Annotated in this window: 103 protein-coding genes, 1 other RNA gene and 1 pseudogene (2 of these 105 only partly in view); 47 read left to right on the forward strand and 58 right to left on the reverse strand. The window is 63.7% G+C overall.

What is annotated here, in order from left to right:
* Positions 1-331 carry the 5' portion of a class 1 fructose-bisphosphatase gene (locus JOD78_RS19650; protein ID WP_039784418.1) on the reverse strand. The gene continues 671 nt to the left of window position 1, outside the view, so the window shows 331 of its 1,002 coding nt (coding positions 1-331); the start codon lies at positions 329-331; its stop codon lies off the left edge, out of view.
* Between the two features lie 75 nt (positions 332-406).
* Positions 407-3,103 (reverse strand): aminopeptidase N, encoded by a 2,697-nt coding sequence (gene pepN / locus JOD78_RS19655; protein ID WP_209567438.1) that lies wholly within the window; start codon positions 3,101-3,103, stop codon positions 407-409.
* A gap of 425 nt (positions 3,104-3,528) precedes the next feature.
* Between pepN and JOD78_RS19660 the strand changes: the two genes are divergently transcribed.
* Complete coding sequence (locus tag JOD78_RS19660; RefSeq protein ID WP_121043256.1) at positions 3,529-4,182, forward strand: DUF4136 domain-containing protein; 654 nt, start codon at positions 3,529-3,531, stop codon at positions 4,180-4,182.
* A gap of 6 nt (positions 4,183-4,188) precedes the next feature.
* Here JOD78_RS19660 and JOD78_RS19665 read toward each other — a convergent pair whose 3' ends face one another.
* From JOD78_RS19665 to JOD78_RS19690, 6 genes are all read right to left on the reverse strand, one after another.
* The gene (locus JOD78_RS19665) at positions 4,189-5,124 is read right to left on the reverse strand and encodes a DMT family transporter (RefSeq protein WP_209567440.1); all 936 of its coding nucleotides are present in this window, start codon (positions 5,122-5,124) and stop codon (positions 4,189-4,191) included.
* A gap of 121 nt (positions 5,125-5,245) precedes the next feature.
* Positions 5,246-6,406: an ABC transporter substrate-binding protein gene (locus tag JOD78_RS19670; RefSeq protein WP_121043259.1), complete on the reverse strand. Its 1,161-nt coding sequence runs from the start codon at positions 6,404-6,406 to the stop codon at positions 5,246-5,248.
* A gap of 179 nt (positions 6,407-6,585) precedes the next feature.
* Entirely contained in the window at positions 6,586-6,756 is a 171-nt protein-coding gene (locus JOD78_RS19675; protein ID WP_166675083.1) for a hypothetical protein, read from the reverse strand.
* Between the two features lie 44 nt (positions 6,757-6,800).
* Positions 6,801-7,775, reverse strand: coding sequence for a quinone oxidoreductase (locus tag JOD78_RS19680; RefSeq protein WP_134136729.1), 975 nt, complete (start codon positions 7,773-7,775; stop codon positions 6,801-6,803).
* A gap of 69 nt (positions 7,776-7,844) precedes the next feature.
* Entirely contained in the window at positions 7,845-8,765 is a 921-nt protein-coding gene (locus JOD78_RS19685) for a DMT family transporter (RefSeq protein ID WP_199725099.1), read from the reverse strand.
* A 58-nt stretch (positions 8,766-8,823) separates the two neighbouring features.
* Positions 8,824-10,467 (reverse strand): helicase HerA-like C-terminal domain-containing protein, encoded by a 1,644-nt coding sequence (locus JOD78_RS19690; RefSeq protein ID WP_121043263.1) that lies wholly within the window; start codon positions 10,465-10,467, stop codon positions 8,824-8,826.
* A 229-nt stretch (positions 10,468-10,696) separates the two neighbouring features.
* Between JOD78_RS19690 and JOD78_RS19695 the strand changes: the two genes are divergently transcribed.
* The 13 genes from JOD78_RS19695 (at position 10,697) to JOD78_RS19755 (ending at position 23,530) form a co-directional block, all read left to right on the forward strand.
* Positions 10,697-11,422, forward strand: a complete 726-nt coding sequence (locus JOD78_RS19695) for a YebC/PmpR family DNA-binding transcriptional regulator (RefSeq protein ID WP_034336305.1) — start codon at positions 10,697-10,699, stop codon at positions 11,420-11,422.
* A gap of 84 nt (positions 11,423-11,506) precedes the next feature.
* Positions 11,507-12,775 (forward strand): phosphoribosylamine--glycine ligase, encoded by a 1,269-nt coding sequence (gene purD, locus JOD78_RS19700; protein WP_034336307.1) that lies wholly within the window; start codon positions 11,507-11,509, stop codon positions 12,773-12,775.
* 189 nt (positions 12,776-12,964) lie between these two features.
* Positions 12,965-13,795 (forward strand): mechanosensitive ion channel family protein, encoded by an 831-nt coding sequence (locus JOD78_RS19705; RefSeq protein WP_088757255.1) that lies wholly within the window; start codon positions 12,965-12,967, stop codon positions 13,793-13,795.
* 133 nt (positions 13,796-13,928) lie between these two features.
* A complete protein-coding gene (gene hemF, locus JOD78_RS19710; protein ID WP_121043265.1) occupies positions 13,929-14,849 on the forward strand; it encodes an oxygen-dependent coproporphyrinogen oxidase in 921 nt (306 codons plus the stop codon).
* The gene (locus JOD78_RS19715) at positions 14,849-15,517 is read left to right on the forward strand and encodes a nicotinate-nucleotide adenylyltransferase (protein WP_121043267.1); all 669 of its coding nucleotides are present in this window, start codon (positions 14,849-14,851) and stop codon (positions 15,515-15,517) included. Before hemF ends, JOD78_RS19715 begins: the two co-directional genes overlap by 1 nt.
* On the forward strand, positions 15,517-16,278 hold the full coding sequence (gene rsfS, locus JOD78_RS19720; RefSeq protein WP_034336324.1) for a ribosome silencing factor: 762 nt from the start codon (positions 15,517-15,519) through the stop codon (positions 16,276-16,278). The genes JOD78_RS19715 and rsfS overlap by 1 nt, the downstream gene beginning before the upstream one ends.
* Positions 16,278-16,748 (forward strand): 23S rRNA (pseudouridine(1915)-N(3))-methyltransferase RlmH, encoded by a 471-nt coding sequence (gene rlmH / locus JOD78_RS19725; protein ID WP_039784406.1) that lies wholly within the window; start codon positions 16,278-16,280, stop codon positions 16,746-16,748. The genes rsfS and rlmH overlap by 1 nt, the downstream gene beginning before the upstream one ends.
* 57 nt (positions 16,749-16,805) lie before the next feature.
* Positions 16,806-17,420 (forward strand): Maf family protein, encoded by a 615-nt coding sequence (locus tag JOD78_RS19730; RefSeq protein WP_121043269.1) that lies wholly within the window; start codon positions 16,806-16,808, stop codon positions 17,418-17,420.
* A complete protein-coding gene (gene rng, locus JOD78_RS19735) occupies positions 17,417-18,880 on the forward strand; it encodes a ribonuclease G (RefSeq protein WP_034336330.1) in 1,464 nt (487 codons plus the stop codon). Before JOD78_RS19730 ends, rng begins: the two co-directional genes overlap by 4 nt.
* Positions 18,881-18,912: 32 nt before the next feature.
* On the forward strand, positions 18,913-19,545 hold the full coding sequence (locus JOD78_RS19740; RefSeq protein ID WP_039784403.1) for a hypothetical protein: 633 nt from the start codon (positions 18,913-18,915) through the stop codon (positions 19,543-19,545).
* A gap of 173 nt (positions 19,546-19,718) precedes the next feature.
* Positions 19,719-21,449, forward strand: a complete 1,731-nt coding sequence (gene msbA / locus JOD78_RS19745; protein WP_039784402.1) for a lipid A export permease/ATP-binding protein MsbA — start codon at positions 19,719-19,721, stop codon at positions 21,447-21,449.
* A 15-nt stretch (positions 21,450-21,464) separates the two neighbouring features.
* Complete coding sequence (locus JOD78_RS19750; protein ID WP_209567442.1) at positions 21,465-22,565, forward strand: glycosyltransferase family 9 protein; 1,101 nt, start codon at positions 21,465-21,467, stop codon at positions 22,563-22,565.
* Positions 22,562-23,530 carry a glycosyltransferase gene (locus JOD78_RS19755; protein ID WP_209567444.1) on the forward strand — a complete coding sequence of 323 codons (969 nt, stop codon included), beginning with the start codon at positions 22,562-22,564 and terminating at the stop codon, positions 23,528-23,530. Before JOD78_RS19750 ends, JOD78_RS19755 begins: the two co-directional genes overlap by 4 nt.
* A gap of 176 nt (positions 23,531-23,706) precedes the next feature.
* Here JOD78_RS19755 and JOD78_RS19760 read toward each other — a convergent pair whose 3' ends face one another.
* The 5 genes from JOD78_RS19760 to dnaE all read right to left on the reverse strand — a co-directional run bounded on the left by JOD78_RS19760 (position 23,707) and on the right by dnaE (position 31,775).
* Positions 23,707-24,840: a glycosyltransferase family 9 protein gene (locus JOD78_RS19760; protein WP_204725883.1), complete on the reverse strand. Its 1,134-nt coding sequence runs from the start codon at positions 24,838-24,840 to the stop codon at positions 23,707-23,709.
* 106 nt (positions 24,841-24,946) lie between these two features.
* Entirely contained in the window at positions 24,947-25,948 is a 1,002-nt protein-coding gene (locus JOD78_RS19765) for a glycosyltransferase (RefSeq protein WP_051156257.1), read from the reverse strand.
* A gap of 45 nt (positions 25,949-25,993) precedes the next feature.
* On the reverse strand, positions 25,994-26,785 hold the full coding sequence (locus JOD78_RS19770; protein WP_121043275.1) for a glycosyltransferase family 25 protein: 792 nt from the start codon (positions 26,783-26,785) through the stop codon (positions 25,994-25,996).
* Positions 26,782-28,092: an O-antigen ligase family protein gene (locus tag JOD78_RS19775; protein ID WP_158601270.1), complete on the reverse strand. Its 1,311-nt coding sequence runs from the start codon at positions 28,090-28,092 to the stop codon at positions 26,782-26,784. The genes JOD78_RS19770 and JOD78_RS19775 overlap by 4 nt, the downstream gene beginning before the upstream one ends.
* 224 nt (positions 28,093-28,316) lie before the next feature.
* The gene (gene dnaE / locus JOD78_RS19780; RefSeq protein WP_134136723.1) at positions 28,317-31,775 is read right to left on the reverse strand and encodes a DNA polymerase III subunit alpha; all 3,459 of its coding nucleotides are present in this window, start codon (positions 31,773-31,775) and stop codon (positions 28,317-28,319) included.
* Between the two features lie 220 nt (positions 31,776-31,995).
* Here dnaE and JOD78_RS19785 point away from each other — a divergent pair, with 220 nt between their 5' ends.
* Positions 31,996-32,877, forward strand: coding sequence for a sulfurtransferase (locus JOD78_RS19785; RefSeq protein ID WP_034336354.1), 882 nt, complete (start codon positions 31,996-31,998; stop codon positions 32,875-32,877).
* An 87-nt stretch (positions 32,878-32,964) separates the two neighbouring features.
* On the opposite strand, the gene JOD78_RS19790 is transcribed toward JOD78_RS19785, so the two are convergent.
* Together JOD78_RS19790 and JOD78_RS19795 are read right to left on the reverse strand one after the other, a co-directional pair.
* Positions 32,965-33,540, reverse strand: coding sequence for an NAD(P)H-dependent oxidoreductase (locus JOD78_RS19790; RefSeq protein WP_008331321.1), 576 nt, complete (start codon positions 33,538-33,540; stop codon positions 32,965-32,967).
* Between the two features lie 117 nt (positions 33,541-33,657).
* Entirely contained in the window at positions 33,658-34,359 is a 702-nt protein-coding gene (locus tag JOD78_RS19795) for a pirin family protein (RefSeq protein ID WP_134136721.1), read from the reverse strand.
* Positions 34,360-34,508: 149 nt separating this feature from the next.
* On the opposite strand from JOD78_RS19795, the gene JOD78_RS19800 reads away from it, so the two are divergent.
* Together JOD78_RS19800 and gluQRS are read left to right on the forward strand one after the other, a co-directional pair.
* Complete coding sequence (locus JOD78_RS19800; protein WP_121043281.1) at positions 34,509-35,447, forward strand: LysR family transcriptional regulator; 939 nt, start codon at positions 34,509-34,511, stop codon at positions 35,445-35,447.
* Positions 35,444-36,328, forward strand: coding sequence for a tRNA glutamyl-Q(34) synthetase GluQRS (gene gluQRS, locus JOD78_RS19805; protein ID WP_209567445.1), 885 nt, complete (start codon positions 35,444-35,446; stop codon positions 36,326-36,328). Before JOD78_RS19800 ends, gluQRS begins: the two co-directional genes overlap by 4 nt.
* 24 nt (positions 36,329-36,352) lie before the next feature.
* On the opposite strand, the gene JOD78_RS19810 is transcribed toward gluQRS, so the two are convergent.
* Together JOD78_RS19810 and JOD78_RS19815 are read right to left on the reverse strand one after the other, a co-directional pair.
* Positions 36,353-37,834 (reverse strand): DEAD/DEAH box helicase, encoded by a 1,482-nt coding sequence (locus tag JOD78_RS19810; protein ID WP_209567447.1) that lies wholly within the window; start codon positions 37,832-37,834, stop codon positions 36,353-36,355.
* 355 nt (positions 37,835-38,189) lie between these two features.
* Positions 38,190-38,873 (reverse strand): fumarylacetoacetate hydrolase family protein, encoded by a 684-nt coding sequence (locus JOD78_RS19815; protein WP_034336373.1) that lies wholly within the window; start codon positions 38,871-38,873, stop codon positions 38,190-38,192.
* 263 nt (positions 38,874-39,136) lie between these two features.
* Between JOD78_RS19815 and JOD78_RS19820 the strand changes: the two genes are divergently transcribed.
* Positions 39,137-40,948, forward strand: a complete 1,812-nt coding sequence (locus JOD78_RS19820) for a tetratricopeptide repeat protein (protein WP_134136716.1) — start codon at positions 39,137-39,139, stop codon at positions 40,946-40,948.
* A 181-nt stretch (positions 40,949-41,129) separates the two neighbouring features.
* Complete coding sequence (locus tag JOD78_RS19825; protein WP_134136714.1) at positions 41,130-42,134, forward strand: glucokinase; 1,005 nt, start codon at positions 41,130-41,132, stop codon at positions 42,132-42,134.
* 165 nt (positions 42,135-42,299) lie between these two features.
* On the opposite strand, the gene ffs is transcribed toward JOD78_RS19825, so the two are convergent.
* An RNA gene (gene ffs / locus JOD78_RS19830) (signal recognition particle sRNA small type) lies at positions 42,300-42,398 on the reverse strand.
* A gap of 163 nt (positions 42,399-42,561) precedes the next feature.
* Positions 42,562-44,046, reverse strand: a complete 1,485-nt coding sequence (gene ubiD / locus JOD78_RS19835; protein WP_134136713.1) for a 4-hydroxy-3-polyprenylbenzoate decarboxylase — start codon at positions 44,044-44,046, stop codon at positions 42,562-42,564.
* A gap of 463 nt (positions 44,047-44,509) precedes the next feature.
* On the opposite strand from ubiD, the gene JOD78_RS19840 reads away from it, so the two are divergent.
* Positions 44,510-45,508, forward strand: coding sequence for a lytic transglycosylase domain-containing protein (locus JOD78_RS19840; RefSeq protein WP_121043292.1), 999 nt, complete (start codon positions 44,510-44,512; stop codon positions 45,506-45,508).
* Between the two features lie 112 nt (positions 45,509-45,620).
* Here JOD78_RS19840 and JOD78_RS19845 read toward each other — a convergent pair whose 3' ends face one another.
* From JOD78_RS19845 to JOD78_RS19910, 14 genes are all read right to left on the reverse strand, one after another.
* Positions 45,621-46,802 (reverse strand): pyridoxal phosphate-dependent aminotransferase, encoded by a 1,182-nt coding sequence (locus JOD78_RS19845; RefSeq protein ID WP_034337122.1) that lies wholly within the window; start codon positions 46,800-46,802, stop codon positions 45,621-45,623.
* A gap of 96 nt (positions 46,803-46,898) precedes the next feature.
* Positions 46,899-47,369, reverse strand: coding sequence for a transcription antitermination factor NusB (nusB, locus tag JOD78_RS19850; RefSeq protein ID WP_034337125.1), 471 nt, complete (start codon positions 47,367-47,369; stop codon positions 46,899-46,901).
* A 105-nt stretch (positions 47,370-47,474) separates the two neighbouring features.
* Positions 47,475-47,960 carry a 6,7-dimethyl-8-ribityllumazine synthase gene (ribH, locus tag JOD78_RS19855; RefSeq protein WP_006465461.1) on the reverse strand — a complete coding sequence of 162 codons (486 nt, stop codon included), beginning with the start codon at positions 47,958-47,960 and terminating at the stop codon, positions 47,475-47,477.
* Positions 47,961-48,017: 57 nt separating this feature from the next.
* The gene (gene ribBA, locus JOD78_RS19860; RefSeq protein WP_121043295.1) at positions 48,018-49,139 is read right to left on the reverse strand and encodes a bifunctional 3,4-dihydroxy-2-butanone-4-phosphate synthase/GTP cyclohydrolase II; all 1,122 of its coding nucleotides are present in this window, start codon (positions 49,137-49,139) and stop codon (positions 48,018-48,020) included.
* A gap of 93 nt (positions 49,140-49,232) precedes the next feature.
* Positions 49,233-50,255 carry a tRNA dihydrouridine(20/20a) synthase DusA gene (dusA, locus tag JOD78_RS19865; protein ID WP_134136711.1) on the reverse strand — a complete coding sequence of 341 codons (1,023 nt, stop codon included), beginning with the start codon at positions 50,253-50,255 and terminating at the stop codon, positions 49,233-49,235.
* A gap of 607 nt (positions 50,256-50,862) precedes the next feature.
* Positions 50,863-52,704: a translational GTPase TypA gene (gene typA, locus JOD78_RS19870; RefSeq protein ID WP_008331395.1), complete on the reverse strand. Its 1,842-nt coding sequence runs from the start codon at positions 52,702-52,704 to the stop codon at positions 50,863-50,865.
* A gap of 155 nt (positions 52,705-52,859) precedes the next feature.
* Positions 52,860-53,864, reverse strand: a complete 1,005-nt coding sequence (truB, locus tag JOD78_RS19875) for a tRNA pseudouridine(55) synthase TruB (RefSeq protein ID WP_134136710.1) — start codon at positions 53,862-53,864, stop codon at positions 52,860-52,862.
* A gap of 99 nt (positions 53,865-53,963) precedes the next feature.
* Entirely contained in the window at positions 53,964-54,356 is a 393-nt protein-coding gene (gene rbfA / locus JOD78_RS19880; RefSeq protein WP_006464329.1) for a 30S ribosome-binding factor RbfA, read from the reverse strand.
* Positions 54,357-54,465: 109 nt separating this feature from the next.
* A complete protein-coding gene (gene infB / locus JOD78_RS19885; RefSeq protein ID WP_121043339.1) occupies positions 54,466-57,345 on the reverse strand; it encodes a translation initiation factor IF-2 in 2,880 nt (959 codons plus the stop codon).
* 52 nt (positions 57,346-57,397) lie between these two features.
* Positions 57,398-58,957, reverse strand: coding sequence for a transcription termination factor NusA (nusA, locus tag JOD78_RS19890; RefSeq protein WP_088756291.1), 1,560 nt, complete (start codon positions 58,955-58,957; stop codon positions 57,398-57,400).
* A complete protein-coding gene (rimP, locus tag JOD78_RS19895; RefSeq protein ID WP_034334451.1) occupies positions 58,954-59,448 on the reverse strand; it encodes a ribosome maturation factor RimP in 495 nt (164 codons plus the stop codon). Before rimP ends, nusA begins: the two co-directional genes overlap by 4 nt.
* Positions 59,449-59,833: 385 nt before the next feature.
* A complete protein-coding gene (gene rluB / locus JOD78_RS19900) occupies positions 59,834-61,858 on the reverse strand; it encodes a 23S rRNA pseudouridine(2605) synthase RluB (RefSeq protein WP_209567449.1) in 2,025 nt (674 codons plus the stop codon).
* Positions 61,845-62,894, reverse strand: coding sequence for an SMC-Scp complex subunit ScpB (scpB, locus tag JOD78_RS19905; RefSeq protein ID WP_121043345.1), 1,050 nt, complete (start codon positions 62,892-62,894; stop codon positions 61,845-61,847). The genes rluB and scpB overlap by 14 nt, the downstream gene beginning before the upstream one ends.
* Before the next feature lie 407 nt (positions 62,895-63,301).
* A complete protein-coding gene (locus tag JOD78_RS19910) occupies positions 63,302-65,395 on the reverse strand; it encodes a bifunctional diguanylate cyclase/phosphodiesterase (RefSeq protein WP_199900304.1) in 2,094 nt (697 codons plus the stop codon).
* A 409-nt stretch (positions 65,396-65,804) separates the two neighbouring features.
* On the opposite strand from JOD78_RS19910, the gene JOD78_RS19915 reads away from it, so the two are divergent.
* The gene (locus JOD78_RS19915) at positions 65,805-67,400 is read left to right on the forward strand and encodes an FMN-binding glutamate synthase family protein (protein ID WP_039784308.1); all 1,596 of its coding nucleotides are present in this window, start codon (positions 65,805-65,807) and stop codon (positions 67,398-67,400) included.
* A gap of 106 nt (positions 67,401-67,506) precedes the next feature.
* Here JOD78_RS19915 and JOD78_RS19920 read toward each other — a convergent pair whose 3' ends face one another.
* From JOD78_RS19920 to ugpQ, 5 genes are all read right to left on the reverse strand, one after another.
* The gene (locus JOD78_RS19920) at positions 67,507-67,743 is read right to left on the reverse strand and encodes a sulfurtransferase TusA family protein (protein WP_013235553.1); all 237 of its coding nucleotides are present in this window, start codon (positions 67,741-67,743) and stop codon (positions 67,507-67,509) included.
* 156 nt (positions 67,744-67,899) lie between these two features.
* Positions 67,900-68,454 carry an NUDIX domain-containing protein gene (locus tag JOD78_RS19925; protein WP_121043351.1) on the reverse strand — a complete coding sequence of 185 codons (555 nt, stop codon included), beginning with the start codon at positions 68,452-68,454 and terminating at the stop codon, positions 67,900-67,902.
* Between the two features lie 28 nt (positions 68,455-68,482).
* The gene (alaS, locus tag JOD78_RS19930; RefSeq protein WP_134136706.1) at positions 68,483-71,107 is read right to left on the reverse strand and encodes an alanine--tRNA ligase; all 2,625 of its coding nucleotides are present in this window, start codon (positions 71,105-71,107) and stop codon (positions 68,483-68,485) included.
* A 341-nt stretch (positions 71,108-71,448) separates the two neighbouring features.
* On the reverse strand, positions 71,449-71,667 hold the full coding sequence (locus JOD78_RS19935; protein ID WP_039784299.1) for a hypothetical protein: 219 nt from the start codon (positions 71,665-71,667) through the stop codon (positions 71,449-71,451).
* Positions 71,668-71,923: 256 nt separating this feature from the next.
* Complete coding sequence (gene ugpQ / locus JOD78_RS19940) at positions 71,924-72,667, reverse strand: glycerophosphodiester phosphodiesterase (RefSeq protein ID WP_134136704.1); 744 nt, start codon at positions 72,665-72,667, stop codon at positions 71,924-71,926.
* Positions 72,668-72,852: 185 nt separating this feature from the next.
* Between ugpQ and JOD78_RS19945 the strand changes: the two genes are divergently transcribed.
* The 3 genes from JOD78_RS19945 to JOD78_RS19955 are packed head-to-tail and all read left to right on the forward strand — an operon-like array spanning position 72,853 to position 75,189.
* Positions 72,853-73,164, forward strand: a complete 312-nt coding sequence (locus tag JOD78_RS19945) for a 2TM domain-containing protein (protein ID WP_051156248.1) — start codon at positions 72,853-72,855, stop codon at positions 73,162-73,164.
* A gap of 49 nt (positions 73,165-73,213) precedes the next feature.
* Positions 73,214-74,359, forward strand: a complete 1,146-nt coding sequence (locus JOD78_RS19950) for a histidine kinase (RefSeq protein WP_209567451.1) — start codon at positions 73,214-73,216, stop codon at positions 74,357-74,359.
* Between the two features lie 29 nt (positions 74,360-74,388).
* Positions 74,389-75,189 carry a LytTR family DNA-binding domain-containing protein gene (locus tag JOD78_RS19955; protein WP_209567453.1) on the forward strand — a complete coding sequence of 267 codons (801 nt, stop codon included), beginning with the start codon at positions 74,389-74,391 and terminating at the stop codon, positions 75,187-75,189.
* 18 nt (positions 75,190-75,207) lie between these two features.
* On the opposite strand, the gene JOD78_RS19960 is transcribed toward JOD78_RS19955, so the two are convergent.
* Positions 75,208-75,348, reverse strand: coding sequence for a hypothetical protein (locus tag JOD78_RS19960; protein ID WP_008331432.1), 141 nt, complete (start codon positions 75,346-75,348; stop codon positions 75,208-75,210).
* 268 nt (positions 75,349-75,616) lie between these two features.
* On the opposite strand from JOD78_RS19960, the gene JOD78_RS19965 reads away from it, so the two are divergent.
* On the forward strand, positions 75,617-77,368 hold the full coding sequence (locus tag JOD78_RS19965) for a glutamine--tRNA ligase/YqeY domain fusion protein (RefSeq protein ID WP_209567455.1): 1,752 nt from the start codon (positions 75,617-75,619) through the stop codon (positions 77,366-77,368).
* A 152-nt stretch (positions 77,369-77,520) separates the two neighbouring features.
* Positions 77,521-77,883 (forward strand): hypothetical protein, encoded by a 363-nt coding sequence (locus JOD78_RS19970; protein WP_034334469.1) that lies wholly within the window; start codon positions 77,521-77,523, stop codon positions 77,881-77,883.
* A gap of 59 nt (positions 77,884-77,942) precedes the next feature.
* Here the strand turns inward: JOD78_RS19970 and JOD78_RS19975 are convergent, their stop codons facing one another.
* From JOD78_RS19975 to JOD78_RS19985, 3 genes are all read right to left on the reverse strand, one after another.
* Positions 77,943-78,956, reverse strand: coding sequence for a transporter (locus JOD78_RS19975; RefSeq protein ID WP_121043372.1), 1,014 nt, complete (start codon positions 78,954-78,956; stop codon positions 77,943-77,945).
* A gap of 113 nt (positions 78,957-79,069) precedes the next feature.
* Entirely contained in the window at positions 79,070-79,303 is a 234-nt protein-coding gene (locus JOD78_RS19980) for a hypothetical protein (RefSeq protein ID WP_034334477.1), read from the reverse strand.
* 240 nt (positions 79,304-79,543) lie between these two features.
* Positions 79,544-80,839, reverse strand: coding sequence for a solute carrier family 23 protein (locus JOD78_RS19985; protein ID WP_134136702.1), 1,296 nt, complete (start codon positions 80,837-80,839; stop codon positions 79,544-79,546).
* 298 nt (positions 80,840-81,137) lie between these two features.
* Between JOD78_RS19985 and JOD78_RS19990 the strand changes: the two genes are divergently transcribed.
* The 5 genes from JOD78_RS19990 to sbcB all read left to right on the forward strand — a co-directional run bounded on the left by JOD78_RS19990 (position 81,138) and on the right by sbcB (position 85,167).
* Positions 81,138-81,554: a DUF2721 domain-containing protein gene (locus tag JOD78_RS19990; RefSeq protein ID WP_121043954.1), complete on the forward strand. Its 417-nt coding sequence runs from the start codon at positions 81,138-81,140 to the stop codon at positions 81,552-81,554.
* Positions 81,555-81,666: 112 nt separating this feature from the next.
* Entirely contained in the window at positions 81,667-81,969 is a 303-nt protein-coding gene (locus JOD78_RS19995; protein WP_034335716.1) for an antibiotic biosynthesis monooxygenase, read from the forward strand.
* A 203-nt stretch (positions 81,970-82,172) separates the two neighbouring features.
* The gene (locus JOD78_RS20000) at positions 82,173-82,748 is read left to right on the forward strand and encodes a DUF3828 domain-containing protein (RefSeq protein WP_034335713.1); all 576 of its coding nucleotides are present in this window, start codon (positions 82,173-82,175) and stop codon (positions 82,746-82,748) included.
* Between the two features lie 229 nt (positions 82,749-82,977).
* Entirely contained in the window at positions 82,978-83,592 is a 615-nt protein-coding gene (locus JOD78_RS20005; RefSeq protein WP_121043379.1) for a hypothetical protein, read from the forward strand.
* A 138-nt stretch (positions 83,593-83,730) separates the two neighbouring features.
* A complete protein-coding gene (gene sbcB / locus JOD78_RS20010; RefSeq protein WP_209567458.1) occupies positions 83,731-85,167 on the forward strand; it encodes an exodeoxyribonuclease I in 1,437 nt (478 codons plus the stop codon).
* Positions 85,168-85,182: 15 nt separating this feature from the next.
* Here sbcB and JOD78_RS20015 read toward each other — a convergent pair whose 3' ends face one another.
* A complete protein-coding gene (locus JOD78_RS20015) occupies positions 85,183-85,509 on the reverse strand; it encodes a DUF3861 domain-containing protein (protein WP_209567460.1) in 327 nt (108 codons plus the stop codon).
* 34 nt (positions 85,510-85,543) lie between these two features.
* Entirely contained in the window at positions 85,544-86,173 is a 630-nt protein-coding gene (locus JOD78_RS20020; RefSeq protein WP_039784268.1) for a PadR family transcriptional regulator, read from the reverse strand.
* Between the two features lie 242 nt (positions 86,174-86,415).
* On the opposite strand from JOD78_RS20020, the gene JOD78_RS20025 reads away from it, so the two are divergent.
* Positions 86,416-87,012: a peroxidase-related enzyme gene (locus tag JOD78_RS20025; protein WP_121043388.1), complete on the forward strand. Its 597-nt coding sequence runs from the start codon at positions 86,416-86,418 to the stop codon at positions 87,010-87,012.
* A gap of 19 nt (positions 87,013-87,031) precedes the next feature.
* Here JOD78_RS20025 and JOD78_RS20030 read toward each other — a convergent pair whose 3' ends face one another.
* Positions 87,032-87,532 (reverse strand): nucleoside 2-deoxyribosyltransferase, encoded by a 501-nt coding sequence (locus JOD78_RS20030; RefSeq protein WP_134136697.1) that lies wholly within the window; start codon positions 87,530-87,532, stop codon positions 87,032-87,034.
* 55 nt (positions 87,533-87,587) lie between these two features.
* Entirely contained in the window at positions 87,588-90,053 is a 2,466-nt protein-coding gene (locus tag JOD78_RS20035; RefSeq protein ID WP_134136695.1) for an acyl-CoA dehydrogenase, read from the reverse strand.
* Between the two features lie 251 nt (positions 90,054-90,304).
* On the opposite strand from JOD78_RS20035, the gene JOD78_RS20040 reads away from it, so the two are divergent.
* From JOD78_RS20040 to JOD78_RS20095, 12 genes are all read left to right on the forward strand, one after another.
* Entirely contained in the window at positions 90,305-91,186 is an 882-nt protein-coding gene (locus JOD78_RS20040) for a neutral zinc metallopeptidase (RefSeq protein WP_121043397.1), read from the forward strand.
* Positions 91,187-91,225: 39 nt separating this feature from the next.
* Entirely contained in the window at positions 91,226-91,606 is a 381-nt protein-coding gene (locus tag JOD78_RS20045) for an MAPEG family protein (protein ID WP_039784256.1), read from the forward strand.
* A 14-nt stretch (positions 91,607-91,620) separates the two neighbouring features.
* The gene (locus tag JOD78_RS20050) at positions 91,621-91,908 is read left to right on the forward strand and encodes a hypothetical protein (RefSeq protein WP_121043400.1); all 288 of its coding nucleotides are present in this window, start codon (positions 91,621-91,623) and stop codon (positions 91,906-91,908) included.
* A gap of 92 nt (positions 91,909-92,000) precedes the next feature.
* Positions 92,001-92,222 carry an RNA-binding S4 domain-containing protein gene (locus JOD78_RS20055; RefSeq protein ID WP_034335781.1) on the forward strand — a complete coding sequence of 74 codons (222 nt, stop codon included), beginning with the start codon at positions 92,001-92,003 and terminating at the stop codon, positions 92,220-92,222.
* Positions 92,219-92,836, forward strand: a complete 618-nt coding sequence (locus tag JOD78_RS20060) for a DUF924 family protein (protein WP_121043403.1) — start codon at positions 92,219-92,221, stop codon at positions 92,834-92,836. Before JOD78_RS20055 ends, JOD78_RS20060 begins: the two co-directional genes overlap by 4 nt.
* Before the next feature lie 92 nt (positions 92,837-92,928).
* Positions 92,929-93,444 carry a type IV pilus modification protein PilV gene (gene pilV, locus JOD78_RS20065; protein ID WP_121043406.1) on the forward strand — a complete coding sequence of 172 codons (516 nt, stop codon included), beginning with the start codon at positions 92,929-92,931 and terminating at the stop codon, positions 93,442-93,444.
* A 35-nt stretch (positions 93,445-93,479) separates the two neighbouring features.
* Positions 93,480-94,358 (forward strand): PilW family protein, encoded by an 879-nt coding sequence (locus JOD78_RS20070; RefSeq protein WP_227022748.1) that lies wholly within the window; start codon positions 93,480-93,482, stop codon positions 94,356-94,358.
* Positions 94,355-94,987: a PilX N-terminal domain-containing pilus assembly protein gene (locus JOD78_RS20075; protein WP_209567462.1), complete on the forward strand. Its 633-nt coding sequence runs from the start codon at positions 94,355-94,357 to the stop codon at positions 94,985-94,987. The genes JOD78_RS20070 and JOD78_RS20075 overlap by 4 nt, the downstream gene beginning before the upstream one ends.
* Before the next feature lie 2 nt (positions 94,988-94,989).
* Entirely contained in the window at positions 94,990-95,445 is a 456-nt protein-coding gene (locus JOD78_RS20080; protein WP_121043415.1) for a type IV pilin protein, read from the forward strand.
* Positions 95,446-95,449: 4 nt separating this feature from the next.
* Positions 95,450-95,923, forward strand: a complete 474-nt coding sequence (locus tag JOD78_RS20085) for a GspH/FimT family pseudopilin (RefSeq protein WP_209567464.1) — start codon at positions 95,450-95,452, stop codon at positions 95,921-95,923.
* 108 nt (positions 95,924-96,031) lie between these two features.
* Complete coding sequence (gene ribD, locus JOD78_RS20090; RefSeq protein ID WP_121043421.1) at positions 96,032-97,153, forward strand: bifunctional diaminohydroxyphosphoribosylaminopyrimidine deaminase/5-amino-6-(5-phosphoribosylamino)uracil reductase RibD; 1,122 nt, start codon at positions 96,032-96,034, stop codon at positions 97,151-97,153.
* A 45-nt stretch (positions 97,154-97,198) separates the two neighbouring features.
* The gene (locus tag JOD78_RS20095; protein WP_034335801.1) at positions 97,199-97,819 is read left to right on the forward strand and encodes a riboflavin synthase; all 621 of its coding nucleotides are present in this window, start codon (positions 97,199-97,201) and stop codon (positions 97,817-97,819) included.
* 26 nt (positions 97,820-97,845) lie between these two features.
* On the opposite strand, the gene JOD78_RS20100 is transcribed toward JOD78_RS20095, so the two are convergent.
* The 9 genes from JOD78_RS20100 to andAc form a co-directional block, all read right to left on the reverse strand.
* Complete coding sequence (locus tag JOD78_RS20100; RefSeq protein WP_134136690.1) at positions 97,846-98,709, reverse strand: alpha/beta hydrolase; 864 nt, start codon at positions 98,707-98,709, stop codon at positions 97,846-97,848.
* A 72-nt stretch (positions 98,710-98,781) separates the two neighbouring features.
* Complete coding sequence (locus JOD78_RS20105) at positions 98,782-99,492, reverse strand: ABC transporter ATP-binding protein (RefSeq protein WP_039784237.1); 711 nt, start codon at positions 99,490-99,492, stop codon at positions 98,782-98,784.
* Positions 99,489-100,256, reverse strand: coding sequence for an ABC transporter ATP-binding protein (locus tag JOD78_RS20110; protein WP_134136689.1), 768 nt, complete (start codon positions 100,254-100,256; stop codon positions 99,489-99,491). Before JOD78_RS20110 ends, JOD78_RS20105 begins: the two co-directional genes overlap by 4 nt.
* Positions 100,246-101,199, reverse strand: a complete 954-nt coding sequence (locus JOD78_RS20115) for a branched-chain amino acid ABC transporter permease (RefSeq protein ID WP_121043433.1) — start codon at positions 101,197-101,199, stop codon at positions 100,246-100,248. The genes JOD78_RS20110 and JOD78_RS20115 overlap by 11 nt, the downstream gene beginning before the upstream one ends.
* An 8-nt stretch (positions 101,200-101,207) precedes the next feature.
* Positions 101,208-102,122, reverse strand: a complete 915-nt coding sequence (locus JOD78_RS20120) for a branched-chain amino acid ABC transporter permease (RefSeq protein WP_034335816.1) — start codon at positions 102,120-102,122, stop codon at positions 101,208-101,210.
* A 12-nt stretch (positions 102,123-102,134) separates the two neighbouring features.
* On the reverse strand, positions 102,135-103,313 hold the full coding sequence (locus tag JOD78_RS20125) for an ABC transporter substrate-binding protein (protein ID WP_209567466.1): 1,179 nt from the start codon (positions 103,311-103,313) through the stop codon (positions 102,135-102,137).
* A gap of 102 nt (positions 103,314-103,415) precedes the next feature.
* Positions 103,416-104,489 carry an anthranilate 1,2-dioxygenase ferredoxin subunit AndAb gene (gene andAb / locus JOD78_RS20130; protein WP_209567467.1) on the reverse strand — a complete coding sequence of 358 codons (1,074 nt, stop codon included), beginning with the start codon at positions 104,487-104,489 and terminating at the stop codon, positions 103,416-103,418.
* Between the two features lie 7 nt (positions 104,490-104,496).
* On the reverse strand, positions 104,497-104,997 hold the full coding sequence (andAd, locus tag JOD78_RS20135; protein WP_034335823.1) for an anthranilate 1,2-dioxygenase small subunit AndAd: 501 nt from the start codon (positions 104,995-104,997) through the stop codon (positions 104,497-104,499).
* Complete coding sequence (gene andAc, locus JOD78_RS20140; RefSeq protein WP_121043447.1) at positions 104,994-106,274, reverse strand: anthranilate 1,2-dioxygenase large subunit AndAc; 1,281 nt, start codon at positions 106,272-106,274, stop codon at positions 104,994-104,996. The genes andAd and andAc overlap by 4 nt, the downstream gene beginning before the upstream one ends.
* Before the next feature lie 257 nt (positions 106,275-106,531).
* Between andAc and JOD78_RS20145 the strand changes: the two genes are divergently transcribed.
* Both JOD78_RS20145 and catA read left to right on the forward strand, forming a co-directional pair.
* A complete protein-coding gene (locus JOD78_RS20145; protein ID WP_280921005.1) occupies positions 106,532-107,692 on the forward strand; it encodes a muconate/chloromuconate family cycloisomerase in 1,161 nt (386 codons plus the stop codon).
* 64 nt (positions 107,693-107,756) lie between these two features.
* Complete coding sequence (gene catA, locus JOD78_RS20150; RefSeq protein ID WP_134223157.1) at positions 107,757-108,668, forward strand: catechol 1,2-dioxygenase; 912 nt, start codon at positions 107,757-107,759, stop codon at positions 108,666-108,668.
* A gap of 81 nt (positions 108,669-108,749) precedes the next feature.
* On the opposite strand, the gene JOD78_RS20155 is transcribed toward catA, so the two are convergent.
* Positions 108,750-109,652, reverse strand: a complete 903-nt coding sequence (locus tag JOD78_RS20155; RefSeq protein ID WP_209567469.1) for a LysR family transcriptional regulator — start codon at positions 109,650-109,652, stop codon at positions 108,750-108,752.
* Positions 109,653-110,077: 425 nt separating this feature from the next.
* Between JOD78_RS20155 and JOD78_RS20160 the strand changes: the two genes are divergently transcribed.
* Positions 110,078-111,094, forward strand: coding sequence for an AraC family transcriptional regulator (locus JOD78_RS20160; protein WP_121043456.1), 1,017 nt, complete (start codon positions 110,078-110,080; stop codon positions 111,092-111,094).
* 390 nt (positions 111,095-111,484) lie between these two features.
* Here the strand turns inward: JOD78_RS20160 and JOD78_RS20165 are convergent, their stop codons facing one another.
* Both JOD78_RS20165 and JOD78_RS20170 read right to left on the reverse strand, forming a co-directional pair.
* Positions 111,485-114,766: a hybrid sensor histidine kinase/response regulator gene (locus JOD78_RS20165; RefSeq protein ID WP_209567471.1), complete on the reverse strand. Its 3,282-nt coding sequence runs from the start codon at positions 114,764-114,766 to the stop codon at positions 111,485-111,487.
* 8 nt (positions 114,767-114,774) lie between these two features.
* Positions 114,775-115,343, reverse strand: a pseudogene (locus JOD78_RS20170) (response regulator transcription factor) (it continues 91 nt past the right edge of the window).

A 115,343-nucleotide genomic window follows, 5' to 3' on the forward strand; every position in this document is an offset into this window, starting at 1 on the left:
TCAGCAGGTATTCGCCCTTGGGATAGCGGTTGGGGATGCGGTGGATGGTCTCCATTTCTTCGGAGGCCATGGCCGCCAGGTGGCCGCCCCATTCATTGGCTTCCAGCAGGATCTCGTTGGAGATCACGTCCAGCTTCTTCTGCACTTCGCCCTGCACGTTCTCGCTGCCGGCGCTGCCCAGCACTTCGCCCAGCGCACCCTTGCCGACCGCATGCGAGATCGACTTGCAGGCACGGCCGACGACTTCGATCAGCAGGCGCAGTTCGGACGGGATCTTGTTGTGCAGACGCTGCTGCTCGATCAGGTGTTGCGTGAGGCTGATACGTTTCATGGTGGTCTTCCTTGCAGTGGTTTTTATTTAATGAATCGGATGAATGAGTGAGGGGTCAATTATCTGTCTGACAGATCAATCGGCCAGGGCCTTGGTGATGACTTCGGCCACGTCGCGCGAGAGTTTGGGGGTGGCCGCAACCTGTTGCAGGGCCAGGCGCATCTTTTCCTGCAGCGCCGGGGTGTACTTGCGCCAGCGGTCCAGGCTGCGCGCCAGGCGCGCGGCCACCTGCGGATTGCTGCCGTTCAGGGCGATCACCTGTTCGGCCCAGAAGGCATAGCCGTTGCCATCGAGCGCGTGGAAGGCCGAGGGGTTGCCGTTGCAGAAGCTGAAGATCAGGCTGCGTGCGCGATTCGGATTTTTCAATGTGAAGGCCGGATGCTCGGTCAGGGTGCGCACGGTGTTCACGTCGGCATTGCGGGCCGTGGCCTGCAGGGTGAACCACTTGTCGATGACCAGGGCTTCCTGTTCGAACTCGGCGTAGAAGCGCTGCAGGGCTTCGCTCTTGCCGGGGGCGGCGCTGTTGAGCACAGCCGAGAGTGCGGCCAGGCGGTCGGTCATGTTGTTGGCGTCCTGGTCCTGCTGCTGGGCCAGAGCCATGGCTTCTTCATCATCCAGCTCGGCCAGGTAGGACAGGGCCACGTTCTTCAAGGCACGGTGACCGGCCGAAGCGGCGTCGGGGCTGTAGGCACCCGGGGTCTGGTGGGCGCGATACACGGCCAGCAGATCATCGCGCAGTTCGCGCGCCAGCGAGCGGCGCAGGAACTGGCGCGCCACGTGGATGGCGTGCGGATCGATGACTTCCATCTGTTCGGCGATCATGGTTTCCGACGGCAGGGTCAGCACCAGTTCGCGGAAGGCAGGATCCAGCGACTCGTCCTTGAGGGTGGCGCGCAGCGCTTCGGCCAGGGCACCATCGTGCTCGATGTTGTTGAGCACGGTGTCGACCGCCACCACATGGCCGGACTGGCGCGCGGCCTGCACGGCCACCGTCAGGTTCAGCAGACGGCGCGTGGCCAGGCGCTGGCCGGCTTCCCAGCGGTTGAAGGCATCGCTGTCGTGGGCCATCAGGAAGGCCAGTTCGGCATCGCTGTAGTCGTATTGCAGGACCACCGGCGCGGAGAAACCGCGCAGCAGCGACGGCACCGGCTTTTCATCGACGTTGATGAAGGTGAAGCTCTGCTTGGCCTTGGTCAGTTCCAGCACGCGGGTGGTGGCACCGGCCTTCTTCTCGCCTTGCAGGGTCAGCGCCAGGTCACGGCCCTGCGCATCCAGCAGGCCCACGGCTACCGGAATGTGGAAGGGCTGTTTCTTCTTCTGGCCGGGCGTGGCCGGGCAGCTCTGTTCCAGCGTCAGGGTCAGGGTCTTGCGCTTGGCGTCGTAGTCCGCGCTGGCTTGCACCAGCGGCGTGCCGGCCTGGCTGTACCAGCGTTCGAATTGCGACAGGTCGCGGCCATTGGCGTCGGCCATGGCGGCGCGGAAATCGTCGCAGGTCACGGCCTGGCCATCGTGGCGCTTGAAGTACAGGTCCATTCCCTTGCGGAAGCCGTCACGGCCCAGCAGGGTCTGGTACATGCGCACCACTTCAGCACCCTTTTCGTAGACGGTGACGGTGTAGAAATTGTTGATCTCGACAAACGAATCGGGACGCACCGGGTGGGCCATCGGACCGGCATCTTCCGGGAACTGCGCCTGGCGCAGCACGCGCACGTCATCGATGCGCTTGACGGCACGGCCGCTGTCGCTGCCGATCATGTCGGCCGAGAATTCCTGGTCGCGGAAGACGGTCAGGCCTTCCTTCAGCGACAGCTGGAACCAGTCGCGGCAGGTGACGCGGTTGCCGGTCCAGTTGTGGAAATATTCGTGGCCGACCACCGCTTCGATGTTGGCGAAGTCGACATCGGTGGCGATGCGCGGATTGGCCAGCACGTACTTGGTGTTGAAGATGTTCAGGCCCTTGTTTTCCATGGCGCCCATGTTGAAGTCGCCCACCGCCACGATCATGAAGCGGTCCAGGTCGAGATCCAGGCCGAAGCGTTCCACGTCCCAGGTGATGCTGTTCTTGAGCGACTCCATGGCGTGCTGGGTCTTGTCGAGGTTGCCCTCTTCCACCCACACCTGCAGCAGCGCATCGCGGCCCGAATGCAGGCGCACGGTTTCTTCCTGGCAGACCAGCTGGCCGGCCACCAGGGCGAACAGGTAAGAAGGCTTCTTGAACGGATCTTCCCACTTCGCATAGTGACGGCCATCGGGCAGCTCACCCTCTTCGATCAGGTTGCCGTTGGACAGCAGCACCGGATAGCGCGCCTTGTCGGCGCGCAGCATGACGGTGAATTTGGCCATCACGTCCGGACGATCCGGGAAATAGGTGATCTTGCGGAAGCCTTCGGCTTCGCATTGGGTGAAGAAATTGCCATTGGACACGTACAAGCCCATGAGCGAGGTGTTGCGGTCCGGATGGACCAGGGTCTCGATCTCCAGCGTCACCTTGGCCGGGGCGGCAGGGATGGTCAGCACGCCACCGGCGATGCGGAAATCGCCCTTGGCCTGCGAGAGCGTCTTGCCGTTCAGGCGCAGAGCCACCAGTTCCAGCTCTTCGCCGAAGAGGATCAGGTCGCGGCCCTTGGCGTCCGGGTTGCGGGTCAGGGTGATGCGGGTGGCCACACGGGTGTCAGCGGGATCGAGGTCGAAACCCATCTCGACGGTGTCCGCCAGGTAATTGGGAGCGGCGTAGTCTTTACGGTAGATCGTCTGGGGCGTATCGGTGCGCATGGAGGCCTGTCCGGGAAGGGAAATGGAGGTCAGAAAGTGAGGGCTAAGGTGAAGGCTAAGACAGTACAAAGCCAATTCAGGTGCAGCAAAAACCCGATTTTACCAATCATCCCGCACTGCGCGAATGGAATCGGCCGGTTTTGCCGCGCTCGTCTCCATCAGGGACTGTTGGCGGGAAGCATGGTTCATATCGGCCTACGGCCGGTACAATGGCGGAACCGGCCCTTGCCCCAGATTGGGGCGAAGCAGGCAGGCGCAGCGGGGTTTTCCGGCTGTCGCTTTCCACGCGGGCTCAAAATGGCCGCTTGCTGGGTCTGACGAGGCAAGGTTTTTTGCCTTTTGCTTCATATCGCCCCGCAAGCGCCCTTCCCACGGCATCCCAGCCTTCTGCCCGGTGCCCGGCTTTTTTCTGATGGAGTTCGTTCATGAAACGCTGGCTTTATCCCCTTCTTGCAGCGGCCAGCCTGCTGCTGTCCGGTTGCGCCTCGGTGATCGAGAGCAACGTCACCTCTTTCCACGCCTGGTCGCCCGACTACAACCAGCGCGCCTATACCTTTGCGCCCGCCAAGGAACAGGAGAATGACCTGCAATACCAGAACTACGCCGGGCTGATCCGCCAGGAGCTGCAATTCCTCGGCTTCACCGAGGCGCGCGATCTGAAGTCGGCGCAATTGCAGGTCAGCTTCGGCTACGGGATGAATACCGAGCAGGTGGTAGTGAGCCGGCCGGCCTATGATCCCTTCTTCTACGGACCGGGGCCGGGCTGGGGACGCTTTGGTCCGCGCCCGTTCGGCTTCTACGGCCCTTACGGACCGTTCTATGATCCCTTCTGGTATGGTGGTCCGATGCAGACCACCAGCTATCCGGTCTTCCTGCGCCGGCTGCAGATCGGCATCAGCCAGGCCAGCGACGGCAAGAAGCTGTTCGACGTCGTGGTCGACAGCGAAGGCCAGCGTGCCGGACTGACGGCCGCCATGCCGGCCATGGTGCGCGCGGCCTTCGAGGATTTCCCCGGTCCCAGCGGCGTGACGCGCCACATCCGCATCAAGGTGGACAAGAACGGCCAGCCGGAGAACTGATCCCGCTCACCCGTGCGGCGGCCGCCCGAGCCGCTTGCCCAGGCCCCAGATGCTCAGCAACAACAGCGCGCCGCCCAGCCACTGGGTAGCGCTCAGGGTCTGGCCCAGCAATACGGCGGCCAGCAGGACCGCCGTGAGCGGTTCGATCAGGGTCGCCACGGTCAGCGCCGTGGGCGTCAGGCGTGCGGCGCCCCAGCTGAACACCAGCAGCGCCAGCGCCGCCGTGACCACCCCCAGGTACAGATACCAGGCTTGCGGCGGCAAGCCGCTGGGCCAGTGCAGCGGCCGCGCCAGGCTGGCCATTCCCATCACCAGCGCCGCCACCACGGTCAGGCAGGTTGCGGAGGGGCCGGCCCCCAGCGCCGTCGAGAGCCGTCCGCTGACCAGCGTGAATCCGGTATAGAGCAAGGCCGAGGCGACCGAACAGGCCAGTCCGATGAGCAGGTCCGTCTGGCCTGATGCGGCACTGCCATTGGCCTCATGCCGCGCCACGATCAGCACGGTGCCGCCCAGTGCGGCGGCGAGCACCGCTGCCAGCGTCCAGTCCAGCTTTTCCTGCCCGCGCAACAGCGCGATGACGGTGGAAAACACCGGTGGCAGGCACAGGGCGATCAGCGTGGGAATGGCCGCGCCGATGCGCTCGATCCCGAGGAACCAGAACAGCACGTAGCCGGCCATGGTGGTCCCGGCCAGCACCACGGACAGCAGCAGTGCGCGCAGGGTCGGCAGGTGGATGCGTGCGCCGAATACCAGGCACAGGAACACCGCACCGACCGCAAAGCGCCAGAAGGAGATGTCGCCCGGCGCGAAGCCGTATTGCGCGATCAGGATGTTGACCACCAGGGCTCCGGTGCCCCACAGGAAACCGGCGCTGCAGGCGGCCATCAGGGCCACGCCGGAGTAGGCGGGCGCAGCCAGCGAAGAGGAACGGGAACCAGACACGGCGGATCCTTGATGAGGGTGGCAAGGGAGGCGATGGCGTACGGCCGGTCGCCGGGCGCCGCGTCACAGTGTAGCCGATCAGGACAGGACCGCGCCGGGCGGCTGCTCCGCTGCCCTGCCCTCAATTGATGAAGCGTCCACCCGTGCCGATGGCGGTGAGGTCGACGAAATCCGATCCGCTGTGATCGGCAGGACCGAACTGCAGGCTGAAGCCGCCGCCATCGTAGTTGGCCGGGGTGATGCTCTCCAGCGCCCGGATCAGGCCGGCACGCGTGAGTTGCGGGCCGGCGCGGCGCAAGCCCTCGACCAGGACACGGGCGGCGATGTAGCCTTCCAGCCCGATGAAATTGCAGCGTGCGCCGGGACTGCTTTCCATGGCCTTCTGGTATTCGTAGACGATGGGCAGCCTGGCCTTGTTGGGAAATGGCACCACCTGGGTGATCTCGGTACCGACCCCGGTCTGCTTGAGGCGTGCGGCCAGCGACAGGCTGCCGACGAAGGAATAATGGGAAAAGCCGCCGAGGTAGCCCGCCGCCCGCATGCGCGTGATGAGCGCCGCGGCCGGCTCGTAGGACACGGCCTGGATCACCACATCGGGGCGCATCTTCATGAACTGTTCTGCCGCCGGCCCCACGGCATCGCTGTTGCGCTCGATGGGCATGCTGCCGACCAGGGTCAGTCCGTATTGCGCTGCGCGCTGGCGCAGGTTGTCCAGCAGGCCCTTGCCGAGCTCATCGTTCTGGTAGAACACCGCCACGCGCTTGCGCCCGGTGCCCTGCAGCTGGCGCAGCAGGAAACCGGTTTCCTGCTCGTAGCTGGCGCGCACGTGGAAGATCAGGCGATTGAAGGGTTCGCGCAGGGCGGCGGCCCCGGTGTGCGGGGCGATCAGCGGAATGCCGGCCTCGCGGATGGCCGGCAGCGCCGCCAGCACCGTGGGCGTGCCGGAAAAACCGAACAGCGCGAATACCTTGTCGCGCCAGATCAGTTGCTGGGTATTGGCCAGGGTGCGTTCGGGCTGGTAGCCGTCATCCAGGCTCAGCAGCCGCACGCGCCGCCCATGCACGCCGCCACGGGCATTGACCTGGGCGAAATAGCTGCGTGCCCCTTCCTGGAAGTCGCGCCCGACCTCGGCGGCCGGGCCGGTAAAGGGGGCCGACTGGCCCAGCACGATTTCCTGCGGGCTCACCCCGTTCTCGGCCGCCTGCGCAGCGTGCAGGCCGCACGCCACGCCCAAGGCCAGACGGCCGCACCAGACAACGACCGCGTGCCAGTTCCTTCCCATCTCCCTCTCCCGCCAAAAATGTTCTCCCTGGAGGCGTTCAGGTGAAGGAATTCACCCGAACGCCGAAGGCAGCATTTGACGATCAAGACGGAGAAAAATGCGTGATCCACGCATAGTCTTGGGTAAACCCCGATAACTTGCGAGATCCGTACCGAAGAATTTCGATATCCAGTGGAAAATCAGGAGAAGTAGGCTTCGCTGGCGAAGGTGATGACCACGATCATGAGCACCGCACAGATCAGCACTGCCAACAGCCGCCCGAACTTGGGCGAGCCGTCGGCGCCGGCCGCCTGCTCGGGGGGATGGCCCATGGGATTGTCGAGGCCGGGGTCGCGCGGGGGCTGGTCCATAGGCATTCCTCTTGTATCAGGGTCATCAGGCGATTACGCGGCCATCACGGGATCAGGATGGTCGAACCGGTGGTCTTGCGGCCTTCCAGGTCGGCGTGGGCCTGGCCGACATCCTTCAAGGCATAGCGCTGGTTGATCTCGATGCTGATCTTGCCGCTCTCGACCATGTCGAACAGGTCGCCGGCGGTGGCATCGAGTTCGGGGCGGGTGGCGATGTAGTTGCCCAGCGAGGGGCGGGTCAGGAACAGCGAACCGCGCGAGGCCAGTTCGGACACGCCGAACGGCGGCACCGGACCGGAGGCATTGCCGAAGCTGACCATCATGCCGCGCGGGCGCAGGCAATCCAGCGAGCCGGTGAAGGTGTCCTTGCCGATGGCGTCATAGACCACCGGCACGCCTTTGCCGCCGGTGATTTCCTTGACGCGTTCGACGAAGTTTTCGGTGGTGTAGTTGATGACGTGGGCCGCGCCATGCTGCTTGGCCAGGGCCGCCTTCTCGTCGCTGCTGACGGTGCCGATCAGGTTCACGCCCAGGGCGCGCGCCCACTGGCAGGCGATCAGGCCGATGCCGCCGGCGGCCGCATGGAACAGGATGGTCTCGCCCGGCTGCACGGCATAAGTCTGGCGCAGCAGGTATTGCACGGTCATGCCCTGCAGCATCATGGCCGCTGCGGTATCGAAACTGATGGCATCCGGCAGCTTGACCAGGATATCGGCCGGCATCACGCGCGCTTCGGCATAAGCGCCATTGGGACGGCCGGCATAGGCCACGCGGTCACCGACCTGGAAACCGGCCACGCCCGCACCAACGGCTTCGATGGTGCCGGCCGCTTCCTGGCCCAGGCCGGCTGGCAGCGGCTGCGGATAGAGACCGGAACGGAAATAGCAATCGATGAAGTTCAGGCCGACGGCAGCGTGGCGGATGCGGACTTCACCGGGACCCGGTTCGCCCACTTCCACGTCCACGTATTCCATGACTTCGGGGCCGCCGGTCTTGCTCATGCGGATTGCTTTTGCCATCTGGGTCTCCTTGTAGTGAGTGGATTTCTAGCCTGAAGATTCATATATCGAGAGGCAGTATAGAACGCCTCAGCGCTTCTTGCGCGACAGCAGCCACATGCCCGACAGCACCAGGGCGGTGCCGGCCAGCTGGATGCCGGTGATCGGTTCATCCAGCAGCACGGCGCCCATGAAGAGCGTCGAGACCGGCCCCACCAGCCCCGCCTGGGCGGCCGTGGGAGCGCCGATGCGGGCCACCGCCACCATGGTCAGGAACACCGGCAGCACCGTGCAGAACACCGCATTGAAAAGTGACAGCTGGTACACGGGGGCCACCTGCGTGACCAGGTCGGCGGGCGCGCGCAAGATGAAGAACTGGACCAGGCAGGCCACGCTGGAGACGCACATGGCATAGGCCACCAGCCGCACCGCGCCGACCCGACGCACCAGTTCGCCGGAAGAGATCAGGTAGATCGAATAGCTCAGGGCCGACCCCAGCACCAGGGCGCTGCCGAGGATGACGTTGCTGCCGCCGGTATGAAGATCATGCTGCAGCACCAGCACGGTACCGAAGTAGGACACCAGCAAGGCCGCCCATTCGATCCAGCCGATCTTGCGCTTGAAGAAGAAAAACGCGATCAGCATCACGAAGGAAGGCGTGAGGAACAGGATCAGGCGTTCCAGCCCGGCCGAGATGTATTGCAGCCCGAGGAAATCGAGGAAGCTCGACAGGTAATAGCCCATCAATCCCAGCACCACGATGCGCAGCACGTCGGCGCGCGCCAGGGGCGGCTGGGTGCGCGCTTTCCAGAGCGCCACGGCGGCAAACATGGGGAAAGAAAACAGCATGCGCAGCGTGATCACCATGACCGCATCGACCTGGTAGCGGTACATCAGCTTGGCCACGATGGCCTTGGCGGAAAAGAAGATGGCACCAATGATGGCGAGCAGCAGCCCGCCCAGGAAGGCCTGGCGCGGAGTGGAATGAACGGGGGTGTGAGCGGCAGTCATGGCCGCGATTGTAAACCCTGGGCTGCGCACGCGCCGCGCGGGCGGGCGCAGCACCGTGTCAGCGCTTCTTCATCAGCGAGCCGAGCACGCCACGAATGAGCTCGCGCCCGACCTGCGAACCGATGCTGCGTGCAGCCGACTTGACCATGGCCTGCAGGGGCGAATCGCTGCGGCGATTGCCGCTGCCGCTGCCGAAGATGCCACCGGCGGCATCCTTGAGCAGATCGCCCAGACCGCCGCCCTGATCCTGCTGTGACTGCGGCGGTGGAACGGGTTGCGGCTGCGGCATGCGCGCACCCCCACTGGGACGCGAGGTGCTGGCAGGGGCCGGTGCGCTACGGCCTGCCGATGCGCCCCAGGCATTGTCATCGGCCGGAGCGGGGGCTGGTTGCGGCGCCGGAGCAGGCGCTGCCTGCGGCTGCTGCACCGCGCGTCCCTTCAGGCGTTCATAGGCCGACTCACGGTCGATGGCCTGTTCGTAGACGCCGGCCACCAGCGAAGAGGCGATCAGGGCGTGCCGTTCCTCCACGCTGATGGGACCGATCTGCGACGCCGGGGTCAGCACGTAGCCGCGCTCGACCATGTTGGGGCGCCCCTTCTCATCGAGGAAGGACACCAGCGCCTCGCCCACGCCCAGCTCGGTGATGGCCTGGGCGGTATTGACCATGGGATTGGGACGGAAGGTTTCAGCAGCAGCCTGCACCGCCTTCTGGTCGCGCGGGGTGTAGGCGCGCAGGGCGTGCTGTACGCGGTTGCCGAGCTGGCCCAGCACGGTGTCGGGGATGTCCAGCGGATTTTGCGTGACGAAGTAGATGCCCACGCCCTTGGAGCGGATCAGGCGCACCACCTGCTCGATCTTCTGCAGGAGCGGCTTGGGGGCTTCATCGAAGAGCAGGTGCGCTTCGTCGAAGAAGAAAACCATCTTGGGCTTGTCCAGGTCGCCCACTTCGGGCAGGTGCTCAAACAGTTCCGACAGCATCCACAGCAGGAAGGTGGAATACAGGCGCGGCGCATTCATGAGCTTGTCGGCGGCGAGGATGTTGATGATGCCGCGGCCCTGGGCATCGGTCTGCATCCAGTCCTCGATGTTGAGCATGGGCTCGCCGAAGAAACGGTCGCCGCCCTGCTCGTCGATGGCGATCAGCCCGCGCTGGATGGCCCCTACGCTGGCGGCCGAAATGTTGCCGTATTCGGTCTTGAACTGGGCCGCGTTCTCGCCCACGTGCTGCAGCATGGCGCGCAGGTCCTTGGTATCGAGCAGCAGCAGGCCGTGGTCATCGGCAATCTTGAACACCAGCTGCAGCACGCCCTGCTGGGTATCGTTCAGGTTGAGCATGCGGGCCAGCATCAGCGGGCCCATGTCGGAGACGGTGGCGCGCACCGGATGGCCCAGTTCGCCGTAGACGTCCCAGAACGCCACCGGTGCCGCGGCCCAGGCCGGTTCGGGCAGGCCCAGCTGGGTCAGGCGCGCGCTGGTCTTGGGGGAGGCGCTGCCGGCCTTGCCCAGGCCGGAGAGATCGCCTTTTACGTCGGCCATGAAGACCGGCACGCCGATGTCGGAGAGGGCCTGGGCCAGCACCTGCAGGGTGACCGTCTTGCCGGTGCCGGTGGCACCGGTGATGCAGCCGTGACGGTTGGCCAGTTGCGGCAGCAGGCACAGTTGCCCGCCGGAATGGGTAGCGATGGGAAGCGGATTAATCATCTCGACTGGGCCTTCAAGGCAAAAATGACGGGGTGGCGGTATGGTAAAATGCCCGCCCGATTATAGTCAGAACATGGCGTCAGGAAATGCATTATCGAACCCTGGGCGCCGGGTCCCCCTGCTGCAGCGATGCCTTGCCCGCGCCCGCCGGTCTTGCCGAGGCGCCTCCAGGAGCGGCTTGCGCAGGCGGGACGGTTCTGGCCTCACCCTCTCGCAGGAAAGATTCAACATGGCTGGACACAGCAAATGGGCCAATATTCAGCACCGTAAAGGCCGTCAGGATGAAAAGCGTGGTCGCGTCTGGACCCGCCTGATCAAGGAAATCACCGTCGCCGCCCGCATGGGCGGGGGCGATCCGGACACCAACCCGCGCCTGCGCCTGGCCGTGGACCGTGCCTCCGACGCCAACATGCCCAAGGACAACGTCACCCGCGCCATCCAGCGCGGCACCGGTGCCCTGGACGGCGTGAACTATGAAGAAGTGCGCTATGAAGGCTACGGCATCAACGGCGCAGCCATCATCGTCGATTGCATGACCGACAACCGCGTGCGCACCGTGGCCGAAGTGCGCCATGCCTTCTCAAAATTCGGCGGCAACATGGGTACCGAAGGTTCGGTGGCCTTCCTCTTCAAGCACTGTGGCCAGCTGATGTACGCGCCCGGAACCGATGAGAATGCCGTCATGGAAGCCGCGCTCGAAGCTGGTGCCGAAGACGTCCTCACCGACGACGAAGGCGGCATCGAAGTGCTGACCGCTCCCAATGATTTCTCGGCCGTGAAGTCCGCCATGGAAGCCGCCGGCTTCAAGGCCGAAGTCGCCGAGATCACCATGAAGCCCTCCACCGAGACCGTGTTTGCGGGCGAGGACGGCGTCAGGATGCAGAAGCTGCTGGATGCGCTGGAGAACCTGGACGATACCCAGGAGCTCTATACCAACGCCGTGATCGAAGAATAATTCACCCGATCACCCAGCCGGTTTATAAAGATACGGACAAGACGACCCTTTCCGCCCCATTCGCCACTTTTATCTTCCTATCCCATGAAAATCCTAGTTGTTGGCTCCGGTGGCCGTGAACATGCGCTGGCCTGGGCCATTGCCAAGTCGCCGCGCATCCAGACGGTCTATGTTGCTCCCGGCAATGGCGGCACCGCGCTCGACGAGCGCCTGCAGAACATCGCCATCACCGATCCCGTGGCCCTGGCCGACTTCGTCGAGCAGGAACACGTGGCGCTGACCGTGGTCGGCCCGGAAGGCCCGCTGGCGGCCGGCATCGTCAACGTCTTCCGCGCCCGTGGCCTGAAGATCTTCGGCCCCACCAGGGAAGCGGCGCAGCTGGAAAGCTCCAAGGACTTCGCCAAGGCCTTCATGCAGCGCCATGCGATCCCGACCGCCGAGTACCAGACCTTCTCGGACGTGGCGGCCGCGCATGACTACATCGCCAAAAAGGGCGCGCCCATCGTCATCAAGGCCGACGGCCTGGCCGCCGGCAAGGGCGTGGTGGTCGCCATGACGCTGGAAGAAGCGCATACGGCCGTGGACATGATGCTCTCCGACAACAAGCTGGGCGACGCCGGTGCGCGTGTGGTGATCGAGGAATTCCTGGCCGGTGAAGAAGCTTCCTTCATCGTCATGGTCGACGGCAAGAACATCCTGCCGCTGGCCACCAGCCAGGACCACAAGCGCCTGCAGGATCACGACCAGGGCCCCAACACCGGCGGCATGGGCGCCTACTCGCCCGCTCCCATCGTCACCCCGGCGCTGCATGCGCGCGTGATGCGCGAGATCATCGTGCCGACCGTGCAGGGCATGGCCAAGGATGGCATCCCTTTCTCCGGCTTCCTGTATGCGGGCCTGATGATCGACGCCGAGGGCAACCCCAAGACGCTGGAATTCAACTGCCGCATGGGCGACCCCGAAACCCAGCCCATCATGGCGCGCCTGAAGACGGACCTGCTGACCGTGTTCGAACATGCGGTCACCGGCACCCTGGACAAGATCGAACTGGAATGGGACCGCCGTACCGCGCTGGGCGTGGTCATGGCCGCCCATGGCTATCCGGAAGAACCGCGCAAGGGTGACCTCATCACCGACATCCCGGCCGAGACCGCCGATTGCGTCACCTTCCACGCCGGTACCACCCTCAACGGCGACAAGCTGACCACCAACGGTGGCCGCGTGCTGTGTGTGGTGGGCCTGGGCGACAGCGTCAAGGTCGCGCAGAAGCATGCCTATGATGCTGCCGACCTGATCCACTTCGCCGGTTCGCAGATGCGCCGCGACATCGGCTGGCGCGCCCTGAAGCGCTAAGCCGGGCCGCATGCCGTCTCCATCCCCCGCAACGCCGTGTGTGTTGCGGGGGATTTCATTTGGAGGGCATGCGCGGCACTTGCCGTGCCACTGCAACAAAATGACGCCTCCGCAGCCTAAGCACGACGGGCGTTTCCGGGCAGCATGCCCCCGCCACCACCCGCATTCCCAGAAGAAAAGGACATATCGATGCCAGACCACCTGCTCAATTTTGAAACTTTGATCAACCTCTACCTGGTGCCTTTCGGGCTCAAGGTGATTGCCGCCATCGTCATCTGGATCGTCGGCGGCATGTTCATCAACACGCTCTCCAAGATCGTGCGCCGCGTGCTGACCGCGCGCCAGTTCGAGACCACGCTCATCAACTATGCCAGCTCGGCCATGCACGTCATCCTGCGCATCCTGCTGGTGATGGGCATCCTGGAAGTGTGCGGCATCCCGACCACATCCTTTGCGGCCATGATCGGCGCAGTCGGCGTGGCCCTGGGTGTGGCCTGGTCGGGCCTGCTGTCCAATTTTGCGGCCGGCATCTTCCTGGTGGTGTTGCGTCCCTTCAAGGTGGGCGACTACATCACCGCCGCCGGCCAGACCGGCACGGTCTCCGACATTGGCCTGGTGACCACCATCATCACTACCGACAACAACCTGCGCGTGATCATCGGCAACAACAAGCTGTTCTCGGAAAACATCATCAACTACAACGTCAACGCCACCCGCCGCACCGACCTGCGTTGCCAGATTGCCTACAGCGTCGATCCGCAGCAGGCCATCGCCAAGCTTTCCGAGCGCATCAAGGCCATTCCCAACGTCTTGCAGACGCCGGCACCGGGCATCGTGATCCAGGAGTTCAATGCCACCGGCACCCTGATCGCCCTGCGCGTGCATGCGCCCACGCCCAATTTCGGCCAGGTCTACAACGACGTGCAGAACGCCATCGCCGAGGTCTGCCTGAAGGAAGGCTGGCCGGCGCCGGCGACTTATCAGGTGGCCGTACCGCTGGCCCAGCCGCCGCAAAACTGAGGCCTTTGCCCCACAACGCCGGTCCGGCATCGCCTGCGGACCGGCTTTTGACGCCCCAGCCGGGGGCGGTCAAGGTACAATGGCGGGTTGGAACGCATTTCCGTCCAGTAACCGTGTACCAGAGCGACCCGCCGTGACCACCCATTCCAACGCCGCCACCAACACCGCTGCCGTCAAGGCTTACCTGCAGGACCTGCAACAGCGCATCGTCGCCGCGCTGGAAGCCGCTGATGGCAAGACTTTCCTGTCTGATTCCTGGGAACGCCCTGAAGGCGGTGGCGGCACCTCGCGCTTGCTGGAAGAAGGCAACCTGCTGGAGCGCGGCGGTGTCGGCTTCTCGCACGTGATGGGCAAGAACCTGCCGCCCTCGGCTGCGGCCAACCGCCCGCAACTGGCGGGCCGCGCGTGGGAAGCGATGGGCGTGTCGCTGGTGCTGCATCCGCGCAATCCCTACGTGCCGACGGTGCACATGAACGTGCGCTTCTTCACCACCCATGCGGAAGGCGAAGAGGCCGTCTGGTGGTTCGGCGGCGGCATGGACCTCACGCCCTACTACGGCGTGAAGGAAGATGCAGTGCACTTCCACCGCACCTGCCGCGATGCGCTGCAGCCCTATGGCGAGGACTTGTATCCGCGCTTCAAGAAATGGTGCGATGACTATTTTTACCTGAAGCATCGCAAGGAGCCGCGCGGCGTCGGCGGCATCTTCTTCGATGACTTCAACGCCCTGCCCTTCGAGCAGGCCTTCGCCCTGCAACGCAGCGTGGGCGATGCCTTCCTCGACGCCTATCTGCCCATCGTGGCGGCGCGCCGGGAAACGCCTTATGGCGAACGTGAACGCGACTTCCAGGCCTATCGCCGGGGGCGCTATGTGGAATTCAACCTGGTCTTCGACCGGGGCACGCTGTTCGGGCTGCAATCCGGCGGACGCACCGAATCCATCCTGATGTCCATGCCGCCGCTGGTGAAGTGGCGCTATGACTGGCATCCGGAACCGGGTAGCCCGGAAGCGGCGCTGTATTCGGACTTCCTGGTGCACAAGGAATGGCTGTAATGGTGCCGCCTGCGGCGCAGCGCTGCATTGCCGTGCTCGGCGGCAGCTTCGATCCGGTGCACAATGGCCATGTCCTGCTGGCCGAGCATTTCGTGCAATTGCTGCAGCCCGATGAGCTGCGCGTCATCCCCACCGGCAATCCGTGGCAGAAGCACGGCCTGCAGGCCGAAGCGGCGGACCGGGTGGAGATGGTCAGGCGCGCATTCGGCCAGCAGCAGGTACCGGTGGTCATCGATGAGCAGGAAATCCGCCGCTCCAGCGCGACCTATACCATCGATACCCTGCGCGCACTGCGCGCGGAGCTGGGGCCGGAGGTGTCGATAGTGTTCCTGATGGGCGCTGATCAGTTGCAGCACCTGGACACCTGGCAGCACTGGCAGGAATTATTCGAGTACGCGCATTTGTGCGCGGCCTCCCGGCCCGGCTTCGCGCTGGCCGATGCGCACGTGCCGCCGGCCGTGCGCCACGAATTCAAGCGGCGCAGCGCTGCGCCGCAAGAGATCCGCAGCACCACGCACGGATACGGCTACCTGGCCCTCGGGCTGGCGGTCGATATCTCGTCGACTGAAATCCGTGCCCAGCTGCAACGCGGCACCCGACCCGATTCGCTGATCCCGGGCAGGGTGCTAGACTATATCGAACAACAACATCTGTACCGAAATTCATAATGGACATCAAAAAACTGCAAACCCTGGTCGTGGACGCTCTGGAAGACGTCAAGGCGCAAGAAATCCGCATCTATGACACCTCGCACCTGACCTCCCTGTTCGACCGCGTGGCCATCGCCTCCGGCACCTCGAACCGCCAGACCAAGGCGCTGGCCGCCTCGGTGCGAGACAAGGTCAAGGCCAAGGGCGGCAACGTCGTCAGCGTCGAAGGCGAAGACACTGGCGAATGGGTGCTGGTCGATCTGGGCGACATGATCGTGCACATCATGCAGCCGGCCATCCGTACCTACTACCGTCTGGAAGAAATCTGGGGCGACAAGGAAGTCAAGCTGGGCGCGGCCAAGCGCACCGGCACTTCGGCTGCCGCCAAGCGCGCCGCCGTCGACGAAGCCCCGGCCCCCAAGACCCGCCGCACCCGCGCCCAGGCGGAAGCCGTCGAAGCCAGCCAGGCCCTGGACGACGACGAGGACGCACCGAAGAAGCCGGCCCGCAAGCCGCGCGCGACGACCACCAGCACCACCGGTACCCGCGCTGCTGCCGGCACGACCCGCACCACCCGGACTACCGGCACCAAGACCACGGCGGCCAAGACCACCACCACCCGTGGCACGGCAGCCGGCAGCAAGACCACCACCACCAAGGCCGGCACCACCCGCAAGGCCGCTGCGCCCAAGACCCCGACCGGCAAGACCGTGCGCGTGGCGCCCGCCAAGAGCGAGACCGCCAAGAAGCCGGCCGCCAAGCGCACCAGCAAGGCTTGATGCAGCTGGTCATCGCGGCCGTCGGCCACAAGATGCCGGCGTGGATAGAAACCGGCTTCCAGGAGTATGCCAAGCGCATGCCACCGGAATGCCGGATCATCCTCAAGGAAATCAAACCCGTCGAACGCTCCGGCAGCCGCACGGCCGAAACCGTGATGGCGCAGGAGCGCGAGAAGATCGAAGCGGCGCTGCCCAAGGGCGCGCGCGTGATTGCCCTGGACGAACGCGGGCGCGACTGGACTTCAGTGCAGTTGTCGCAGCAGTTGGAGCAATGGCAGCAGGATGGACGCGACGTGGCCTTCGTCATCGGCGGGGCTGACGGGCTCGATCCCGGCTTCAAGGCCGGGGCCGATACGCTCATCCGCATCTCCAGCATGACCTTGCCGCATGGCATGGTGCGGGTGATGCTGGCCGAACAGCTCTATCGCGCCTGGTCGATCACGCAGAACCATCCGTATCACCGCGCCTGACGGCGTCCACCGCCGGCTTCCTGCCTTCCGGTACCGGCTCTTGACATCCCTGGCTCAATGAAACAAGCGGACCACAAAATCTACCTCGCCTCGAAAAGCCCGCGCCGCCGCGAACTGCTGCGCCAGATCGGCATCGATTTCGAACTCATGCTCTCGGACAAGGAAGTCGACGAGAGCGTCCTGCCCGGCGAAGCCCCGCTGGACTATGTCGCCCGCGTCACCCGCGCCAAGCTCGACAGCGCCCAGCAGACCATGATCCTGCGCCAGCTGCCGCATCGTCCGCTACTCGCGGCCGATACCACCGTGGTGGTGGACGACCTGATCCTGGGCAAACCGGCCGATCACGATGAAGCCGTGCGCATGATCACCCTGCTCTCCGGCCGCACCCATCAGGTCCTGACCAGCGTGGCCGTGGGCGTGACTCACGGTGTGGAAACCGAGGTCTGGCAGATCGTGCAGCAGTCCGACGTCAGCTTTGCGCCCTTGACCGAAGAAGCCATTGCCGCCTATTGCAATACCGTCGAACCCTACGACAAGGCCGGCGCGTATGGCATCCAGGGGCTGGCCTCGGTCTTCATCAGCCATATCGTGGGCAGCCATTCCGGTATCATGGGGCTGCCGCTCTTCGAGACGGCTCAACTATTACAACAAGCGGGCGTTCGCATCCTATGAGCGAAGACATCCTCATCAACATCACGCCGCAGGAGACGCGCGTGGCGCTGATCCTGCAAGGCGCCGTGCAGGAACTGCACATCGAGCGCACCCTCTCGCGCGGCCTGGCCGGCAACATCTACCTCGGCAAGGTGGTGCGGGTGCTGCCGGGCATGCAATCGGCCTTCATCGACATCGGCCTGGAGCGCGCCGCCTTCCTGCACGTGGCCGACATCTGGGAAGCCCGTCCGCACGACGGCCAGAACGCGCCGGCCATTCCCATCGAGAAACTGCTGCACGATGGCCAGACCATTACGGTGCAGGTCATCAAGGACCCCATCGGCACCAAGGGCGCGCGGCTGTCCACGCAGATCTCGATTGCCGGTCGCATGCTGGTCTACCTGCCGCAGGACAAGCACATCGGCATCTCCCAGCGCATCGAGAACGAAGCCGAGCGCGAACTCTTGCGCAGCAAGGTGCAGGCACTGCTACCGCCGGAAGAAAAAGGCGGCTTCATCATCCGCACCATGGCCGAGGATGCTTCCGACAGCGACCTGCAGATGGACGTGGAATACCTGCGAACCACCTGGGCCACCATCATCAAGCAGGCCAAGACCAAGCCGGCGCCTACTCTGCTGCACCAGGATCTGTCGCTGGCGCAGCGCGTGCTGCGGGACTTCGTCTCGGACCAGACCGCCACCATCCAGGTCGATTCGCGCGAGAACTTCCATATGCTGCAGGAGTTCGGTGCCATCTATACGCCCTCGGTGCTGCCCAAGCTGATGCACTACCGGGGCGAGCGTCCGCTGTTCGACCTGTATGGCGTGGAAGAGGAAATCGAGCGCGCCCTGGGCCGCCGCGTGGACCTGAAGTCGGGCGGCTACCTGATCGTCGACCAGACCGAAGCGATGACCACGATCGACGTCAACACCGGCAGCTTCGTCAACGGCCGCAACTTCGACGACACCATCTTCAAGACCAACCTGGAAGCGGCGCACGCGATTGCGCGCCAGCTGCGGCTGCGCAACCTGGGCGGGATCATCATCCTCGACTTCATCGACATGGAGAGCACGGAGCACCGCCACGCCGTACTGGCCGAGCTGGGCAAGGCGCTGCAGCGCGACCGCACCAAGATCTCGGTCTCGGGCTTCTCCACGCTGGGGCTGGTGGAGATGACCCGCAAGCGTACCCGCGAATCGCTGGCCCACATCCTCTGCGAGACCTGCCCGGCCTGCAAGGGACGCGGCCAGGTCAAGACGCCGCGCACGGTGTGCTACGAGATCCTGCGCGAGGTCATGCGCGAGGCCAAGCAGTTCAATCCGCGCGAATTCCGCATCCTGGCGTCGCAGGTGGTGGTGGACATGTTCCTGGAAGAGGAATCGCAACACCTGGCCATGCTCGGGGATTTCATCGGCAAGCCGGTGTCGCTGCAGGTTCAGAGCGATTATCAGCAGGAGCAGTACGACATCATCCTGATGTAATCAGCACAGGCGTTCATAGACAGTACCCAGCGATGTCCAACGATCTTTTCCACTTTGCTTATCTGAAACCGCGCGATTTTGCGCTGCACGGTACCAGCATTGACCAATGGCTCAGCCAGGCCGAACCAGGCGATGCTCCCGTTCAGGTGACAGCGGACACGCCGGAGATGCTGGCACAGGTCACCAACGGCAGCCGTAACGGATGGATGGCGGCAATCATCGAAGAGTTGGCCCAAGCCAGCGCAATCAATGACCTCAGGGTGCTATACGGTGCCGAGGACATCGCGTATGCGTGGGAAGCTCCTGATACGTGGGAAAACGATGCAGGCGAGATCACCGAGTGGTCCCGCTGGAAAGCGATAAAGCTGCAGGATCAGGCCCTTCCCACTCTGGCCGAGGCCATTACGCGCTTGTTCGACTGGTCCAGCGCACATGTGGACGAACTGGCGGAAGACACTTTCAGCGATTTATGTTCTGCCGATGAATTGGCCGACGACATCCACCAACCAATCCTGACCAGCGCTCCGGCGAGCGATCCACGTGTGCGGTATGGAGAGGACGGCGAAGGCTCACATTGTCTCTACTCGTTTCTGCATTCCCTGCGCCAGCTATGCATGAATGCACGGAACAAGGGTGAAAGCGTATTGCTGATCGTACAAACTTGAAAGAACACCAGGTCAGGCCAGATGTACCAGACTTTGTCTCCTCAGCAGTCACAGATCCTCTTCCTTAACGCCAGATAACGCGCCAGTGCATTTCAAGACGCCCCTGAGGCCGGTGAACACGGCATAATCTCTGTTTTTCGAACTCTGCATCACCTGCAAGCAAGGAATACCCCATGCTGTCCAACAACATAAAGCGTCTGGCCGCGCTGCACTGGCCCTACAAGAAGCGCCTGGCGCTGGCTTTCCTCGGCATGATCGTGACCGCCGCCACCGAACCGGTGGTGCCGTATATTTTCCAGGTGCTGCTGGACAAGGGCTTCGTGGGCAAACCCACGTTCTCGCTGTGGCTGGTGCCGGCAGCGGTGATCGGCATCTTCCTGATCCGCGGCATGGCCACCTTTACCAGTACTTACATGATGACCTGGGTCTCCACCCGCATCCTCAACGAGCTGCGCCGCCAGATGTTTGCGCGCATGCTGGACCTGCCCATTCACTTCTATGCCACCAACACGGTCGGCAAGGTCATCAACTCGATGATGTTTGAAGTGCAGCAGATCATCGACATGGTGACCAAGGTCTTCACTTCCATCCTGCGTTCCGCCCTGACCGTGCTGGGCCTGCTCGGATGGCTGCTGTACCTGAACTGGACCCTGACCATCGTGACCCTGGTCCTGCTGCCGCTGGTCTCGATCGTGGTACGCGCCACCGGCAAGCGGCTCAAGAAGCTCAACCGTGATTCCCTCGCCGTGAACGCCGAACTGACCCAGCTGATCGAGGAAACCACGCGCGCCCAGCAAGTGATCAAGATCTTCGGTGGCCACGAATACGAAAAGAAGCGTTTCCACGACCGTGCCGAAAACCTGCGCCGCTATACCATGCGCATGACTGCGGCATTTTCCTCGACCGTGCCGATCACGCAGCTGATGACGGCCTGTGCCGTGGCCATCGTGATCGTGATGGCGCTGATCCAGTCCGGCAATGGCCAGATCACCGTCGGCGGCTTCGTCTCCTTCATCACCGCCATGCTCATGCTGCTGGCCCCGCTGAAGCAGCTGGCCGAAATCAATGGCCCCCTGCAGCGCGGCATGGCCGCCGCCGAAGAGGTCTACAAGCTGATCGACAAGACTCCCGAGCGCGTCACCGGCGAGGCCCTGCAGCAGCGTGCGCAGGGCGAAGTGGAGCTGGTCGATGTGAGCTTCTCCTATCCCGGCCACGAGCAGCAGGCACTCAAGAACATCAACCTGCGCGTACGCGCCGGCGAGACCGTGGCCTTCGTTGGCATGTCCGGTGGCGGCAAATCGACGCTGGTGAGCCTGCTTCCCGGCTTCCATTCGGTGACCGCCGGCAAGATCCTGCTGGACGGCCGCGACATCGAATCGATCTCGCTGCTGAGCCTGCGCCAGCAGATCGCCATGGTCAACCAGAACACCGTGCTGTTCGACGACACCCTGGCGGCCAACATCTCCTATGGCGACCAGTCGCCCGATCCGGCGCGCATCCTCGCTGCCGTGGAAGCCGCGCACCTGACCGACGTGGTGCAAGGCCTGCCGCAAGGCATGGAGACCCGCATCGGCGACAATGGCTCGCGCCTGTCAGGCGGCCAGCGCCAGCGCGTGGCGATCGCCCGCGCGATCTACAAGGATGCTCCCATCCTGATCCTCGACGAGGCCACCTCGGCCCTCGACACCGAATCCGAACGCGCGGTCCAGGCCGCGCTGGAACGCCTGATGCAAGGGCGCACCACCTTCGTCATCGCGCACCGCCTGTCGACCATCGAGCGGGCCGATCGCATCGTGGTGCTGGTGCACGGACAGATTGCCGAGATCGGCAATCACCAGGAGCTGCTGCAACGCGATGGCGTGTATGCCAACCTGTACCGCCTGCAGTTTTCCCAACAAGCCTGATCCGTGCCGACGGCCATGTCCACTCAACTGATTCCCCAGGACCTGCTTCGCTCATCGGACAGGATTCTCTTCGTCGCCCACCTTGCCATCGGCGACTTCACCTATCTGCAGAATTTCTTCAAGGCCTTCGCCGCGCAGAACCCGCAGCTCAAGATCGACCTGTGGGTCGATGAAGTCAGGCGCACCGGCGATGCGTCCAAATGGGAGTTCCTGCGCAAGTATTCGCTCTACGACTGGCTGGCGGCTTGCCCCTTCTTCAACAAGGTCTACACCCGCACCTACAGCCCGGCCCTGCTGGAGGAGTCGGTGGCCGAAGCGCAGGCGGCGCACTATCCGATCGTGGTCTCGCTGGCCACCCTGCGGCCGCACCAGTACGCTGCGCTGGCGCGCCGTCTGTCGCCGCAGGGCATGGTGATCGGCATGCAGGACCGCATCCGTTTCTACCAGCCGCATCACGTCCTCGCCTACCGCAAGCTGGATGCGGCGATCCCCCGCTACCGCGCGGCGGACGGGCAGCATCACATCACCGACGTGTATGCGCACTGGTTCCGCCAACTGAGCGGTCTGGAAGTGGATGCCGCTGCGCGCATGCCCTTCGTGGAGATTCCGCAGCAGTGGCGCGAGGAAACACAGCAACGCCTGGCGAGCTGGGGCTTTGACGACGGGCAGCGCAAGCTGGTAGTCATCAATCCCTATGCCAAGACCAAAAAGCGCTGCTGGAGCCTGGCCCAGGTCGGCCAGCTGATCAAGGCCATGCAGGCGCTGCCGCAATGGGCGCAAAGCGATTTCGTCATCAACGCCGTGCCGCAGGAATTGCCGCACGCACGGCAGGAGATCGCGCGCCAGCAACTGGAGCGCACCGTCCTGTTCAGTGCCGAAGAGAATTTCTTCCAGCTGCCGGCACTGCTGGAGCAGGCCGATCTGATCATCTCGGTGGAGACAGCCGTGATGCACCTGGCCAATGCGGTCCACGTGCCGGTGATCGCCCTGATGCGCCAGAAGAATCCGGAGTGGGTGCCCTATGATGCGGCCCACAGCACCGTGGTCACCACGCAGGCGCGGCGCGACTGGGTCGAGCGCATCTCCGTTGAACAAGTCCTGAAAGCCATCGCATGAGCCAGTCCGAGCACGCCGACGCGGGCCCGTCGTTCCACATCGCCTTCTGTGTGGACAACAATTATTTCCGCGCGATGGGCGCGACGATCGCCTCCATCATCGCCAACAATCCGCAGCGGCGCTTCACCTTCCACGTGCTGACCTTTGCCGCCTCCGAGCAGCATCGCCAGCGCCTGCAGGAACTGGAGCAGAACCCGCTGGTGCAGACCCGCCTGCATCTTCTGGAGACCAGCGACTTTGCGCAGTTCGAGCACTTTCTGAAGTCGTCCTATTATTCGCTGTCGATCTTCACCCGTCTGGTCATCCCCACGGTACTGCAGGACGTCACCGACCGCGTGCTCTACCTGGACGCCGACATGCTGTGCGTGGGCAGTCTCGACGGGCTGGCCCAGCTGGACATGCAGGACGACATCGTCGCGGTGGCCCCCGATCATCCGGCCACCACCGAGAAGCGCTGTGCCGCCCTGCAGCTGGCCGATCCGCGCTACTTCAACAGCGGCATGCTCTACATCAATATCCCGCGCTGGCAGGAAGCGAAGATCACCGAGCAGGTGATGCAGGTGTTGCTGGACAATACGCAAACGCTGCGTTTCATCGATCAGGACGTGCTCAATATCGTGCTCAACGGACGCGCCCGCTACATCAGCCGCAACTACAACTATCTCTACGACATGGTGCACGATCTCAAGAGCAACGAGACGCGCATGCGGCCGGTGGGCAAGGCTGTCATCATCCACTTCGCCGGACCGATCAAGCCCTGGTCGGCCTGGACCGGGCACGAAGCCACGCGCCTGTTCGCGCAGTACCACCAGCTCTCGCCGTGGCGGCAGATGCCCGCCGACGAAGCGCCCACCAACAACACGGAAAGGCGCATGCATTCACGCTTCCTTTATCGCCAGGGCAAGTATCTGCAAAGTCTGGTCTGGTTCGTCCGCTACCTGCGCAAGCATTCGCGCAAGCGCTGAGCGGCGGGGCCGCGTCGGCAGACCGGTCATCCCGTCACCGCCGCCTCAACGCCACATCAAACACCCCTCAACACAACATTAAGCCCGCATTAACGCTGTCTTGAACAGCATTAATGCGGGCTTAATGCCGGCTTGATGCTGGCGTGATGCAGCGTAACTGCCTGCATGACACCGTATCAGGCCGCGAACAGCTGCTGCACCGGTGGCCAGGAGGCGAGATGGTCGATGACCTGCTCGGTGGTGATTTCCTCCACCCCGCCTTTGGGCGTGGCAACCCAGATCACCGTGCTGTTGTCCTGATCGATGGGCGTCCACTCGGGACTGGTCCGGCGCATCAACGCCAGTACCGGCACGTGCACCGCGTTGGCCAGGTGCATGACGGCGGTCTCCACCGAAATGACCAGCTGGCAGCGCGCCAGCATGGCCGGCAGCTGGAAGAAATTCTGGTCGGCGCTGAACAGATGCAGGCGCGGCGACTGCACGGCGGCGAGGCGGCGTTCGGCGTCGGCCAGCGCTTCCGGTACCACATTGACGACGAAGTGAACCTCCTCCCATCCCGGCCTGGATTGCAGGCGGCGGGCCAGATCGAGGATGCGGTCCAGTGACCAGCTGCGCTCGGGGGCCTTCGAAAAACCGTTGACGAAGATCAGCTTCTGCTGCGGGCCGACACCCCACTGCTGCAGTTGTTCGCTGCTCCACGCGTGCCACTGCGGCGGAATGTCGACGAACGGAAAACGCTCCGCCGGCGCAATGGTGATCCCGAACAGGGTCTCGAACCAGCCGGCATAGATATCGCTGATGTGGCGTGCGCCCTTCTCTTTCTTGGGATAGGCCGGGATCACGGCATCCAGCTTGCGGTAGGCGAGATAGGTCCGCACATCCATGAAATGCACGGGCTTGGTCTGGCCGGCCACGAAGCCGTGCGGCGAAAGCTTGCGCGCCAGGCGCGCATAGGCCGGACGCCGCAGCAAGCCCAGCGAGACCACCAGCGGATAGGCTTCGGCCTGCGCACGCCCGATTGACTGTTCCAGCAGCGCGGGACTGTAGGTCTCGTCGTAGATGCGCTCGATGAAGCTGCACTCGCGCAGCCAGTCATAGATCGCATAGCGTTTCAGGTGGGGCCATTGCGAAGCATCGTCGGTGCGGCGCAGCTCGTCCACCCAGACATGGATGCGCAGATGCGGATAGGCCTGCGCGAGGGCGCGCAGCGAATTCTGCAGGTAGGTGAAATCGCCCAGCGCCAGATGCGCAATGATGAGGATCTTGTCGCTCTGCTGCAGCAACTGCGGCGGAATGTGAGTCTGTGGCATAGGCTTGCTCAAAAGGGTTCGCGAGGGATCACAGGGGATCACGACGGCCGGCACGCGCACCGGAACCGGAGAGGGAGGGCCGGAAGCCGCCGGCGCAGAGGCGTCATCATTTGCCCGCCCGGCCGGCAAGGCCGAACTTGTGGGCCAGGTAGGTCGCGTACCATGCGAGCCAGCCACCCCATTGCTTCTTCTTCCTCAGGAAGCCGGCATACATGCGCATCTCCTTGTAATGGCGCGGCGCGTCCAGCGGCGTGCCGGCCCAGGGCGACAGCGCCAGATACTTGGAGAACAGTTCGCGCGAGGGATGCAGGTTCCAGGCATGCCAGGGCTTCACGCGTCCGGTGAAATGCAGGAACACGGCAGGACCGGGCAGCCAGGTATCGAACTGGCCGCCATTGAGCATGAACTCCAGGTTGTAGCGGAAATTCCAGCACGGCTCGATGTAACGCGCACGCCCGGCCAGCACGATGTTGAGTGCATCCTGATCGGGGAATACCAGCTTCTGGCCATGCTGCACGATGGCCTGCATCACCTGTGCGGTGATGTCATTGGCGATCCAGTTGGCGACGTTGATGTAAAGCACGCCGGAGTTGAAGTATTGATCGGCCGGAAGCTGCAGCGCGGCGCAGCGGTTGCGCACGGTGGTCTCCAGATGGTCGCTGACCACGGCTACCACATCGTCGCGCAAGTCCAGAGCCCGCAGGCCGGCGATGCTGCCCGTGCAGAGGATGTCGGCATCCAGGTACAGCACTTCGCGCGCCGTGTCCTTGAGCACTTCCGGAATCAGCAGGCGCGTGAAGACGGCCGGCGAATACTGGGAGTGGCGCGAGAACTGGTAATACTCGGCGAAACGGTCTTCATCGATCAGGTGGAAGACGATTTGCGTTCCATAGCGCTGCTCCAGCGCCTGGTACTTCTGCCTGACGGCCTCCGGCACATCGGGCGCGAGGACATGGAAGACGAAGGCTTGGTCGCGGTTGTTTTCCAGAATGGACGTGATCGTGACACCGGCATAGCGAAAGTAACGCCCGTCGATGCCGAAGGCGATGTGGAACGGTGTGTCCCCGGACTGCGCGGGCGACACCGGCATCTGGTCGATAGTGCTCATAGGCTCTTGTTGCATGAATTCCCGCAGCGGCCGGGAAAAGGCCGGTTACCAGGTTTCCTTTTGCGTGGCCACGCGCAGGAAGGGTCGGACGAACAGCTGATAGATGAACTTCTTGTAGAGGTAGCGATGCAGGTAATACATCAGTCCGCCGCGTGGATACAGTTCCATCCGGGCCACGCGGTCAGTGTTCAGGTTGGAATCCTGGGCCAGCGTGGTGAGGCCGATGCAATACGGCAGCAAGGCCTTGAGACGGATGAATTTCTTTTCCTTGAAACGCTCCCAGCGATCGGCTACGAGCCAGATCGGGAACAGGTTCTCCGAGAGCTTGCGCGCCGCCCCCAGCGTGAGGAAGTAACCATGCGCATTCTTGTTGCCGCCATAGGTGCTGACCAGCTTGTGGCTGTCATCGAGCTGGATCATGCGATTGCGCGAATACTTTTCCACGTAGTTCAGCATCACCACCTGTGATACCTCGGCCGGATACATCTGCGCCAGCCGCGGCAGCAGGCCGGGTACCTGGTCGTTGAGGCGAGCGTCATCTTCCAGCACCAGCGCGTGGGTGATGCCCTGGCGCACCATCTCGCAATACACGCCATGATGACTGAGCGCGCATCCGATCTCACCCCGGGTCAGGTCGTGCGATTCCTCGATGGCCCGTGCACGGTCGTAGCGCACGCTCAACTCTTCCTCCGACAACAGGCGGCCATCGACCGCCGGGAAGATGGTATGCGGGATCTGCAAGCGATCCAGCTGGGCCGAGATGGTCTCGCGCCGCGCCACGTCGGTGGCGAGATTGATGACGAAGCAGTGGACGGCAGGCGTATTGGAGGTATTCATGTGTTGGCCAAAGCACCGGATGGACGGGAATCAGCGGCATCGCGAGCGCTACCCTGGCGGGTGGCGGCACGCTGCTGCAGCGTGGACTGTATCAGAGGCGCAGCCAATGTCGCCAATGCGATGCAGTAGAAGGTATAGCTCAGGCCCCAGAAGAAGCAATCGGTGAGCCCGAAGATGACGTAGCCCATGATCAGCATCACGCCCCCGCCGGCATAACGGCGCAAGCAGGCATCCTCATGCCGGAGGTAGCGCCAGAACAGCACGGCCGGTGCCAGATAGGTCATCAGGATCGCCAGCAGCCCGAGCAGGCCCATGGTGGACATGTTGAACAGCACGTCATTGTGCGAATGATAGAAGCCGCTCGCGGCGGCCGGGGTGATGATCTTGCGCTCCTTCAATTCCCTCAGGCCGGCGGTGAATTTGCCGGGACCCACGCCCAGCAGCGGGTGCTCCGTGAACAGCACCATCGAACCGTGCCACAGCTGGAAACGGGTGCCCAGCGAGGTATCCAGATCGGTTCCGCTACGAAAACTCGCGGTCTCCGTTTCAACCTGCAGGAATCTGGATTTCACCATGGGGCTGGACCAGGCCAGCACCAGGGCACCGGTCAGCAGCACTGCCGCCACCACCGTCGTCACGTAGCGCTTGTTGGGCTGCCACAAGTAGCTGGCAAACAGTCCGAGGAAAGGAATGGCGATCCAGCTGCCGCGCGCCTGCGACAGATAGGAGGCATACATGCCCGCCAGTGCCGCCACGATCCGCAGCACGCGCCAGGGCCATGATTCGGACTGCGATGACGTTGACGTAGCCACCGATAGCATGCCCAGCAGCAGCACGATATTGGAAAAGACGATGATGGGCGCACCGTGGATGTTGTTGCGGTTCTCGCCCCCCTTGGTCGCCACGAAGATCAGGACAGCACCCACAATGGCCCCCAGCACATAGCCCGCCTGGGCCACCTTCACCTGGCGCGGGGACAGGGAGAGCAACATCCACAGCATCAGCGGAAACACCGCCAGCCGCGAAGGTTCATCGAAGACCTTGGGCGAATTGAAGCCATTGAAACCGGCGCCGATCACGGTGGCGATGAACAATGCAGCCATGCCGAGATGCACGTACCAGTAGCGCCTCATCAGTTCCTTGAACGGGACACGATGGCGGCGGACCAGGAATACGTGAACCAGCGCACAGACCAGCAACAGATAAAAACCGGCGTTGCCACCCCGCGTCATCATCAACAGGGCAGGAAAGACCAGCAACAGCAACAGTGTGACAAATGCATCGAACAAGCTGAGACCGAATTTCATACAAGTGTAATTATGAGTTATCCAAGATCGATTTTTCTTGCATCGGCCTGCGGACTGCATCGCGAGACTGCATGAAACGGCTCACGCGCTGAAGCCCGCCTGCACATCAAGCGGATCACCGGCTATCCCCCCAGACAGCCGGCAGTTCCGCCTTGCGGCCCTGCGCGCAGGGCCTGCATCGCCAGCGGAAGGGACTGCCCCCTGCGGCCGGCTTTGGTTCAGGTTCAATACTCGACCACCACCGCTTCCTTGCCAAACGAGGCCACCAGCGTCGACTGCAGGCTATCGCTGGGATTGACGCGCCAGGCATCGCCCAGCACCACTTCGCAGGCGGCATCGGACTGGCGGTATTTCATCACGAAGGGCAGGCCCTGCTCCTGGCGATGCGCGGCCAGCGTGTCACGCAGTTGGTTGGGGTCAACCGCCTTGTTGATCGACACCACCATGCGTACCCCGTACTGGATACGCGCCGCGCCCAGGTCCATGACCTTGTCGGCAGCCACCCGCAGGCCGCCGTTGAAACGGTCTTCCGACACCTTGCCCGAGACCACCAGCAGTTCATCTTCCTTGATGAGGTGCTTGAAGGGCTCGAACAATTCGTTGTAGATCGTTGCCTCGATCACGCCCGTGCCATCGTCCAGCGTGCAGATCACCAGCTTGCCGCGCTGGGTCATCTGCACCCGCACGCCGGTGATGATGCCGGCCAGGCTGCGCGGTTCCCACGAGGGTTCGAGGCTGGCGATCTTGGTGCGCACGAAGCGGCGCACTTCCTTTTCGTAAGCCGAGAACAGGTGGCCGGAGAGATAGAAGCCCAAGGCGCCCTTTTCTTCCGTCAGGCGCTGCTTGTCGCTCCAGGCCGGCACCTGCACGTATTCCAGCGGCGCTTCCAGGTCGCTGTCGTCGCCACCGAAGAGGCTGACCTGGTTGGCCGATTTCTCGGCCTGCTCGGCACTTTCCCAGGCCAGGTTGACCGAGGCCTGCAGGATGGCACGATCGACCTTGAAGCAGTCGAAGGCACCGGCGCGGATCAGCGAATCGATGGTGCGGCGGTTGATTTGCTTCTTGTCCACCCGCTTGGCAAAGTCGAACAGATCCTTGAAGGGACCGTTCTTGCGCGCCTCCAGGATGGCTTCGATGGCGTTCTGCCCGGCCCCCTTGACGGCGCCCAGGCCATAGCGGATCTGGGTGGCCTTCTTGCCCGGCTCGCCCACCGGCATGAAGCGGTAGTCGGACTTGTTGATGTCCGGCGGCAGGATGGCCAGCTTGCAGATGTCGATCGAGTCTTCGATCAGGATCTTGACCTTGTCCGTGTCTTCCATGGCCAGCGACAAGTTGGCGGCCATGAACGCGGCGGGGTGATGCGCCTTCAGGTAGGCGGTGTAATAGGACAGCAGCGCATAGGCCGCGGCGTGCGACTTGTTGAAGCCGTAGCCGGCGAACTTTTCCATCAAGTCGAAGATTTCATCGGCCTTGGCCTGGTCCAGCCCGTTCTTGGCCGCGCCTTCGCGGAACAGTTCACGGTGCTTGGCCATTTCCTCGGCCTTCTTCTTGCCCATCGCCCGGCGCAGCAAGTCGGCGCCGCCCAGCGAGTAGCCACCGATCACCTGCGCCATCTGCATCACCTGCTCCTGATAGACCATGATGCCGTAGGTCTCGGAGAGGATGCCCTCGGTACGCGGGTCAGGATAGTCGAAGGCTTCGCCGTGCTTGCGCTTGCAGAAGTCGGGGATCAGGTCCATCGGGCCGGGACGGTACAGCGCCACCAGGGCGATGATGTCCTCGAAGCGGTCAGGACGCGCATCCTTCAACATGCCTTGCATGCCGCGGCTTTCCAGCTGGAACACGGCGACCGTCTTGGCCTTGGTCAGCAGTTCGTAGGAGGGCCGGTCGTCCAGCGGCAGCTTGGCCAGGTCGAAATCGGCCATGGCCGGATCGAGCATGCGGATGTAGCGCACTGCCCGGTCGAGGATGGTCAGCGTGGTCAGGCCCAGAAAGTCGAACTTCACCAGGCCGACGGCTTCCACGTCGTCCTTGTCGTATTGCGAGACCACGCCGGAGTCGCCACCCTGGGTGTAGAGCGGGCAGAAATCGGTCAGCTTGCCGGGTGCGATCAGCACGCCACCGGCGTGCATGCCGATGTTGCGGGCGATGCCTTCGACCTGCTGGGCCAGGCCCATCAGCTGCTTGACCTCTTCCTCGTTCTCCAGCCGCTCCTTCAGGAGAGGCTCTTCCTCGATGGCGTCGGCCAGCGTGACCAGCTTGCCCGGCTTGAAGGGAATCAGCTTGGAGATGCCGTCACAGAAGTTGTAACCCAGGTCGAGTACGCGGCCCACGTCGCGCACCGCGCCCTTGGCGGCCATGGTACCGAAGGTGGCGATCTGCGAGACCGCCTCCTTGCCGTAACGATCCTTCACATACTGGATGACGCGGTCGCGGCCTTCCTGGCAGAAGTCGATGTCGAAGTCGGGCATCGAGACGCGTTCGGGGTTCAGGAAACGTTCGAACAGCAGGTTGTAGCGCAGCGGGTCGAGGTCGGTAATCAACAGGCAGTAAGCCACCAGCGAGCCGGCACCGGAACCCCGGCCGGGGCCGACCGGCACGCCATTGTTCTTGGCCCACTGAATGAAGTCCGCCACGATCAGGAAGTAGCCCGGGAACTTCATCTTGATGATGGTGTTGTTCTCGAACTCCAGGCGCGCTTCATAGCGCGGGCGCTGCTTCTCGCGTTCGGCTTCGTTGGGGAACAGTTCCTTCAGGCGCACTTCCAGCCCGGCCTTGGTCTGGGCCACCAGGAAGTCGTCAATGGTCATGCCGTCCGGCGTGGGGAAGTCGGGCAGTTGCGGCTTGCCCAGCTGCAGCACCAGGTTGCAGCGTTTGGCGATTTCCACGGTATTGGCAATCGCACCGGGCAGGTCGGCGAACAGCTCGGCCATCTCGGCCTGCGACTTGAAATATTGCTGCTCGTTGAAGCGGCGCACGCGGCGCGCATTGGCCATGATCTCGCCTTCGGCGATGCAGGTGCGGGCTTCGTGCGCGATGAATTCTTCCGGGCTCTGGAACTGGATCGGATGCGTAGCCACGCACGGCAAGCCCAGTTTGGCGCCCAGGGCCACGCTCTGGCGCACCTGCAGTTCCATGTTGGCCTGGCCGGCGCGTTGCAGTTCCAGGTAGAAGGCACCGGGGAAGATCTCGGACCAGCGGCGCGCGCAGGCTTCGGCCTGGGCCAGGTTGCCGTTGTCGATGGCCTGGCCGATGTCGCCCATGGCGGCACCCGACAGGGCGATCAATCCATTGCCGCCTTCCTGGTGGCGCAGCGCGTCCAGCCATTCCATGCGGACTTCAGCACGGCCCTTGTACTGGTTGGTGAGCCAGGCTTGGGACAATACTTCACATAGCTGCAGGTAGCCATGACGGCTTTTGATCAAAACCAGCAGGCGGAAGGGTTTTTCGCGGTCGGCGTCGTTGGTGATCCAGAGGTCGCAGCCGGCGATGGGCTTGACGCCCTTGCCGCGCGCTTCCTTGTAGAAACGCACCATGCAGAACAGGTTGGCGAGGTCGGTCACCGCCAGGGCGGCCTGTCCATCCTTGGCGGCGGCCTTGACGATGTCGTCGATACGCACCAGGCCGTCCACGATGGAGTACTCCGAGTGCATACGGAGGTGTACAAATTGCGGGGTAGTCATAGGGTAGCCATTTTACCGGAGCTTGTGCCCCTGACCGATTCCGATTGCTCCCGATTTGTGAGAAATATGAAGACTTTACACCTGCCCTTTCTGCCAGATCCTCCCGGCGTGCCTTGATCTGCATCAGAGAAGCCGCAGGCTCCGGCCAAATAACTGCGGCGAGCCGGGGTGCACGGTTATAATGCTGACGATTCAAAGACTTACAGTTGAGTACGCCATCATGCAGTCCCCGCAGACCCCCTACGTCAACATCGCCGCCTACAAGTTCATCAGCTTCGATGACACCGCTGAAAAGCGTCCGGCCTTCCTCGAAATTTGCCAGAAGAACAACCTTCGTGGCACCGTGATCCTGAGCCCGGAAGGCATCAACCTCTTCCTGGCCGGCCTGCGCCATGAAATCGACGCCTTCCTGGCCTGGCTGCGCGCCGATGCGCGCTTTGCCGATCTCACGGTCAAGGAGAGCTATTCCGAGAAGCAACCCTTCACCCGCATGCTGGTGAAACTGAAGGCCGAGATCATCACCATGAAGCATCCGCTGATCAAGCCGGAGCTGGGCCGTGCGCCTTTCGTGGAGCCGAAGGAACTCAAGCGCTGGCTGGACCAGGGCCATGACGACGAAGGCCGTCCGGTGGTGATGGTGGATACCCGCAATGGCTTCGAGGTCGATGTGGGTACGTTTGACAACACGGTGGACTACCGCATCAGCAAGTTCACGGAATTCCCGCAGGTGATCGAGGAGCACAAGGCCGATTTCGAGGGCAAGACGGTCGTCACCTTCTGCACCGGCGGCATTCGTTGCGAAAAGGCCGCGATTCATATGCAGAACATCGGCTATGACCATGTCTACCAGCTCGAAGGCGGCATCCTGAAGTATTTCGAGGATGTCGGCGGTGCCCATTACAACGGCGACTGCTTCGTCTTCGACTATCGCACCGCCCTCAGCCCGGAGCTGAAAGAAACCCAGACCGCCCAATGCTTCGCCTGCCGCGCCGTGGTCACCCCGCGTGAACAGCTGTCGCCGGATTACGTGCCGGGCAAGTCCTGTCCGCATTGCGCGCCCAAACAGCGGGCAGCGCAGGAAGCCAGCTCTGCAGCAGCCTGATTGCAGCGCGCTCTGGCAACGAAAAAGCCGACCCCTTGCGAGGTCGGCTTTTTTACATCTTCACGACTTGCGTCGATGAGATGAAGATTATTTCTTGAACTTGGCAGCCGTTTCCACCACGCGTGCACCGAACAGCTTGGCCGTTTCCAGGTCGCCCGGCAGCGGGCCTTCTTCCGGCGAGGAGTCCGACGGGCTTTGCGCCATCAGGCCAGAGAAGGAACCGACGAAGTTGATGTCATTGCGCTGGGCCGCCTTGCTGTTGGCAGGCATCAGGCCGGTACCGACCCAGATCATGCTGTGCTGCATGCCCAGCGTGAACAGGTAGTGCAGGGTCGACAGCTTGTCGCCGTTCATGGTGGCAGAGTTGGTGAAGGCGGCACCGACCTTGTCCTTCCACTTCTGGCTGAACCAGGGCTTGGAGGAGGCGTCGGCGAACTTCTTGAACTGCCAGGACACGGTACCCATGTAGGTCGGCGAACCGAAGATGATGGCATCGGCCGCATCCAGGCTGGCCCATTGTGCATCGGTGATGGTGCCTTCGGCGCTGATGGCGATCAGCTCGACATCGGCACCGGCAACGCCGGCCGCGCCGGCCTGCACGGCTTCGGCCTGCTTCTTGGTGTGGCCGTAGCCGGAGTGGTAAACGATGGCAACTTTGGTCATGACGAAATTCCTTCTCTAGAGAGTGAAGTGACGCGGGGAAGACCGCCGGTGTGATCGGTACCGGCGGGTTGCTACTGCAAACTGCCTACTGCATTACTGAGTACGGCGCGCTCAAGATCAGCGCGGCAGGTCGAACAACAAGACTTCAGCCTTCTCGCCGCCACTGATCTCGATGCGGTCGACCGCACTGAGCTTGACGGCATCGCCCGCCTGCAGCGCCTGGCCATTGACGCTGATCTTGCCGCGCGCCACATGTACATAGCCCAGGCGGCCTTGCGGCAGGATGTACTCGGCCGCCTGTGCGCCGTCGAACAGACCGGCGTAGAGCTGGGCATCCTGGTTCATGCTGACCGAACCTTCACGGCCATCAGCCGAGGCCACCAGGCGCAGCTTGCCGTCCTTGTCGGCGGCCGAGAAGTGCGCTTCCTGATAACCCGGCTCGGCACCGGCGCGGTCGGGCATGATCCAGATCTGCAGGAAGTGCGTGGTGCCGTCCTTGGAGTGGTTGTACTCCGAATGGCGCACGCCGGTACCGGCACTCATGCGCTGCACGTCACCCGGACGGATCACGCTGCCGTTACCCATGCTGTCCTTGTGCGCAAGTTCACCTTCGAGCACATAGGAAATGATCTCCATGTCACGGTGGCCATGGGTACCAAAGCCCTGGCCTGCGGCCACGCGGTCTTCGTTGATCACCCGCAGCGGACCGAAGCCCATGTGCTTGGGATCATAGTAGTCCGCGAAGGAAAAGCTGTGATACGAATCCAGCCAACCGTGGTTGGCGTGGCCACGATCGTTCGCTTTGCGAAGTTCCATCATGTCAACACCTCTTTCTTGAGTGGGACCAAACCGGAATTGATTTGGTCAAAATGTTTGTCGATGGCGTCACTATAGTGGCTAACTTTTATGCAGATAAGGTCTAAAATCCGTAGTGTTCGTTCAAAAAATTTAAACAAGCGGAGCAAGACGTGAACCTGACCCTGGAATCCCTGCTGATCCTTGACATGATCGACCGCAAGGGCAGTTTTGCCGCGGCCGCCGTGGCCTTGGACCGGGTGCCCTCGGCCCTGACCTACAGCGTGCGCAAGCTGGAGGATGACCTGGATGTGCTGCTCTTCGACCGCCGCGGTCACCGGGCCCAGTTGACACCGGCGGGCCTGCAATTGTTGCAGGAAGGCCGTCATCTGCTGCTGGCTGCCAGCGACCTGGAGCAGCGCGTCAAGCGCACCGCCACCGGGCGCGAAACGGAACTGCACATCGTGCTCAACAGCCTGATTCCTTTCGACAAGATGCTACCGGTGATCGAAGCCTTTGACCGTGAAGAGTCCGGCACCCGCCTGCGCTTCACGCCCGGTGTACTGACCGGGGCCTGGGAAAAGCTCATCGAGGGCCGCGCCAACCTGGTCATCGGGGTGACCCTGGACGGGCCGGAAGTGGTGCGCACCAGCGGGCGCTTCCAGATGCAGGAGCTGGGGGCGGTGGACTGGGTGTTTGCGGTGGCCCCGACGCACCCGCTGGCCTCGGCCACCGAACCGCTGTCGGCAGAGCTGGTGCGCAGCCACCGCGCCATTGCCGTGGGTGACAACAGCCAGTCCCTGCCCACACTGACCATGGGCCTGCTGTCCGGCCAGGAAACGCTGACGGTGGCCACCGTGGCCGACAAGTTGCAAGCCCAGTTGGCCGGTCTCGGTTGCGGCCATCTGCCGCGCATATGGGCCGAGCCCTATCTCGCCACCGGTGCGCTGGTGGAAAAACAGACGCTGGCCGCCAAACCCAACGACAATTTCATGGTGGCCTGGCCCAAGGCCGAGCAGGGCAAGTCACTGAAATGGTTCATTCAGCACCTGGCACAGCCGCACGTGCGGCAATCGCTGATCGGACCGATACCCATGCGGGATCCGGCATGAGCGGCAAAGCTTATGTAGGCCGCTTCGCGCCCTCGCCTTCCGGTCCGCTGCATGCGGGCTCGCTGGTGGCGGCACTGGCCAGCTATCTGGATGCCCGCGTGCACCATGGCCGCTGGCTACTACGCATCGAAGACATCGACGAGACCCGCACCGTGCCCGGCGCAGCAGACGACATCATCGCCACCCTGGCGGCACTGGATATGCACTCTGACGGACCGATTCTGGTGCAGAGCCAGCGCAAGGCACGCTATCAGCTTGCGCGCGAGCGCCTGGGCGGACTGGCCTATCCCTGCGGCTGCAGCCGCAAGGAAATCGCCGATTCCAGGGTCGGCACGGCCAGCGATGGTGCTGCGCTCTATCCCGGCACCTGCCGCCACGGACTGGCCCCCGGCAAGACGCCGCGCACGCTGCGGCTGCGCGTGCCCGATGCCGGCCAGCCGGGCGAACTGGTGCAATTCACGGACCGCTGGCTGGGTCCGCAGGCCCAGCATCTGGCCTCGGAAGCCGGGGATTTCGTGCTGCAGCGGGCCGATGGCTTTTGGGCCTATCAGCTGGCGGTGGTGGTGGATGATGCAGAACAGGGCGTCACCGACATCGTGCGCGGGGCCGACCTGCTGGACTCGACGGCGCGGCAGATCTACCTGCAGGGCCTGCTGGGCTATGCGACGCCGCGCTACCTGCACGTGCCGCTGTTGATGAATGCGTCGGGGGAAAAGTTTTCCAAGCAGAACGGCGCCCAGGCACTGGACCTGGGCCAGCCGCTGCAAGCCTTGCAGCAGGCGGCGGCCTTTCTTGGACTGGACACGGGCGCGGCCCGCGACAGGGATGGATTCTGGACATTGGCGCTCACCGGCTGGCGAGCGCGTTTCGGTCCGCGCTGAGAAAACGGATCAGCGCTTGCCGGATCAGCGCTTGGGCATGCCGCCCAGCAAGGCGGCGACCTTGGGCTTGGGACGGTTGTTCTTGGGCAGTTCCGGCTTGGTGGAGACGGTCTCGGTGGCGCTGGGCTCATAGGGCTTGAGGAACCAGGGATCGACCTTCTCACGGCGTCCCGACGGGGCTGCGCCGTCGCGGCTGCTGCGGCTGCGCTCGCCACGGTCACTGCGTTCGCCACGCTCGGCGCGTTCGCCGCGTTCGCTACGCTCACCGCGCTCGCCACGTTCCGAACGTTCACCGCGCTCACCCCGGTCAGCGCGCATGCGCGGCGCAAAGCCAGTCAGCTCTGCGCGCTCGAATTTCTTCTTGATCAGCTTTTCGATATCGACCAGCAGGCGCTCATCCTTGTCGCAGAACAGCGAGATGGCGTCGCCCGAGGCACCCGCACGGCCGGTACGGCCGATGCGGTGCACGTAGTCTTCGGCGTTGTAGGGCAGGTCGTAATTGATGACGCAGGGCAGTTCGGCGATGTCCAGCCCGCGTGCGGCCACGTCGGTGGCCACCAGCACTTCGATCTGGCCTTGCTTGAAGGCCTCCAGGGCGGCCATGCGCTCGGACTGGGTCTTGTCGCCGTGGATGGCAGAAGCCTTCACACCTTCGGCCAGCAAAGTGCGCGCCAGGCGCGACGCGCCGATCTTGGTATTGGAGAAGACGATCACTTGCTTCAGTTCGCGCTGGCGAATGATGAAGCTGACCGCATCCGCCTTGGCAGCTTCCTCCACCTTGTAGATGGTCTGGCTGACGTTTTCTGCCGTGGCATTGCTGCGCGCGACCTCGATGGTCACCGGGTTGTTCTGGAAGCTGGCGGCCAGCTTCTTGATCTCGGGCGAGAAGGTGGCCGAGAACAGCAGGTTCTGGCGCTGCTTGGGCAGCAGGTTGATGATGCGCTGCAGGTCTGGCAGGAAGCCCATGTCGAGCATGCGGTCGGCTTCGTCCATGACCAGGATCTGGGTCTGTGACAGGTTCACCGTCTTTTGCTGCACGTGGTCCAGCAGACGGCCCGGGGTGGCGATGACGATTTCAACGCCAGCACGCAGGGTGGCCGTTTGCGGTGCCATGTCCACGCCGCCGAAGACGACGGTGGAGCGCAGCGGGGTGAAGCGTGAATACGCCTTCACATTGTCGGCCACCTGGTCGGCCAGCTCGCGGGTCGGGGTCAGGATCAGGGCGCGCACCGGGTGGCGGGCGGGCGAGGCACTGTGGCTGGCATGGGCCAGCAGGCGCTGGATGATCGGCAGCGAGAAACCGGCGGTCTTGCCGGTGCCGGTCTGGGCGGCGCCCATCACGTCACGGCCTTGCAGCACCACAGGAATGGCCTGGGCCTGGATCGGGGTCGGATGGACGTAGCCTTGTTCGGACAAGGCTCGCAGGATATCGGGCGAAAGGCCGAAATCTTCAAAACGGACGGCAGGGGCAGCCGGTGCTGCGGACGCGGACGTGGTGTCGGACATGGTTTATTGCGAACGGTGCGACAGCGCCGCGGCAGCCGCCAGGCGGCTCCGGTGCATGGGGTGCATGCGCACGGGTTCTGATTGCTTTCTGTGTTGATGTGTTACGGGCGAACCGGCCAAACCTGCTCGGCCGGGCGCTTCGGATGATGCAAACGCTAACAACGATGCTGACCGGACGGACGACTTGCAATGCCCGGCATTCCTTGCGGAACTCCGTATTATACGCCGCATCGCCGCCGGCTTCATGACAGTTTGGTTTCAGCCCCCTGCGCCCGGTCCGGGACCGGTGCAGGAACTGGCTGCGGGAGCCTGGCCGGGACCGCCAGAAACCGGCTGCACCCGGCCTGCGAGCGCTTCAGCCGATGGTGATGTTGATGTCCGGCAAGCCGTCCACATGGCCTTGCAACTGGTCACCCTTGACCACCGCGCCCACGCCTTCGGGGGTCCCGGTATAGATCAGGTCGCCGGGGAACAGCTCCACCAGGCCGGACAGATAGGAAATGGTTTCGGCCACGTTCCAGATCAGGTCCGACAGGTCGCCCTGCTGGCGTACTTCGCCATTGACCTTGAGCCAGACGGCCCCCTTGTCGGGATGTCCGGACTGGGCCACGGGCACGATGGGCGCGCAGGGGGCGGACTGGTCGAAGCCCTTGGCCATGTCCCAGGGACGGCCCAGCTTCTTGGCCTGCGCCTGCAGGTCACGGCGGGTCATGTCAAGCCCGACGGCGTAGCCGTAGACCAGTTCCAGCGCCTTTTCCACCGGAATATCGCGGCCACCGCCGGAAAGTGCCACCACCAGTTCGATTTCGTGATGATAGTCAGCGGTCGCGGCCGGGTACGGCACCACGGAATCGGTGGGTACCACGGCGTCGGCCGGCTTCATGAAGAAGAACGGCGGCTCGCGGTCGGGATCATGGCCCATTTCGCGGGCGTGGGCGGCATAGTTGCGGCCCACGCAATAGATGCGGCGAACCGGGAACGGCGCACCGCCGACCACCGGGACGGTGGCCTGGGCGGGGGCGGGAATGGCGAAACTCATCGGGAAGACTCCGTGGTGGCGACGTGCATGCAACTGCATGCGGTGGATGAGGAACCGGTCAATGCCGGCTTGGGTTGCGCATCAGTTGTCTGATGTCCGGCTAGTGTAAAAGAAAAGCCGCGACTCCGCTTGCGGCCCCCAGCGAGAGATATAGGTGAGATTTCGGGCTGTAATCTGCTGAATAAAACTGCGCGGATTTGGGGACACTTGCAGGTCAACTGGCTGGTATTGCGCCGGCCCCTTTCTCTGTCCAGAACAAGATCATGCACCAGCAAGCAAACGCCTCCCTCATCCTGCTGCAAAAAGCCCTGGCCCTGCATCAAAAGGGCGATCTGGCCCCCGCCGAAGAGCTCTACAAGAAGGTCCTGGTCAAGCTTCCTGATCATTTTGAGGCCAATTACCTCTACGGCATGCTCAAGCTCCATCAGGAGGACTGGGAGGCGGCCGAAGCCCAGCTGGCGCATGCCATCGAACTCAATCCCGATCACCGCGACACCTATTTCGACCATGCCGGTGCGCTGGTCCACCTGGGCCGCGATGCCGAAGCCGTACAGCGCTACGACGAGATCCTGGCGCAGACGCCGGACTTCGCCGACGCGCTGCTGGCACGCGGCACTGCCCTGCGCCGCCTCAAACGAAGCCGCGATGCCCTGGCCGACATCGAACGCGCAGCCGCATTGACGCCGGACAACCCCGATGCCTGGTTCCAGCTGGGCAACCTCCAGCACGAGTTCTACGGCTATCGCGATGCACGCGCCAGCTATGAGCGCGCCGTCGCCCTGCGCCCCGATTTCATCGAAGCCTGGTTCAACCTGGGCAATACCTGCAAGGACAGCTACCAGTTCGACGAGGCCCTGCGCGCCTACGACCACGCGCTGGAGGTGCAGCCGGACTTCTTCGAGGCTCAGTCCAACCGCGGCTTCGTGCTATTCAAGATGCAGCGCCCGATGGAAGCGCTGGAAGCCTACGACCGCGCCATGGCGCTGGACGACAGCTCGCCGGACCTGTGGTTCAACCGCGGCTCGACGCTGGAACAGCTGTATCGCTTCAGCGAAGCCACCGAGTGCTACCGCCGCGCCCGCGAGCTCAAGCCCGATGCCAGCTCCGCCGCCTGGAACGATGCCCTGCTGAAACTGCGCCAGGGCGACTTCGCCAATGGCTGGCCCGCCTACGAGTCGCGCTGGGCGACCGAACAGATGCGCACGCAGGTCCGCCAATTCCTGCAGCCGCTCTGGCTGGGGCAGCAATCCCTGCAGGACAAGACCATCCTGATCCACGCCGAACAAGGCTTTGGCGACACCCTGCAATTCGTGCGCTACCTGCCCCAAGTGGCCGCTCTCGGGGCACGCGTGATCCTGGAAGTGCCACCGGCGCTGGTCCGCCTGCTGGCCAAAGTGCCGGGCGCGGCCCAGGTCATCAGCAGCGACCAGTTCATGCGTCCCGGTTTCGACTATCACTGCCCGCTGATGAGCCTGCCGCTGGCCTGCAAGTCCTTCAGCGAAGCCGACATTCCGCGCGCCCCCTATCTGCTGCCCGATGCCGACGCCTGGGCCACCTGGCTGCAGCGCCTGCCGCGCAACCGCGCCATGCGCGTCGGCCTGGTCTGGGCCGGCAGCTCGGCCCAGACGCATCCGGATGCAGTACGCATCGACGGCGAGCGCTCCCTGCCCTTCGAGGCGCTGGCTCCCGTGGTGGAACTGGCGCAGGAGCACGCACAGCTGGAATTCTATTCCGTCCAGGTTGGCGAGACCGCGGTGGCCCAGCTGCGCAACCATCCGCTGGCCAGCCATGTGCGCGATTGTTCTGCGGAATTGCAGGACTTTGCCGACACCTCCGGGCTGATCGCCAATCTCGACCTGCTCATCAGCGTCGACACCTCGGTCTGCCATCTGGCCGGAGCCCTGGGCAAGCCGGTGTGGCTGCTCAATCGCGCCAACACCTGCTGGCGCTGGCAGCTGGAACGCAGCGATACGCCCTGGTATCCGGGCATGCACCTGTTCCGCCAGAAGCAGACCGGCGACTGGAGCGAGGTCGTCGCCGAAGTGCGCAACGCGCTGCTACAACAGTTGGCCTGATGCTGTTACCATGCGCGCCGATGCGGATGAGCAGCTCATCCGCCGGAACCTGGCGCGCCGCTTCGCCTCATACCCTGTAACGCATCCGCACCAGGATCCGCCCGAACTCCATTGCAATTCGACAGGCGGCACGGCCACGCGCCCTGCCGCCTGTTGGTATGAAGAAAACAAGGACAAGACGATGCACGCCCCCACTCCCTCTTCGAGCAAGCCGCCCCACGCCGGCGGTCCGCGCCTGCTGGCCGACATCGGCGGCACCAATGCCCGTTTCGCGCTGGAAACTTCACCGGGCCATATAGAGCAAGTGCAGGTCCTGCGCGGTGCCGACTATCCGCAATTCACCGATGCCGTGCAGGCCTACCTCCAGCTGGCTGGCCAACCCGCCGTGAAACACGCGGTGGTGGCCATCGCCAATCCGGTGCAAGGCGACCAGATCAAGATGACCAACCACGACTGGGCCTTCTCCATTGAAGCGGCACGCCAGTTGCTGGGCTTTGACCTGCTGCTGGTGGTCAATGACTTCACGGCGCTGTCGATGGCCGTGCCGCAATTGCGCGCCGATGAATTGCAGCAGATCGGTGGCGGCACACCCAGGGCGGGCCAGCCGGTCGGCCTGGTTGGTGCCGGCACGGGATTAGGCGTGGGCGGGCTGGTGCGCGGCGATGGCCACTGGCTGCCGCTGGCCAGCGAAGGTGGCCACGTTGCCTTCGCTCCGGCCAATGCGCGTGAAGCGGCCGTGCTGGCCTACGCCTGGCAATTCCATGAACACGTCTCGGCTGAACGCCTGGTCTCGGGCCCCGGCCTCGAATTCATCCATCGCGCCCTGCTGGCCATCAATGGCCATCCCGCCGCCGAACTGAAGGCCGCCGAGATCGTGGACGGCGCACTCAAACAAGGCGATGCAGTGTGCATGGAAACGCTGGACCTGTTCTGCAGCATGCTCGGTACCGTCGCGGCCGACCTGGCGCTGACGCTGGGCGCGCTTGGCGGCATCTATATTGGTGGCGGGGTGGTACCGCACCTGGGCGAGTACTTCGCCCGCTCGCCCTTCCGCGCACGCTTCGAGAACAAGGGCCGCATGTCGGTGCTGACCAAGGCCATTCCGACCTATGTGATCACGGCGGAATATCCGGCCTTCACGGGTGTGTCGGCGATCCTGGCTGACCGGCTGGATCCGCACGAGTAATCAAAGGCAAGGCCGGGAGGTTTTGCGGGAGGCTGATGCGGCAAGTTCGCGTCAGCCTTTTTTCATGGCATCGCGCAATGACGATACGGCAGGGACAACATCGGAAGAGGTAAAACGAGAGGGAAGACCTGTCGGAACAACCGAAGAAGAAACAGAAGAGAGATAAGAGGCGAGCCTTGTCTGCGGCACTTGCGGGAAATGGCTGTGGCTGCTTCGTTCCCGACCTGACCAGGTTGACCATGCCACAATGCGCAGGGGCCCGCCGGGGTGCATTGTATCCCAGATCACACACTGGCCGCCAGAGAAATCATTGCAGTGCATCAGAAAGTGAAAAGCCGCGCCAATTGATTGAACAATTTACGCGGCTTTTTGCCTGAAGCTTCACTTCGGCGATGGGCGCATCCAACGGCGTGTGCACCCTGCCCGCTCAGATACCCAGGTCCTGCCAGATGGCATCGACACGTTTCTTCACATCGTCGCTCATCACGATGGGTGTACCCCATTCCCGGCTGGTTTCACCCGGCCACTTGTTGGTGGCATCGATGCCCATCTTGCTGCCCAGGCCGCTGATGGGCGAGGCGAAGTCCAGGTAATCGATGGGGGTGTTGTCCACCATGACGGTATCGCGCACCGGGTCCACGCGGGTGGTGATGGCCCAGATCACTTCCTTCCAGTCGCGGATATCGACATCCTCATCGACCACCACGATGAACTTGGTGTACATGAACTGGCGCAGGAAACTCCACACCCCGAACATCACCCGCTTGGCGTGGCCGGCGTAAGATTTCTTCATCTGCACCACCGCCATGCGATAGCTGCATCCCTCCGGCGGCAGGTAGAAATCGGTGATTTCGGCGAACTGCTTCTGCAGCAGCGGGACGAAAACTTCATTCAACGCCACACCCAGCACGGCCGGCTCATCGGGCGGTTTGCCGGTATAGGTGGAGTGATAGATGGCATCGCGCCGCATGGTGATGCGGTCGATGGTGAAGACCGGGAACCAGTCCTGCTCATTGTAGTAACCGGTGTGATCGCCATACGGACCTTCCAGCGCATGCTCGAATCCCGACGCGTGTTTTTCATCCGGATAGATATGCCCTTCCAGCACGATCTCGGCCGAGGCCGGCACGCGCAAATCGCTGCCCATGGCCTTGACCAGCTCGGTACGGCTGCCGCGCAGCAGGCCGGCGAACTGGTATTCGGAGAGGCTGTCCGGCACCGGCGTGACTGCACCTAATATAGTGGCGGGATCGGCACCCAAGGCCACGGCGATCGGATAGGGCTTGCCGGGGTTGGCAATGCAGTGCTCACGGAAGTCCAGCGCACCGCCGCGATGGGCCAGCCAGCGCATGATGACCTTGTTCGGCCCCAGCACCTGCTGGCGATAGATGCCCAGGTTCTGGCGCTTCTTGTTCGGGCCCTTGGTGATGACCAGGCCCCAGGTGATGAGCGGTGCGACGTCGCCCGGCCAGCAGTGCTGGATCGGCAGGCGCGACAGGTCCACCTCCTTGCCTTCCCACACCACATCCTGGCAAGGAGCGGAGCCGCGTTCCTTGGGGGCCATGTCCCACAGCGACTTCACCAGCCCGCCCAGATCCAGCACATCCTTGATGCCCTTGGGCGGCTCCGGCTCCTTCAGGCGCGCCAGCAGATGGCCGATGCGGCGCAGTTCGCTGATGCTGTCGGCCCCCATTCCCAGGGCCACACGATGAGGTGTACCGAAAAGATTCGCTAACACCGGGATATTTTTCTTGTCGACCTGCTCAAAAAGGAGCGCCGGACCTTCCGCACGGAGGGTGCGGTCGGCGATTTCGGTCATCTCCAAATGCGACGACACCGGGTGCGAGACACGCTTGAGCTCACCTTTTTGTTGCAACTGAGAAATAAAATCGCGTAAATCAGTGTATTTCATACTTTTTAACAAATTTCTTTTTGCATCACAGCCGGCTCAAGTAACCCCGGCAAACGCTTGATTCTATTGATTTTTGAAGGAAGGCCACGCGCAATATGATACACAAAAGTTATAAAGAACTATTTTCATAGTATTGACTCGATATAAAGTGGCTTCTACAATGCGCCCACTCTAAACCGAAGAGGTGAGCCGTGGGCTCGTAGAGGCTTGATCGAAAACAGTCGAGCCAAGCAAGGTATCCAGGGATCCGGGGTCCCAGCAACTCAAGAAGTGTGTCCAGGGCGTCAGCCCTACCCCCCGAAACATGCCATCCGACGGCAGGGCCAGCAGGCCTCGCGGATGGCCTTGCCGTAACGCCTTGCGACGGTAACGTAATAGATTGCAGCGACGACAGTTCAGCCGTTTGGTCTTCACTTCTTGGCCAGGCGCGCCCTGTTTTTGCCGCAATAACGCAGGAGGTTCAATGTCCAACCAAGCTTCCGAGGCGCCTTTAGCGGGCACCTCGCAGATGGTTCGCCGCGTGGATTTCCGGAATCTCTCCGGGAACCCGCGCATTGCTCAATTTTTCGGCATCGCCCATCGTCTGCTGACGATTCTGGGTATCGCCGCGCTGTTCGTACTGGGCCTGATGTTCTTCAACCCCGACCTGGCCGACAAGCTGATCAGCATGTCGCCCTTCTCGGATGCTGCTGAAGAGGTCGCGGAAGCCGACGCTCCCGCCGCTCCGGCGCTGGCTGACCTGATGGCACCCACCGCACCGGTCGCTACCGTGAGCGCCCTGGCGGGCGCAGCAGCTGCCAGCTCGGTGCAGCAGGCGACGGCACCCGCACCCGCCCAGGCCCTGTCGCCTGAGGAACGCCAGTTGATCGGCAATCCGCGCCAGCAGAAGCTGGTGACCAACTGGCTGGCCAAGCGCTATCGCGTAGCCAGCGATGCTGCTGACATGCTGGTGTCGGCGGCTTACCTGACGGCGCGCGACATCAAGCTCGATCCGCTGCTGATCCTCTCGGTGATCGCCATCGAATCGCGCTTCAATCCCTTCGCCGAAAGCCCGATGGGTGCGCAGGGCCTGATGCAGGTGATGTCCAAGGTGCACCACGACAAATTCCAGGAACTGGGCGGCATCAAGGCGGCCCTCAATCCGGTGGCCAACATCCGTGTCGGTTCGCAGATCCTGAAGGAATATGTCACCCGTGGCGGTTCGGTGGAAGCCGGCCTGAAGAGCTACGTGGGTGCGGCTGACATGGCCAATGATGGCGGCTATGGCATCAAGGTGCTGTCCGAATACCAGAACCTGAAGCAAGTGGCGATGGGCAAGAACGTCTCCATCTACACCACGGCCACCGTCAAGCTGCCGCCGGCCTCGGGTGTGTCGGCCAGCGCCGATCAGCCGAAGCCAACGGCCAACAACGTAGCCTCGGCGGCCAAGCCCAAGACGGAAGAACAACTCGCTGCCCTGTAAGTAATATGGTTTATGCAGATCGGCGTGTTGCGATGTGAATATTACCGGTATTCAGAACGCATGAAAAAAGGAGCCCTCGGGCTCCTTTTTTTGCGTCTTCTCGTTCCGTGCTTCAGGCCGCCTTGCGACGTCCGTCGAAGAACACACGCAGACGCGCTACGGCTTCCTGCAGCTTTTCCATCGAGGTCGCATAGGACAGGCGGATGTAGCGGCGCGCCGTGAAGGGCCCGAAATCCAGCCCCGGCACCAGCACCACACCGGCCTCGTTGAGCATGTCCAGGCTGAGCTGGTCGGCATCGTCGGACAGCGCGCTGCAATCAGCATAAACATAGAAGGCACCGTCGGGAACGACCGGTACCGTGAAGCCCAGGCTTTCCAGCGCCGGCACGATGTAGTCGCGACGGCGCTTGAACTCGGCCTTGCGTTCTTCGTAGATGGCCAGGGTCTCGGGCGTAAAGCAAGCCACGGCGGCATGCTGGGCAATCGAGGATGCACAGATCAGCAGGTTCTGCGCCAGCTTCTCGACCTGCGGCACCAGGGCCGGCGGCAGCACCAGCCAACCCAGGCGCCAGCCGGTCATGTTGAAATACTTGGAGAAGCTGTTGATGACCACCACGTCCTCGCCCAGCGACAGCGCCGAGAACGGCGCACCTTCATAGGACAAGCCCTGGTAGATCTCATCGACGATGGTAAAGCCGCCGCGCTGGCGTACTTCGCCCAGGATTGCGCGCAACTCATCAGGTTCGATGGACGTGCCGGTGGGATTGGAAGGCGAAGCCAGCAGCACGCCGCGCGTCTTGTCACCCCAGTGCTCGCGCACCATCTGCGCCGACAGCTGGAAGCGATGTTCCGGCCCGCTGGCGATGAGCTTGGCGCGTCCCTCGAAGGCCGCCACGAAATGGCGGTTGCAGGGATAGCTGGGGTCGGGCATCAGGACTTCGCTGTCGCGCTCCACCAGCGCGGCACAGGCCAGCAACAGCGCGGCGGAGGCCCCGGCGGTGATGACGATGCGTTCCGGCGCGATCTCCAAGCCGTAGACGCTGCGATAGTGCTGCGAGATGGCCGTACGCAGGGCCGGCAGGCCGGTGGCCGAGGTGTACTGCATCTTGCCTTCGGCCATGGCGCGGGTAGCGGCCTCGACCACGGCGGGCGGCGCGGTGAAATCGGGCTCGCCGATGCCCATGTGGATCAGGTCACGTCCCTGCTGGGCCAGGATATCGGCCTTCTTGGACAATTCCATCACATGGAAGGGAGCGATGTGCTGCAAACGTGAAGCAAGCTGGTTCAGGTTCATGCGCTAATTCCAGACAACATGGGCAAAAAAAGACAAGACGGCGACCGCCTCTGCGATGCCGTCCAAAAAACGAGCAAAGCGCCGGCGCGGAGCCGGTCAGCGGCGACCGGCCGCTTCCACTTCGGTGGCGCGTGCCTGGGCCGCGAAACGGTCCAGCACGCCGTTGACGTACTTGTGGCCATCGATGCCGCCGAAGGACTTGGTCAGTTCAACGGCTTCGTTGATGACCACCTTGTAGGGGATCTCGATGTGGTTCTGCAGCTCGTAAGCACCGATCAGCAGCGCGGCGTGTTCCACCGGCGACAGCTCCTTGATGGGACGGTCGATCAGTGGCTCCAGCGCTGCACGCAGCTTTTCGGCGTCACGGATGGCACCGGTGAGCAGAGTATCGAAGTGTTCGGCGTCGGCCTTGTCGAAACCGTGGGCTTCGCGGATGTGGGCTTCGATGGCACCCGCGTCCTCGTGGTTGAGCAGCCACTGGTACAAGCCCTGCAACGCGAACTCGCGCGCGCGGTGGCGCGGGGTGCGGTTCTTGTTCGAATTGGCGTGTGGAGTTTTGTTCGACATGATGAATGCGGCCTGAGCCTTGGATAACTGAAACAAATGAATGCGAGTGCCGGCGCGGGCCGGCGGGGGCGGCAGCGGGATGTGCATCCCGCCACTGCCCGTGAATTATTCTTCTTCGGTGGCCTGGCCGAGTTCTTCCAGCACGATGGACAGGTTGGCCATCTCCACCGCCACGCGGGCCGCGTCAGCGCCCTTCTCGGCCATGCGGACTTCGGCTTGCTCGTCGTTCTCGGTGGTCAGCACGGCGTTGGCGATGGGCAGGCCGAAATCCAGTCCGATGCGGGTGATGCCGGCACCGGATTCGTTGGAGACCAGCTCGAAGTGATAGGTCTCACCGCGAATGACGGCACCCAGGGCGATCAGGGCGTCAAACTGTTCGGTCTCGGCCATCTTCTGCAGCGCCAGCGGGATTTCCAGGGCCCCCGGCACGGTCACGTGCAGGATGTCCTCGTCGGCCACGCCGAGGTGCTTCAGCTCAGCCAGGCAGGCGGCCAGCAGGCCGTGGCAGACGTCTTCGTTGAAGCGCGCCTGGACAATACCGATGCGCAAGCTCTCGCCATTGAAGTCTGGTTCATAGGTTCCGATGGTCATGGCTGTTCCTTCTTGATAGGTTGACTTGCGTAATTCTTAATATCTGGGGCTGGACGCTCACGCGCCTTCGCGCGCCTGGTAACCAGTCACTTCCAGCTGGAAGCCGGTCATCGACGGCATCTTGCGCGGGCTGGCCAGCAGCTTCATCTTGCACACGCCGAGATCCCTCAGGATCTGCGCGCCGATACCATAGGTGCGCAGGTCCATGCGGTCGGCGCGGCTGGGCTTGGCGGCCTCGGGCGTGCCGACCTTGTTGAGTGCGCCGAACTGGTCGAACATCTGCTGCGCCGATTCTTCACAGTTGAGCAGCACGATCACGCCGGACTCGGCTTCCTGCACCGCCTTCATGGCGGCGGCCAGGTTCCACGAGTGAGTGGTCACGCCGGCTTCGAGCAGGTCCAGGATGGAGACCGGCTGGTGCACGCGCACCAGGGTTTCGCGGCCGGGCTGGATGTCGCCACGCACCAGCGCCAGGTGCGCACCGCCCGAGGGGGTGTCGCGGTAGGCGATGGCCTTGAAGCTGCCGTGGGCAGTCTGCATCTCGCGCTCGGCCACGCGCTCGATGATGCTTTCGTTTCGGCTGCGGTAATGGATCAGGTCGGCGATGGTACCGATCTTCAGATTGTGTTTTTCGGCGAACTCCAGCAGGTCCGGCAGGCGCGCCATGGTGCCGTCATCCTTCAGAATCTCGCAGATCACGGAAGCAGGCGTCAGGCCGGCCATGGCAGTGAGGTCGCAACCAGCTTCGGTGTGGCCGGCGCGCATCAGCACCCCGCCCTTTTGCGCGCGCAGCGGGAAGATGTGGCCCGGCTGCACCAGATCAGACGGCTTGGCGCCCTTGGAGGCGGCTACCTGGATGGTGCGCGCGCGGTCGGCGGCGGAGATGCCGGTGGTCACGCCTTCGGCGGCCTCGATGGAGACGGTGAAATTGGTACCGTAGGGCGTGCCGTTGCGAGTGGCCATCAGCGGCAGGTCGAGCTGGTCCACGTGTTCTTCGGTCAGCGTCAGGCAGACCAGGCCACGCGCATGCGTGACCATGAAATTGATGGCTTCGGGCGTGACGAAGTCGGTGGCCAGCACCAGGTCTCCTTCGTTTTCGCGGTCTTCTTCATCGACCAGAATCACCATGCGGCCGGCACGGAGTTCGGCGACGATTTCTTCGGTTGTAGCAAGTGGCATGTTCGCGCTCTTTTCCCAATTGGAACCCGCTATTTTAAAGGATTGCGGGCCTCTTCCGCTGGCCAATTACGCCAATCCGGCGATTCAGGCCATTCAACCGATTTGCGCCGCCTGGGCCGCCTGCGTGCGTTGCAGCGCTTCCAGCAACAGAGCCGGGTCGCCCAGGGCCAGGCGCTTGGAATCCGACAAGGTCTGGCGGAAAGCACGCGCACCGGGCATGCCCGCCAGCAGGCCCAGCATGTGCCGGGTGATGCTGTTCAAGCGCAGGCCGCGGCCATTGTCGCCGTGCAATTCCAGCTGGCGCTTGATGTAGGGCAACATGGCCTCGATCACCTCGGCCCGGCTGGGCTGGCGGCCGCCGTCCAGATCACCGTAGTAGCGGGCATCGAAGGTCGCCATCAGATAGGGGTTGTGATACGCCTCGCGGCCCAGCATGACGCCGTCCACATGCTTCAAATGCTCATCGATCTCGGGCAGGGTCTTTATACCGCCGTTGATGAGGATTTCCAGCTCCGGGAAATCCTGCTTCAGCTGATAGGCGTAGTGATACTTCAGCGGCGGGATTTCGCGATTTTCCTTGGGACTCAGGCCCTTCAGGATGGCATTGCGGGCATGCACGATGAAGGTCTTGCAGCCGGCCTCGGCGATCTGGCCGACGAAATCGCGCACGAAGTCATAGGATTGCACGTCATCGATGCCGATGCGGTGCTTCACGGTCACGTCGATGGAGACCGCATCCTTCATGGCTTTGACGCAATCGGCCACCAGCGTGGGCTCGCCCATCAGGCAGGCGCCGAAAGCCCCCTTCTGGACGCGCTCGGACGGGCAGCCGCAGTTCAGGTTGATCTCGTCATAGCCCCATTGCTCGCCCAGTTTGGCGCTGTGCGCCAGGTCGGACGGCTCGCTGCCGCCCAGCTGCAGGGCGACCGGATGTTCCTGCTCGTCGAAATCCAGATGGCGCGGCACATCCCCATGCAGCAGCGCACCGGTGGTGACCATCTCGGTATACAGCCAGGTGTGGCGGGTGATCTGGCGATGGAAGACGCGGCAGTGGCGGTCGGTCCAGTCCATCATCGGAGCGACCGACAGCGTACGCGGAGGCAGGGCTTTCTTCATAAAAAGACGAAATGCTTCATTCAAGGTTCTGGGATGCGCACCGGAAAGCGGATGGCAGGTGGCTATGCGGCGCAGGAGACGAAGGAAGGTTCACATCCCCCTCCTGGCGCCCGGGATCAGCCGCAGCGGCAAATAGAAAGCCCGCAAGGCTTGCGCATTGCGGGCTGGTGTCCCCTCTATCCTCTTCGAGATAGGATTTTTCGTACAACGGACACGATTCTGCACCACAATCCGGCAGCCGTCATTTCGCAATGCACAAAAACAGCGCATCACAAACGATCTTGGACAAACGTTCATCTCACACACCGGTGAACGGAAGCAAACAGCTTCATTCCCCCCGCCAGGCAGGCCTGACACCCACAGCAGCAAGGCTTCGCGCCGAGCGGCAAAAAAAAAGCCCACAACCGAAGTTGCGGGCTTGAATCCAATTCTTTAGGAGGAAATTGGAGGAGACAGGTGTAACTATATGGCAGTGCATCATGGCTGTCTGCTTTTTTATGCTGATATCAGTTATTCACCAACCAGATATCACCGCCAGCCCAGCCTGCCATTTCCCGCTGTCCACTACTGGCAGTCCATTCACGGACTGCCCTTCCCTGCTAACGAATCAAATGGATTCTTCGCGCGACGCCTTCTTGCGCTCGTGTTCCTTCAGGTGACGCTTGCGCAGGCGGATGCTCTTCGGGGTCACTTCGACCAGTTCGTCGTCTTCGATGAATTCCACCGCGTATTCCAGCGACAGTTCGATCGGCGGCACCAGGCGCACCGCTTCATCGGTACCGGAAGCGCGCACGTTGGTCAGCTGCTTGCCCTTGATCGGGTTCACGACCAGGTCGTTGTCACGCGAGTGGATACCGATGATCATGCCTTCATACACCGGGTCGTTGTGGCTGACGAACATGCGGCCGCGATCCTGCAGCTTCCACAGTGCGTAGGCCACGGCCGCGCCGTCGTCCTGGGAGATCAGCACGCCGTTGCGACGGCCGGCCAGTTCGCCCTTGGTGGTATCGACCGGCTTGTAGTCGTCGAAGACGTGGCTCATCAGGCCGGTGCCGCGGGTCAGGGTCATGAATTCACCCTGGAAGCCGATCAGGCCACGCGCCGGGATGTGGTATTCTAGGCGCACACGGCCCTTGCCGTCCGGTTCCATGTTCTGCAGGTCGCCACGGCGGCGGCCCAGTTCTTCCATGACGCCACCCTGGTGGGTTTCTTCGACGTCGACGGTCAGGTTTTCGTACGGCTCTTCGCGCACGCCGTCGACCATGCGGAACACCACGCGCGGACGCGAGACGGCCAGCTCGAAGCCTTCACGGCGCATGTTTTCGATCAGAATGGTGAGGTGCAATTCACCACGGCCCGACACTTCGTAGGTCGAGTCGTCGTTCTCGGCCTGCACCACGCGCAGGGCCATGTTGGACTTCAGTTCCTTTTCCAGGCGGTCGCGGATCTGGCGGGTGGTGACGAACTTGCCTTCGCGACCAGCCAGCGGCGAGGTGTTGACCATGAAGTTCATGGTCAGGGTCGGTTCGTCGACCTTCAGCATCGGCAGGCCGTTGGGGGCATCCGGCGCACAGATGGTGGAGCCGATGCCGATTTCTTCGATACCGTTGATCAGCACGATGTCGCCAGCCAGCGCTTCATCGACCAGCACGCGTTCCAGGCCCTTGAAGGTCAGCACCTGGTTGATGCGGGCCTTGGTCGGCTTGTCTTCCGGACCATTCATCCACACCACGTCCTGACCGCCCTTGACGCGGCCAGCCAGGATACGGCCGACGCCGATCTTGCCGACGTAGGAGGAGTACTCCAGCGAGGTGATCTGCAGTTGCAGCGGTGCGTCCGGGTCATCCTTGCGGGCCGGGACGTACTTCAGGATGGCGTCGAACAGCGGCTCCATGTTGCCTTCGCGCGTTTCCGGATCCAGGCTGGCGTAGCCGTTCAGGCCCGAGGCGTAGATCACGGGGAAGTCCAGCTGCTCTTCGGTGGCGCCCAGCTTGTCGAACAGTTCGAAGGTGGCGTTGATGGCCCACTCGGCGCGTGCGCCCGGACGGTCGATCTTGTTCAGGACGACGATGGGCTTCAGGCCCAGGGCCAGTGCCTTGCGGGTCACGAAGCGGGTCTGCGGCATCGGGCCTTCCTGCGCATCCACCAGCAGCAGCACCGAGTCCACCATCGACAGCACGCGCTCGACCTCACCGCCGAAGTCGGCGTGGCCCGGGGTGTCGACGATGTTGATGTGGGTGCCCTTGTATTCCACCGCGCAGTTCTTCGACAGGATGGTGATGCCGCGTTCCTTTTCGATGTCGTTGGAGTCCATCACGCGGTTGTCCACTTGCTGGTTGTCGCGGAAGGTGCCGGACTGACGCAGCAGCTGGTCCACCAGGGTGGTCTTGCCGTGGTCAACGTGGGCGATGATGGCGATGTTGCGAATTGCGCGGATATTGTTTGACATGGTGAATGTGGTTGGGAATGCCGAATCTCGGGAGGCGCGCATTATAGCATGTTGCGACGCATGAACTTTGGAAAAACCTGTGTTATCAACGGCTTGCCGAGCCTTGCGGGCTACCCCGCAAGGCTCGGCTGCGAGCCGTTTGACGCTATCTGTCCTCAGGCGGTGGACACCAGCCTTTCGGGGGCCAGGATGGCGTATTCCTGCAACAGTCCGGTGCCCAGCAAGGCGGCGTCCGAACTGCGATAAACGCGGACGCGGCCGCTCTGCTCCGGCACCGCCACGCCTTCCTTGCCCAGCGGCAAGCGCTGGCCGTGCAGGAAGCGGCGCGCCAGTTCATCGCTGAGCTGCACCGCCGGGAAGCTGCGCAAGAGGCCGTCCACCGGCAGCAGCAAGGCCTTGCGGGCCTCCAGCTCAGCGGCGGCGTCGAAGGTCTCCAGCGTGACTGCGCCATCGAGCGTGAGAGCGCCGACTCCAGTGCGTCTCAGGGCATTGAGGTGCGCCCCACAGCCCAGTACTTCGCCAATATCTTCACCCAGCACGCGGATATATGTCCCTTTGCTGCAAGTGACGCGGATGCGCAGCATGGGGGCTTGATAGTCCAGCAGTTCCAGGGCGTGGATGGTGACGTTACGGGCTTCGCGCTCCAGCGTGATGCCGGCGCGCGCATATTCGTACAAGGGCTTGCCGTCGCGCTTCAAGGCCGAGTGCATGGGCGGCACCTGGCTGATGGGGCCACGGAACTGCGCCAGCGCGCCTTCGATCTGCGCCACGCTGACCTCAGCGGCGCGCTCGCTGATGACCTGGCCTTCGGTGTCGCCGGTATCGGTGCGCACGCCCAGGTGGACCAGGGCCTCGTAAGTCTTGTCGGCTTCCAGCAAGTCCTGCGAGAACTTGGTGGCTTCGCCGAAGCACAGCGGCAACAGGCCGGTGGCGAACGGGTCCAGGGTACCGGTGTGACCCGCCTTGGGCGCATTGAGCATGCGCTTGGCGCGGATCAGGGCGTCGTTGGAGGACAAGCCGACCGGCTTGTCCAGCAACAGCACGCCATGCACCGGCACGCGCGGCGCACGCGGCGTGCGCGCCTGCTGGCCACGCTTGGCGCGCGGCTGCGGCGGTTCAGGGGAAGCGGAACCAATGTCCGCCGTCGTATCGTCGGCCATGAAATGCAAGACCGGCCCACGCCCCGCTGAAGGGAAACGCAGACCGGCGTGAAAAGTGTGAAGAAAACTGCAATGCAACGGGAAAAGAACCGCCCGTCATCAAGCCTCGTCGTCCGAATCCTTGGCGCGGGTGGCGTTGGCTTCGTCGATCAGGCGCGACATTTCAATGCCGCGTGCGGTCGAGTTGTCGTGCACGAAATGCAGTTCCGGCAGGGTGTGGATGGTCAGCCTGCGGCCCAGCTGGGTACGAAGGTAACCGCCCGCCTTGCGCAGGCCGGCCAGGGTGTTCTTGATCGCGTCCGGGTTGTCCACCAGCGTGGTGAAGAAGACCTTGGCGTGCGCGTAGTCCGGGGTGACCTGCACTTCGGTAATGGTGATCATGCCCACCCGCGGATCCTTCAGCTCGAAGGCGATCAACTCCGACAGGTCGCGCTGGATCTGGTCGGCGACGCGCAAGCCGCGTCCGGGAATGGATTTGCTGTGTTTTGCCATGCTTTAAAAAAACAATCCGCCGAGGGCGTGGCGGGAGGATTCCCGCGTTGCTGCGACGGATCTTGCCAGTGAAGCCGGCGCATCGCGAACGATACGCCGGCGTATTGCATTACAGGGTACGGGCGACTTCCTGGACTTCGAAGATTTCGAGCTGATCGCCCACTTCGATGTCGTTGTAGCCCTTGAGCGAGAGACCGCACTCGAAGCCCGACTTGACTTCCTTGACGTCGTCCTTGAAGCGCTTGAGCGAATCCAGTTCGCCGGTCCACACCACCACGTTGTTGCGCAGCAGGCGCACTTGCGAGCCACGCTTGACCAGGCCTTCGAGCACGTAGCAGCCGGCGATCGAGCCGACCTTGCTGACCACGAACACCTGGCGGATTTCCACCAGGCCCAGCGCCTGTTCGCGCTTTTCCGGGGACAGCATGCCCGACATCGCGGCCTTCACCTCGTCCACCGCATCATAGATGATGTTGTAGTAACGGATGTCCACGCCAGCGGCTTCGGCCAGCTTGCGCGCCGAGGCATCGGCACGGGTGTTGAAGCCGATGATGACGGCCTTCGAAGCGACGGCCAGGTTGACGTCGTTTTCGCTGATGCCACCCACTGCAGCGTGCACCACCTGGACGCGCACTTCGGCGGTCGACAGCTTCTGCAGCGACTGCACCAGGGCTTCCTGGGAACCTTGCACGTCGGTCTTGATGATCATCGGCAGGTTCTTGACCTCGCCTTCGGTCATCTGGTCGAACATGTTTTCCAGCTTGGCGGCCTGTTGCTTGGCCAGCTTCACGTCGCGGAACTTGCCCTGGCGGAACAGGCCGATTTCGCGCGCCTTGCGCTCGTCGGTCATGACCACCACTTCTTCACCGGCGGAGGGCACTTCGGTCAGGCCCTGGATTTCCACCGGCAGGGACGGGCCTGCCTCGGCGATGTTCTTGCCGTTTTCGTCCAGCATCGCACGCACACGGCCATAGGCCGAACCGGCCAGCACGACGTCGCCGCGCTTCAGGGTACCGGACTGCACCAGAATCGTGGCGACCGGGCCGCGGCCCTTGTCCAGCTTGGCTTCAATCACCAGACCACGAGCCGGCACATCCACCGGCGCCTTCAGTTCCAGCACTTCGGCTTGCAGCAGGACGTTTTCCAGCAGCGAGTCGATGCCTTCGCCGGTCTTGGCGGAGACGGGGATGAACGGGGCATCGCCACCGTATTCTTCCGGCACCACTTCTTCGGCGATCAGTTCCTGCTTGACGCGGTCGGGATTGGCACCCGGCTTGTCGATCTTGTTGATGGCCACCACCAGCGGTACACCGCCGGCCTTGGCGTGGGCAATCGCTTCCTTGGTCTGGGGCATGACGCCGTCGTCGGCAGCCACCACCAGAATCACGATGTCGGTGGCCTTGGCACCACGGGCACGCATGGCGGTGAACGCCTCGTGGCCCGGGGTATCCAGGAAGGTAATCATGCCGCGCGGGGTTTCCACGTGGTAGGCACCGATGTGCTGGGTAATGCCACCGGCTTCACCCGAGGCCACCTTGGTGCGGCGGATGTAATCCAGCAGCGAGGTCTTGCCGTGGTCGACGTGACCCATGACGGTGACCACCGGTGCGCGCGGGGTGGCTTCGGCGTCGGCGTGTTCTTCGCCTTCGACCAGCAGCGCTTCCGGATCGTCCAGCTTGGCGGCGTGGGCGCGGTGGCCCATTTCTTCCACCACGATCATCGCGGTTTCCTGGTCCAGCACCTGGTTGATGGTGACCATCTGGCCCAGCTTCATCAGGTGCTTGATGACTTCGGAGGCCTTGACCGCCATCTTGTGGGCCACTTCGGCCACGGTGATGGTTTCGGGCACGTAGACATCGTGCACCACCGCTTCGGTGGGCACCTGGAAGTTGCTTTCACGCTGGTCATCGCCATGCGAGTGACGACGGCCCTTGGGGCCGGCACGCCAGCCGTCACGGCCGCCACCACCGGTGGCGCCACGCGACTTCATGCCGCCGGCACCACGCTTCTTGGCATCATCCTGCCAGGTGGAGGAGACATTGGCCGACTTGATCGACTTCTTGTCTGCGGCCACGGCGGGCTTCTTGTCATCCTTCTTTTCACCCGGCTTGGCCGCGGTGGCCGGCTTGTGCAGCGTGCCTTCCGAGGTCTTGGCCGGGGCCGCTGCAGGTTCCGGTGCCTTGATGACGCGACGCGGCGCATTCATCATTGCCTTGATCTGGGCCACTTCGTCTTCCACGGCCTTGCGCGCACGGTCAGCGGCGGCGGCACGGTCAGCGGCTTCCTTGGCGGCAGCTTCTGCCTTTTTCTTCGCTTCTTCAGCAGCAGCGCGCTTCTTTTCTTCCGCAGCCGGATCCACGGCGGGGGCCGGTGCGGCAGCCGCAGCGGGCGCCTTCGCGCTGGCCGCAGCAGCAGCCTTGGCCTTCTCGGCTTCGGCCGCCGCAGCGGCGGCTTCAGCAGCCTGGCGCTTGGCTTCGGCTTCGGCTTCTTCGCGGGCACGTTGCTGTTCCAGCTCGGCAGCCTTGGCCTGGGCGGCGCGTTCGGCCTCCAGCTGGGCCAGACGTTCTTGCTGGGCCTTCAGTTCAGCCTGACGGCGAGCCTCTTCCTGCTCACGTTCCTGCGCTTCGATGGCCGGGTCGCGCTGAGGGGCCGCAGCACGCGCTGCGGACTCGTCGGCACCGGGCTCGTCACGCTTGATGAAGGTGCGCTTCTTGCGCACTTCCACCTGGATCGTGCGCGATTTGCCGGTTGCATCGGCCTGCTTGATCTCGGTGGTTTCCTTGCGGGTCAGCGTGATCTTCTTCTTCTCGCCTTCCGGCGCGGCTCCGCGCGAACGGCGCAGGTGTTCAAGCAGGCGGTCCTTGTCTTCCTTCGACAGGGAGTCGGATGCAGAGCTCTTCTCGACACCGGCCGAACGCAGCTGGGTCAGCAGCAGGTCAGCGGGCATCTTAAGCTCGGTGGCAAATTGGGCAACGTTGTTACTCGCCATTCAGTCCTCTTTTCTATGTGGCTCGGCAGATGATGTGGAGACGCTCCGCTTCTCAGCGGCCTTCGACTGCGCTCCATGCCTTGGCCTGCAGGGCCTTGGCGCGCTCATCGTATTTGGAATCGATGAGCTTCATTTCATCGTCGGTCACATCTTCAAATGCATTTTCAATCAGTTGGCGCGCGCGCTCGGAAGGCAGGGCCAGGATCGCGCCGAATTCGTCATAAGCCAGGCCGGCGAAGGCCGGCAGCGTCTTCACGCCTGCCAGGCCCAGCTTGCCGGCCAGCACACGGTCCAGGCCTTCGAAGTTGATCAGTTCCTCTTCCATGCCTTCCAGGCCTTCTTCGGAGGCGATCGCTTCGGTCACCAGGGCGTCGCGGGCGCGGTTGCGCAGCTCATTGACGGTCTCTTCGTCGAACGATTCGATCTCCAGCATCTCGGTGATCGGCACGTAGGCGATTTCTTCCAGGGTCGAGAAACCTTCCTCGACCAGGATGTCGGCCACTTCCTGGTCAACATCGAGCTTTTCCATGAACAGCGTACGGATCAGCGCGGTCTCGGCCGCCGACTTGTCGGCCGATTCCTCGGCCGTCATGATATTGATCTGCCAGCGGGTCAGCTCGGCTGCCAGACGCACGTTCTGGCCGCCGCGGCCGATGGCGATGGCGAGGTTTTCTTCATCCACCACCACATCCATGGCGTGCTTTTCTTCATCGACCACGATGGAGGTCACATTGGCAGGGGCCAGCGCGCCGATGACGAACTGCGCCGGGTCTTCCGACCACAGCACGATGTCCACGCGCTCGCCGCCCAGCTCACCGGTGACGGCCTGGACGCGCGAACCGCGCATGCCCACGCAGGTACCGATGGGGTCGATGCGCTTGTCGGCGGTATAGACCGCGATCTTGGCACGCACGCCCGGGTCACGGGCAGCCGACTTGATTTCCAGCGAGCCTTGTTCGATTTCCGGCACTTCCAGCTCGAACAGCTTCATGATGAATTCCGGCGCGGTACGCGACAGGATCACCTGCGGGCCACGGGCACCGCGGTCCACGCGCAGGATGTAGGCACGCACGCGGTCGCCGATACGCAGGTTTTCCTTGGGGATCATCTGGTCGCGCGGCAGGCGGGCTTCGATCTTGCCGGATTCGATGATGGCATCACCGCGCTCCATGCGCTTGATGGTGCCGGTCACCAGGGCATCGCCACGGGCCAGGAAGTCAGCCAGGATCTGTTCGCGCTCGGCGTCGCGGATGCGCTGCAGGACGACCTGCTTGGTGTCTTGCGCGAAACGGCGGCCGAATTCGACGGACTCGATCGGATCTTCGATGTATTCGTCGACTTCGATATCGGGGAATTGATCCTTGGCTTCGAACAGCAGCACTTCCTGGTCAGGCAATTGCAGACCGGCTTCGTCGGGCACCACGTGCCAGCGGCGGAAGGATTCGAACTCGCCGCTTTCGCGATCGATCGAGACGCGAATGTCGACCTCGCCTTCATAGCGCTTCTTGGTAGCCTGCGCAAGCGCATGCTCCAATGCGCCGAAGACGACTTCCTTATCGACGTTCTTTTCGCGCGCCAGCGCATCGACCAACAACAAAATTTCGCGACTCATCCTTTGCGACTCCTAAAATCGACCTGCGGCACCAGGTGTGCCTTATCCACATCGGCCAGCGTGAAATTCAACACGGCAGCCGACCCATCGTTTGCTTCAAATTCCAATACCAGTTCCTCGCCTTCCGGCTCGCGCAGCACGCCTTCATAGGTCTTGCGGTTGGACGTGCCGGGCAGCGGCACGCGCAACTTGACGACGGCTTCGCAATCCACGAAACGCACGAAGTCAGTGAACTTCTTCAGGGGGCGGTCCAGCCCGGGCGAGGAGACTTCCAGGCGTTCATACAGCACGTTTTCCACGGTGAAGACGTGCAGCAACTGATGCGTCGCCTTCTCGCAATCCTCGACAGTGATCGAACGCGCTTCTTCTGCTTCAGGGTCGAACGGGAAATCGATGAAGACGCGCACCAGACCGCGCGGCGCCTTCTCGAACTCAACCAGTTCGTAGCCCAGGCCCGCGAGGGTGGATTCGATCAGTTCCAGCAATTGCAAGACTATTTCTCCATCAGGATGCCGCCTGGCCAGCGAGGGTAGACGGACATCTAAAATTGATCAGCAAAAAAAAAATGGGCATCTGCCCATCTTTTGTTATCCCACGCAACGCGAGATCACACATCACGCGAACCACCGACCTTCCATCCATCATGGCGCAGGCGGATCTATCAATGATTTATCACATATGCGATTCGCGGCGGGTTGCGTTTAACTAACACATTATAACCGATTCAGCTATTCACAGCAAATCCGGAATGATGTCAATTGTGATCGCAGCGACAAAAACGTTCATAAAAAACGTCATTGGTGCATTTCACGCGCCGCTGGCCTTGCGAGGGAGACCTTGCTCATCAGCAGCATTGCTGACGAGCAAGGAAAAGCCTCAGCGACCGCCGCGACGGCGATTCATGCCCGGCAGGCCGCCCAGCATATAGTTCGCAGCGGTGTTGCCACCGCGTTGCGGGCGATTGCCGCGCCGCTGGTTGCCGGCATCCGGGAAGCCCAGTGCGGTCTGCAGCGGATCCGGCTGGCGGCTCTTGGGCTGGCCACCCTTGTTGCCACCGCCATAGCCACCACCATTACCGTAGTTGCCGCCATTCCCCCCGTTGCCGCCCTGGCCGAAGCTGCCACCTTGGCGCCCCTTCTGCGGCCCCTTGTTCTGCATGCCGTTGCCGCGCGGACCATTGCCCTGGCCACGGCTGGCCTGGCCGGCGTTGCCGCCGTTGCCGGACTTGGCTTCCCCGGCCTGCTTTTCCAGACCACAGGCGGCCATCAGGTTGCGCACGGCGTTTTCTTCCAGCTCTTCCCAGCGGCCACGCTTCAAGGTCTGCGGCAGGGTCATGGCACCGTAGCGGGTACGGATCAGGCGCGACACGGTCAGGCCGACCGCTTCAAACATGCGGCGCACTTCACGGTTGCGGCCTTCGCCGATGGTCACGCGATACCACTTGTTCACACCTTCGCCACCGCCATCGGCAATGCGCGAGAACTGGGCCGGACCGTCATCAAGCTCCACGCCCGACAGCAGCTTCTGGCGCATGCCTTCTTCCAGCTCGCCCAGGGTACGCACGGCGTATTCACGCTCGATGTTGTAGCGCGGGTGCATCAGGCGGTTGGCCAGGTCACCGGAGGTGGTGAACAGCAGCAGGCCTTCGGTATTGAAGTCCAGGCGGCCCACGGCCAGCCACTTGCCGGCCTTCATGGTCGGCAGGCGGTCGAACACCGAGCTGCGGCCTTCCGGGTCGGCATGGCTGACGATCTCGCCCGAAGGCTTGTGATAGACCAGCACGCGCGGCGGGCGCTTGCTCACCTTGCGCTGGATCAGCTTGCCGTTGATGCGCACGGCATCGGTAGGCAGGATGCGCTGACCGATGTGGGCCGGCTCGCCGTTGACCGAAACGCGGCCAGCGACGATCAGCTCTTCCATGTCGCGGCGCGAACCCAGGCCGGCGTCAGCCAGCACCTTATGCAGCTTGGGGGCATCGTCCTCGGCGGTCAGGTCGCGGCGGCCGTTCTTGCCGCGCATCTGGTGCGGCTGGCGGCCACCGGCCTTGGCGCCTTCGTCGCGGTCGTACGCTTCGGAGGTCACGTAGGAGAAGATGTCATCGACCGGTTCGGCCGAGCGCAGGCCCAGTTGCGGGGCCTTGGGCTTCTTGCCGTTCTTCTCGAAATTCTTTTTGCCTTGCTGCCCGGGCTGGCCATTGTTCTTGCCGAACTGGCCGCGCGGCTGGCGCTCAACGGCGGCAACAGGAGCGGCATCGCCCTCGTGCTTGCCATGTGCAGGGGCAGCATCACCGCCTCCGGCCGCAGCGCGCTGGGCAGCGCGGTTGTTGCGCAGGGCACGCGGACCGCGCACGCCACGGCGGGCGGGCTTGGCGCGATTCGGATCAACGGGCGCATCCAGCAGGACCGGCGGCGCAACCACTTCTTCACCAACGGTGACAATGACCTTGGGCAACTCAGGCGCAACCGGTGCAGGCTCAGCCGCCTCGGGTGCTGCAGCCTTGGGCTTGGCAGCGCGCTTGGGCTTGGCCGGAGCGGCCGGTGCAGGCTCCATGGCCAGGCTCATCTGGGCGGGTGCGTCGGAGGCCGGGGCGTCTGCCGCATCGGCCTTCTTGGCACGCGGCTTGGTGGCGCGCGGCTTCTTTTCGGGAGCGGGTGCGGACTCGGCGACGGCGGCTGCCGGGGCCGGGGCAGCTTCATCGGCGGCGGCTTTCTTCGCACGCGGCGCACGCTTCTTCGGCGCAGCCTCGTCAGCGGCCGCTTGCGGCGCGGATGCGACTGCCTCGGCCGGCGCGGCGCTGGCCGCAGGCTTGCGGGTGCGCTTTTTCACCGGCTTGTCGGATGCGGCGGCATCGGCCGCGGCCAGGTCGACCTGGGTCTCGTCTTTGGAACTAGTTGGCTTCATTCTTCGAATCTGGATGTGGCGGACGCGCGTCATCTTCCCGCTGATCGGCCCGCTCGGTGGTGTCGTTGTGCTCGCCTGCCGCTTCGCCGGCGGCTTCGGTGGCGTCCGTGCCAGTTACGGCAACGTCTTGCTCAAAAGGTTCTTGCGCTTCTGGGGAAGCGTCTTCACTGCCTGCAGCACGCTCTTCCCCGGCGGCGGCTGCTTCGATATCGGTCTGCTGGAGCTCCTCTGTGGCGAGCTCTCGGGCCACGGGCGTTTCAAGGTCGTCAGCAGGATTACCCTGTGCCGGCACCTCTGCCTCGGCGGCTTCAGTTGTTGCAATTGCGTCAGTTGCTTCTGCCGTGGCAGCAGATTCGGCCGCTGCGGCCTCGCCTGCTTCCTCAGCGTCGCCGCCGATCAGATCTTCGCCCACGCCCTCTTCCTGCTCCGCTTCGGCCAGGGCCGCCACGCCGCCTTCCAGCGCCTGCAATTCCAGCAGCGCGCCCTGGGCGGCAGCTTCGCCGCTGACCTGCTGCAGCGGCGGCAATTCTTCCAGCGAACTCAGGCCCAGGTCATCCAGGAACTTGCGGGTCGTGGCAAACAGCGCCGGCCGGCCCGGTACGTCGCGATGGCCGATCGATTCGATCCAGCCCCGGTCTTCCAGCATGCGAATGGTCTGGGTATTGACCGCCACACCGCGAATCTCCTCGATGTCACCGCGCGTGACCGGCTGGCGGTAGGCGATGATGGCCAGCGTTTCCAGCGTGGCCCGGGTGTATTTCGGCGGCTTTTCCGGATTCAGGCGCTCCAGGTAGACCTTCATCTCCTTGCGGCTCTGGAAGCGCCAGCCGGTCGACAGGCTGACCACTTCCACCCCCTTGTCGGCCCATTCGGTGCGCAGTTCATCGAGCATCTGCCGGATCATCTCGGCATTGATGTCGCTGCTCTCTTCGCTCTCGGGATCGACGTACAGCTTCTTCAGATCATTGATCGACAGGGGCTCATGCGTGCAAAGCAATGCAGTTTCGAGGACTTTCTTGGCCTCAGCAATATTCATGTACCACTCTTGTGCGTCTTGTTGTTAACAAAGTTCGGCTTGCAGCTGGTCTCCGGCGCTACGGCTGCAGCCAGTCCGGCCTGCAGCGAAAGCTGAAACGGGCCAGGTACGGCAAGTCTTGCGCAGTGCTGGATGCGGCGGCGCTGCCTTCCGGTGTTTGGAGATTGAATGAGCTGGAATCTAAGACCCGGGCAAATCGGCGTCGCGGAGGACTCGCGCTTTCGCAAAGCCGTCATGTCGCGGGGTTGCGGACGGCCGACCTGCACCTTTTCAACTACCGGCCTTGCGTCATGGAGCCTTTGTTGGCCGCACAGGCTGCGGCGGTCGGGGCGCAAGGCATCAAAAGTACTGCGCGGAGTGTAGCACAAAGATTTGCGGGGATGCAGCCTGTTGCAGCCTGCGGACAATTATTTGCATGCCTGACCGCTTTGCGCCTGCCGGCTCATCCAGGCGGTGAAATCCTCTACCGCCATGGGCTTGCCGAAGAAATAACCCTGCACTTCGTCACATGCATTTTCCTTCAGGAAAGCATGTTGCTGCTCATCCTCCACGCCCTCGGCAATGACACGCAAGTTCAGAATATGGGCCAGCGAGATGACGGCTTTGACGATGGCTGCACTGTCGGCATCGCGCGCAATGTCGCGCACGAAGGACTTGTCGATCTTCAGGGCATCCACCGGGAAGCGGCGCAGGTACGAGAGGCTGGAATAGCCAGTTCCGAAATCATCGACAGAAATCTGCAGACCCAGGCGCTTCAGGGCATGCAGGGTAGCCACGCTCTTCTCGGCATCCTTCATGACCACGTTCTCGGTGATTTCCAGCTCCAGGCAGGAGGCCGCCAGGCCGCTCTGCTCCAGCACGCCGGAAACGAATTCCGGCAGGCTCTGGTTCAGCTGCCGTGGCGACAGGTTCACCGCCACAGGGATAGGCGGCAATCCGGCCTCTTGCCAGCGCTTGTTCTGGTGGCAGGCGGTACGCAGCACCCATTCGCCGATCGGCACGATCAGGCCGGCTTCTTCGGCGAAGGGGATGAAGCGGTCGGGCGGCACCATGCCCTGCTCTGGCGACTGCCAGCGGATCAGCGCCTCGGCACCGATCACGCTGCCATCTTTCAAACTCAGCTTGGGCTGGTAATAGAGCTTGAATTCTTCCTGATCCAGCGCGCGCCGCAGATTGATGAGCATCTCCAGGCGATTGCTGACCTGTGTGTCCATCCACGGCGCGAAGAACTGGAAGTTGTTGCGCCCCTGCTCCTTGGCCCGGTACATGGCCGAATCGGCTTGTTTCAGCAAGGTCTCGACATCCTTGCCATCGACCGGATAGCGGCTCACGCCGATGCTGGCCGTGACCTGAAACTCGCGGTCGCCCGCCTGCCAGGGCCGCGCCACGGCGGCCAGGATGCGCTGCATCACCTCGGCGATGCCCAGTTCGCCACCGGTCTGGTTCTGCAGCACCAGCACGAATTCGTCGCCCCCCTGGCGCGCCACCATGTCGGTATCCCGCAGGCAGGCTTGCAGACGCTGCGCCACGGTCTTGAGCAATTCGTCGCCGACCTGATGACCCAGGCTGTCATTGATGAACTTGAACTGGTCAAGATCCACGAATACCACCGCCGTCAGTCCACCCTTCTGCCGCGCCACCTGAATGGCGCGCTGCAGGTGCTCATGCAGCATGTTGCGATTGGGCAATCCGGTCAGCGCATCGTGGGTGGCCTGATGGCGCATTTCGGCTTCATAAAGCTTGCGCTCGGTGATGGCCTCCACGGTACCCTCGTAACAGACCAGCGCGCCGCTGTCGTCATAGACGGCGCGGGCGTTCTCGGAGATCCAGATGATGTCGCCGTCGCGCCGGTACACGCGAGACTCAAAATTGGAGACCGAGCCATGCTGCTCCATCAGGCGCATGAATTCCGTACGGCGCTCCGGTTCGACATACAGCTGGTGGCTGATGTCGCGCAGGCCGACGATCAGGTCTTCCGGCGAGTGATAGCCGTAGATGCGCGCCAGCGCCGGGTTGACCGCGATGTAGGTGCCATCGGGCGTGGTCTGGAACACGCCTTCGATGGCGTTCTCGAAGATGCTGCGATAACGGCGCTCGGCCTCCTGCAGCGCCTGGGCCGCTTCCTTGCGCTCGGTCACGTCCTGCAGGAAGCCTTCCATCGCCTCCACCTTGCCGGCCGCGTTATACAGCCCGACGCCACGCTCCCACACCCAGCGCAGGCTGCCATCGGCGTGGACGATGCGGTATTCGATGTCGATGCGACGCCGCTCGCGCATGCAGGTGTCGATATGGCTGCGCACCAACGCGCGGTCTTCCGGATGGGTCAGTTGCAGGAAGGAGATGCGGCTGTTGAGCAACAGGTCCTCGGGGGCATAGCCGGTCAAGGCATGACAGCCTTCGCTGACGAATTCCAGCGTCCAGTGGGCATCATCGCGGCAGCGGTAGACCATGCCGTCGAGATTGGCCAGCAGCGTCTCCAGCAGGCGCGGCGGGCGCGCCATGGCCAGCACCGCCTGGCTCTGCGCGGCATCCTGGCGGCACAGCGCCCGCGCCGCAGGACGCGAAGAGGAGGAAGAGGCCGCCGATGCGCCTCGTGAAGCAACTGTTTTCATAACGACATCGTGTCTCCGGCCTCGGACAAGCAGGCGCGCTGTGATAGTGGAGTTCATTGATGCACAGGGCAGCGGTTCCCCACGCTGCCTGGCAGGAAGATACGTCAAAGCAATAAGGATGCCACTGCGCAAGCAGCGGGCTTGCCGGGCAGTATCGCGGCCAGTCCCGCCATATCGGCAGGAAAAACCCTTCACTTCGTCGCGCACGACTGTTGAGCCCGGGCGGTAGAATCCTTGCAAACCCGACCATGGCCTTCGGCCGGTGCCGGTTCCATCCTGACAACTAGCGGACTCTTCTATGTGGGCAAATCGGTATTTCGTGTTCTGGGCGGTGATCGCGCTGACCCTGGCCTTGGTGGTCCTGGCGGCGACCCATGGTATCGGCTGGGGGTGGCCGCTCATTCCCCTGGTCTTGAGCGTGGTCGGCGTCCACGATCTGGTGCAGCGGCGGCACGCCGTGTTGCGCAACTATCCGCTGATCGGCCACTTCCGCTTCATGTTCGAGGCCATCCGGCCGGAACTGCGCCAGTACTTCTTTGAAGATGAAATGGATGGCCGCCCCTTCTCCCGCAAGAAGCGCAGCGTCGTCTACCAGCGTGCCAAGGCCGATGTCGACAGCCGCCCCTTCGGCACCGAGCTGGACATGCAGCAGGCCGGCCATGAATGGATAGGCCATTCGCTCTCCCCGACCAAGATCGCCAGCCACGATTTCCGCGTGGTGGTCGGTGGCGACCGGGCACAGCCGTATTCGATGTCGGTCTTCAACGTCTCGGCCATGAGCTTCGGCTCGCTCTCGGCCAATGCCATCCGCGCACTCAACCAGGGGGCGAAAAAAGGCAATTTTGCCCACGACACCGGCGAGGGTTCGGTCTCGGAATACCACCGCGAATTCGGCGGCGACCTGGTGTGGCAGATCGCCTCCGGTTACTTCGGCTGCCGCAACGCGGACGGCAGCTTCAATGAAGAAAAATTCACGGCCCAGGCGCAGTCGCCACAGATCAAGATGATCGAGGTGAAGTTGTCGCAAGGCGCCAAGCCCGGCCACGGCGGCGTGCTTCCGGCGGCCAAGATCACGCCGGAGATCGCCGCTACGCGCGGCATCCCGATGGGGGTGGATTGCATCTCGCCGGCCGTGCACTCGTCCTTCTCCACACCGGTCGGGCTGCTGGAATTCATCGAGAAGCTGCGCGGCCTCTCCGGCGGCAAGCCGGTCGGCATCAAGCTGTGCGTGGGCCATCCCTGGGAATTCTTCAGCATCGCCAAGGCCATGCTCAAGACCGGCATCGTGCCGGACTTCATCACGGTGGATGGCTCCGAAGGCGGCACCGGCGCGGCCCCGCTGGAATTCGTCGACCACGTGGGCATGCCGCTGCAGGAAGGCCTGGTGATGGTGCACAACACGCTTACCGGCATCGGCCTGCGCGACAAGGTCAGGATCGGTGCCAGCGGCAAGATCATCACCGCCTTCGACGTGGCGCGCACGCTGGCGCTGGGCGCGGACTGGTGCAATTCGGCGCGCGGCTTCATGTTTGCGCTGGGCTGCATCCAGTCGCAGAGCTGCCATACCGACCGCTGCCCCACGGGCGTGGCCACCCAGAACGCCCAGCGCGCCCGCGCCCTGGTGGTACCGGACAAGGCCGAGCGCGTCTACCGCTTCCACCAGAGCACCCTGCATGCGCTGCAGGAGCTGGTACAGGCGGCCGGGCTGCCGCATACGTCGGCGCTGCGCCCGCATCACATCGTGCGGCGCATCAACGACCACGAGATTCAGCTCATGTCCAACGTGCTGAAATATCTGCAGCCCAACGATTTACTGGAAGGCAATTACCGCTATCGGGTCTATGAAAAGTTCTGGCCGATTGCACGTGCCGAGAGCTTCCATCCGGAGCTGTAACGACAACTTCATTAATCGAAAGACAACAAAAAACCCGCAGTTCATCCGAGCTGCGGGTTTTTCAATGCTGCCAGCCTGATCTTTCCGGGATGGACAGGGATGCTGCTTATTTGCGCTTCATGAAGAAGATGAACTCGTGTTCATCATTCTGCGATTGCTCCAGCAGATCGTTGCCGGTCTGTTTGGCAAAGGCCTGGAAATCGCGCACCGAACCGGTATCGGTGGCGGTCACCCTGAGCACCTGCCCGCTGGCCATGTCGGCCAGGGCTTTCTTGGTCTTGAGGATGGGCAGCGGACAGTTCAGACCGCGCGCATCAAGTTCCCGGTGAAATTGAATGGCCATTACTTCGACTCAAAATGGATCACGACGAAAACGATTTTACTGCAAAACGCGCCGACTTGATGCATTGCACAAGTTCTGTTGTTTTCGCCGCACTAGGCTTGTGCAAAAGCAAGAAAATCACGGTCCAAGATGGAACGCTGCGTCTTGACCGCACGCTTATTTCAGGACCTGCGGGGTTTCAATCGGCGTAGACGAACCGGCAAACTCGACATATTGCACCGGCAGTCCACGCTGGCGCATCCAGTCCGCCACCGCATGGCCGGTACCCGCCGGCCAGGGGCGCAGGTCGGCGGGTTCGCTCAGGCGGTATTCCAGCAGCTCCGGCGACAGCTTGATCGTGCCGCTGGCCTTCACGTAATACGCGATGATCAGCTCGTTCTTGCGCATGAATTCATAGACGCCGATCAGTTCGATCTGCTCGGCGTCCAGGTCGGTCTCTTCCTTCAGTTCGCGGGCGATTCCCTGTTCCGGGGTCTCGTCGCGTTCCATGAAACCGGTGATGAGCGCAAAGCGCCCTTCGGCCCAGGCGGCGTTGCGCGCAGTGAGCATCTTGCCGTCGATCTCCACCAGTGCGGCCAGCACCGGCAGAGGGTTGTCCCAATGCGTCCAGTGACCCTCGGGACAGGCCAGCCGGACCTTGCCGGCTTCGCCTTCATCGGCGCGCAGCACCAGCGATGCTGCGCAGACCGGGCAAAACTTGAATTCGCTCATGGGCGCTCCGGGCCAGGGCCTGTGGAAATTACAGCTTGGCCTGGACCCAGCCCGCCACGCCTTGCAGCGCGCCCGGCAGGGCTGCCGGTTCGGTGCCGCCGGCCTGGGCCATGTCCGGACGGCCGCCACCCTTGCCGCCCACCTGCTGGGCGACGAAGTTGACCAGTTCACCGGCCTTGACCTTGGAGGTGGCATCGGCAGTGACGCCCGCGATCAGGCTGACCTTGCCATCCTTGACGCTGCCCAGCACGATGGCGGCGGTCTTGAGCTTGTCCTTCAACTTGTCCATGGTCTCGCGCAGGGTGGCGACGTCAGCGCCTTCCAGCGTGGCCGCCAGCACCTTGATGCCGTTGATGTCGACCGCCTGGTTGACCAGCTCGTCGCCCTGGCTGGAGGCCAGCTTGGACTTGAGCGAAGCCAGTTCCTTTTCCAGCGCCTTGACCTGGTCCTGCACCTGGCCGATGCGCGGCAGCAGTTCTTCCGGCTGGGTCTTCAGGGCGGCAGCGGCTTCAGCCACGCGGGTCGACAGCGACTGCACCAGCGCCAGCGCGCCTTCTCCGGTAACGGCTTCGACACGGCGGATACCGGCCGCGACACCGCCTTCGGAGACGATCTTGAACAGGCCGATGTCACCGGTACGGGTGACGTGGGTCCCGCCGCACAGTTCGGTGGAGGTACCGATGGAGAGCACGCGCACCTGGTCGCCGTACTTCTCGCCGAACAGCGCCATGGCACCTGCGGCAATCGCATCGTCGTAACCCATCAGCTGGGCGCCGGTGGCGACGTTGGCCAGCACTTCGCGGTTGACGATGTCTTCCACGCGGCGGATTTCGTCGGCGGTCATCGGGGCGTTGTGGCTGAAGTCGAAACGGGTCTTGTCGGCATCGACCAGCGAACCCTTCTGCGACACGTGCGAACCCAGCACTTCGCGCAGGGCCTTGTGCATCAGGTGGGTGGCCGAGTGGTTGCGCATGGTGCGGGCACGCTGATCGGCATCGACCTTGGCTTCGACGGCGTCGCCGATGGCCAGGCTGCCCTTGATCAGTTGACCGTGATGGCCGAACACCTCGGCCTGGATCTTTTGCGTATCGGCCACGGCGAAGAGGCCATTGGCTGCTTCCAGGGCACCGGCGTCGCCGGACTGGCCACCGGATTCAGCATAGAACGGGGTGGTGTCCAGCACCACGATGGCATCCTGGCCGGCCTCGATCTTCTGCACCGGGCTGCCGGCCACGTACAGGGCCACCACCTTGGCCGACTGCGCCAGCGATTCGTAGCCGACGAAGCGGGTCTTGTCGCCGGTGTATTCGATGGCGGCGGCCATCTTGAACTTGCCGGCGGCGCGGGCGGCGCTCTTCTGGCGTTCCATGGCGGCGGTGAAGCCGGCTTCATCCAGCTCGACATTGCGTTCGCGGCAGATATCGGCGGTCAGGTCCAGCGGGAAGCCGTAGGTGTCGTACAGGGTGAAGGCGGTTTCGCCATCGAGCTTGCTGCTGTTGGCAGCCAGCGCGGCTTCCAGGATCTTCATGCCGTGTTCCAGCGTTTCGCCGAAACGTTCTTCTTCCTGCTTCAGGACCATCTCGACGCGCTCGGCGGCTTCCGGCAGTTCCGGATAGGCCGCGCCCATCTGCACCACCAGGTCCTTGACCAGCTTGTGGAAGAAGGGCTTGGTCTGGCCCAGCTTGTGGCCATGACGCAGTGCGCGGCGGATGATGCGGCGCAGGACGTAGCCACGGCCTTCATTGCCGGGGATGACGCCGTCGACGATCAGGAAGGAGGTCGCACGGATGTGGTCGGCGATCACGCGCAGCGAGGCGTTGGACAGGTCGCTGATGCCGGTTTCGCGGGCAGCGGCCTTGATCAGTGCCTGGAACAGGTCGATCTCGTAGTTGCTGTGCACGTGCTGCAGGATCGCGGCCAAGCGCTCCAGGCCCATGCCGGTATCCACGCAAGGGGCCGGCAGCGGGGTCAGGGTGTATTCGCCGGTGGCCGGATCGAGCTGGCGGTCGAACTGCATGAACACGTTGTTCCAGATCTCGATGTAGCGGTCGCCGTCGGCGTCGGGGCTGCCCGGGGGGCCGCCCCAGATGTCCGGACCGTGGTCGTAGAAGATTTCCGAGCAAGGACCGCAAGGGCCGGTCTCGGCCATCTGCCAGAAGTTGTCGGAGGCGTAGGGTGCGCCCTTGTTGTCGCCGATGCGCACCACGCGCTCCGGCGGCAGGCCGATTTCCTTGGTCCAGATGTCGTAGGCTTCATCGTCGGTCTGGTAGACGGTGGCCCACAGCTTGTCGGCCGGCAGGCCATAGACCTGGGTCAGCAGTTCCCAGGCCCACTTCAGCGATTCACGCTTGAAGTAGTCGCCGAAGGACCAGTTGCCCAGCATCTCGAAGAAGGTATGGTGGCGCGCGGTGTAGCCGACGTTTTCCAGGTCGTTGTGCTTGCCGCCGGCGCGCAGGCAGCGCTGCACGGAGGCCGCGCGCACGTAGTTGCGCTTGTCGGTGCCCAGGAACACGTCCTTGAACTGAACCATGCCGGAATTGGTGAACAGCAGGGTCGGGTCATTGCCCGGCACCAGGCTGGAGGAACGGACGATGGTGTGTTCTTTGGATTCAAAGAATTTCAGAAACTTGTCGCGAATTTCGGCTGAGTTCATGTTCGAAGACGGATAAATGGGCCTGATGCCGCCGCTAACGCGCAGATCCGGCCCGGATGGGAGTCGGTGCAAAAAACGATTGCGAACCGATGATTATACGTGATCCCGGCCCGGATACGCAGGCTTGCCCGCCCCGCCGCAACGCCTTGCCAGCCCGGCCGGCAGCAGGGCGCTGCAGGCGAAAAAAAACCCGCCGGGAAAAATCCCCGCGGGTTACAGGCCCGGCTGACCCGGCATGGCGCGCTAACCTGCGCCGCCGGACCTTAACTGCGTCAGCCGAACCTTCCGGTAAAAACCAGTGCGGGCCACGCTGTGCGGTCCGCCACCAGAAGACCGGACGATCAGGCGCCCTTGTTGGCCGGCACCGGATTGTTCTTCTTGGCCTTCTTGTGCTTGTGCTTCTTGGCCTTCTTCGCATGCTTCTTGTGCTTCTTGTGAGCAGGCTTGGCAGCCGGGGCTTCAGCGGCGGGAGCGCCAGCCGGAGCCGGTGCGGGCTGGGCCAGGACCGGCATGGCGAAGGCGGCGACGAGTACGGCAGCCAGCAGTTTGTTGATCTTCATCGTTTTCCTCTATCTCTCAGTGTTGTGTGCTTCCACAAGTCCACCGGCGTGCTCACGGGCGCCGGCCTTGTGCTTCCTTAACGCAAGATTTTCGCGACGCGTTGACAACAACTGTCGACTGCCCTCCAGTTATTGTTGTCCGCACGCAAATCATAGCTAGCGTGTGAGGATTCAGTCCGCCGGTAAGAGCGTAATTTGCCATTCATTTCCACGCTGCGCGAGATGAACAATGCGGGCAGCGTGGGGATGACGTGGCTTACCAGGCGTCGGCCGCGATGAGATCGATGCGATCGGTGCAGAAGGCATCCACGCCCCACTGGCGGATTTCCTCGGCGCGTGCCATGTCGTTGACGGTGTAGCAGAAGAGGCCATAGCCCGCCGTCTTCACGGCAGCCGCCAGGGACGGGGTGAGGTGCTTGTGATTGGTGTGCAGGGCCACGGCCTGCAGCTGCTCCAGACGCGCCTGCCAGTCCTCGGGAATCACATCCACCAGGTAACCACGCGGCAGGGCGGGCGCCGCTTCCTTGGCCGCCAGCAGCGCCTCGAAGGAGAACGAGGACAAGACCGGCAGTGCCGCCCCGCTCTTGCCTGCGAAGCGCCGCGCCACGGCCTGGGCGGTCAGCTCACCGGTACGGCGCGCGAATTCGGCGGCGGCGGGCTTGATCTCGACGTTCATCCAGATCCCTTCGGCCAGGCAGAAATCCAGCCCCTGCTCCAGCGTGCAGAGGCGTTCCCCGGCGAAGCGCGCATCCAGCCAGGCACCGGCTTCCAGGTCGCGCAGCTCGGCCCAGTCGGACTCGGCGATCTTGCCGGCCCCGGGCAGGGTACGTCCGCGCTGCGGGTCGTGCATCAGGATGGGGACCTCGTCGCGGGTGAGCATGACGTCGAATTCGGCGGCGCGATAGCCGTGTTCCAGGCCGCAGCGAAAGCCGGCCAGGGTGTTTTCCGGTGCCAGGGTGCCGCCGCCGCGATGGGCGAGGATGCGGGGATAGGGCCACATGATGTTCTCTCCGAGGGTAGGCCTTGCAGAAGGATCAAGGCGATCGGCGCATAAGGTAGAGCAGATCACGCCGCGCCACAAGCCGTTGGCACCCGCCAGAATGCCGCCCGTCGCAAGTGGCTCGCCGGAGCCGGCGCGGCGGCGCATGCTTGCGCCATCATTCACCCCACCACTGCGAGGCCATCATGCGCGACACTGCCCCCTCCTCCCTTTCTGACCAGAATCTTCATATCACCGCTGCCTCGCCCGAGGAGCTGGCCCATGCCGAGCGGCGGGTAGCGCGCCAGGTCGGCTTTTTCCATCATTTCGGCATTTACCTGGCGGTCAACACCGGCCTGATCCTGTTGAACCTGATGGGCCAGCACCGCCACTGGTGGAGCCTGGGGCCTCTCCTCGGCTGGGGAATCGGGGTACTATTCCACGCCTTGAGCGTATTCGGGCGTTTTCCCGCCGGCTGGAAGCAGGCGCTGATCGCCCGTGAACTGCGCCGCCGCTAAAGAGAGCCCGGTACGCCGGGCCGCTTGCTTGCTTCATCCCTGGAAACGCATGACCCAACACGACACCGCCCTTCCGCCCCGCCTGATCGTCCTGCTGCGCCAGCTGGCGCTGGCCTTGCTGCCCACGCTGGTCATCAACCTGCTGTGCGCGGTGGCCGTGACTTACCTGATGCGCATCGGCGGCACGTTCTATGAAAACCTGCAGGTCTCGATGTGCATCGGCCTGCTGGCCATGCTGCTCATCAACGGCACGCGGCTGGCGATCTGGGGCGATGGCGAGCCCAACAAGCTGGGTTTCCTCGCCATCATCGCGGTGATGGCCCCGCTGGCGGTGCTGCTCGGGCGCATCCTGGCCAGCCTGCTGATGGACCAGCCCATCCTCAACATGGTCCCCGAGCAGAGCGACAACATCATTGCGGTGATCGTGCTGACCTTCCTGGTGTGCTTCGGCGCTACCGTCTTCTTCTGGAACCGCCAGAAGATGGCCGCCCTGCAAGCCCACGCCAGCCAGGTCGAGAAGCAGGCGGTGCAGGCGCAACTGCAGATGCTGCAAGCCCAGATCGAACCGCACATGCTCTTCAACACGCTGGCCACGCTGCAGTCGCTGATCAGCACCGATCCGCTGCAGGCCGAGCTGATGCTGAACCAGCTGGTGCACTACCTGCGCACGACCTTGTCGGCCTCGCGGGCCGACAGCACCTCGCTGCAAAAGGAATTCGACCTCATCAAGGCCTACCTGGGACTGATGTCGCTGCGCATGGGGCTGCGCCTTTCCTACACCCTGCAACTGCCGGAACACCTGGGCAAGCTGCGCCTGGCCCCGATGCTGCTGCAGCCGCTGGTGGAAAACGCCATCAAGCATGGCCTGGAGCCCAAGGTGGCCGGCGGCAACTGCACCGTGCGGGCCGCGGTGCACAATGACATGCTGGTCTTGAGCGTGCTCGATACGGGCGTCGGCCTGCCCACCAGCGTGAGCCTGAACCAGCCGCCCGCCCAGAAGGAACCGGTGATCGGCATGCACTTCGGGCTGGACAACATCCGCGAGCGCCTCGTGACACTCTACGGCCCGCTGGCCGAACTCATCATCACCCACAACGTACCGGCCGGCGCGATGGCGCAGATCACCATCCCGCTCAAGGCCCTCAAGGCGGCGCACCGCAGCAGCAAGAACACCCGCCTGCTGGATCATCATTGAGTCCCCTGCCGCTTTGTCCGGAGTCCACCATGGCCGCGCCCACTGCCCTGATCGCCGAAGACGAACCCCTGCTGGCCAATGCCCTGCGCCAGGCCCTGGCGCGCTGCTGGCCTGATCTGCCCGCGCCGCACCTGGCCGCCAATGGCGATGAAGCACTGGAGCAGGCGCTGGCCCTGCTGCCGGATGTGCTGTTCCTGGATATCAAGATGCCCGGCCGCAGCGGGCTGGAGGTAGCCGGCGACCTGGCCGAGGAGTGGCCTGCCGGGCGGGCCTTCCCGCTCATCGTCTTCGTGACGGCCTATGACGACTACGCCCTGCAAGCCTTCGAGCGGGCAGCCATCGATTACCTGCTCAAGCCGGTCAGCCAGGACCGGCTGGCGGTGACGGTGGCGCGCCTGCAAGGGCTGCTGGCCCAGCGCGCCGCCAGCAACCAGGACAGCCATCTGGAACGCGCGCTGGCGCAGCTGCGTGCGCTGTCCGCGCCCGCCGTGGAAGACGCGCCGCCCCGGCTGGACTACATCCGTGCGGCGGTCGGCAACAAGGTGAAGTTGATTCCGGTGGACGAGGTGATCTATTTCGAAGCCACCGACAAGTATGTGAATGTGGTCAGCGCCGAGGGCAGCGCGCTGATCCGGACCAGCCTGCGGGAATTGATCCCCCAGCTCGATGGCCGCCAGTTCTGGCAGATCCATCGCGGCACCGTGGTCCAGGTGCGGCAGATCCAGGCGGCGCTGCGGGAGGAGAGCGGCAAGCTCTTCGTGACCCTGCGCGACCGCCCGGAAAAACTGGCGGTCAGCCGCCTGTTCGCCCATCTGTTCAGGCAGATGTAGGCCATCCCTCCTCAGCCATCAGCGGCCATAGTAATAACCGGGTCCGTAATAAGGACGGTAGTAATGCGGCTGCGGCGGGCCCACCGGCACCACCACGCAGGCCGACAGCGTGGCGGCGGCCACCGCAGCGGCGACGATCAGCTTGATCCAACGGCTCATGATGCACTCCTTGTGTTTTGGCGTTTTTGTTCACTGCGCCCGGCGGGATGCCAGGCCACGCTCGCAGAGTGCCAGCCGCCATGCCTGACAGGTAATGCATGGGCGTATCTTCTGTAACAAGACCCGGTAAAAAAGCTTCATATCGGCTCCAGCCGCCTTGCCAACGAGCAAAAATTCCCGCAGGAACGGCCGCAACGCCCGTGGAACCGGGCAGCTGCGGTAAAATGCTTGCCATCTGAATAAACAGGCATTCCTCCCGATTCATCCCATGAGCAACGAACTGAAAAACGGTCACACCCCTGCCCCCTCCACCAATTTCCTGCGCGGCATCATCGAATCCGACCTGGTCTCGGGTACTTATGCCGAACGCAACAGCCAGGATGGCGAGGCCCTGCCGCAGGTGGTCACCCGTTTTCCGCCCGAGCCGAACGGCTACCTGCACATCGGGCACGCCAAGTCGATCTGCCTGAACTTCGGCCTGGCCGCCGACTACGCCGGCCGCTGCCACATGCGTTTCGACGACACCAACCCGGAGAAGGAAGAGCAGGAATACGTCGACACCATCCTGGACTCGGTCAAGTGGCTGGGCTTCTCCTGGGAGCATGAAGGCAAGTCGCACCTGTACTACGCCAGCAACTATTTCGATGTCATGTACGCCTGCGCTCAGGCTCTGATCCGCAAGGGCCTGGCCTATGTGGACGAGCAGAACGCCGAACAGATGCGCGAAAACCGCGGCACCCTGACCGAACCCGGCAAGGATTCGCCATGGCGCGACCGCCCGGCGGAGGAGTCGCTGCGCCTGTTCGAGGAAATGCGCGACGGCAAGCATCCGGACGGCTCCATGATCCTGCGCGCCAGGATCGACATGGCCAGCCCCAACATGAACCTGCGCGATCCGGCCATCTACCGCATCCGCCACGCCACCCACCACAACACCGGCGACAAGTGGCGCGTGTACCCGATGTACACCTTCGCGCATCCGATCGAAGATGCGCTGGAAAACATTTCGCACTCCATCTGCACCCTGGAATTCGAAGACCAGCGCCCGTTCTACGACTGGCTGCTGGAACAGCTGGCCGAGGAAGGCTTCTTCAAGAAGCCGCTGCCGCATCAATATGAATTTGCCCGCCTCAATCTGACCTACATCATCACCAGCAAGCGCAAGCTGCGCCAGCTGGTGGATGAAAAGATCGTCTCCGGCTGGGATGACCCGCGCATGCCCACCATCGTCGGCCTGCGCCGCCGTGGCTACACGCCCGAAGCGATCCGCCTGATGTGCGACCGCACCGGCGCTTCCAAGAACAACAGCTGGATCGACTTCAGCGTGCTCGAAGGCGCGCTGCGGGAAGACCTCGACCCCAAGGCCCCGCGTGCCGTGGCCGTGCTGCGTCCCCTGAAGCTGATCATCGACAACTTCCCGGAAGGCGTGTCCATCGATTGCAGCGCCCCGGTCTATCCGCCGGCGCATCCGGAACACGACACCGCGCACCGCCACTTCCCGATTACCAAGGAACTGTGGATCGAGCGCGAAGACTTCATGGAAGAGCCGACCAAGGGCTACTTCCGTCTCTTCCCCGGCAACAAGGTGCGCCTGCGCTACGGCTACGTGGTCGAATGCACCGGCTGCGACAAGGATGAACACGGCAACGTCATCGCCGTGCACTGCAACTACTTCGAAGACAGCAAGAGCGGCACCGAAGGCAGCTCCAACTACAAGGTCAAGGGCAACCTGCACTGGGTCAGCGCCGAGCACGCACTTGCCACTGAAGTGCGCCTGTACGACCGCCTGTTCTCGGACCCGCATCCGGACGCCGGCGGCAAGGACTTCCTGGCCGCCTTGAATCCGAACTCCAAGGAAGTCATCACCGCCTACCTGGAGCCGACCCTGAAGACCGCCAAGCCCGGCGAGATCTACCAGTTCGAACGCCACGGCTACTTCGTGGCCGACCGCGTCGATTCGACCGAGGGCCAGCCGATCTTCAACCGGGCCGTGACGCTCAAGGACAGCTGGGGCAAGTAAGCCTCAGCGCAGGCAGGACAAGACCGGACCCGGAAGGGGCCCGGCAGGGGAATACGGCCGCAAGGCCACGCGGGCGGCAGTGCGCCAGCCGCCCGTGCCAACGGGATGGCGCAGCTTGATGGCACAGGCCACAAGCGGAGCAAGGGGAACGCATGTTCGAGCAGATCAAGATCCAGCGCCTGTCGATGTCATCCATCTACAAGCTGCTGGCCGTGGGGACCACGTTTTCGCTGGTACCGTTTTCGACGCTGATGGGCGTGCTCTCGCTGTTCGGCGCACAGACCATCACCTGGGATGGCAAGCACCTGATCGGCTATGACGGCCTGATCGCCTCGCCTTTCATCGGCCTGTTCCTGTCGGCCTTCATCACCCTCTTCCTGGGCACCATGTGCTGCATCGGCCTGTGGCTGTATTCCCTGTGGCGTCCGCTGTCGCTGAAGGTGGAACCGGTGGACAACCTGGACATCGACAAGCTCATTCGCGAGAGCGAAGAGGCCATGGCCACGCGCGACTGAGCAGCCTCGCGCCGGGCCGCCACCGCCGCCGCCCGGCTGCGGTTCAGAAGATCAGGGCATCAGAAGATCTTCATCCACTTCAGGAAGGCCACGGTGGCGACACCGAGGCCGCCCATCAATCCCATCACGATCCAGAACGAGGTCTCGTCATGCAGGCCCGGCAGACCTGCCACGTTCATCCCGAAAATCCCTGACACCAACGTGGCCGGCATCAGCAGCGCGGTCAGGACAGAGAGTGCCATCAGGTTGCGGTTCATCTGCTCCGACATCTGCGAGGCGATCTCTTCCTGCAGCAGCTTGGCACGTTCATAGACGGCTTCCACGGTGGAATGCAGTTCGTTGAGTTCATCCAGCGCATGGGTCAGGTCTTCCAGCGCCTCGCGTGGCACCCAGGCCGGGCGCAGCCGCTGGAACTGGGCCAGGATACGGCGTTCCGGCGCGATGAAGCGGCGCAGTTCGGCCAGCTGGCGGCGGATGCCGGAGAGCTCGGCACGGTCTTCGGCACGGCGGTCCGAGAGCACCGAGAATTCGATGTCGTCGACCTTGTCGTTGAGCTTGTCCAGACGCGCATTGAAGCCATCAGCCAGGCAGCGCAGCAGCTCGGCGAAGAGATCCATGGGATTGTCGAAGTCGCCGCCGTCGAGCACCTTCTGGCGCAGCATGTTGGTCGAGATCAGCGGCTGGGTACGCAGCGTCAACAGGCGCGTGCGATCCAGGTAGAAGTGCAGCGCGCCCTTCTCGGTGCCGGTGTCGCCGATCTCCATCTTCATATCGGTCAGCGTGCCATAGACCCCCTCGGGGGTGGCATGCAGGCCCGGATGGGTGTCGCTGCTCAACAAGAATTCAGTGATGTACTCGGGAATGTCGCTGTGATGGGCCAGCCATTGCTGGATCTTCACATCGGCCGTCTTGACGTGCAGCCAGGTGAAATCCGGCGCACTCGGATGATAGTCAACAACTTCATTCCAGTTCATCTGGCGCGCATGGCCGTCTTCGAAGCGGAAGGCGCAGATGAATCCGGCCGGCTCATAGAGCAGGTGCAGGGCTTGCGGGGTGTCCGGCGGATTGTGCATGGGCGGGCGGGTCGGGAATGGGCCAGGGGCAATGAACGACCCCGCATTCTAACCACCGCTTTTGACAAATTTGTGACAGCGCCGTGACGGCCGCTGCCCACAGCCGCGCCGGCTCAGTAATTGAAGTTGCGGTTACCCCAGGCTTCGCGGGCCGCACCGCAGACACGGATCTGTTCCTCGTTCATGCCCGAAGTGCCGTTGAGCTGGCACTGGTCGGAGACCGATTTGGCCTCCTCGATGTTCTTGCGGAAATAGGCGTAATCCTTCTTGCCGGCCACGGCGTCACAGGCCGACAGCAAAGGCAGGGCGATGCACAGCAGCGCTGGCAGGCGGAGGGCGGAGTTCATGCGGTGATTCCCCTGAAAGGCGGGCCAGGCCCGCGACAGGCAGCGGCCGGAATGCGCCTCCGGCCGGCCCTTCCCCGGGGCCGTAGCGGCGACGCTGCGCTGCAACGCGACAGAGTATAGACAGCCACTGAGGATTGCTCAACGGAAATCTTCACTCTCCTCACATCATGGTAGAACAAAAAAGGCCGGTCACCAGGACCGGCCTTGCCGCTGTTGCATCGGTGTCTTGTCAGGATGAAATCATCCGCGACGTTTCAGCAGGGCATGCAGGATGATGGCACCGAAGGTGGCGGTCCCGATGCCACCCAGAGCGAAGCCGCCCATCTTGAGGGTGAAGTCGCCTGCGCCCAGCACCAGCGTGACAGCAGCCACGATCAGGTTGGTATTGTTGGAGAAATCGACCTTGTTCTCGACCCAGATGCGGGCACCCGACACGGTGATGAGACCGAACACCACGATCGACACGCCGCCCAGCACCGCGCCCGGAATGGTCAGGATGACCGCGCCGAACTTGGGCGAAAAGCCCAGCAGGATGGCAATGACAGCCGCCACCACGAAGACCAGGGTGGAGTAGATCTTGGTGACGGCCATCACGCCGATATTCTCGGCGTAGGTGGTCACGCCGGTGCCGCCGACGCTGCCCGAGAGCATGGTGGCCAGGCCATCGCCGATGAAGGCGCGGCCGATGTAGCGGTCCAGGTTCTGGCCGGTCATGGCCGAGACGGCCTTGATGTGGCCCAGGTTCTCGGCCACCAGGATGATCGCGACCGGAGCCAGCAGTGCCATGGCGCTGCCCTGGAACACGGGAGCCGCGAAGTGCGGCAGGCCGAACCAGGCGGCATTGGCCACGGTGGAAAAGTCGATCGGCTTGCCCAGGCCCATGCCATTGGTCAGCACCGCGTAGAGCACATAGGCCAGCAACAGGCCGATGAGGATCAGCAGGCGCTGCAGCATGCCGCGCGTGAACACCGCCACGAAGCCCACGCACAAGATGGTGGCCAGCGCCATCCAGCTGTCGAAGCTGCTGCCGGAGACGCCCTTGACCGCGATCGGTGCCAGGTTCAGGCCGATCACCGCCACCACCGCGCCGGTCACCACCGGCGGCATCAGGGATTCGATCCAGCGCGTGCCCACGCCGGAGACGATCAGGCCGATCACCGCATACACGGCACCACAGGCGATGATGCCGCCCAGTGCCACGCCGAGGTTGGCGTTGGGGCCGGAGCCGGCATAACCGGTCACTCCAATGACCAGGCCGATGAAGGAAAAGCTCGACCCCAGGTAGCTCGGCACGCGCCCGCCCACCAGCAGGAAGAACAGCAGGGTACCGACGCCCGACATCAGGATCGCCAGGTTGGGATCGAAGCCCATGAGCAGCGGGGCCAGCACGGTCGAGCCGAACATGGCCACCACGTGCTGCACGCCCATGGCCAGCGTCTGCGGCGCAGGCAGCCGCTCATCGGCGGCGATCACGGCCCCCTGGCCGTCGTTGGTGCTTTGGCGCAGCCGCCATTGGGGGAAATACGAACCCGACATGGAGATCCCTTTCGTTGTGGATTTGTTTTGATTTGTACGTGGATGTGGAACGGGGGCTAGTGTATTGAGCGACCGCACAAATAACAATTGCTGCGGCGCTGCCCCGCAAAAAAAATCCGTAAAAGATTTCGGCCGCCCGGCGCGCTGCTGCCCGGCGGTGCAAAAAGCGCGACTGCACCAGGCTGGCGCCCCAAAACAGACCGCCCGTTTGCGCAAACGCCGGCGACCGTTCCCGGGCATGTTTCTTGCGCCTCGGGAGAGGTTAGAATCACGTCCCCGATTGCTCCTTGCCATGTCGATGATCAACCTCACCACCCCTGCCCTGCTGTTTCCCGCGACCTCGCTGTTGCTGCTGGCCTATACCAACCGCTTCCTGGTGCTGGCGCAGCTGATCCGCAACCTGCAGAACCAGGGCCAGAACGATGAACGCGGGCTGGTGATCCGGCAGATCCTCAATCTCAGGAAACGCATCGTGCTGACCCGCTACATGCAGGCGCTGGGGGTCTCCAGCTTCATCATGTGCGCCGTCTCGATGTACCTGATCTTCGTGGACTTCAATCGCTGGGCCGAGGTGTTCTTCGGCATCAGCCTGATGCTGCTGGTGGCATCGCTGCTGGTGTCGCTGTGGGAAATCATGATCAGTACGCGCGCCATCGAGATCACGCTGGAAGACATGGCGCAGAAACTGGAGAAGCGCGGCATCCTGGTCGAGTGAAAGCTTTTCAGGCAGGGTTCAATTCCGTTGAACGCCCGCTTCGGACGAACATGTGATAATCGAGCCGCCCGGTTTGTGCCGGGCACCCCTCGACTATGCACTGGAGACCTACATGATCCTGGAACTGGCGGACATCCGCATCCAACCCGGCAAGCAAGCAGAATTCGACGAAGCCATCCAGCGCGGCCTGGCGCAGACCATCAGCAAGGCACGCGGCTATCTCGGCCACAAGGTCCAGAAAGGCATCGAATCGCCCGAGCGCTACCTGCTCATGGTGTACTGGGCCACCCTGGAAAACCATACCGTGGATTTCCGTGAATCGCCCGCCTTCACCGAATGGCGCGGCATCGTCGGTCCCTTCTTCGCCGGTGCGCCGGTGGTGGAACACTTCGCGCTGCTGACCGAATCCGCGTAAGACCGATGTGCGCTGACCGCGCCCGCCGAACAACGGAGACCCGCCGCGCCACCCGACCTGGCGCAGCGGAACGTTTGCGGCCTTCCCCTGACTAAAGGGCAGGCCCGGGGGGCTGGCCGAACCGCCCGCCCCTGCCGGCCTCACGACGATGATGTGCCGCCATGACAACAGCGCCGGTCCGCACCGCGCGCAGGAACACCAGAATGACCACACTGCTCCGTTTAGCCTCCCCCTCCGCTCGCCCTCTGCGCGCCACCGCCTGTGCGCTGGGCCTGCTGCTGGCCCTGTCCGGCTGCAACAACTTCAGTGGTGACGAACAGCAGCAGGCCGAGGTGATCGGCAATTTCTACCGCATCCATCTCAAGAACCACGCTCCCGGCTTGCCGTCGGCAGACGAACTCAAGCAGTTCGAGCCACTGGTCAGCCGTGCGCTGTACGCCCTGCTGACCCGCGCCGAAGCCGCCGATGTGCGCTACCACACCGTGGCCGGTGCGCAGGCCGCCCCCATCATCGAGGGCGACCTGTTCACCTCGCTGTATGAAGGGGCCACCTCCTTTGCCGTGCAATCCTGCGACAGCGAGGCCGACCGGGCTTCCTGCCAGGTCAGCTTCCGCTACCAGAAGGATGGCGCGGATGAATCCTGGAACGACAAGATCCTGCTGGTGCGCGAAGAGCGCCAGTGGCGCATCGACGATATCGAATTCATCGGCAACGACCAGTCCTCCCAGCGCGAATACCTCAGCGACAACCTCACCGACGCCATCCAGCAGGCCGAATGAGCCGGCCCGGCTCGCCGGGGCCGGTGCGCTGCGGAATTGGCGGCTTTTTGGCGGTGTGTTCCCGGTCTTCCTGCTGAGCCGCAGCGCGTAAGATGCCGCTCTGTCAGGCTGGTCGTGTTGCGCCCCTCGGGTCCCGCTGCGCACCGGCAGGCAGGAAATATCAAAATGACAATGGCATCATGAAACAACACGCCAGTGCGCACGCGCGGCTGGACCAGGGAGAATCGGATTGAAGCGGATCGGTAAGACACTCGTCGTCGCCGCCAGCCTGTTGCTTGCAGCATGCTCGGCCAATGAAGAGGGCAAGGCCAAGGAACTGGTGACGGAGTTCTACCAGACCCATGCCTCGAACCGTCCCTCGGGCGCCCTGACGCTGAAGGAACTGATTACCTTCCGCCGCTTCCTGTCGGTGCCGCTGTTCGATCTGCTGAAGGATGTCTCGGTGGCTGACGAAGCCCGTGCGACGCAGTCTGCCGCCGAAGTGGCAGCCGATCCTGATGCCGATCCGCTGCCGCCGCTGGTGCAGGGCGATGTCTTCACCGGCAACCCGAATGGCGCTTCCACCTTCCGCGTGGTCCAGTGCGAGGCCCAGGAGCGCGAAGCCAGTTGCGCCGTGGAACTGATCTTCAGTGACGCCAAGCTGCAGTCGCCCGCCAAATGGACCGACAAGGTCACGCTGGCCCGCGATGCGCGCGGCTGGGTGATCGACAACATCCAGTACGCCGGCGGCAACGCCCCCATGCGCAGCGGCACGCTGCAGGATGCGATGCGCAAGGTCCTCAAGCGCGACGCGGCCCCCATGGCGCCGCTGGCCCCCGCCGCTGCGCCTGCGCCAGCGAAGTGAGTTCAGGCCGGTCACGGCCCCTCCCCGGGCCGCAGGCCTTCAAAAAAGAACGGCTTCATCACGCCGCCTGCCCTTTGCGTGACGGCAAGGGCGGCGCAAGGCTCTATAATCGCGCGATTCCCTTAGAAGCCGTCCGCGATGTCCAATCACACCTTCCTCTGGCACGACTACGAAACCTTTGGCGCCGTACCGCGCCGCGACCGTCCCTCGCAGTTCGCCGCCGTGCGCACCGATGCCGAACTCAACGAGATCGGCGAGCCCATCATGCTGTATTGCAAGCCGGCACCGGACTACCTGCCCGACCCGGTGTCCTGCCTGATCACCGGCATCACCCCGCAGCACTGCCTGGCGCACGGCGTCCCCGAACATGAGTTCGCGGCCCGCATCGAGCAGGCGCTGGGCGAGCCCGGCACCATCGGCGTGGGCTACAACACCATCCGCTTCGATGATGAAGTCACGCGCTTCATGTTCTGGCGCAACCTGATCGATCCCTATGCCCGCGAATGGGCCAACGGCTGCGGCCGCTGGGACCTGCTCGACGTGGTGCGCCTGACCTATGCGCTGCGCCCCGAGGGCATACAGTGGCCGACCAAGGAAGACGGCAGCGTCAGCTTCAAGCTGGAGCATCTGTCCAAGGCCAATGGCCTGGTGCATGAGGCGGCGCACGATGCGCTGTCGGATGTGCGCGCCACCATCGCCCTGGCACGCCTGATCCGCCAGAACAATCCGCGCCTGTTCGACTTCGCGCTGGCCTTGCACAAGAAGGACAAGGCCGCAGCGGAAATCGGCTTGCCGGCCGCCAAACCCTTCCTGCACGTCTCCGGCATGTTCCCGGTAGCCAATGGCTGCCTGGCGCTGATGTGGCCGCTGGGCATGCATCCGACCAACAAGAATGAAGTGATCGCCTGGGATCTCGGCTATGACCCGAGCGAACTGGCGGGCATGGATGCGGCCACCGTACGTGAACGCATGTTCACCAAGCGCGACGAGATGCCTGAAGGCATGGTCCGCCTGCCGGTCAAGAGCATTCACCTGAACAAGTCGCCGATGGTGGTCGGCAGCCTCAAGACGCTGTCTGCCGAGCGCGCCGCGCAGCTGAACATCGATGTCGACCTGGCCCTGCGCCACGCGGAAAAGGCCGCCGCCCTGCCCGACCTGGGCCCGCTGTGGCGCGAGGTCTACCAGCGCGAACACGAGGCGTCGCCGGACGTGGATGAAGATCTGTACGGCGGTTTCATCGGCAACGGCGACCGCCGCCAGCTGACGCAGCTGCGTGCCCTGCCGCCACAGGCGCTGGCCGGGGCCAGCGTGGCCTTTGACGATAGGCGCTTGAATGAAATCCTGTTCCGCTATCGCGCACGCAACTTCCCCGAGACCTTGAGCCCCGAGGAAGCACAGCACTGGGAAGAACACCGCGCCGCGCGCCTGTTTGAAGGCGCTGGCGGTGCGCGTACCGTCGCGCAACTGTTCGAGCAGATCGACCAGTTGCAGGAGGAGGCGGATGACGAACGCACCCAGGACATCCTCGGTGCGTTGTATGACTATGCGGAGATGATTGCGCCGGCCAATCAGTAAGGTCCGGCGCGCATCTTATTCGGAGGCGGCTTCGCCCTGCGCTGCGGCAGCGGCTTTGCCCTGCGACTTCAGCTTCATGATGAAGTCGCGCAAGGCCGGCTGGATGTCCTCAAACAGCGGATGCTTGCGATTCTTGAGCATCACCTCCGAGAACAGTTTCAAACCCAGCGCCAGCTGCGCGCTGGTGTCGCTGTCGAACTGCCCGTTGCCACGCAGGCGGGCGACGATACTGAAGATATCGTCATGGTTGCCGGCCTCGAAACTCAGGGGCGCGTGCAAAGGCTGTCCCTCCGAGGCGGGGGCCAGATGCTCCAGAGTGATGCGGTAGCGATGTTCTCTCATGTGAAGTTCCTTTCCAAAATCCCGGATCGCCGGATCAGGCGCGTTCCACCGCCACGGCGGCGCGATCGATGATGTCGATGATGGCGTGCAGTTCTTCCTTGGCCAGCTTGCCCTTGGCCAGGCGCGTATGCAGGGCCATGCGGAAATTCTGCACGGCGCGGCGCAGTTCGGGCGAATCGGCGTCGGGACGCTCCTGGCGGCGCAATTCGAACTTGCGCAGCACCTGCTGCAGCAGCTCGGCGTTTTCCTTTTCTTCCAGATAGGCCTTGCCCTCGGCGCTGAGGGTGTAAAGCTTCTTGCCGCCATCCTCGCCCTGCACCGAGGCATGGCCCATTTCTTCCAGCAGCGTCAGGGTCGGGTAGATCACGCCGGGGCTGGGGCTGTAGCCGCCGCCGACCAGTTGCTCGATGGCCTTGATCATGTCGTAGCCGTGGCGCGGCTTTTCCTGCAGCAGATGCAGCATCACGATGCGCAACGCGCCCTGCTCGAACATGCGCGCACCGCGTCCGCCGCCGCCTTCACGGCCACCGGGGCCATGATGGCCACGCGGACCGCGCGGCTCGTCATCTTCAAACAGGCCGCCGCCATGATGCGGGCGGTCGTGACGCTGGTGCTTGGGGCCGTGGCCGGGTTCGCCGGGTTGATTGAATAAATGCTTGAACATGGTATTTCCTTATTGTCAGGTGGCTGAGGCAGCGACTGACGCACGCTGCGGGTCGATCGATATAGCCAAGATATATCTTAATTCGCCGCATTTCAAGATATATCTTAATAATATTTCAGAAGGGTTTCCAAAAAGGAAATCTGAAGCAAAAAGCTTCACCGTCAGTCCGGCGACATTACCTGTGGGCCAGAAGTGCTAAGTTCTTGATGCAGCATCCAAAACAAATGAACAAGGAGACAAGCATGACCCCAGCCACCGCTCCCGATGCGCCCATCGGCCGCTTTCCCATCCCCGATCTTCATACCCTGCCGGAGGACATCCGCAGCCGCATCCTGGCCGTGCAGGAAAAGTCCGGATTCATCCCCAACGTGTTCCTGGTGCTGGCGCATCGTCCGGATGAATTCCGCGCCTTCTTCGCTTATCACGATGCGCTGATGGACAAACCCGGCGGCCTCACCAAGGCCGAGCGCGAGATGATCGTGGTGGCCACCAGCAATGCCAACCAGTGCCAGTACTGTGTGGTGGCGCATGGTGCCATCCTGCGCATCCGCGCCAAGGACCCGCTGCTGGCCGACCAGGTCGCCATCAATTACCGCAAGGCCGATATCAGCGCGCGGCAGAAGGCCATGCTGGACTTCGCCATGAAGGTCTCGGCCAGCGCCTGGGCTGTCAATGAAGAGGATTTCGCCACGCTCAAGGCGCATGGCTGGAATGAGGAAGATGCCTGGGACATGGCCGCCATCGCGGCCTTCTTCGGCATGTCGAACCGGCTGGCCAACGTGACCGGCATGCGGCCCAATGAAGAGTTCTACCTGCTGGGGCGCCTGCCCCAGCAGTGAAGCAGGAAAGCGGTGGCGATCAGCGCTGGTCCGCGTGCCAGCGCGCCACCCTTTGCAGGCAGTCATGCACGTCGCCTTGTACCAGCTCGGCGGCATGCGCCAGCATGAGGTTGCGCGGCAGGCCGAAGTCCTCGATGAACATGCCGTCATGGCAGACGCCCGGTTCAGCCTGCGGCACCTGTTGCAGCAAGTCTTGCGCAGGCGTGTTGTAGCACCACACCTTCTTGCCGCGCCCGACGGCATAGCCGATCTCGAAGACCGTGCCCGAGTCCGGCTCATGGCCACGGAAATCGCACACATTGGCCACCACATAATCGGCGGAGTCGATCAGGGCCACGTTGATCTCGTAGATGCGGCGCGCCACCTCGGACTTGCTGTCGCCGCTGACCTCGTCATCACCCGGGCACAGGGCGACCAGCCCGAGGTCGGCGCACCACTGCTTGATCTGAAGTTTGTGCTGCGCATAGTCGCGCTGGAAGACGTCGGGGCCGGCCATGTAGATGCGGGGCTGCGGGGTCATGGTTCATCCTGTGGAATACGCGGGAACCGGCAGGATAACGCAAACCTTCATCTCCTTATGAACGCTGCTGCGCCACGATCTCCGCACGGTCGAAATCTGCGCCGAAGTCATCGACCTGCACGCTCTGGTCGCCATAGTGGGCAAAGGCATCGACCGCTTCCTTCTCCTGCTGCGAGATCAGCTGGCGTTCCAGCGCCAGCGCACTCCAGGCCGGAACTTCCAGCAGGCTCTGCGGCATCGGCGGCAGCTTGCCTTCCTTGATGTCGGACTTGAGGCGATGCTCCAGTTGCTGCACCACCGGCGCGAGCACGAAGGCTTTCTCGCCGCAGGCCAGCGGATCGCCCTCGCGCGGCAGGTAGGCACCGGCCACCAGGCGGTTGCGGCTCTCACCCGGGGTCTGCATGGCCTGGGCCACGCGCGTGCCGAGCACATCGGAAGGCTTGCGATACGGCAGGCCCAGCGGGAAGATCAGCACCCGCAGCAGTACCGCGATGAACGGATTGGGGAAGTTGTGCAAGACATCGATGATGGCTTCCTGGGCGCGATGCAAGGCATCCTGCACCGACCAGTCCACATAGGGCAGGTCTTCTTCCTGCCGGCCGTCATCCTCGAACCGCTTCAGTACCGCCGACACCAGATAAAGCTGCGAAACCACATCCCCCAGCCGTGCCGATATCCGTTCGCGGAATTTGAGCGTTCCGCCCAGCACGCCCATGCTCACATCGGTGAGCAGCGCAAAGGCCGACGACAGATGCACCACCGCACGGAAATAGCCCCGCGTGGCACGTGCGGCATGGCTGGACGAGGGCAGCAGCCAGCCCCGGCTGATGCCGCCCACGAAGCTGCGCGCGGCATTGGCAGCCACGAAGGAGAGATGCCCGAAGAGCAGGCGGTCGAATTCCTGCACGGCGCGCTCGCGGTCTTCATCGGCGGCGGTGGCCAGCTCCTGCAGGACGTAGGGATGGCAGCGGATCGCGCCCTGGCCGAAGATGATGAGGCAGCGCGTCAGGATATTGGCCCCTTCCACCGTAATGGCGATAGGCACCTGCTGATACGCGCGCGCCAGGAAGTTGCCCGGCCCCATGCAGATACCCTTGCCGCCGATCACGTCCATGCCGTCATTGACCACCATGCGCCCGCGCTCGGTGACGTGGTACTTGGAGATGGCCGAGATGACCGAGGGCTTCTCGCCCGCATCCACTGCCAGCGCCGACAGGCGGCGCGTGGCATCCATCATGTAGAGATGCCCGCCCATGCGCGCCAGGGCCTCCTGCACGCCTTCGAACTTGCCGATCTCGATCTTGAACTGGCGTCGCATGGCCGTGTAGGCGCTGGTGCCACGCACGGCCAGCTTGGAAAAACCGACGCTGGAGGACGGCAGCGAAATCGCCCGCCCTGCCGCCAAACATTCCATGAGCATGCGCCAGCCGCGTCCGACCTGCCCGGCACCGCCGATCACCCATTCCATCGGAATGAAGACATCGCGCCCCTCGGTCGGCCCGTTCTGGAAGACGGCATTGAGCGGCCAGTGACGGCGTCCGGTGATCACGCCCGGATGGTCGGTCGGGATCAGGGCGCAGGTGATGCCGGGTTCGGCATCGCTGCCCAGCAGGCCATCCGGATCGCGCACGCGGAAGGCCAGGCCCAGCACGGTGGCAATCGGTGCCAGGGTGATGTAGCGCTTGCTCCAGGTGACGCGAAAGCCCAGCGTCTCGCGGCCCTCATGCTCGCCCTTGCAGACGATGCCCACATCGGGAATGGCGGCCGCATCCGAACCCGCATAGGGACTGGTCAGCGCGAAGCAGGGAATCTCCAGCCCCTGCGCCAGGCGCGGCAGGTAATGATTTTTCTGGGCGTCGGTGCCGTAATGCAGCAGCAATTCGGCCGGACCCAGTGAATTGGGCACCATCACCGCGATGGCCGCAGCCGAACTGCGCGAGCCCAGTTTCATCACCACCTGCGAATGCATGTAGGCCGAGAACTGCTTGCCGCCGTATTGACGCGGAATGATCATGCCCAGGAAACCCTTGTCCTTGATGAACTGCCAGGCGTCGGGCGGCAGGTCCTGGGTCTTCACGCTGGTGTCCCAGTCGCTGACCATGGCGCACAATTGCTCGACCTCGTTGTCGAGGAAGCTCTGCTCTTCCGGCGTCAGGCGCGGCGCGGGCAGGTCGAAGAGGCGCTTCCAGTCCGGCTTGCCGGAGAACAGTTCGGCATCCCACCAGACGGTACCGGCCTCGATGGCATCGCGTTCGGTGGCGGACATGCGCGGGGCGATCTTGCGGAACAGGTCCAGCGCCGGACGTGTCATCAGCGACTGTCGGACGGACTTGATCGCCACCAGCAGCGTGGGCGTGAAGAAAAGGATGGCCAGCAGCACCAGCACCGGCAATTCGATATCGGCCAGGCGCGCGCCCAGCCAGATCAGGACCGCTTCAGCGACCAGCCAGACCCAGGCGCTGGCGCGCATCATCATGAGGGCCAGCGCGCCGGCGATGAGAAGAATGAGCCAGATGATCATGTCGTCTCCTGTACTGTTGTCGTTGTGAGCGTTAGGAATGCAGGCTGCCGGGAACAGTGTGGCATCGATTGCCGACAGCGCCAAGCCGCTCCCCGCTTTGTCACCCTCCTGCTGCCTCAACCTACACCGCCAGCTCATCCGGCGGAATCGGACAGAGCAACCTCACACGGTCAGACAACGCCCGACATGCCGCGGCCCATGCCATCCATTACAATCGCGCCATTGCAGACTGCAGCACCGGAGAACACATCATGAAATGGGAAGGCAATCGCGAAAGCGACAACGTGGAAGACCGCCGTGGCGAGGGTGGCGGCGGGGGTGGCGGTTTTGGCTTCGGCGGGCGCTCCATCGGGCTGGGCACGGTCGCGGTGGCGCTGGTGGCCTCCTACTTCCTGGGCATCAACCCGCTGACCATGCTCAACCTGCTCTCCGGCGGCGGCTCGCCTGCGCCGGTGCAACAGCAGGCACCGGCCCACAAGCCTTCGCCCAATGACCAGATGGCGCGCTTCGTCTCGACCGTCCTGGCCGATACCGAAGATACCTGGGGCCAGATCTTCGCCAACAACGGCAAGCAATATGTGCGGCCCAAGCTGGTGCTGTTTTCCGGCAGCACGCCGACCGCCTGCGGTACCGGCCAGACCGCCACCGGCCCCTTCTACTGCCCCGGCGACCAGAAGGTGTATATCGACTTGTCGTTTTATGAACTGATGAAGCAGCGCTTCAAGGTGTCCGGCAATTTCGCTCAGGCTTACGTGATCGCGCATGAAGTGGGGCACCACGTGCAACACCTGATGGGCATCTCCGACAAGGTCGACGCTGCCCGCCGCAATGCCACCGAAAAGCAGGCCAATGCCATGTCGGTGCGGCTGGAACTGCAAGCGGACTGCTTCGCCGGGGTCTGGGCCTATCACGCCAACCAGGCGCGTCACATCCTCGAAGAAGGCGACATCGAGGATGCCTTGAATGCCGCCTCGGCCATCGGCGACGATGCCCTGCAACGCCAAGCGCGCGGCGTGGTCGTACCGGATTCCTTCACCCATGGCAGCTCGGCGCAGCGCGTGACCTGGTTCAAGCGCGGCATTTCCGAAGGCAAGGTCAGCGCCTGCAACACCTTCGCTGCCAAGGAACTTTGATTCACTGACAACTGACATCACAACGAGGAGACCTCCTGCATGACCCTATCCTACTGGTGCATCCTGATTGCCGGCCTGATGCCGGTGTTCACCATCGCCGTGGCCAAGTATGGCCGGCGCGACTTCGACAATGCCGAACCGCGCGCCTGGCTGGACAAGCAGACCGGCGTGCGCCGCCGCGCCGACTATGCGCACCGCAACCACTTCGAAGCCTTCCCCTTCTTCGCTGCCGCCGTGCTGGTGGCGCAGCAAGTGGGCGCAGCGCAGGGACAGATCGATAGCGCCGCGCTGGTCTTCATCGCCGCCCGCATCCTCTACACGGTGCTGTACCTGACGGACAAGCCCTCGGCCCGTTCGGCGGTGTGGATCATCGGCTACCTGAGCGTGATTGCGCTGTTCGTCATCGCTGCGCGCGCCTGAGACGGGAAGCTTCGATGAGCCATCCTGCCGCTTCCCGACTGCATTCCATGCGTGCATCATTGGATGCCCTGCGCACCGGCCAAGGCAATATCGCCAGCCTGTGCAGTACCTGGCGGGCCCAGGAAGAGGTCATGACCGCCCTGCCGCCGCGCTATCGCCAGGTCGCCGAAGACCTGCTCGGCCGGCTGGAAGCGGGCAGCCTCTTCACCGAAGAAAGCTGTTCCTTCAGCCAGAAGGACCTGACCGACAGCCTCTCCACCTGGCTGGACAAGGCGCAGCAAACGCTGGAAAGCGCCACCTGAACGTCGGGGCGGCTGGACAAATGGCCGCGCCGGGCGTACCGTACCGGTCCCCCGTGCCGCCTGTTGCGGCCGGGGTTTCCGAAAGAAAGCACATGCAAAAGATCACCTTCCCGCTGCAGGGCCATCCCTACGTCGAACTGAACCAGCTGCTCAAACTCTGCGGCCTGTGCGACAGCGGCGGTGCCGGCAAGCAACTGGTGGCCGACGGCCAGGTCAAGGTCGACGGCAAGCTGGAAACCCGCAAGACCTGCAAGATCACCGTCGGCCAGAAAGTCACCCTGGGCGACGTGCAGATCACGGTGCTGGCCGAATGAGCCCGCACGCCGGCGTCGACGCGATACTGGACTTCTGGTTCGGCCCCGATTGGGAGCAGCTCCCCCCGCATCAGGTGGCCGAACGCCAGAAGAAACTCTGGTGGAGCAAGAACCCCGACATCGACGCCGAATGCCGCACCCGATTCGCCCCTCTGGTGCAGCAGGCGGCCGCCAACCAGCTCGATGACTGGACCGAATCCCCGCGCAGCATGCTGGCCCTGGTCCTGTTGCTGGACCAGATGCCGCGCAACATCTACCGCGACACCGCCCAGGCCTTCGCCCACGATGAACTGGCACGCCAGTGCAGCCATCTGGCGCTGGCCATGGGTCTGGATGCAGACTTGCCGCCGCTGGCCCGGGTGTTCCTCTACCTGCCGCTGGAACACGCCGAAGACCTCGACGACCAGGAGTACGTGGTGCAACTCATGGGCGCACTGGCCAAGGCGGCCAGCGCCGAAGACAAGGCGACCTTTGACGGCTATGCCGACTATGCGCGACGACACCATGCCGTGATCGCGCGCTTCGGACGCTTCCCCCACCGCAACCGCATCCTGGCGCGCGAGAGCACACCGGAAGAAATCGACTTCCTCAAGCAACCGGGCTCTTCCTTCTGAAGTTTTCGATAGCAGCGCACTGATTCGGGGTTTTGCTGGAGCGGCATTTTCTTTTTCCCTAGACTCGCGGGCTTTCCTTTCCAGGATTTCCCATGCGCGGTCGCTCCCCAGGTTTCTCGATGATGGAGGTGCTGGTGGCCATGCTGGTCATCGGCACCGGTGCGCTGGCCATCGCCATGCTGCAACTGCACGCGCTGCGCAGCAGCCAGGACAGCAGCCTGCACGCCCGTGCCACCCTGCTGGCGCAGGAACTGGCCGAATTGCGCGCAGCCTTGCCGGCCAGCGCTGGCGTCGCCGATCCCCTGTTGTTTTCCCTCGCGGCGGGCAAGCCGTTCACGGCCCATGCCGATTGCGAACGGAGTGCCTGCAGCCCGGCCGATTTCGCCCGGGCCAGCTTGGCGGACTGGAGCGGCCGACTGGTCCGCGATTTCCCGCAAGCGCGCGTCACCGTCTGCCGTGACGGCCCGCGCCCGCCCCCCGAAGACTGGCGCTGCGACGGCCTCGAAAGCAGCCCTGCCGTCCTGAAGATGGCCTGGCATCGCCCCGGCGCGGCCAAGGGGATGGCCGTTGCCGCCGCGCCGCTGGTGAGCCTGAACCTGGGCCGCTGACGATGCCGGCGCGATCCTCCTTCCCGGCGCGCGCGATGCGTCTGCATGAGACCGGACTGACCCTGGTCGAACTGATGATTGCGCTGGCCATCGGCCTCCTGGTGGTGCTGGTGGCTGGTACGCTGCTGCAGCAGGCGCGTGAGGCTTACCAGGAGATGGACGATGCCGGCCGCGTCGAAGAAACCGGCCGCGTGGCCCTGGATCACCTGCAACAAGTGTTGCGCCAGGCCGGCCATCTGCCGCTGGAAAGCCTGCCCGACGGCAGCTCGCCCGCCCTGCTGCCGGGCCTGCGCGGGCTGGATGACAGCCGCCAGGCCGACGCCCTCGATCCCGCCGCCGGACTGTTCGGCAGCAGTACCGGTGACGGCGTCAACCACAGCGATCTCCTCATGCTCGGTTTCTTCGGTGCCCCGCGCGGCAGCCATGCCGAAATCAGCCACTGCAGCGGCGCGCAAGCTCCGGTGGGCAAGCCGGAAGAAGCCGCGCGCCACTGGGTCATCTACTACATCGCACCCGGCACCGGCGACGAGCCCGAGCTGCGCTGCCGCTACCAGGGCAAAAACGGCAACTGGACCTCGGACGCCATCGCCCGTGGCGTGGAAGCCATGCAATTGCGCTATGCCATCGACAGCGATGGCGATGGCCGTCCAGATCGCTGGCTGGATGCCTCGGCCATGCCGGGCGAGGCCTGGGGCCGGGTGATCCTGGTGCGCATCGCGCTGCTGGTGCGCGGCGTACAGCGACGGCCGGCCGCGCCGGGCAGTGAAACCCGCAGCTACGACCTGTTCCTCCCCGGCCGACGCAGCGATCCGGCGTGGCGCGTCACCGAGACCGGGCAGGAGCAGCGGCGGCGTGCGGTCTTTCAAGGCAGCGTCATGCTGCGCAACCTGTCCATGGCGGAGGCCGGGAAATGAAGAGGCCACCATGTCACCCGCGCCAGCGCGGTGCCACGCTGATGATCACGCTCATGCTGCTGAGCGTGATCCTGTTGCTGGGTGCGGCCACCACCTCGCTGCTCCTGCTGGAGGAACGCGGCGCGCGCAACCATCGCGAACGTGCCCAGGCCAGGCTGGCCGCCCAGGCCGCGCTGGAAGATGCCTGCGACGACCTGCGCTACCACCGCCAGATCGATCCCGGGCAATTCACTGCCAGGCGCGCCTGCCGCAGCGATGCCGCCGGTGCCGGCCTGTGCGTGGGCCAACACGACCGCGCCGGCTGGGAGCCTGCACAACTGCATGGGCCCGACGCCCTCTCGGCCACCTACGGCCAGTTCACCGGACGGCGCTATCGCGCCCTGCCCGGCGTGGCGACGCCGCGTTATCTGATCGAACGTCTGGCGCCGAAGTCCGACAAGAGCCCCAGCAAGCTCCCCGGCGACGAAGAGGCTCCCACCCTCTATCGCCTCAGCGCCGTCGGCTACGGCCGGCAGGGTGCCATCGTGGCGCTGCAGGCGCTGGTGCAGTTGCCCGCCCGGCCCGGCAGCATGCCCGCCAGTTGCCCGCTGCGGGCCTGGCGTCCTCTCTATCTTCCCTTGACGGAATGACCATGCACCCTCCCTTGCGCTCCTCTCCCGCTCCGGCAAATGGCTTCACACTGCTGGAAATCCTGGTCAGCCTGGCCATCGTGATCCTGCTGGCCGGGCTCGGCTGGAACGGTTACCTTCACATCGTCAAGAAAGCCAGCCGCGCCGAAGGACGCGCGGCCATCCTCCACGTGCTGCTGCAACAGGAACGGCACTACGCCTACCAGCATCGCTACCGGCCCTTCCAGCCGGGCAGCGCGGCCCAGGGGTTCAAGTGGTATTCCGGGGCCACGCCGCAAACCAGCGCCTATGCCCTGTCGGCACGCGCCTGCGAGGATGAGGATCTGGCCAGCTGCGTGCTGGTCATCGCCACGCCGGGCGGCAGCGGCGTCAACACCGCCCATGAAGATGCCCAATGCGGCGTGCTGCAAGCCGACAACCGGGGCAATCGCCGCGCCGACGGCAAGGAGTGCTGGTGACCTCATGCGCGCAACCGGATTCTCGCTCATCGAACTCATGGTGGTGTTGCTGATCGCGGCCCTGGTGCTGGCCGCCGGCATCCCGGCGCTGCAACAGCTCTCCACCGAACACCAGCTGGCGGCGGCCGGCAGCGATTTCTTCCACGGCGTGCAACTGACCCGCTCCGAAGCCCTGCGCGCCGGCCGCCGCGCCGAGATGCGTCCGCGCGATGGCCGCGACTGGCAGAGCGGCTGGGAGATCCGGGTCGGACAACAAGTGGTCGCCCATCATCGCGCTCTGGAGGTCGGCATCGCCGTGGCCTACACCACCGGCGGCGAACTGGTGGCCTACCAGCCGGACGGCCAGCCGGTCACGCGCGGCAGCTGGTACTTCAGCAGCGGCATGAATTCGCGTGCGGTGGTGATCAACTTCCTGGGGCGGGTACGGATCTGCAATCCCATCCTCGATAGCCAGTGCAGCCTGGCCGCGCCCGAGTAGATCGCCGGTGCCGCCGGCCTTGCGGGCGATCCGGCAAAGCCGTGTATATTGACGGGCATCCGGCCTCGCCCCTGGCAGGCCTTGCCGCCTATTTCGTGTTAGCACACCATGACTTCCACTGCAGATCCGCTCTACCTGTTCGACATCGAGAATGACCAGCAAGCCATGGCCCTGGCCTTGCTGCAAGCCGGCTTCGGCATGCTCGACACCACCCCCAATCCGCGCGTGGGCTGCGTCATCGTCAAGGACCGGCGCATCATCGGTGCCGGCTTCACCCAGCCGCCCGGCGGCAACCACGCCGAAATCCAGGCCATGGCCGACGCCGCCGCACGTGGACAGGACGTGCGTGGTGCCACCGTCTACGTCACGCTGGAACCGTGCAGCCATTTCGGCCGCACCCCGCCCTGTGCCGATGCGCTCGTCCGAGCCGGCGTAGCACGCGTGGTGGCGGCCATCGCCGACCCCAACCCCCTGGTGGCCGGACAGGGACTGTCGCGGCTGCAGGCAGCCGGCATCGAGGTCGCCTGCGGACTGCTGGAGGAAGAGGCGCGCGAGATCAACATCGGCTTCCTGCATCGCATGCGCACCGGACGTCCGTGGGTACGCATGAAGAGCGCCGCCAGCCTGGATGGCAAAACCGCCCTGCACAATGGCGTGAGCCAGTGGATCACCAGCCAGGCCGCGCGCGACGACGGCCACATCTGGCGCGCCCGCGCCTGCGCCATCATGGCCGGCATCGGCACCATCCAGAAGGACGATGCGCAACTCACCGTGCGTGCCATCGACACCCCGCGCCAGCCGCGCCGCATCGTGGTCGACAGCAAGCTGATCGTCTCGCCCGAAGCGCGCGTGATCCAAGGCGGCAATACCTGGGTCTTCACCGCCACCGATGACCGCGAAAAACGCGCCGCGCTGGAAGCCGAGGGGGCCGAAGTCATCCTGCTGGACAACGCCGAAGGCAAGGTGGACCTGCCGGGCCTGGTGCGTGAACTGGGCCAGCGCCAGATCAATGAATTGCACGTGGAAGCCGGCGCCAAGCTCAATGGCGCGCTGATCCGCGCAGGCTGCGTGGATGAACTGCTGGTCTACCTGGCCCCGGCCCTGATCGGCGATGGCCGCAACATGTTCGAGCTGCCGCCGCTGGAGGACCTGTCGGGCAAGATCGGCATCCACTTCCACGAGGTCAAGCAGGTCGGGCCGGATTTGCGTATCCTTGCCCGTTTCGCGTAAGCGTTTTTGCTTTTTCTTTCAGATTTTTTGTATCAGGACTGAATCATGTTTACAGGAATCGTTGCCGCCGTCGGCACCATCACCTCCGTCACCCCCCTGGCAGCCGGCCCTGACGCCGGTGTGCGCCTGACCATCGATGCGGGCAGCCTGCCCATGGCCGATGTCGGCCTGGGCGATTCGATTGCGCTCAATGGTGCCTGCATGACCGTAGTGGAGAAGACCGCCAGCGGCTTTACCGTCGATGTCTCGCGGGAAAGCCTGCGCCTGACGGCCGGGCTGGACGCCCCTGGCGAAGTCAATCTGGAAAAGGCCCTGACCCTGGCCGAGCGCCTGGGCGGCCACCTGGTCTCCGGCCACGTCGATGGCCTGGGACAGGTGCATTCCTTCGAGCCCGTGGGTGAATCGCGCGAGCTGATCGTCGATGCCCCCAAGGCGCTGGGCAAGTACCTGGCTTACAAGGGATCGATCGTGGTCAATGGCGTGTCGCTGACGGTCAACCGCGTGGAAGACCTGGCCGATGCCTGCCGCTTCTCCATCAACCTGATTCCGCATACGGTGGAAGTGACCACGCTCAAGCATTTGAAGGCGGGCAGCAAGGTCAATCTGGAGATTGACCTGATTGCGCGCTATGTGGAGCGCATGCTGTCTTCCTCGACCGTTTCCTGAGCCCCACGCCTCCCTGCAGGTCGTCCTCAGCGGCGGCCTGCATCACCGATCTCTGCAATCACCGCACGGCACACCGGAGTGTCTCCATCAGCCAGCGGGAACAACACCGTGTAGTGATGCGTCTGCGGCACCACATGATGCGCCACCACCTGCGGCCAGCAGTTGGCCATCACGGCCCCCTGCAGATGGAATTGCGCGGTCTCCAATTCGCCGATGATGGTATGCATGCGCGTGCCAGTGGGCCCGGCCTGCAGCACCGGTGAGAGCGCATCCGCGCGCTGCTCGTCCAGCGTCAGTGCCTTGTTGAGCGAAGTCGGGATCAACGGCACCAGATCGAACACGCCACTGATGGCAAAGACGGCCTGCACCGGCAAGGCACTCGCCTGCGCGGCCACGAAGGCCGCCAGATGGCCGCCCGCCGAATGCCCCATCAGCGAGACACGATTCACATCGATGCCCAGGCGATCCGCCTGCTGCGCAATGGTGGCAAGAAACGCCTGTACCTCTGCCACCATGTCCTCGATGCCTGCCTGCGGGGCCAGCGAATAATTGATCACCGCCACGCTGATGCCCGCCTTGACGTAAGGCGCGGCGATGAAGCCGATGTCACGCTTGTCGCCGCCCTGCCAGTAACCACCGTGGATGAACACCAGCAAAGGCCGCTGCGCCCCTTGCGCACGATAGAAATCGAAGCGCTGAAGCGGTGCATCACCATAGGCGATGTCGGACTCGGTCAGCAAGGTAGTGGCAATGGCGGCCGTCGCCTGCTGCCACTGCTGCAGCACCTGCGGAAAATCCGGAAAGGCGGCCTTGAGGTTGTAGCCCGCCTCGCACTCGGCGATGGGACAAAGAACGCGCCGAGCGTCCGTCTTGACTTGATGGGGGAGCATTCAGTTTTCCTTAACGCTGTTTGCCACAGCATTAAACCTGCGTTAATGATCAATATCCGCGCAACAAGCACCTCACACGCTCAGATACTGATCCCACAATTCCGTCTGCACCGACAGCTGTGCCGAATCACCCTGCCAGACCACCTTGCCCTTTTCGAGGATGGTGTGCTGGTCGGCAAAGCCGATCAAACGCTTGATGTACTTGTCGATGACGATGATGGTCAGCCCATACTCGCGCAAGGCTTTCAGGCAAGCCCAGATTTCTTCCCGCACCAGTGGCGCCAGGCCTTCGGTGGCTTCATCCAGGATCAGCAGATGCGGATTGGTCATCAGCGCCCGGCCGATGGCCAGCATCTGCTGCTCGCCGCCCGAGAGCTGGCCGCCGCCATTGTGGCGGCGCTCCTTGAGGCGCGGGAACTGTTGATAAATCTTTTCCAGCGTCCACGGATTGTCGCGGCCGTTGCGGCGCGCCGCGAAGGCGGACAGATTTTCTTCCACGCTCAGGTTTTTGAAAATCTGCCGCCCCTCCGGCACGATGGCGATGCCGCGCCGGGCAATCGCATCGGCACTGGCGCTGTGGATGGCTTCGCCACGAAAGCGCACCACGCCGCCGGTCGGGCGATTCAATCCGAGGATGGTGCGCAGCGTGGTGGTCTTGCCCATGCCATTGCGGCCCAGCAGGGTTACCACTTCGCCTTCCCTGACCTGCATGTCGATCCCGAACAGCACCTGGCTCGCACCATAGCCGCCGGTCAGGCCTTCCACTTCCAGCAAAGCACTCATTGCGTTTCCTCCTCGCCCAGGTAGGCCAGCTTGACCTCGGCATTGGCGCGGATCTCGTCCACGCTGCCGGTGGCCAGCACCGCCCCCTGTACCAGCACCGTCATGCGGTCGGCGAGGGCGAAGACGGCCTCCATGTCATGTTCCACCAGCACCACCGTCAGCTCCTCCTTGAGGGACTGGATCAGCGCGATCATGTCGCCGGATTCCTCATGGCCCATGCCGGCCATCGGTTCATCCATCAACAGCACGCGCGGACCGCAGGCGATGGCCAGGCCCACATCCAGCCGGCGCCGCGCACCATGTGAAAGCTGCGACGACAACTGATGCACGACCTTCTCCAATCCGACCCGGCGCGCCACCGTCATGGCCGCTTCGCGTGCGGCGCGATCACTCGCGCTGGCATGGAAGAAGCCATAGCTGCGATGCTGCCCGCGCTGCACGGCCACCTGCAGGTTGTCCAGCACGCTCAGTTCATCGAAGACACTGGTGATCTGGAACGAACGCACCAGCCCGGCCGCCACCCGCGCCTGTTCCGCGTGGCCATGCATGGGCTGGCCGAACAGGTGGACCTCGCCCGCATCGGCTGCCAGCGCCCCGGAAAGCAGGGACAGCAAGGTCGTCTTGCCCGCGCCATTGGGACCGATGATGGCGTGCACGTGGCCTGCCGCGATCTCCAGGTCGACATCGCGCGTGGCCGCCAGGCCGCCGTAGTTTTTCTTCAGGCCCTTGACCGAGAGGGCCACCGCTGCCTGTTCACGCCCCATGCTGCTCTCCCTGCTTGAGTGTCTTGCCGATGGTGGCCAGCGAGCTCACGCCGCGCGGCGCCACCATGACCACCAGCAAGAGGATCAGGCCGACATAGATCTGCCAGTATTCGAAATGGGTGGACAACACTTCCTCCAGCAACAGGAAGGCCGCCGCACCGAGCAGGCCGCCGTAGAAATACCCGACCCCGCCCAGCGCCACCATCACCAGCAGGATGCCGGACTGCGACCAGTGCAGCAGCTTGGGGCTGGCAAAGAGATTGCTCATGCCGATGAGGCTGCCGGCCAGTCCCGCGATGACGGCGGCGATCACGAAGGCCGCCAGCTTGTAGCGCAGCGCCGGATAGCCGATGGCCTGGGCGCGCCGCTCGTTCTGCCGGATGGCATTCAAGGCCAGCCCGAAGCGCGAGGCCAGCAGCCGCTGCAGCAGCACGAAGCTGGCCACCAGCCAGGCCAGCACGACCCAGTAGAAGGCGTTGTCGCCGCTCATGTCGAGACCGAAGCCCAGCAGCGGACGCGCCGTCACCTGCAGGCCATCGTCGCCGCCGTAATACCGGAAGCCGACGAAGAAGTAGTAGAACAATTGCGCCAGCGCCATGGTGATCATGATGAAATACACCGCCCGCGTGCGCAGTGCGATCACGCCGATCACCAGGCCGACCAGGCCCGTCACCAGCGCAGCCAGCAGCCAGATCAGCCAGGCACTGGTCACGCCATGGAAACTGGCGATGGCCGTGACATACGCACCCAGCCCGAAGAACACGGCATGACCAAAACTGACCATGCCGCCGTAACCAAGAATGAAATTGAGGCTGGCCGCCACCATCGCAAAGATCAGGATGCGGGTGACCACGCCGATGTAGTACTCCATCCCGCTGGCCTGCGCCAGCAGCGGCAGCAGCACCGCCAGGACGAGCAGCAGGGGAACGAACAGACGTTGCATGGGATTCCTCAGGTACGGGCAGGGAACAGACCGCTGGGGCGCCAGAACAGCACCGCGATCATCACCAGGTAGATCATCATCGAGCCCAGCGCCGGACCGACCGAGGCGGCCGCATCGGCACTGAGGAAGAGCGCGAAGAGCTGCGGCAGCAAACTGCGCCCCAGCGTATCGACCACGCCTACGATAAGCGCGCCGATGGCCGCGCCCGGCACCGAGCCGATGCCGCCGATGACCACCACCACGAAGGCCAGGATCAGCACGTCATCGCCCATGCCGGCCTGCACCGCCACCAGCGGCCCCAGCATGATGCCCGCCAGCGCCGCCAACAGAAGCCCGAAGCTGAACACCAGCCGGAACAGCAGGCGGATGTTGATGCCCATGGCCGTGACCATTTCCAGGTTGTTGGCGCCGGCACGCACCCACATGCCGATGCGCGTGCGGTTGATGAGGAAGTACAGCGCCACGGCCACCACCACGCCCACCGCCATGACCAGCAGGCGATAACTGGAATACGGCAGCCCGAACAGATTGACCGGCCCGGCGAAGGCCGGCGGCATGTTCAGCGGCAGGGGCTGCGGGCCCCAGATCATGCGCACGCCATCGTTGAAGATCAGGATGAAGGCGAAGGTGGCCAGCACGTGCACCATGTGGTCCTTCTTGTAGAGCCGCCGGAACACCAGCCACTCCAGCAGGAAGCCCAGCGCTGCCGTGGCCGGCAGGGCCACCAGCAGGCCCAGCCAGAAGGAACCGCTGGCCCCGGCCACCACCGCCGCCACGTAGGCGCCGATCATGAAGAAGCTGCCGTGCGCGAGGTTCACGAAGTTCATCACGCCAAAGATCAGCGTCAATCCCGAGGCGATCAGGAACAGCATGACGCCGAACTGCAGGCTGTTGAGCACCTGCTCGAAGATCAGATTACCCAAGGTGCACCGTCCTCAAGGCATCTTGCATTGACCGACATAGGCGTCGACGTGATCGGGCAGCAGCGTCTGGGTCATGTTGTTGACGTACTTGCCGTCCGCGCCCTTGGTCACCACCCGCGCATACTGATTCTGGATCGGGAAGTGATTGGCCGCGAACTTGAAGCCCCCGCGCACCGACTTGAAGTTGGCCGCCTTGATGGCTGCAATGAGCGCCTCGCGATTCTCGACCTTGCCGCCGATGGCCTTGACGGCGCTGTCGATGAGCATGGCTGCGTCATACGCCTGGGAGGCGAACATCGAAGGCTGATGGCCGTATTCCTTGACGTAGGCCGCCACGAAAGCGCGGTTCTGTTCATTGGGCAGATCGGCCGACCACTGGCCGGTGTTGGCCACGCCGGCGATCAGGTCGCCATTGGAGAGCATCTGCTGGTCCGCATCATAGGCGGGCATCACGCGCACGATCTTGGGGTCCATGCCGGCGGCCGCATATTGCTTGACGAAGTTCACGCCCATGCCGCCCGGCAGGAAGAAATACAGGGCATCGATATTGGCGGCACGCAACTGCGCAATTTCGGTCGCGAAATCGAGCTGACCCAGCTTGGGGAAGAGTTCGACCGCAGGGTCCTTCTTGAGGAAACGCTTGAAGCCCGCCGAGGCATCCTTGCCCGCCGGATAGTTGGGGGCGATGATGGCCACGCGCTGGTAGCCCTTGTCGGCCATCAGCTTGCCGGCCGCTTCATGGGTGGCGTCGTTCTGGTAGCTGGCGCTGAAGAAATAGGGATTACAGCCTGCACCGGCCAGTTGCGCCGGACCGGCATTGGCGCTGACCACCACGGTCTTGCTGGCGAAGGCCGCCGGAGCCACGGCCAGCAGGATGTTGGAATAGACGAAGCCGCTCAGGATATCGACCTTCTCGCGCTTGATGAGGCGGTCCGCGCCCTGCTTGGCGGCATCGGGGCTGAACTGGTCATCGACCACGATGACTTCGGCGGGCACGCCGCCGAGCTTGTTGCCCAGCATCTTCATGGCCAGCATGAAGCCTTCGCGCTCATCCACGCCGGGCGCACTGGCCGGGCCGCTCAGGGTGGTCAGGAAGCCCACCTTCACCACATCGGCCGCCTGCACGGACAGGCTTGCGCCCGCCGCCATCGCCATCATTACCGCACCTGCCACTTTAGTGAGTCGATTCATGCCTGGATTCCCCTCTAGATTCTTTGGTTTGAATTCGGTGTGAAGCTGGAAGCGCAGCGGCGCGTGAAACCTGGATTTCACCGCAAGCCCGGCCTGGAAAAACTATTTACGCAGGTCGGCTTTCGAGACAAAGGCATCCGCAAAGAAAGCCGTCCCCGGCAGGCCGCAGGTGGCCGTGAAATCGCGCCGCGCTGACTCTACCACGACCGGCGCGCCACAGGCATAGACCTGATACGACTGCATCGCCGGCACATCCTGCATCACGGCCTGGTGGACGAATCCGGTGCGTCCGCTCCAGCCACTGGCGGCATCGGCCTCGGACAGCACCGGCACGTAATCAAACCAGGGCAGGCTCGCCGCCCAGTCGCGGCACAGTGCATCGAGATACAGGTCGGCGGCACGGCGACCGCCCCAGTACAGGCGCATCGCACGCGTGCTGCCGGTGGCGATGGCCTCTTCCACCAGTGCCTTGACCGGAGCAAATCCTGTGCCACTGGCCAGCAGGATCACCGGCTCGCTGCCCTCGCGCATGAAGAAGCTGCCGGCCGGTCCCTCCAGCGAGAACGCCTGGCCCGGCTGCATGCCATTGAAGAGGCGGTCCGTAAACAGTCCACCGGGCAAGTGGCGTACGTGCAGCTCCAGCAGATCACTGCCGTCCCTGGCATAGGTCGCCATGGAATAGCTGCGGCGCTGGCCGTCTTCCAGCAGCAGGTCGATGTACTGGCCGGCGCGATAGGACAGCGGCGCTGCACAGCGCAGGCGCAGGATGGCCACATCCGGGGCTGCGCGTGTGATGTTTTCCAGCGTGGCCTGCACTGACTGCAATGCCGGTTCGGCGATGGCGATGGCGGCTGCGTCGCCCTCCCCGCCCACGCCAATCTCGACCCGGCCTGCAACCACGCGCACCGGGAAGCTGCGCACCGCCTCGGTCACCGGCGCACACCGCGGCGCACCACTGCGTATGTCGAACAGCCCCTGGTGCAGCGGACACTCGACGCAGCCATCTTCGACATAGCCATCGGAAAGCTTGGCATTGCCGTGGGTGCACAAGTCCTTGAGCGCAAAAATTTCCTCGCCCAGGCGGAACACCGCCACCGCCTGGCTGCCCGCGCGGGCAGCAGCCACTTCACCTTCGGCGAAATCATCGGCATGGCCGACATCGAACCACTCGCTCATGGCCGCCTCAGATCGGAGTGGCCAACAGGGTCGCCACGCGCAGCGTGTCGTAGATCACGCGGCGGCGGGCATAGCGCCAGCCGGCCTCGGTCCTGACCACGCGGTCCTCATAACGGCCGGCCTGGTAGACGAAGGATTCGCCGTTCTGCAAGGTCTGCACCACCACGTAGCTCGATTGCGCATCCACCGAGCCGTCGGCATTCTGCGTGAACACCAGCCCGGAAGTCATGTGGCGATAGGTGTGCGCCTCGTAGATGTTGGCGTGGCGCAGCGAGAGCACGCGATCCTGCAGCATCTTCTTGCTGTCGCAATGGATGATGCCGATGGGCAGGCCGGCATCGGCGTTCTCGCGCGGCACGATTTCATACAGGCAGTCGTCGGTGAAAAACTCCGGCCACTGTTCCAGGCGGTCGTTGTCGAGCGCATGCACGTAGCGCTCCTGCAGTTGGTGCAGCTCGAACCACAAGCTCATCTGTTCCATGTTTTGCATCTGCTTTGCCTCGCTCATGCCTTCTCGATGGACGGGAAGCCCATCAGTTTCTGGTAGCCCATCCAGAACTTGCGGATCAGGCTTTCGGTAATCAATGTGTCTTCCTGGTCGGGATTGTCGCGCGCCATGTCGATGACCGAGCAGTGGTCAGGATCGCGGGCGGTGCCACGCTGCACCAGTTCGGTGGCCTCGGTGTCTTCCATCGAGATGTAGCCGGCCGGCCCCACCAGGTTGGCCTGCTTGATGCGCAGCGCGCGCAGCTCGGGGGTGTCGTCCTCGTAGCCGAAGAAGTGGAAGACCAGTTCGAAGTTGCTCGGTCCCTTGGGCAGCAACTGGCGCGCCACCAGGGTGTTATGGATCTGCTGCACCACCAGCTGCGGGAAGATGGGCTGGATGTGGTTGGTGGTCAGTTCCTCGAATTCCTTGATCTGGCCCAGCACCGACGGATCCTGCAGCGAGAAGCCCTCATCGAAGGAACGGATCTCCTGCTGCTTGTAGGCGTCCGCCGTCTCCACTTCATTCTTGGTGGCGGTGATGATGCTGTGCAGGCCATGGTGCTTGTCAGCCAGCGAGCGCGCCTTCATGCCCACGCGGAAGATGTTGAAGGTGGTGTGGAACAGGTGCAGCAGGCTGGCGTGATACGGGTCCTTGACGTTTTCCAGGTAGAGCTTCCAGTTCGACTTGGAATACTGGCGCGTGCAGCCGAGGTAGACGATGGGCTTGTGGAAGATGCGGTCGATCCACGGACGCATCTCGGCGCCGATGTAGTCCGGCAGCGATTCCACGGTCTCGCTGAAGGTGGCGAAGACCAGGCCCTTGTAGCTGTCCACGCGCAACTGGCGCAGGCCGTGGCACTTGGGATCGAAATCCTTGGCCATGCCGGTGGCGCCCTTCTGGCCACGGCGGAAGGGTACGCCCAGCAGGTTGCCGCGCGCATCGAAACTCCACTGGTGATAAGCACAGCTGTGCGAACTGGCATTGCCGCGCGGCGTGCGGCAGACGATGGCGCCACGGTGCGAACACTTGTTGACCCAGGCGGCCAGGCTGCCATCTTCGGTGCGGGTGACTACCACCGGGGTGTCGCCGACGAAGGTACTTTTGTAATCGCCGTTATTGGGAATCTCGGCTTCCAGTGCCAGGAAGCTCCAGGTCTCGCCACGGTAGATGCGTTCCTGCTCCAGGTCATAGACCTCTTTGGAGCTGAATACCTTGTAAGGAGTGCGTGCACCATCGGTGCGGGGGAATTGCACCAGCGGTGCATAGCCTTGCTGTTCGAGTTCGGTGGATGTGCTCATGCGACGGTCCTCATCGTTGGATGCCAGGCGGGGCCTGGACGATGAGCCATCTTAGGCAGAGTGCGCAAGGACGAATATCCGCCATTTGCATAGTTGCGGGGCAGTCTTGTCCGTTTTTTGCATACCTTTCACGTTATACCCAAAAGGTATGCAGCATGCCCGAATCGGTCTTGGACACCCGGGCGGCTTTGTTCCTATCATCCATTCCAAGTCAGACATCGTCAGCATTCGCCTTCTTCTTTTCTACGGACTGCATCTTGAATTCCACCCTGCCCGCCACCTCCATCGAAACCGTCGAGGTCCTGCTGCTGGACGTTCCCACCATCCGCCCGCACCGCCTGTCGATGACCACCATGCACCGCCAGACCCTGGTGCTGGTGCGCATCACCGGCAACGATGGCGTGGCCGGCTGGGGCGAGGCCACCACCATCGGTGGCCTCGCCTATGGCGAAGAAAGTCCGGAAAGCATCAAGGTCAACATCGACACCTACATCACGCCGCTGCTGTTGGGCGCCGATGCCAACCAGGTCGCCGCGCGCATGCATCACATTGGCGAACATGTGCAGGGCAACCGCTTCGCCAAATGCGCCATCGAGACCGCGCTGTCGGATGCACTGGCGCGCCGCCTCGGCGTGCCCCTGTCCACGCTCTTCGGTGGCCGGGTGCGCGAGAGCCTGCCGATTGCCTGGACCCTGGCCAGCGGCGACACGGCGCGCGACATCGAGGAAGCCGAGAAGATGCTGGCCCAGCGCCGCCACAACATCTTCAAGCTCAAGATCGGCGCGCGCACCGTGCAGCAGGATTGCGCCCACGTGGCCGCCATCAAGCGCGCCCTCGGCGAGCGCGGCAGCGTGCGGGTGGATGTGAACCAGGCCTGGACCGAGACCGAGGCCATGCTGGGCATGCAGCTGCTGGCCGATGCCGGCGTGGACCTGGTGGAGCAGCCCATCGCCGCCAGCCATCACGATGGCCTGGGCCGCCTGCGCCAGAAGAACCGCATCGCCATCATGGCCGATGAAAGCCTGCATGGTCCGCAGGATGCCTATCAACTGGCCCGCGTCGGTGCTGCCGATGTGTTCGCCGTGAAGATCAACCAATCCGGCGGACTGGCCGGTGCGCAACAAGTCGCGGCCATCGCCGCTGCCGCCCAGGTCGAACTGTATGGCGGCACCATGCTGGAAGGCGCCATCGGCACCATGGCTTCGGCCCAGTTGTTTGCCACCTTTGGCACGCTGGCCTGGGGCACTGAACTGTTCGGCCCGCTGCTGCTGACCGAAGAAATCCTGGCCACGCCGCTGCGTTACCGCGACTTCGCCCTGGAACTGCCGAGCGGCCCCGGCCTCGGCATCACCCTGGATGAAGATCGCGTCAACGCGCTGCGCCGCGACCGCAAGACCCCGCTGGTCTCCGTGGCCTGAACCATCGGCCCGGACCAACCGCACTCACCCCCACACATATCCAACCAGAGACAGGAGAGACAACGTGGACAAGAAAGCCATCGACGCCGTACTGCAAAAAATCGAAAGCACCGAACTCGCGGAGGGCAACCAGCGTGTCAAGACCATCGTCAACCGCCTCGTGCGCGACATGTTTTATACGATTGAAGAGCTGGATGTGCAGCCGGAAGAATTTTGGGCTGCCGTGGATTATCTGACCTCGGCGGGCAAGTCGGGCGAGTTCGGCCTGATCGCCGCCGGCCTGGGCTTCGAGCACTTCCTCGACCTGCGCATGGATGAAGCCGAAGCGCGCCGTGGCGTGCAGGGCGGCACCCCGCGCACCATCGAAGGACCGCTGTACGTCTCGGGTGCGCCCGAGCAGAAGGGCTTTGCGCGCATGGACAAGGACCCGCAGCCGGGCGACACCCTATTCATGCAAGGCCAGGTTTTCGACGAGCACGGCAAGCCGCTGGCCAATGCGCTGGTGGAAGTCTGGCACGCCAATCACCTGGGCCGCTATTCCTTCTTCGATCCGGACCAGAGCCCGTTCAACCTGCGCTGCTCCATCCGTACCGATGACCAAGGCCGCTATCGCTTCCGCAGCCGCGTGCCGGTCGGCTACAGCGTGCCGCCGGGTGGCGCCACCGACCGCCTGCTCAACAAGCTGGGCCGTCATGGCAGCCGTCCTGCGCACATCCACTTCTTCGTCACCGTGCCGGGCTATCGCAAGCTGACCACGCAGATCAACATCGCCGGCGATCCGTACCTGTGGGATGACTTCGCCTTCGCCACCCGCGAAGGGCTGGTGCCGGAACTGAAGCACGTCACCGATCCTGCCGAGATCCGCAAGCATGAAGTCGATGCGCCCTTCTATGCCATCGAGTTCAACTTCAACCTGCTGCCGGAACAGAAGGACCTGCCCAAGGCCGATATCAATCGTCCGCGTCTGGCCGCGTGATCCTGCGCTGAACTGAACGACCACGGGCCATGCGATTGCATGGCCCGTGTGCATTGCATCTCGCCCTTCGGAGGCCTGCGATCAGACGTACTCCTCGGCATGCATGCGCGCAATCGAGGCCGCTGTCGACCGTAATGTTTGCAGCAACAGCGAGCGGTCATTGGCGCGGAAATTCATGATCACCGGCGAATGCACGCCCTTGTTGGACAGCGGCCGGTACACCACATCTGAGCGATGCAGCCCCTGCACCGAACGCGGCACCAGGGTCACGCCCACGCCGGCGGCGACCAGCCCGATGGCGGTCTGCATCTCGTTGGCTTCCTTGACGATGGCCGGCCGCAGGGCGCGGCTGGAAAAAATGTCCAGCACCTGGTCCGCATAGCTGGGACGAGGCTTGGCCGGATAGAGAATGAAACGTTCCTCGGCCAGCTGCGCCAGCGTCACCTTGCTGCGCGCCAGCAGCGGATGGCCCAGCGGGAACACCGCCACCAGCGGTTCTTCCACGATGGTCTCGCAGAGGATGTCAGGGTCGCTGATGGGCAGGCGTCCGAAGCCTACATCGATGCGTCCGGACTTGAGTGCCTCGATCTGTTCCATGGTCACGATCTCGGAAAATCCGATTTCAATGTCCGGCATGTCGGCGCGGAAACGCTTGATCATCTCCGGCAGCAAACCATACAGCGCCGAGGGCACGAAACCGATGTTGAACCAGTGCTGCTGTCCGTGTGCGATGACGCGCGTTCCTTCCTCGATCTGTTCCAGCCGGGACAATACCTGCAAGGTCTGTTCATAGAAAAACTTGCCTGCCATGGTGAGCGCAATCGGACGCGAGGCGCGGTCGATCAGCTCGGCCCCGAGCATTTCCTCGAGCTGGCGGATCTGCCGGCTCAGGGGCGGCTGGGCGATGTGCAGCAATTCGGCCGCACGGCTGAAACTGAGCGTGCTGGCGACGGCATTGAAATACTTGAGATGACGCAGTTCCACTATACCTCCGAGGCATACCATGATGCTGATTTGATATTGTACGTTCACCCGCCAAACGCATAGAATCGGCGATCAGCCGGCCGCAGAGCCGTGCCCCACAGCAACGAGGCCCGCGTCCACGGCAGCAGGGTCCGACCAGAAGACCGTAGAGGAGACCGACATGATCCACCCCGCCCATGCTGGCGCGCTTTGTTCTGCGCACCGCCGACGAGCTTCCATCCCGGGCATGAAACTTGCACTTGCATGACGCTGAACGCAGCCGCCGCTGGCTGAGGGAAAGCAGACAGCGCGCACTCCGTTCGCATCGTCCATGAAGGTGCATGGCAGACCGGCTCCCGCGCCGTCTGCACGCAGCAGCACCCCAACCCGGTACCACCGCTCTTCCGCCACCGGCCCGTGCGGAAGGGCAGCGTTAAGAGGTTAACATGCTCAACACTGTCCATGCGCTCAGTCTGGAGCCCTTGTATCGTCGCCGCGTTTTTCACTCCACCCGCAAGGTCGACTGTCACGCCCAGGTCGCCAACGAACTCGCGGAACATGACCTGTTCTGGAAGGGCGACGATGTCGATACCGTGCTCTTCAAGGCGGCAATCCAGCAGTTGCAGATCTTCATGCTCAAGTATGGTGCCGAGGTCGTCGTGCGGCCGCGCCTGTTCAATGGTTTTGCGCTGGTCCACATGACGCTCTCGGGCAGCGCCGAGATCGAATCCGATGGCCGCAAGGTGTGCATCCCGCAAGGCCATACTGCGCTGATTGCACCAAAGAAGAATCTGCGCCTGTGGTGGCAGGCGGGCTCCGAGCAACTGATCCTGAAAGTGCCGCTGGCCCTGTTCGAGGAATTGCGTGCGGTCGGCCAGCGCGGGCCGATGGAGGTTCCCTCGGTGTTCCTGCTGCCGCAGCAGGCCGCGCCTTATTGGGACTTGCTGATCCAGTCGCTGCTGCGCGTGCTGGCCCTGCCCGGCCAGGGCGCAGGACAGGGAGAATGGGTGCAGCACTTCGAACGCAGCGCTGCGCAATTCCTGCTCTCGCAACTGACGTCCACGGTGGAGCCCGTGCATGCCGCCAGCAGCGGTCAGCGTGCGGCCAGCGAATCGGCCGACAGCCTGGTCGGTGCCGGCAAGCTGCAGCGCCTGGACATGCTGGAGCGCTACATCCGCAGCCGCCTGTGCGCGCCGCTGGCGCTGGCCGACCTGGCCGGTGCGGCCGGCGTGAGCGTGCGCGCGCTCAATGCGCTGTGCCACCAGCAATATGGCGTGGCGCCGATGGACCTGCTGCGCAACATCCGGCTCGATGCCGTGCGCGAGCGCCTGCTCACGCATCCCGGTGCCAACATCACCGATACCGCCTTCGAGTTCGGCTTCGGGCATCTGGGACGGTTCTCGGCTTACTATCGCGAGCGCTTTGGCGAATTGCCCAAGCAGACGCGCAGCGTCACGCGCTGATTTCGGGGCGCGCCGGACTATGCACCGGCCCCCTCGACCATGGCATCGACACGGTGTCGTTTTTTCGTTCCTGCACCACGCCACGGCATTCTCGCGCGCGCTTGCACCAGCGCGCAGCAAGGCTCACAGCGCCTGCCTCTCCTGTGAAAAAAGCGGACAAGCCTGCGGCTGCAGGAGGCAAGCGGTAGCTATTTTTTGGTCAATTCCTTCAGCAAGATCGTCGCAACAAACACTGGCATGCGCGTAGACACGTACATCGCCTGTCGAGAAATTCATTCGCGCTTGTTACCGGCACGCTTCAGGATCTGCGCAGCCGCCATTGCGGCGTGTACAGCCCCGAACACACAATCGACAGCAAATGGGGGATGAACATGAAGAACTTGTTCGCACTCAGCTGGCAGACTCCATGGCCTGCATCCATTCCCTGCAGGCCGCCAGCGCCGAGGGCTCGCCCGCCGCGATGGCGTGCTGGAGTTCGACGCTGCGCGCTGCCAGGTCATCCAGTCCCATGGCTTGCAGCCCGCCCTGCAGGCGATGCAGGATGCGCAGCACGCGTTCATGCTCGCCGCGCTCGATGGCCTGCTGCAGCTTCTCTTTTTCCGCCGGCCAGCTCTGCCGGAAAGCCTCCCGCACTACCCGTTCAAACGGATCAACCGGCACCGTCTGCACTGACGGCACTGACTGCACCGATGGCGCAGGCACCGTGCGCACCAGGCGCGCCAGGATCTCCTGCATCTGCTGCAGCGAGGCCGGCTTGGTCAGCAGGGCATCGAAGAGCGCCTGCGGCCATTGCCCCAGACTGCCCGGCCCCGCCGCCGTGGTGGCGATGATGCGGGCGTGCGGCTGCTGCTCGCGCACGCGCGTGGCCAGCGCCACGCCATCCAGACCGGGCATGCCGAGATCGGTGATGAGCACATCGGCCGGGTGCGCCTGCCATTGCGCCAGTGCATCCAGACCATCGCGGGCCAGCCGCGGAGAGGCGCAGCCCAGCGCCTGCAATTGTTGCTGCATCAAGGTCAGGTTCACATAGTCATCCTCGACCACCAGCACGTCGAGTCCGGCGGCCACACTGACGAGTTCTGCCACCGGATGCGGCTCCACAGCAGCAGGCTGGCTGGCCAGCGCGCGCAGCCAGTCGTGCCGGTCGAAGGCGCTGACCTGTTGCCAGCCAGGCGCAAGACTGGCGCGCATGGCCACGTCAGGACAGATCAGCACGGCCGGCACGGACTGGTGTTGCGTGCAGGCGATGAAATCATCCACGCAATCCGGTGCGACCAGATGGATCACAGCGCCGGGCGCACTGGCGCTGTCACGCCGCGCTGCACCCCACGCGGCGAGATAGTCGCGGAGCGTGGCTGCCATGTCCGCATCGTGACAATGCAATGCCACCGTCTTGCCTGCCAAGGGGCGCGAGACCGGCAGCGTGCCGCCTCCCTCCACCAGCGCCAGCGTGATTTCCGCACCGAAGACGCTGCCCCGGCCCGGCTCGCTGTCGAGGGTGATATCGCCTCCCATCAGCTCGGCCAGGCGGCGGCACAGCGACAAACCGAGACCGGTGCCGCCGAAGCGCTGGCTGATGCTGTCATCGGCCTGTTGCAGCGACTTGAAGATGCGTTGCCGGGCACTGGGCGAGACGCCAATGCCGGTATCGCTGACGTCGAAGCGCACCACCATGCGCGCCGGTTCGCGGCGCAGGAGCCGCACCGACAAGCGGATACGCCCCTGCGCCGTGAACTTGACGGCATTGCCGACCAGGTTGTGCAGGATCTGCATCAGCCGCCGCGGATCGCCCAGCACCGGTGCTTCCAGTGCCACGGCGGGCAGGCAGGAGAAGGCCAGTCCCTTGTCCAATGCCAGCGGTGCGAACAGCTGCGCGCACTCTTCCAGCAAGTCGTTGAGCTGCAGCGTTTCCGAGGCCAGCGTGATGGATTGCGATTCGATCTTGGTGATGTCGAGGATGTCGTTGACCAGCCCCATGAGCATGTCGAAGGCATGACGGATCAGCTCAATGCGTTGCCGCTGCGGCAACGACAGCTCTTCCCGCGCCAGCAGCTCCATATGCCCGATGGCCCCATGCAGGGGCGTGCGGATCTCGTGGCTGACCTGGGCCAGGAACATGGACTTGGCCTGGTTGGCGCGGTCGGCCATGCTCTTGGCTTCGCGCATGAGGGCTTCGTGCGCCTTCTGCATGTTGAGATCGATCATGCCCAGCAGCAGCACATCCTGGCCCGAGAAGCGGGTGCGCGACCAGACCGCGCCCAGATGGCTGATGCCGCCATCGCGCAGCGGCAGTTCGGCTTCGATCATGGCCTGGCGCAGATTGTCGCCGACCCGCACTGCGGTGAGGATCTGCGCGTAGAAGGCCGCGCAGGGCAGCGCCGACTGCTCCAGCATGCGCGAGGCCACCGCATTGCGCAGTACCACTTCGCCGGAGCCGGGCGCATAGACGGCGATGCCGACCGGCAGGGTATCGATGATGGTCTGGCTGAACTGGCGGCTCTCCACCATGGCCAGCGCCTTCTTCTGCAGCGGCCCGATCACGCAGCGGTCGAAATACAGGGTAGCGACCCAGACGAAGAGCAACGCAAACAAACCCCAGACGGCCCCCGTCGTGAAGTCGCCCTGCAAGCCGGCCAGCACGTCGCGCCAGGTGAAGGTGAGCACCACCACCCACTCCGGCCCCTCGATGGTCTGGGCAATGAAGAAACTGCCGTCATCGTGGAAGTGGCCGACGTGATCGTGCGGATCGGTGGCATGCCGCACATGCTCCTGGATGTGGCGCATCAGCAGCGGATTGACGTGCGGATCGGGGCTGCTCAGCAAACGTGTGCTGCCCTTCCCTTCAAACACCATCAGGCCGGGCATCTCTTCGTTCTTCATGAAGAACTGGCGAAACTGGCTGGCCGGCACCGAGAACACGGCCGTTGCCTGATCGCCCTTGTCCAGCGCAATGCGCACGGCCAGCCGGGTCACGGCCGAGCGCTGCAGCGGTGCGCTCAAGGCCGGACTCATCCACAGCACGCGCTGCCCGGTGCTGCCCTGGGCGCGCGCCGCCCGTTCGCGCTCGGCGGCGAAGGCCGCATCGACCGGCGCGCTGATGGCGCTGATGTAGGGCGAGATGCCGAGCCGGCGTACCTCTTGCTCTTCCGCGCCGGATAGCGGCGGCGAGACCGCCAGGAAGCCGGCCTCGGCGGTATAGATGAAGCCGTCCAGCGTGACACCGGGCTCGGCCGGATTGAACATCGGCAAGGCCGAGGCCTGCCGCAGCAGGAGCAGCAGCGTGGCCAGGCGCAGGCGGTCGGCGGCGGTGTCACCGCGTATCACGAGGGAAAAAGGCACCACCGTCAGACTCTCGGGACTGCGGGTGATCTCGCCGGGATCCACGCGCTCGCTGTAGGTATCGAGCACCATCAGTTCCTTCTTGTAGAGATGCTGCAGGCGGGCATACATCTCGGCGAACTGGACCACCCGCGCGGTGAGGCGATCGACCTCGGACTTGATCTGCTCGCGCTTGCTGGTGAAGCTGCCGATCTGCCGTTCGCGGAATTGCGTGAAGGCGCTGTAGCCCAGAAACATCACCGCGCAGACGATGGCTACCGACAACAGCGTGGCGCAGCCATACAGGAGCCGGCGATAGTAGCGCTCCGACAGGGCAAGGATCTGGCGCGGCATCGCGGCTCTCAGTGGCCCAGGTTCTGGAAGATCCGGCTCAGTTCGACGTCATTGCTCACCCCCAGCTTCTTCATGGCCGCCACCTTCTGGTTGCTGATGGTCTTGGGACTGCGGTTGAGGCGCTCGGCGATGTCGCTGATGGACATGCCCTGGCAGATCATGCGCGCCACCACCAGCTCGCGCTCGGACAACTGGGCCAGCCCGGTCTGGCGTGCGTTGACATTGAAGAGACTGCCCAGCAAAGCCGACTACAGCGACTGCGGCAGATAGACCTGGCCGTGATGGACGCTGCAGACGGCTTGCGGCAGGTTGACGAAATCACTGCGGTTCTTGCCGATGAAACCGGCCGCCCCCAGCTCCAGGGCGCTGGAAATGATCTGCGGCTGGGCATGGGCACTGAGGAAGATCACCTTCATCGCCGGATGCTGGCGGCGCAGGCGCTTGAGCAGGTCCAGCCCGTCGGCCTGGGGGTCATCATCAAAGGCATAGTCGCACAGCAGTACGTCCACCGGATCGCGCTCCAGGCAGCTCATCAGCTGCGCGATGCTCTCGGCCGAGAAGGCCAGCGCCAGGTCGG

Source organism: Herbaspirillum sp. 1130, from assembly GCF_017833835.1.
Taxonomy (GTDB): Bacteria; Pseudomonadota; Gammaproteobacteria; order Burkholderiales; family Burkholderiaceae_D; genus Herbaspirillum; species Herbaspirillum huttiense.

Coding starts and splice junctions, on each gene's coding strand:
- JOD78_RS19975 (WP_121043372.1), bottom strand. CDS start 78,956: ATGCACAATCCGCCGGACACCCCGCAAGCCCTGCACCTGCTCTATGAG.
- JOD78_RS20015 (WP_209567460.1), bottom strand. CDS start 85,509: ATGAGAGAACATCGCTACCGCATCACTCTGGAGCATCTGGCCCCCGCC.
- andAd (WP_034335823.1), bottom strand. CDS start 104,997: ATGAGCGAGGCAAAGCAGATGCAAAACATGGAACAGATGAGCTTGTGG.
- JOD78_RS19815 (WP_034336373.1), bottom strand. CDS start 38,873: ATGAGTTTCGCCATTCCCGCCCCCGCCCAGGCCACCGTCCCGGTGGTC.
- JOD78_RS20025 (WP_121043388.1), top strand. CDS start 86,416: ATGACCCCAGCCACCGCTCCCGATGCGCCCATCGGCCGCTTTCCCATC.
- alaS (WP_134136706.1), bottom strand. CDS start 71,107: ATGAACTCAGCCGAAATTCGCGACAAGTTTCTGAAATTCTTTGAATCC.
- rlmH (WP_039784406.1), top strand. CDS start 16,278: ATGCAGCTGGTCATCGCGGCCGTCGGCCACAAGATGCCGGCGTGGATA.
- JOD78_RS20100 (WP_134136690.1), bottom strand. CDS start 98,709: ATGCTCCCCCATCAAGTCAAGACGGACGCTCGGCGCGTTCTTTGTCCC.
- JOD78_RS19785 (WP_034336354.1), top strand. CDS start 31,996: ATGCAGTCCCCGCAGACCCCCTACGTCAACATCGCCGCCTACAAGTTC.
- JOD78_RS20000 (WP_034335713.1), top strand. CDS start 82,173: ATGACCACACTGCTCCGTTTAGCCTCCCCCTCCGCTCGCCCTCTGCGC.
- JOD78_RS20045 (WP_039784256.1), top strand. CDS start 91,226: ATGACCCTATCCTACTGGTGCATCCTGATTGCCGGCCTGATGCCGGTG.
- nusA (WP_088756291.1), bottom strand. CDS start 58,957: ATGAGTCGCGAAATTTTGTTGTTGGTCGATGCGCTGGCGCGCGAAAAG.
- JOD78_RS20105 (WP_039784237.1), bottom strand. CDS start 99,492: ATGAGTGCTTTGCTGGAAGTGGAAGGCCTGACCGGCGGCTATGGTGCG.
- JOD78_RS19760 (WP_204725883.1), bottom strand. CDS start 24,840: ATGCCACAGACTCACATTCCGCCGCAGTTGCTGCAGCAGAGCGACAAG.
- JOD78_RS20165 (WP_209567471.1), bottom strand. CDS start 114,766: ATGCCGCGCCAGATCCTTGCCCTGTCGGAGCGCTACTATCGCCGGCTC.
- JOD78_RS20030 (WP_134136697.1), bottom strand. CDS start 87,532: ATGACCCCGCAGCCCCGCATCTACATGGCCGGCCCCGACGTCTTCCAG.
- JOD78_RS19825 (WP_134136714.1), top strand. CDS start 41,130: ATGCACGCCCCCACTCCCTCTTCGAGCAAGCCGCCCCACGCCGGCGGT.
- JOD78_RS19960 (WP_008331432.1), bottom strand. CDS start 75,348: ATGAGCCGTTGGATCAAGCTGATCGTCGCCGCTGCGGTGGCCGCCGCC.
- msbA (WP_039784402.1), top strand. CDS start 19,719: ATGCTGTCCAACAACATAAAGCGTCTGGCCGCGCTGCACTGGCCCTAC.
- sbcB (WP_209567458.1), top strand. CDS start 83,731: ATGTCCAATCACACCTTCCTCTGGCACGACTACGAAACCTTTGGCGCC.
- JOD78_RS19685 (WP_199725099.1), bottom strand. CDS start 8,765: ATGACTGCCGCTCACACCCCCGTTCATTCCACTCCGCGCCAGGCCTTC.
- JOD78_RS20085 (WP_209567464.1), top strand. CDS start 95,450: ATGCGCGCAACCGGATTCTCGCTCATCGAACTCATGGTGGTGTTGCTG.
- JOD78_RS19915 (WP_039784308.1), top strand. CDS start 65,805: ATGTGGGCAAATCGGTATTTCGTGTTCTGGGCGGTGATCGCGCTGACC.
- JOD78_RS19955 (WP_209567453.1), top strand. CDS start 74,389: ATGGCCGCGCCCACTGCCCTGATCGCCGAAGACGAACCCCTGCTGGCC.
- ribH (WP_006465461.1), bottom strand. CDS start 47,960: ATGACCATCGGAACCTATGAACCAGACTTCAATGGCGAGAGCTTGCGC.
- JOD78_RS19970 (WP_034334469.1), top strand. CDS start 77,521: ATGTTCGAGCAGATCAAGATCCAGCGCCTGTCGATGTCATCCATCTAC.
- JOD78_RS19945 (WP_051156248.1), top strand. CDS start 72,853: ATGCGCGACACTGCCCCCTCCTCCCTTTCTGACCAGAATCTTCATATC.
- JOD78_RS19810 (WP_209567447.1), bottom strand. CDS start 37,834: ATGTCCGACACCACGTCCGCGTCCGCAGCACCGGCTGCCCCTGCCGTC.
- JOD78_RS19695 (WP_034336305.1), top strand. CDS start 10,697: ATGGCTGGACACAGCAAATGGGCCAATATTCAGCACCGTAAAGGCCGT.
- JOD78_RS20050 (WP_121043400.1), top strand. CDS start 91,621: ATGAGCCATCCTGCCGCTTCCCGACTGCATTCCATGCGTGCATCATTG.
- JOD78_RS20040 (WP_121043397.1), top strand. CDS start 90,305: ATGAAATGGGAAGGCAATCGCGAAAGCGACAACGTGGAAGACCGCCGT.
- gluQRS (WP_209567445.1), top strand. CDS start 35,444: ATGAGCGGCAAAGCTTATGTAGGCCGCTTCGCGCCCTCGCCTTCCGGT.
- JOD78_RS19985 (WP_134136702.1), bottom strand. CDS start 80,839: ATGTCGGGTTCGTATTTCCCCCAATGGCGGCTGCGCCAAAGCACCAAC.
- ugpQ (WP_134136704.1), bottom strand. CDS start 72,667: ATGTGGCCCTATCCCCGCATCCTCGCCCATCGCGGCGGCGGCACCCTG.
- JOD78_RS19845 (WP_034337122.1), bottom strand. CDS start 46,802: ATGAACCTGAACCAGCTTGCTTCACGTTTGCAGCACATCGCTCCCTTC.
- JOD78_RS19755 (WP_209567444.1), top strand. CDS start 22,562: ATGAGCCAGTCCGAGCACGCCGACGCGGGCCCGTCGTTCCACATCGCC.
- purD (WP_034336307.1), top strand. CDS start 11,507: ATGAAAATCCTAGTTGTTGGCTCCGGTGGCCGTGAACATGCGCTGGCC.
- JOD78_RS19820 (WP_134136716.1), top strand. CDS start 39,137: ATGCACCAGCAAGCAAACGCCTCCCTCATCCTGCTGCAAAAAGCCCTG.
- andAb (WP_209567467.1), bottom strand. CDS start 104,489: ATGAGCGAGTGGTTCGATGTCGGCCATGCCGATGATTTCGCCGAAGGT.
- JOD78_RS19740 (WP_039784403.1), top strand. CDS start 18,913: ATGTCCAACGATCTTTTCCACTTTGCTTATCTGAAACCGCGCGATTTT.
- JOD78_RS19790 (WP_008331321.1), bottom strand. CDS start 33,540: ATGACCAAAGTTGCCATCGTTTACCACTCCGGCTACGGCCACACCAAG.
- JOD78_RS19965 (WP_209567455.1), top strand. CDS start 75,617: ATGAGCAACGAACTGAAAAACGGTCACACCCCTGCCCCCTCCACCAAT.
- ribBA (WP_121043295.1), bottom strand. CDS start 49,139: ATGCCACTTGCTACAACCGAAGAAATCGTCGCCGAACTCCGTGCCGGC.
- JOD78_RS19715 (WP_121043267.1), top strand. CDS start 14,849: ATGGTGCCGCCTGCGGCGCAGCGCTGCATTGCCGTGCTCGGCGGCAGC.
- pepN (WP_209567438.1), bottom strand. CDS start 3,103: ATGCGCACCGATACGCCCCAGACGATCTACCGTAAAGACTACGCCGCT.
- infB (WP_121043339.1), bottom strand. CDS start 57,345: ATGGCGAGTAACAACGTTGCCCAATTTGCCACCGAGCTTAAGATGCCC.
- JOD78_RS20095 (WP_034335801.1), top strand. CDS start 97,199: ATGTTTACAGGAATCGTTGCCGCCGTCGGCACCATCACCTCCGTCACC.
- truB (WP_134136710.1), bottom strand. CDS start 53,864: ATGGCCGACGATACGACGGCGGACATTGGTTCCGCTTCCCCTGAACCG.
- JOD78_RS19990 (WP_121043954.1), top strand. CDS start 81,138: ATGATCAACCTCACCACCCCTGCCCTGCTGTTTCCCGCGACCTCGCTG.
- JOD78_RS19690 (WP_121043263.1), bottom strand. CDS start 10,467: ATGATTAATCCGCTTCCCATCGCTACCCATTCCGGCGGGCAACTGTGC.
- JOD78_RS19980 (WP_034334477.1), bottom strand. CDS start 79,303: ATGAACTCCGCCCTCCGCCTGCCAGCGCTGCTGTGCATCGCCCTGCCT.
- dusA (WP_134136711.1), bottom strand. CDS start 50,255: ATGAAGAAAGCCCTGCCTCCGCGTACGCTGTCGGTCGCTCCGATGATG.
- JOD78_RS19795 (WP_134136721.1), bottom strand. CDS start 34,359: ATGATGGAACTTCGCAAAGCGAACGATCGTGGCCACGCCAACCACGGT.
- JOD78_RS20020 (WP_039784268.1), bottom strand. CDS start 86,173: ATGTTCAAGCATTTATTCAATCAACCCGGCGAACCCGGCCACGGCCCC.
- JOD78_RS19935 (WP_039784299.1), bottom strand. CDS start 71,667: ATGAAGATCAACAAACTGCTGGCTGCCGTACTCGTCGCCGCCTTCGCC.
- JOD78_RS19925 (WP_121043351.1), bottom strand. CDS start 68,454: ATGAGCGAATTCAAGTTTTGCCCGGTCTGCGCAGCATCGCTGGTGCTG.
- pilV (WP_121043406.1), top strand. CDS start 92,929: ATGCGCGGTCGCTCCCCAGGTTTCTCGATGATGGAGGTGCTGGTGGCC.
- ribD (WP_121043421.1), top strand. CDS start 96,032: ATGACTTCCACTGCAGATCCGCTCTACCTGTTCGACATCGAGAATGAC.
- JOD78_RS19950 (WP_209567451.1), top strand. CDS start 73,214: ATGACCCAACACGACACCGCCCTTCCGCCCCGCCTGATCGTCCTGCTG.
- JOD78_RS19750 (WP_209567442.1), top strand. CDS start 21,465: ATGTCCACTCAACTGATTCCCCAGGACCTGCTTCGCTCATCGGACAGG.
- JOD78_RS19675 (WP_166675083.1), bottom strand. CDS start 6,756: ATGGACCAGCCCCCGCGCGACCCCGGCCTCGACAATCCCATGGGCCAT.
- dnaE (WP_134136723.1), bottom strand. CDS start 31,775: ATGACTACCCCGCAATTTGTACACCTCCGTATGCACTCGGAGTACTCC.
- JOD78_RS20060 (WP_121043403.1), top strand. CDS start 92,219: ATGAGCCCGCACGCCGGCGTCGACGCGATACTGGACTTCTGGTTCGGC.
- JOD78_RS19765 (WP_051156257.1), bottom strand. CDS start 25,948: ATGAGCACTATCGACCAGATGCCGGTGTCGCCCGCGCAGTCCGGGGAC.
- JOD78_RS19910 (WP_199900304.1), bottom strand. CDS start 65,395: ATGGCGCGCCCGCCGCGCCTGCTGGAGACGCTGCTGGCCAATCTCGAC.
- JOD78_RS19840 (WP_121043292.1), top strand. CDS start 44,510: ATGTCCAACCAAGCTTCCGAGGCGCCTTTAGCGGGCACCTCGCAGATG.
- JOD78_RS19660 (WP_121043256.1), top strand. CDS start 3,529: ATGAAACGCTGGCTTTATCCCCTTCTTGCAGCGGCCAGCCTGCTGCTG.
- JOD78_RS19770 (WP_121043275.1), bottom strand. CDS start 26,785: ATGAATACCTCCAATACGCCTGCCGTCCACTGCTTCGTCATCAATCTC.
- typA (WP_008331395.1), bottom strand. CDS start 52,704: ATGTCAAACAATATCCGCGCAATTCGCAACATCGCCATCATCGCCCAC.
- JOD78_RS19670 (WP_121043259.1), bottom strand. CDS start 6,406: ATGGGAAGGAACTGGCACGCGGTCGTTGTCTGGTGCGGCCGTCTGGCC.
- JOD78_RS20055 (WP_034335781.1), top strand. CDS start 92,001: ATGCAAAAGATCACCTTCCCGCTGCAGGGCCATCCCTACGTCGAACTG.
- JOD78_RS20070 (WP_227022748.1), top strand. CDS start 93,480: ATGCGTCTGCATGAGACCGGACTGACCCTGGTCGAACTGATGATTGCG.
- rsfS (WP_034336324.1), top strand. CDS start 15,517: ATGGACATCAAAAAACTGCAAACCCTGGTCGTGGACGCTCTGGAAGAC.
- rng (WP_034336330.1), top strand. CDS start 17,417: ATGAGCGAAGACATCCTCATCAACATCACGCCGCAGGAGACGCGCGTG.
- JOD78_RS20160 (WP_121043456.1), top strand. CDS start 110,078: ATGCTCAACACTGTCCATGCGCTCAGTCTGGAGCCCTTGTATCGTCGC.
- JOD78_RS20080 (WP_121043415.1), top strand. CDS start 94,990: ATGCACCCTCCCTTGCGCTCCTCTCCCGCTCCGGCAAATGGCTTCACA.
- JOD78_RS19680 (WP_134136729.1), bottom strand. CDS start 7,775: ATGGCAAAAGCAATCCGCATGAGCAAGACCGGCGGCCCCGAAGTCATG.
- JOD78_RS20035 (WP_134136695.1), bottom strand. CDS start 90,053: ATGATCATCTGGCTCATTCTTCTCATCGCCGGCGCGCTGGCCCTCATG.
- JOD78_RS20075 (WP_209567462.1), top strand. CDS start 94,355: ATGAAGAGGCCACCATGTCACCCGCGCCAGCGCGGTGCCACGCTGATG.
- rbfA (WP_006464329.1), bottom strand. CDS start 54,356: ATGGCAAAACACAGCAAATCCATTCCCGGACGCGGCTTGCGCGTCGCC.
- JOD78_RS20115 (WP_121043433.1), bottom strand. CDS start 101,199: ATGCAACGTCTGTTCGTTCCCCTGCTGCTCGTCCTGGCGGTGCTGCTG.
- scpB (WP_121043345.1), bottom strand. CDS start 62,894: ATGAATATTGCTGAGGCCAAGAAAGTCCTCGAAACTGCATTGCTTTGC.
- ubiD (WP_134136713.1), bottom strand. CDS start 44,046: ATGAAATACACTGATTTACGCGATTTTATTTCTCAGTTGCAACAAAAA.
- JOD78_RS19775 (WP_158601270.1), bottom strand. CDS start 28,092: ATGAAATTCGGTCTCAGCTTGTTCGATGCATTTGTCACACTGTTGCTG.
- JOD78_RS19995 (WP_034335716.1), top strand. CDS start 81,667: ATGATCCTGGAACTGGCGGACATCCGCATCCAACCCGGCAAGCAAGCA.
- rluB (WP_209567449.1), bottom strand. CDS start 61,858: ATGAAGCCAACTAGTTCCAAAGACGAGACCCAGGTCGACCTGGCCGCG.
- nusB (WP_034337125.1), bottom strand. CDS start 47,369: ATGTCGAACAAAACTCCACACGCCAATTCGAACAAGAACCGCACCCCG.
- JOD78_RS19730 (WP_121043269.1), top strand. CDS start 16,806: ATGAAACAAGCGGACCACAAAATCTACCTCGCCTCGAAAAGCCCGCGC.
- JOD78_RS19920 (WP_013235553.1), bottom strand. CDS start 67,743: ATGGCCATTCAATTTCACCGGGAACTTGATGCGCGCGGTCTGAACTGT.
- JOD78_RS20125 (WP_209567466.1), bottom strand. CDS start 103,313: ATGAATCGACTCACTAAAGTGGCAGGTGCGGTAATGATGGCGATGGCG.
- JOD78_RS20110 (WP_134136689.1), bottom strand. CDS start 100,256: ATGGGGCGTGAACAGGCAGCGGTGGCCCTCTCGGTCAAGGGCCTGAAG.
- andAc (WP_121043447.1), bottom strand. CDS start 106,274: ATGAGCACATCCACCGAACTCGAACAGCAAGGCTATGCACCGCTGGTG.
- JOD78_RS19705 (WP_088757255.1), top strand. CDS start 12,965: ATGCCAGACCACCTGCTCAATTTTGAAACTTTGATCAACCTCTACCTG.